This window comes from Beduinella massiliensis (genome assembly GCF_900199405.1).
GTDB classification, from domain to species: domain Bacteria; phylum Bacillota; class Clostridia; order Christensenellales; family Aristaeellaceae; genus Beduinella; species Beduinella massiliensis.
In genome coordinates this window covers 2,427,288-2,538,456 of the sequence record NZ_LT963430.1, presented here as the reverse complement: position 1 = coordinate 2,538,456, position 111,169 = coordinate 2,427,288, and the positions used below count along the sequence as shown (strand labels likewise).

Genomic DNA, 111,169 nt, shown 5'->3' with positions numbered 1-111,169 from the left:
GCATCGGAGAAGAGCATTTGCAACGGCTGATTTACCGCGCGATGCCGCTGCCCGAAGACGTAGAATCGCTTCTTACAGGCCTGATTCGGCTGTGAAAATCGCCTTGAACTGCGTAAATGCACAGGTTTCGGGGGTTTACATACGCGGGATATGTGTTATACTAGGTATTAGTCTTTTGGCGAAGAAAGCGTGAAGCGGTCTCAAGGCGCTTCCCCACGGGCGGGAAACGCCACGGTACGACGGTTCTCGCGCGCTTTGGCGCTCTGCGCGCCGCTGATAGAAAGGAACCGGTGAAACGGATGCGCAACAGACCCAGTTATCATTATACGCCCGCACGCAGTGAGGTGATCAATCGCAAGCCTGCGCCCAGACGTCCACGTGCGAACTGGAACCAGATATTGCTGCTGCTGTTCTTCATCGCTCTGCCGTTTTGCGGATTGCTCGCCCTGTTCTTTACGCCGATGAAGTGGGTATTCATCGTGCTGAGCGTTGGGGCGCTGGCGCTGATGTGGTATCAGCACGGATTCAACGCCCGGGGACGGCTGACGATGTCGCTGCTCTTCAGCGTGCTTACGGTGGTTATGCTCGTCTCGGCGCTCGCCCCGCAGGGGGAAGTTCGTGCGAGCGCGCCGGTCAACACGATTCCTCCGATCAGCAGCTATTCCACGCAGTCGCTGACTGCGACAAACGTGCCGACGATCGCGAACGTCGGCAGCGATGGAACCGTGGGCGGCATCCCTTCGGTGGATACCACCCTGGATCCATCCATGCTGGCGGGCGACCCCGCGGACGCCGGCCAGATGGGCGTAGCCACGGGCGTTAAGAGCCAGGCCGAGCAGGCGCTCGACAAGTTTATGCAAAGCTGGCAGGTGGCCATCATGGCGGACATGGTGCCCATGACGCCGGTGAGCTGGCGCGCGTCTCAGACCACGCCGACGCAGAAGCTCTTCTGGAAGTTCCAGAACAAAAAGCTGCAGTCCTGGGAATTCGTAGGGACACCGACGGGCAGCGACGCGGATTCCTCGCGCACGGTGACAGTCGTATACGACGCGATCGTGAGCGGCAAGACGCAGACGTTCCAAGCGGAGGCCGTGATGCTTCAGGAAAACGGCGAATGGTACGTCGACCCCGATTCGCTGGACGGCGTGAAGATCGATCGCACCACGCCGGAGCCGGAGCTGGATTACTCGCCCCTGCCCGCGACGGCGACCCCCGCGCCGACGGACAAGCCGACGAAGAAGACCGTCCTTTACTACAACTCCAAGGGCGGCAAGCGCTACCACATCGACCCCGAATGCGCCAGCGTCGATCCGCAGTATCTGCCCATGACGAAGTTCAAGTTTGGGGACATCACCAAGTCACCGTATAACAAGCTGGAACCGTGCCAGAAGTGCGATGCGCCGGATAAGTCGGTACTGGATCAGTGACACCATGCGGCCCCCTCGTGGCGGGCCGCATTTTTGATGCGAATAGAGCGGCAAGCCTCATTTTCTGTCGATTTTTCCGCCTGAAAAAGCGCGTAAATGCTTGACAGAAAGGGCAAAGATCGGTTAAAATATTGGTTGCGTCGATAGATTCCCATTAGCCCCGGGACTGTTGACAGCGTCCAGCCAAGCGTCTGACCAGCGCGCGGTTTATGTTCCTGTACATTACCGAGGAGGGAATTCACGTGAAAACGTTTATGGCGAAAGCCGAAACCATCGAACGCAAGTGGTATGTCGTCGATGCGGAGGGCATGGTGCTCGGCCGTCTGGCCAGCCAGGTCGCGAGCATTCTGCGCGGCAAGAACAAGCCCACCTACACCCCCCATGTGGACACCGGCGATCACGTCATCATTCTGAACGCCGATAAGGTCGTGCTGACCGGCAAGAAGCTGGATCAGAAGATTTACTATCATCACTCCGGCTATCCGGGTGGACTGAAGGAAACCGCTTACCGCAAGCTGATGGCTGAAAAGCCCGAGTTCGCTGTGAAGCACGCCATCGTCGGCATGCTGCCCAAGGGCCCGCTCGGCCGCCAAATGGCCAAGAAGCTGCGCGTGTACGCCGGTACCGAGCATGAGCACGAGGCGCAGAAGCCCGAAGTGCTCGTGCTGAAGTGATTCGGAAGGAGGAGTAACAATGTCTCAGGCTCAGTATCAAGCAGTGGGTCGCCGCAAGAAGGCGATTGCCCGTGTTCGCCTCGTTCCGGGCGACGGCAAGGTGGTTGTCAACCGCCGCGATATCGATAATTACTTCGGCCTTGAAACGCTGAAGATGACCGTTCGTCAGCCCCTGGTGCTGACGGAAACCGTCGGCCGCTTTGACGTGCTGGTGAACGTGTACGGCGGCGGCCTTTCCGGCCAGGCCGGTGCGATTCGCCATGGTATCGCCCGTGCGCTGGTGAAGGCCGATCCGGAGCTGCGCCCGGCGATCAAGAAGGCCGGTTTCCTCACGCGCGATCCGCGCATGAAGGAGCGCAAGAAATACGGCCTCAAGGCTGCGCGTCGTGCGCCGCAGTTCTCGAAGCGCTAATTCCCGTCCTTTCAAGCCTCTCCGCACAGGGGAGGCTTTTTCTGAAAGGGACCTGAATCCGCTTGCGCATTCGTGCGCGGCATGGTATGATAGACTTGTTCCAATTCAAGGAGGCGTATTGACATGGGCGTTTTATCGATTATCGCCACCGTTGTGCTCGTTTTGGCGGCCCTGGTTCTGATCGCGACGGTTCTGCTTCAGCCTGGAGAAAGCAATGGTCTGGGCGCGATTGCCGGCGGTGCGGAAACCTTCTTCGGCAAAAGCAAGGCCAAGACCATGGAGGGGAAGCTCGCGCTCGCGACCAAGATTGCGGCGGGCGTGTTCATCGTGATGGCGCTGCTGATTGCAGCGATCGGCTGAAAATTTGTCATGCAGAGCTAAAGCGAAAGGATCGCTTTAGCTCTTTTTTCGTCTATATCCCGGCGCTGTAGGGGCAGGATAAGGACAGCGGAGAAGCTTGAAGACAGGAAAGGAGGCGTCCGACGATGCGCAGAGAGTCCCGTACCAGGCGGCATTTGCCACAGAAGCGGCCGCAGACCAAGAAACAAAAGCAGAAGAAGATTGCGATTCCCCTGCCGCGCATGCGGGATGAGGCACTCGAAGCGCGGGTCGCGGAGGCGATGCAGGGCTTCGCCGTACCGGTACATCCCTCCGACGTCGCGGCGCGGACGGGCATCGCCGAGGGAATCGTGCAGCAGATGCTGCTCGCGCTTGCGCACGAAGGGCAGGTCGCATTTACCCGACAGGGGCTGTTCGCGACCCCGCAGGCGATGGGCTATAAGGTCTGCCGCGTGCAAAAGATTCAGCGCGGCGGCGCTTATCTGATGGCGGACGGCGGAGCGGAATGGCGCGTAGGTGAAGAAGCGCTTGGCGGCGCCATGCACGGAGACACCGTATGGGCGCTGCCGAAGCGCGTGGGGGAGGTCACGGTCATCCGGGTCGTAAACCGTGCGAACGAGACGATCGTGGGCACGGTGAGATGGCAGGGAAGGAAAGCCCATCTGGAACCCAAGGACCGGAGGCTGCCGGAGCAGGTGCCTTTGACGGGCGCTGCGGACGACGTGATAGAGGGGGAACTGGTTGCCGTGCGCGTCGTCCGCTGGCCGGATGAGGGCGGTTTGCAAGCGGAGATTGCGGAGCACCTTGGCCGATCTGGGGACGTGCAAAGCGAGATGAGCGCGATTCTGCACGAATTTGGCCTCAATCCGGGATTCACGGAGGAGGTGCTGCGCGAGGCAGCAGCCGCTGCGGCGCAGGACATAGCCCCGGAAATTTCCAACCGCCTCGACCTTCGCGGCGAACGCGTCTTTACGATCGACGGCGCGGACGCGAAGGACTTCGACGACGCAGTCTCGATCGAGCGGGTTGACGACGGCTGGCTGTTGGGTGTGCACATCGCGGACGTCAGCTTTTACGTGCGGCAAGGTACGGCGCTGGATCGCGAAGCGTATGCGCGCGGCACCAGTGTATATCTGCCGGGCAGGGTGCTGCCGATGCTGCCGGAGGCACTTTCCAACGGAAGCTGTTCCCTGAACCCGGACGTCGACCGGCTGACGATGTCCGCGCTTCTTTACATCGACGCAAACGGCGATGTGACGCGCTATCACCTGCAGCGCAGTGTCATCCGATCCTGCGCACGGCTGGTGTACGAAGACGTCAACCGCCTGCTGGACTCCGGAGAGGCGGTCAGCGAGCGCTATGCCATGCTGGAGGACGACCTTCGCGAGATGGCGCGGCTGTCCGCGGTGATCAGAGGCAGACGAAAGGCGCGTGGCAGCATCGATTTTGAGCTGGAGGAAGCTCAGATCGATGTCGGCGCGGACGGCGAGCCCACGGACATCCGCGCTCGGGAGCGCGGCGTTTCACATAAGATGGTCGAGGACTTCATGCTCTTGGCAAACGAAATCGTCGCCCGCCATGCCAAGGCGCATCAGCTGCCCTTCCTGTACCGCGTGCACGAGGCGCCGGATCCGGAGAAACTGGAATCCTTCGCGCTTTTTCTGGGCGGCTTGGGTCTGCGCCTGCCGGGCGAGCTGGATGCCGTGACGCCCATGATGCTGCAAAAGCTGCTGATTTCCACGGAAGACAGGCCGGAGTACCCGGTCATTGCCCGGCTGCTCCTGCGCAGCATGCAAAAAGCCAAGTACGATCCGCGCCCGCTGGGCCACTTCGGGCTTGCGGCAAAGGATTACTGCCACTTTACGTCGCCCATTCGCCGCTATCCCGACCTGTTCATCCATCGCGTGCTGGCGCTGACGTTCGCGCAGGGCGACGAGGCCGCAGGCGGGATGCGGCAGGCGGCTGAGGGCGCGGCGGTTCAATCGTCCGAGCGCGAGAAAAACGCCATGGAGGCGGAGCGCGAGGCGGACCGCATGATGATGGCGCGCTACATGTCCGGCCATCTTGGCGAAACGTACGACGCGGTCATTACCGGCGTGGTGGAATGGGGCTTCTTCGCAACGCTCCCTAACACGGTGGAGGGGCTCGTGCACGTGCGCACGCTGAACGATTACTTTTCCTTCAGCGAGCGCAGCCAGTCTCTGATCGGGGAACGCTCGGGCGTGCGCTACAGGATCGGCCAGAGCGTACGGGTGCGGGTGGAAAGCGTGGACACCCAGATGTATCAGATCAACTTTGCGCTGGAGGATGAATAAGCAGCGGGCCGCATCGATAGGCGTATTCCTGCGGCAGCGAAAAAACCGTTGAAATTGCAGGTCTTCCCGCAATCTCAACGGTTTTCTATTTGCGCTTATCCGAACTTCTTTTGAATCATCATCGCAAGCTCGTAGACGTCCTGGTCGATTTGCGCCTGATCCGGCCCTTCGATCATCACGCGGACGAGCGGCTCCGTGCCTGAGGGGCGGATCAACACGCGGCCCTTGCCTGCGTATTTCTGCTCGAGCCGGGCGATGGCGGCCTGCACCTCGGCGTCTTCTTTGTATTCCTCCTTGCGGCTGTCCGGTACCTTCGCACCGAGCTGCGATTGGGGCAGCACGTGCATTACTTTCGCGAGCTGAGACAGGGACTGCTTTGTCTCCGTCATCACGGTCAAAAGCTGGATGGCGGTGATGATGCCGTCGCCGGTGGTGTTGTGGTCGAGGAAAATGACGTGGCCGGACTGCTCCCCGCCGAGGTTGTAGCCGTTTGCGAGCATCTCCTCGAGCACGTAGCGGTCGCCGACGCGGGTCTTGACGAGCTCGATCTTGTTCTCCTTCATCGCGATGTCCAGCCCCATGTTGCTCATGATCGTGCCGACCAGCGTGTTCTTGGCGAGGCGTCCCTTCTTCTTGAGGTGCAGCGCGCAGATCGCCATGATTTTGTCGCCGTCCACAATCTGTCCGCGGTCGTCCACGGCAATCAGCCGGTCCGCGTCGCCGTCGAAGGCCAGGCCCACGTCCGCGCCGAGCTCACTGACGAGCTCCTGCAGGCGCTTGGGGTGCGTGGAGCCGCAGTATTCGTTGATGTTCGTACCGTCTGGCTCGTGATAGTAGGCGTTGACCTGCGCCCCGAGCTCGCGCAGCGCGCGGGGGGCGACGGAGGAGGAAGCGCCGTGCGCGCAGTCGAGCACGACGTTGAGGCCGTCGAAGCGCACGTTCGTGGTCCCCTTGAGGAACTCGATGTACTGGCGCTGCGCGTTGACCTGTTTGATGGGGCGGCCGACGGAGACGCCGGTGGGGAGCTCAGGCAGCGGCGCCTGCCCCTGAATGATTTCTTCGATGCGGTCCTCGATGGCATCCGGCAGCTTGCAGCCGCTTCGGTCGAAAAACTTGATGCCGTTGTACTCGACCGTGTTGTGCGAGGCGGAGAGGACGACGCCCGCGTCAGCCTCATAGAAGCGGGTCAGGTAGGCGATGCCGGGTGTGGGCAGCACACCGAGCAGAACCGCACGGCCGCCGACCGAACAGATGCCCGCAACGAGTGCGGATTCGAGCATTTCGCCGGAAATACGGGTATCGCGTCCGACCAGAATCGTGGGACGGCGCACGTTGGATGCGAGCACGGCAGCGCCTGCCTGGCCCAATTTAAAGGCCAGTTCACAGGTCAGCTCCGAGTTGGCCACACCGCGCACGCCGTCTGTTCCGAATAGTCTTGCCATGATGTATCCTCCGGTTTTCTAAAGATTTTGCACGCAAAAGCATGCGGGCATGATCATCATGCCCGCATGCATTATAGCGCATTCCCTCCGGGATTGCAATTCTAGACTCAGGCCCACCACATGTCGGCCCTGTCCTCAAAGACCATGACTTCCTTGAGGAAGGAGATGGCCTTTTGAAGGCCCTCGTTGACACTCATCAGCGCGTCCTCGTGCTCGATGGAGATCGGGCCGTCATAGCCCACCTTCACCAGCATGGAGATGATGTCCTTCCACAGCTGATAGTCGTGGCCGTAGCCGACCGAGCGGAAGACCCAGGAGCGATGCAGCGTGTCGCCGTAGTGCTTGTTGTCCAGCACGCCGTTGACAGCCGTGTTGGCCGCGTCGATCTTCGTGTCCTTTGCGTGGAAGTGGTAGATCGCGCCCGCCTCGCCGAGCTTGCGGATGGCTTCCACCGGGTCGCAGCCCTGCCAGAACAGGTGGCTGGGATCGAAGTTCGCGCCCATGATCGGGCCGACGGCCTCGCGCAGCTTGAGCATCGTCTCCGCGTTGTACACGCAGAAGCCCGGGTGCATTTCCAGCGCGATGCGCTCCACACCGTGCTCCATGGCGAACGCGGAAGCCTTCTTCCAGTACGCCGTCAGCACGTCCCATTGATAGACGAGCGCGTCCGCGAAGTCGGTCGGCCACGGGCAGGTGATCCAGTTGGGCGTCTTATCCTCCGGGCAGCCGCCGGGGCAGCCGGAGAAGGTAACGATCGTCTTTACGCCGAGGCGTTCGGCGAGCAGACAGGCGTTTACAAAGTCCTGATGATCGCGCGCGGCGATTTCGGGATTCGGGTGCACGCCGTTGCCGTGGCAGCTGAGCGCCGCGATCTCAAGACCGTGACGCTCGATGGTATCCGCAAATTCCTTGAGCTTCGCGTCGTCCTTCAGCAGGACGTCCGGGTCGCAGTGCCCCTTTCCGGGCGAACCGCCGCAGCCGATTTCAAGCGCCTGCACGCCGGAATCCGCCAGGTACTTGCACGCCGCGTCGAGGCTCATGCCGTAAAGCGGTACCGTGAGAACACAAAGTTTCATACAAAAAACCTCCTATAGCTTTAGATGCGCAAACGATTGTCCCATCACTGAATCCTATTATAGCGCAGGCAATGATAAAATGCAAAAGAAAAAACGCGCGCTTGTCATGAAGCGCACGTGTACATGAATAGAATATGGATGGAGACACCGTCCGTCAGATCTCGGAGAGGATGCGCGTGATGGACTCGAGCGCGTCGGAGAGCTCCTTGAATTCGGAAACGGAGAGGTTTTCGACTTGCTGCTGCACCTGCCCGGCGATGGTCTTGCGGATGGCGGCGAGCTTTTCAGAGCCGGCGTTCAGAATGACGATGTTCACCACGCGCCGGTCGTTCTGATCGCGCTGACGGTCGACGAGCCCCGCTTCCAGCAACCGATCCACCAGCGGCGTGATGTTCGGCTTGGCGATGCCCAGACGGCGCGAAATCTCGGAGACGGACATCGTCCCCGAATCCTGCAGCATGGCGAGCACCTGCACGTGGGAGAGGGGAATGCCGTGCTCCGCCTGAACGAGGTCCATGTGGAGAAGGCGTTTTTTGAGCAGCGGAAGCGCATGAAACATATTCTGCGCGACTTTATCGATCATCTGCGGGTCAATGACGCGTTTTTTCGGCATGGGTCGAATCTCCTGCTTTCTTCTCATTCAAAATGATACGTTTTATAATGTTTATCTCAGACGTAAACGTGTATGATTGTATACGATTTTCGCGAAAACTGCAAGGCTTTTTGAGGCCGAAGAAGTTGAAATAAAGATTTTTAGGAAAAGTGCGGACAAAACGGGAAGACGGTTTGGATAGAATTCGTTCTTATACAAAATGGGAATCCGGAGGGGCCAAATGACGGTGCAGGGCTTCGTTTCCGGCATTTACAGGCGGTCCAAAATCGGTTACAATAAATAAACACACAAGTTTAAGGAAACGGCAGGTGTATGACATGACCGGTGAAATCATGCGGCGTTTGCTCAGCGGATCGGCCGCATTTTTTATCTATGCGGCGATTCTCGTGATCTTCATCGTCGCTGCAATCAAGTGCTTTGTGCCCATCGCCAAAAACGCGGCAGCCCTGCGAAAGGCTGCGCGCCACCTGATCGACGAGGGCAAGCGCGGCGTCGCCGTCCCCTCGTGGAACGACCTTGACTTTCTGGGCAAGGGGCTTCAGGACGAGTGGGCACGCTTCCTGCAAAACGCCCAGGCGCGCGACGCGCACGGCGGCTCGTGCGATGTGGAGGACTACATCAACGTGGATTCGGCCGTTTACGACGCGGGAAACCCGCAGCTGAGCGAAATGATCCCCGGGGTGATGGTGTCGCTGGGCATTCTGGGCACATTCCTGGGCCTGGTGACGGGCCTGTCCGGGCTTACGCTGACGGACGATACGACCCGCATGCTCTCCGCGATCGAGCAGCTCATCGGCGGCATGAGCACCGCGTTCTTGACCTCGATCTTCGGCGTGATCGCTTCGCTCATCTTTAACTTCCTGAATCGCTATAACCTGGGCAGGGCGCAGCGTGCGCTCTCGCACTTCATCGACGCGTTTCAGCAATACGGTATGCCTAAGCCCGTGGACGACCGCACGCAGATGATCGCCATGCAGCAGGAACAGACCGCCTACCTGCGCGCTGCGGTCGAGGAAGTTTCCGCCCATATGATCACGCAGATGGAGCAGAGCATTCTGCGCGCGCTCCTTCCGGTGCAGCGATCGATGGACAACTTCATCGTCGCCGCCACGCGCGAGCAGGTGGAGGGCATCGATCGCGTTGCGACGCGCTTTGTGGAGCGCATGGACGAGGCCATGGCCGGACGGCTGCACCAGCTTTCGGACAAGCTGGACGAGATGGCGGGCGTTAACCAGGCGACACAGACGGACATGAAGAACGCAGCGGAAGCGATCGCCACCATGACGCAGGATGTCATCAACATGCACGAGCTTTCGCAGACCGTGCTGGAGCAGTTTCAGACCTATGTTTCTGATATGGCGCAGGACAAGCAGAGCGTGCAGCAGAGCGCGGTTCGCTGCGCGCGCATGGTGGAGGACGCAGAGTCCTCGCTCGGCAAGGTGATGGAAACCCTCAGCCAGACGGCGGCGCAGCAGGCGCGCTATCTCGCCAAACTGCAGGAATATCAGGCGGCGGTCCTGCAAAATCAGCAGCAATACACCGCTTGGACGGACAAGTTCCTCGCCAGCGCGCAGACGCAGAGCCTGACGACGGCCAAAGAGCTGGAGCGCGTGAGCGCGTCCATCAAGGACAGCGCGGCGCTGCTCAACAGTGCCTATCTCTCCTTCTGCGAGCAGCTCGAAGAGGGGCTGAGCAAGGGGCTTGCGCTGCTGGATGAAAACGTCACCACCACGACCAAGCAGCTGGGCACGACGCTGGCGGGTATCCGGCAGACGACGGATTCGCTGCCGAATCTGCTTTCGAGCAGCGCGCGCAAGTACGGCGCGCAGGTGGAACAGTTCGTGTCGGCCCTGCAGCAGCTGCAGCGTGCGATGGAGCGCACAGCACAGGCTGCGGAGGACGCCTCCCGGGAGCAGACGAAGAGGGAGGTAAGCTGACATGCGCACACACAGCACCAAGAGGCCGCGGGGAGATACGGGTTCCTTTTGGATCTCGTATTCCGACCTGATGGCGGGCATGCTGTTCGTGTTTGCGCTGATCCTGTTCTTTAGCATTTATCAGCTCGTCGAGCTGCAGGAGACGAAGACGGCGGAGCTGGAAACCAAAGAAGCGCAATTGACACAGCAGCAGAGCATCCTGCTCGACCAGCAGGCGGAGCTGCAGGATAAAGAGGCACAGTTGGCGGCGTCTACCGCGCTGCTGGACGATCAGCAGGCGCAGCTGGACGAGCAGGCCGCGCTGCTCGCGCTTTCCACGTCGCAGCTGGAGGAAAAACAGGCGGCATTTGACGCCCAGAGCGTCGAGCTGGACGACGCCAAAAAGAAGATCGCCCTCGCCCAGGAGAACATGGCCGCACAACAGCTGCGCATGGACGAGCAGGAGGCACTGCTTTCGGCGCAGCAGACGAAGATCGACAACCTGATCGGCGTGCGCTCGCGCATCATTGAAGACCTGCGCGACGAGATGCTCGGCGCGAACCTGAATACCGTCGTGGACCGTCAGACGGGAGCGATCGTCTTTACGGGTTCCGTGCTCTTTGACTCCGGCAAGTCGGAGCTTAAGCCCTCCGGCATGGCGTTGCTGGACAGCTTCCTGCCGGTCTACGTGCGCACGCTGCTCGCGCCGGAAAACAGCGAGTACGTAGCGGAGATCATCATCGAAGGTCATACGGATACGGACGGCGACTATCTGAGCAACCTGAATCTTTCGCAGCAGCGGGCGCTGTCGGTCGTGACCTACTGCCTGTCGGACGCGTTCAGCGGCCTGACGCATGCGGAAAAAGAGCAGCTGCGTTCCATCATGACCGCGAACGGGCGCTCGTGGGTCGATCCGGTCTACTATGAAGACGGAACGATTGACAAGGACGCATCGCGGCGCGTGGAATTCAAGTTCCGCCTGAAGGATGCGGAGATGATTGACGAGATGAGCCGCATATTGGAAGCGGCGGATTAATTCCGGGCCGGTTTGCCGCGCCCAAGAAGGGTGAACGAAAAATATGCGGGTGTTCGCTTGGATCATGGTGGTTATAACGGTACTGACGGTGGGACTAGCCGTGTACGAGTTGGCGACGCTGAAGCTGGGCACAGAGAGCGTGCAGATCGCGGTAACGCTTGCCTCCCAGAATCAATCGCTGTTCGACGAGATGCGCGCAGGCATGGACAACGACTCTCTGACGGGCAGAATCTTTTTGCGGGAAGCGATTGGCAATGCGGAGGACTACGTCTTTGTCACCTACACCGTGCCGGTCAAGAACATGAATTTTTTGAGCGCCGAATGGATTGAGCTGGTCGTCACGGCGCAAGAGGGAGATGTTGCTCAGGTGTCGACAGGAGACGCACAGAAGCTGCCGGGCCTGAGCAGGGCGAATCTGAGCGCGACGGTGCTCTGCCGCCTGAACGAGCAGGAGGCCGCAGCACGAAAGCCCATGCTCGAGATCAACTATTTCCTCTTCGGAAGGCCGTATAGCTTCGAGCTTTGAGGAAAACAACGCGTCCGATGGAAAACGGGCGCGTTTTCTTTTGCACCCCTTGCCGCCGTAGGCATACGATGTTAGCGTGAGGAGCACCTCATAAACAAAAACGAGGAGGCGCAACCAAGTATGAGTTTTTACTCCTATAAGAATGCGAACACTTCCTGCTGCCCCGGTGTCGTTGGAAACGACGTGCTGAATGGCCTGAACGAAAAAATCTGCATCCAGGTGCAGCGCGTGTACGACTCCTGCCTGCAACAGGAGCAGAAGGAAGACGTGGATGTGACGCTCGTCAGCTATGGCATGGTTCCTTCCTGCGGCTGCGGCAACAACGAGAACAACGAGAACACGCAGCCGGTGATGCCCATCGCCTTTGAAAGCTGCCGTTCCACCTCGACCGAGGGAACGATTCGTGACCTGACGATCGACCGGCTGTGCGACCGCCCCTGCTTTGCCCGCGTGCGTTGCAAGATCGACGTGCCGATCGACATCCTGTTTACGGATGCGAACTGCCGCGAGTACATCGGCCGTGGCGTTGTTACGGTCAACAAGGACGTCCTGCTTTCCATCCCCGACGAGTCCATCGTGCCTTATACCCTGGAATCCATGGTCAGCGCGATCTGCGTTTCGGGCACCTACCGCGGCAACAACGTGTTCCGCCTGACGGTGTGCGTTACTGTCATCCTTAAGGTGCTTGCGAAGGTAGAGATTCTGGTTCCTTCGTATGGCTTCTGCCCGATTCCGCCGTGTGAAGAATTCGCTGAAAATGTATGCGACGAATTCTTTAGTCTGCCGCTCTTCCCGCCGGCCCTTTGCGACGAGAGTTCGGTTGCCTCGAACTGCGGCTGCAACAGCTGCGGTACGCTGGGCACTGCGAGCAGCGGAAACACGGGCTGCGGGTGCAACTGCAGCTCCTGCCGCCGGTAACGGCGACAACCAAGTCCTCCGAAGTCGGTGCGAAAGCACCCCCTTCGGGGGCTTTTGCATAGCAGGGAATGCTGGTACGAACCACAAGCGGTAAGCTGAGAAGGGCGTGGTTCGCACCAGATTCTATGACGAGGTTTCGTAAATGTTGCTCTTTGATTGAGGATGGATCCTTCAAAAAAGCAGGGATTTGGAAAAATGAATGGAATTTCACAGTGGATGATTGGTGAAATTTGCAGTCGCGCCTCATGGAAGCGCGAGGGTTGAAACTGCATTGGCTCGCTCGACATGCGAGCTAAATCAAGTCGCGCCTCATGGAAGCGCGAGGGTTGAAACATTGACGCCAAACTGCGAGCAGACGAGGAGGATGGTCGCGCCTCATGGAAGCGCGAGGGTTGAAACATTACACGGTTTTTGTAGCCGGAGTATCCCCATTTCGTCGCGCTTCATGGAAGCGCGAGGATTGAAAGATGCTTGATGACCTGACGTTTGATCTGGCGCAGGGGCGCGCCTTGCGAAGGAGCACGGGTTAAAATTTGTAAAATTGCTTTTGCATGACAAACCTCTCTTCGCATGCTACAATGGAGAAAACGGTGGGAGGCATGCGGATGGACGAGGCGCTAAAGCTTTTTTCCAAAGAAACGGCGGCGTGGTTTGAGCGCGCGGTGGGGAAGCCCACGCAGGTGCAGCGGGAGAGTTGGCCCGCCATCGCCTCCGGCGGACATGCGCTGGTCAGCGCGCCCACTGGTACGGGCAAGACGCTGTCGGCGTTTCTCTGGTTTGTGGATGAACTGGCGCGCGAAGCTGAAGCCGGAGAACTGCCGGATGAGCTGCGCGTCGTCTACATATCCCCCTTGAAGGCACTCGGAAACGACATAAACGAAAACCTGAAACGTCCTATCGAGGGAATCACGGGTGCGACGTGCATCCGAACCGCAGTCCGTACGGGCGACACGCCGCAGAGCGAACGCACGCGCATGCAGCGAAAGCCTCCGCACATCTTGATTACGACGCCGGAATCGCTATACCTCCTGCTGACATCCTCCGGGGGTAGGCGCATGCTTTCGACCGCCCGCGCTGTGATCGTGGACGAGCTGCATGCGATCATCGGGACCAAGCGCGGCGCGCACCTCATGCTGTCGCTTTCACGGATGGACGAGCTGTGCAGGCGGCCGCTTCAGCGCGTGGGCCTATCGGCGACGATTCATCCGCTGCAAACGGCGGCCGACTATCTGGCAGAGGGAACGCGCGTGATTGCGCCCGCCATGCAAAAGGCGGCGGACATGGAGGTCGTATGCCCAGTGCCCGACATGCGCGTGCTGCCGGAAGGCACGATCTGGCCGGAACTCGCGCGCGCGGTGGTGCGGGAATGCGAGGGGATGCGAACGGTGATCGCATTTTTGGAAGGCCGCGCGCAGGCAGAGAAGCTCGCTTACGGCGTGAACGCGCTGATGGGCGAAGGTTTTGCGCGCACGCACCACGGCTGCATATCCAAGGAGCAGCGGTTGGAGGCGGAGCAGCAGCTCCGCAGCGGACAGTTGCGTCTTCTTTGCGCCACGTCTTCCATGGAGCTGGGCATCGACGTGGGCGAAGTAGACAAGGTGGTGCAAATCGGATGTCCCGGCACGGTGTCCGGCGCGCTGCAGCGTTTGGGTCGGGCGGGGCATAACCCGGGACGCGTGAGCGTGATGCGCCTGTTTCCGAGAACGGCGGCGGAGGCGCTTACCTGCGGATTGACCGCGACGGCGGCGATGTGTGGGGCCATCGAACCGGCACGTCCGCCTCAGGGATGCCTGGACGTGCTTGCGCAGCATCTCGTCTCGATGGCGGTTACGCAGACCTACACCGTGGACGAAGCGCTGAGGATGGCACATGGCGCGCACAGCTTTCGCAGCGTGACGCGCGCGCAGGTGGAGGCGCTGCTGTGCATGTTGGCGGGCGATTTTGAACACGAGCTGGATCGTCCCGTGCGCCCCCGCCTGCTTTACGACCGCATTCACGGCGTCGTGTCGGGGGATACCTACACCCGCATGCTCGCGGTTTCATCGGGCGGAACGATTCCGGATCGCGGTTGGTTTCCCGTCGTGCTTGCGGATGGAACCCGATTGGGAGAACTGGACGAGGAATACGTGTTCGAGGCGAGGGTAGGCGATAAGTTCCTGCTCGGCGCGTTTTCCTGGCGGGTCGCGGAAATTCAGAGGGATCGCGTGATCGTGACGCCTGCGACGCCGGAAGGCGCGCAGTCCCCTTTTTGGCGTGGGGATGGACAGGGGCGTGCCTATGAAACGGGCGTAAGGTTTGGCGAAATGCTCCGCACATTGGAGGAGGACAGCCGCCAAGGCCGATTGGGGCAGGCGATGATGCGCCTACGCATGGACGCATCCACAGCCCAGAACGCATCGCGGCACGTGAAACGTCAGCTTGAGGTCACGGGATGCCTGCCGACCGACCGCACGTTGATCGCGGAACACTTCGTGGACGAGGCGGGAGAACACCAGCTCATGATTCATTCCGTCTTCGGCAGGCGGGTGAACTACGCGCTTTCGCTGCTGCTCGCCCATGAGGCACAGCGACAAACGGGCGTGGATGTGCGTGCTTTTGAAGATGACGACGGCGTGCTGCTTTACCTGATGGGCTCAAAAGCGTTGCCTGAGGGGCTCCTTTCTCGCCTTAAAGAGGAGGAAGCGCCCTCGCTGCTGCGCGCGATATTGCCGGGCACGCCGCTTTTTTCGATGGCTTTTCGTTATAACGCGGGCCGCGCGCTGATGATGGGCGTGCGCCGCACGGGGCGTCTGCCGCTCTGGGTGCAGCGCCTGCGGGGGGCGGAGGCGCTCTCCGGCGCTGTGTCGCAAGCCGGACATCCGTTGATCGAAGAGACGCTGCGCGAGTGCCTGGAGGACTTCATCGACCTGCCCGCCTTGCGGCGCGTACTGCAGGGGATTCAAGCAGGCAGCATCGCTGTGCGCGAACTGCATACGAGCGCGCCCTCGCCGATGGCGCTGCCGCTGCGCCGTCAGGTCGAGGCGACGATGATGTACGAGTATTCACCGATTCCGAAGGCCGCGAATCAGGCGGTGCAGCAGGCGCTCACCGCGCAGGAAATGATCGCGCCGGGCGAGGAAGCGCTTCGGCGTGCCGCAATGCGCCGCAGGCAGCCGCAGGACGCGGAGCAGCTGCATGCGTTGCTCATGACGGAGGGCGATCTGGTCGCCGGAGAGGCAGACGCGCCGGTTGGCTGGCTGGAGCAGCTGGCGCAGGAGGAACGTGCGCTATACGTGGAGCCGGGGCTCTGGATCTGCGCGGAGCAGCGTGCGCTGTACGAAGCGGCGTTCTTGCAGGAGGAACGGCAGGCTCGCGAGCGCATTGTACGAAGGTGCCTGCGCTATCGGGGACCGCAGGACGCAAAGAGTCTTTCTGTGCGCTACGTCTGGCCGGAGGACGTATGCGAGGCGCTTTTAAAGGCACTTTTGAGGGACGGGATCGCGGTGGTCCTGGACGGCCTGTACTATCATGCGGACGTATATGAACGGGCTCAGCGCGAAACCGTGCAGGCACGCAGAGTACAGGCCGTGACGTATCCACCGGAGCGTTATGCGGCGCTGCTGGCTGCGGCAATACGCACGCCCGGCAGCAGCGCGGATCAGCTTCGCGAGGGACTTCTCGGGTTGACGGATAGCCCGTACCCCGTCCGGACGTGGGAGAGCGTGCTGCTGCCCGCTCGCACTTCGGGCTACCGCTCCCGGCTGCTGGATACGGCGCTTTCGCAGGGAGAGGTGTTTTGGCAAATTCAACCTGGGGAAAAGCCGCTGCTCAGCTTTCACGCAGCCGGGGACGTAGATTGGTCCGCGGAGCCGGAGCTGCCGGAGGATTTGACGGGAGCAGAACGAACGGCTTATGAGATACTGCGCACGCGCGGCGCGCTGTTCGCACAGGCGGTTGCGCCGCAGCTTGGCGGCGAATCCGCGCTGGATGCTTTGACTTCTCTCGCCCTCAAGGGCTATGTGCATGCGGACAGCTTTGCGCCCCTGCGCGAATGGCAGACGGCGCAGGGCTCCAAGCGCAGGGACGTCAAGCGGCGGGCGATGGCACGCGCGTCGGCGCAGCAGGCTGGGCGTTGGGAGGTCGTGCGGCCGCTTCGGACGCTGACGTTGGAGGAGCGGGTGGAACGGGCGTTTTCCAAGGCACAGATTCTGTGCCGCGAGACGGCGGAGGGCCTCTCCTGGGGAGAAGCGCTTTCGGTGCTGCGCATATGGGAATACACGGGGAAGGTGCGCCGGGGGTACTACATCCGCGGCCTTTCGGGCGCTCAATTCATTCGGGAGGAAGATTATGCGCGGGTACTCGCGCGCCTGGACGCCCCGCAGGAAGAAATCGTCTGGCTGAACGCCGCCGACCCTGCGCAGGCATGGGGGAAGGCGTTGCCGCACGCGCCGGGCGCTTCATTCACCTGCGTGCCCGGCACGGCGGTCGCTTTGCGGGCGGGCCGTGTCGCAGCCATATTGGAGAGGCAGGGCGCTTCGCTGCGAATCGTCCTGCCGGACGACGCGGAAGAGGTGCTGCAGGCGCTCGCGCGCGATTTCGCGCAAAGGCGCGTCTTTTCCGACCAGCAGAACCTCTGCGTACGCGATTATCCCGACGAGGCGCGCGAAACGCTGGTGCGGGCCGGATTTCGGCGGGAAATGCGCGATTACGTGCTTTGGCGGGAAATATAGGACGGGAAAGGGGACTTTGCATTGAAGACGTTATTGGTGGTCATCGACATGCAGAAGGATTTCGTGTCGGGGGCGCTCGGCACGCCGGAGGCGCAGGCGATCGTTTCACGCGTGGCCGATAAGGTGCGTGCGGGCATCGCACAGGGAGCGGACATCGCGTTTACGCTGGACACGCACGGATCGGACTATCTGCAAACGCAGGAGGGAAAGAAGCTGCTCGTCACGCACTGCGTCAAGGGCACCGATGGATGGCGGCTGGTCGAGCCTCTGGACGACTGCCCGGGCGAGCGATACGAAAAGGATACGTTTGGAAGCGTGACTTTGGCGGAGGCCGCGGCGCGCGGCGGCTATGCGCGCGTCGAGCTGGTCGGCGTATGCACGGACATATGCGTGATTTCCAACGCGCTGCTGCTCAAGGCGTACATGCCGCAGGCGCAGATCGCCGTAGACGCCTCCTGCTGCGCGGGGACGTCGCCCGAAAGCCATCGGCGGGCGCTTGAGGCGATGGCGGTCTGCCAGGTGGAATGTGAAAATCTGTGACAGGAGCGTACAGCCGCTCTTTTTCGATTCTCCCGCATGAAGCGGGGGAAAAGGAAGAGAATAAAACTGGAAACGGCTATGGAAGGAAGGGACGATGGCATGAAGATCATCAATATCAGCGGGCGGGAAATTCTCGACTCGCGCGCAAACCCGACGGTCGACGCGGCGGTGACGTTGGAGGACGGAACGACCGCTTCCGCCTCCGTGCCGAGCGGCGCGTCCACGGGCCAGTTTGAGGCGCTGGAGCTTCGCGACGGCGACCCTGCGCGCTACGGAGGCAGGGGCGTTTTGCAGGCGGTGAAGAACATCAACGGCCCCATTCGCGAGGCGCTTCTGGGCATGGACGTCGGGGAAATCGCGGCGATCGACCGGGCGATGCTGAGATTGGACGGTACTCCGGATAAATCGAAGCTGGGCGCGAACGCCACGCTTGCGGTGTCGCTTGCCGCGGCGCACGCGGCGGCAAAGGCGTTGCACGTACCGCTTTACCGTCTTCTCGGCGGAATGGGCGCGGATACCCTGCCCGTGCCGATGATGAACGTGCTCAACGGCGGCGCGCACGCGGCGAACAATGTGGACATTCAGGAATTCATGATTATGCCCGTGGGGGCGCCCAGTTTCTCCGAGGGGCTGCGCTATTGCGCGGAGGTCTTCCACGCGCTGCGCGCGCTCTTGAGCGCGGACGGGCTCAGCACGGGCGTCGGGGACGAAGGCGGATATGCCCCCGACCTGAAGGGCGACGAGGATGCGCTGGATTACCTGATGCGTGCGGTAGAGCGCGCGGGATACCGTCCCGGCGAGGACTTTGTCTTCGCGATAGATGCCGCCACGAGCGAATGGTGGAGCGAGGAGGGCTATCGCCTGCCCAAACGGGGCAAGCGGATGAGTGCGCAGGATCTCGTCGGCGAGTGGATACGGCTTTGCGGGAAGTACCCCATTCGCTCGATCGAGGACGGTCTCGCGGAGGAGGATTGGGCCGGATGGAAGGAACTGACGCAGGCGCTCGGCGCACGCGTGCAGCTCGTAGGCGACGACCTGTTCGTCACGAATGTGAAGCGCCTGTCGCGCGGCATCGAGGGCGGCTGCGCGAACGCCATCCTCGTGAAACCCAACCAGATCGGCACGCTCAGCGAGACGATGGACGCCGTGCGTATGGCGCAGCGGGCGGGCTACGCGACGATCCTCTCACACCGCTCCGGCGAGACGGCGGACACGAGCATCGCCGATCTTGCGGTAGGGCTTAACGCAGGGCAGATTAAGACCGGCGCGCCGAGCCGCGGGGAGCGAGTCGCCAAGTACAACCGATTGCTCGCCATCGAAGAAGAGCTGGGCGAGCGGGCGGTTTGGCCGGGGAAAAATTGTTTTTGACAGCAAAACGGGGCTGCGCTTAGCGGCCCCGTTTTGCATGAAAATATTCAATGTACGATGGGAATCGCCCCTTACAGAGCGCGCTGCATGCAGGAAAAGTCCGTGTCGTAGCAGTGCGTCTCCCCGCAGGTCTCAAAGCCCAGCCGCCGGTACAGCGCCAGCGCGGGCGGGTTTTCGGTGGAAGCGAGCAGGATCATGCCGTCAAAGCCGAGCGACGCAGCCTTTTGAAGGAGGAGGGACAGCATCCGACTGCCCAGCCCCTGACGCTGACAGTCCGGGTCGACGCCGAGACGGGAGAGCTCGCAAGGGCGGCAAAAAGCGGGATTCCAGGGCAGGTGACGAAGCTCCTCTCCGTCGCGCAGAGCGCCCGCAGCCAGCAGGCATCCCGCGTCGTCGCGCAGCAGGTAGAGCGCACCGAGCGCGATGTCCTCCTCCACGATTTCAAGGTAGGGATAATCGTCGCTCCAGACGTATGGCGACTGATCCGCGCAGCGGCGATACAGGCGAAACGCTTCGTCCAAATCCTGGGGCGTTGCAAGGGTTAATGCAAACATCTTTGAGCCTCCGTCAATCGAATAATCGTATTGTAGCACGAAAATCGTCCCAACGCAAAGCCGCCTTGACGGGGGATGTTAAAATCAAAGGAGCAACGATGAAAAGGGGGAGCGATCATGCGAATGGATCATGCAGCGCTGTACGTGCGCGATCTGGAGGCCGCCAAGGCGTTTTACGAGCGCTACTTTGGGGCGTGCGCAGGCGCGAAATATCAGAATCCGCGCACCGGCCTTTCTACGCACTTCCTTTCCTTTGATGGTGAAGGGAGATTGGAGATCATGCAGCGGCCCGGCCTTGCGCCGCGCCCGGAGCGGCAGGCGGCGGAAGGGTACGTACACATCGCCTTCAGCCTCGGCTCTCGGGCGGCCGTCGACGCGCTCACCGAGCGGCTGCGCGCGGACGGCCATGCGGTAATCAGCGGCCCGCGCACGACGGGCGACGGTTACTACGAAAGCTGTGTGCTCGATCCGGAGGGGAATCCGATCGAGCTGGTGGGCTGAAAAACGATCTTCAAAAGCTGCAGACCGGTCCCTGCGCGCGGAGCCGGTCGTTTTTATTGCTTTTCACCGATATACAGGACGTGTTCGGAATAGGCGAGCAGCTCCTCGCGCTCGCAAAGTTGCACGGCCAGTTCGACCCAGCGATCTACGACCTCCGGACGCTGAGCGAGCAGGTTTTCTTCGCAGGGAGAGAGAATGCCCTCCTGCCCCAGCAGGTGTAGTTTTTTAAGGGGAAAGCGTGCCATAAAGGGTAGGATCTCCTTCTGACTGATGAAGTGGGCCTGTGTAAAGGCGGCGCCGGAGAAGGAGCCGTCTTGCAGCACGCGGTCGATGAACTTCTGCTCGGAATCGTCCAGAACCATCGCAGGCAGGTACTTCATGCCGTAAATCATGCCTGCGAACATCAGGATGAACGCGGCATACAGCTTGCCGCCGGAACGCAGGCAGCGTAGCGCGGCGTTTACGGCCCGCACGCGGTCTTCCTCGTCCAACAGGTGATACAGCGGGCCCATCAGCAGCACGTGATCGAAGGTGCCGAGCCCCATGCGATCCACTGTGCGCGCGTCACCGCTGTAAGCGTTGAGCGAAACGCCCAGCTCATGCGCCTTTTCCGCTGCGAACGCGGCATTTTCGGAGGAGAGGTCCACCAACGTCACGTCGCAGCCCAGCTTTGCCAGGTGGAGCGCGTAGCGGCCCGGGCCCCCGCCGACATCCAGCACGCGGTCGCCGGGATGGATGTGCTTCGCCAACATCGCCGTGGTGATGCGAAATTCAAACGAATGCTTTTGCAGCCGTTCCCATTCATCGGATACGTTCTCGTCGTAATAGGATTGTACGGTGCGCACGTCGTCTTCCACGGATATTCACCCCTTCAAAAGATAATAGTGGATATCATAGCATGAGACGGGCGAAATGACAAGCAAAAAAGGGCACTTCGGGTATGAACCGAAGTGTCAGATGCAAGAAATTTTCAACCGCTGATGAGCGTCAGGCGCTTGACGGCATGCTCGTCTGGGTTGACGTACAGCGTCTTCTGATGGGTGTAGATCACGAATCCCGCGGGCGCGCCGCCCGGCTTCTTGACGTAGCGGCGCAGCGTGTAGTCGATCGGCACCTGCGCCGATTGCTGGCCCTTGCTGTAAAAGGCCGCAAGGTTAGCCGCCTCGCGCAGCGTCTGCTCGGATACCTTAGGCGAACAGATGATGACGTGCGAGCCGGGCATGTTCTTGGCGTGCAGCCAGGTTTCATCCCCGCGCGCTTCGCCGGTCAGGCGGTCGTTCTGCACGCTGTTCTTGCCGACGAGAATGTCCGTGCCGTCGCTCGCCTGATAGTGAAAGGGCTGCGAGGGCTGGGCCTTGCGCTGCTTGACGCGGGATTGTACCTTGCGCACGTGGCCGCTCTGTTCGAGCAGAGCGCGTATTTCTAAAAGCTCCTCCGGCTGCGTGCACTTGCGCAGGTCGTCGAGCTGTCCCTCCAGATAGCGCAGTTCAGCCTCGGTCTTCTCCTTCTGTCCGGCGGCCATCTCGCGGGCGGAGCGCGCCTTCTGGTAGAGCTTGAAGTAGCGCTGGGCGTTCTGCACCGGCGTCAGCTTTTTATCCAGGGGAATGATCACGGTCTCATATGCCGGGCTGTAGAAATTTTCGACCGCCGCCTCTTCCATCCCCTTTTCAAGACGATACAGGTTCGCCTGAATCAACTCGCCGTTCACGCGATATTCCTCCATGCGGCGGCTGTTTTCGAGCGCTTCGATCTGAATGGCCAACTTCTTTTCGCAGCGCTCGATGTGTGTCTTCAGCGTCTTGTGCAGGGAGGCTGAGCGCTGCGCCATGCGCTCGCGGCGGTCGCGTCCCAGAAACAGGAGGTCCAGCGCGCGGGAAATCCCCTCCGGCACTTCGCGGAGGGCGGCGCCCGTCAGGTTAAGCTGCGGGTAGGGGAATACGTCTACGGGTTCGCCGTCCTCCCCCAGCAGCAGAACGGGCGGACGCAGATCGTACAGGCTGCTTAGCAGCTCGCGAAGCCGCTCCGCGAGCGCGGGGATGGCGACGGCCTCCAGGTGCGTTTCGGCGGTGCCGGTCAGCCGAAAGGCGATCTCGCGCGCGGCCTGCGGGGACAGTCCCGTGATGCCGCCCTGCAGCGCCTTGGAAAGCTTGCCCCCGGCGCCGCACAGCATGTCCGCGAGCTCTTCAGCCGTGGCGCTGTCGGGGTTCAGTTTGTCCTGCGAAGGTGGATAGGCGTAGGGCAGACCGGGCAGCACCTCGCGCACGCGGCTGATTTCCTCGCTCACGTGGCGAACCGCGTCGATGATGCGTCCGTCCGCTCCGCGTAGGATGATATTGGAATGGCGGCCCATGATTTCAGCGATGAGTGTTCGCGTCTTCAGCTCGCCTAGCTCGTCGAGCGCCTCCACATCGATTTCAAGGATGCGATCGCCGTTTACGCGGCGAACGTCCGTCACGCGGCCGCCCTGCAGGTACTTGCGCAGGAGCATGCACAGCATGGGCGGCTCCATGGGGTTGGGTTTGGCGGAGGCGGTCAGGTGTACGCGGGCGGCGTTGGCGCCGGCGCACAGAAGCAGGCGCAGGTTTTCCCCCTGCGAGCGGATCAGCAGATGAATTTCGTCGCGCTCCGGCTGCGACACGCGGTCGACGCGGCCGCCGATGAGCTTTTCGCGCAGTTCGCGGGCTACAAAGCCCAGCGTAACGCCGTCAAATGGCATAAGGCATGTCCTCCGAATATCATGAATGAATCTATTATACCAAACATGCGCCTGTTGCGCAAAGAAAAGGCTCTGTGCTACAATAAGAAACGAAAAGCGGAAAAGGGCCGGAAGTTTTTTGCCCAGGCCTGTTTCTTTAACTCATAGCGGAGGGACGAACCGAATAAGCTCCACTGGAACAGATCGTCAAGGAGTGATTCGGTCGTGAAAATCAAGAAGCCCAAGCTCAACTTCAAGTTCAGGCGCACGGATGTGGAACGCATCCTGATCACCTGCTCGGCGGCGCTCGTCGTCCTGCTCGCGGTCAGGGGCGGGGGCCCCACGGAAATGTACGAGGAACCCTACGACCAGATTCCCGCGGAGCAGACCGCGGCCACGGCCGAAACGCCGACACAGGCGACCGTCGTATACTATCAGGACGGCGACGGTTATCTCGTGCCGGTGCAGCGCGACGTGGCGAAGCAGGATGGTATCGCCAAGGCGACGCTCTCCCTCATGGTCAAGAGCGCCAAGAACGACATGGAAGCGGCCAGGCTCGGCCTGCTCACCGTGGTGCCGGAGGGAACGACGTTTGACCTGAACATTGAAAACGGCCACGCCAAGGTAGACTTGAGCGCCAACGCGCTGAACGTCGCCACCGCCGAGCAGGAGAGCAACATGGTGAGCGCCATGGTCTGGGCGCTGACGGAGTTCCCGACGGTCAACGACGTGGAATTCATGGTAGACGGCAAGAAGCTCAAGACGCTTCCGCACGGCACGCCGGTCGAGGGCAGGATGAAGCGTGAGGGCCTGAACATGGAAAGCGTCGAGACGGTGGAGACCTTCGCGGGCGCAAACCAGGTGCAGCTCTACTTCCCGTCGGACAGCGGCCGCCTGCTGGTACCCGTGACGCGCACCGTGTATTCGGACGACGACATCACCACCGCTATGCTGGAGCTGCTCAAGGGCCCCAAGCAGGACAGCGGCCTGCAGACGCCCCTGCCGGCAGATGCCGCGCTGCTGGGCGTGACGCTGAAGGACGGCGTCGCGACGGTCAACTTCACGGAGGAATTCATCAAGGTCAGCGAGCAGTCCGACGGCGGCATGCAGTCGCTGCGCGCGCTGATGATGACCTGCCGCCAGTTCCCCGGCGTCAAAAAGGTCGAAATCCAGGTGGACGGCAAGCCCTACAAGCTGCCCAGCGGGCAGGAAGACCAGCCGACATTCGCCAACGTGGCCTCCGAGGTGGTGCAGCAGTTCCCGGAGGTCATGCAGGAAGAATAAATAGATCGCTACAAAGGAGATCGGGATCATGTACGAGAGAATCGATGGACGCGGCGCGGGTGCGCTGCGCGAGGTCAGGATCGTCCCCGGATTCGTCCGCACGGCGGCAGGTTCATGTCTGGTGGAATGCGGCGGCACGCGCGTCATCTGCACCGCCTCGGTGCAGGAGGGCGTGCCGCCTTTCCTCCGGGGAAAGGGACAAGGCTGGCTGACGGCGGAATATGCGATGCTGCCCGCCTCAACGGGTCAGCGCAAGGCGCGCGACGGCGTCAAGAAGGATGGGCGCAGCGTGGAAATTCAGCGTCTGATCGGCCGATCCCTCCGGCAGGCGGTAGACCTTGCGCGCCTGGGCGAGCGGACGGTGACGCTGGACTGCGACGTGCTGGAGGCGGATGGCGGCACGCGGACGGCCTCGATCACGGGCAGCTTCGTCGCCCTTGTACTGGCGGTGGACAAGCTGATCCGGGAAGGAAGGCTTTTGCAGTCGCCCGTCACGTATCAGGTGTCCGCGGTGAGCTGCGGCATCGTCTCGGGCCAACCGCTGCTGGATCTATGCTACGTCGAGGACAGCTGCGCGCAGGTGGACATGAACGTCGTCATGGACGACGCGGGCAGATTTATCGAGGTGCAGGGTACGGGAGAGGGACGCTCATTTTCCCGTGAAGAGCTGGACAAGCTGCTGGCGCTGGCGGAAGAGGGAAACGCGGAGCTGATGCGCGCGCAGCGGGACGCTCTGGGCGGAGCGGCACGTCATATCGGGGCTAAAGAACTCTTGATCGTTGCGACGGGGAACGCGAATAAGCTCCGCGAATTTAAGGAAATTCTGGGCGCGCGCTACGACGTGGTCTCCATGAAGGACGTCGGCGTGGACGCGGACATCGAGGAGACGGGAACGACCTTTGAAGAGAACGCGGCCATCAAGGCCGAGTACGTGATGAAACAGACGGGCTGCGCCGCCATCGCGGACGATTCAGGATTGGCGGTGGACGCCCTTGACGGCGCGCCGGGCGTTTACAGCGCGCGGTACTGCGGGCGTCACGGCGACGACGAGGCGAACAACCGCCTTTTGCTCGAAAATTTGAAGGACGTACCCGCGCCGCGCACCGGGCGCTATATCGCCGCCATCGCGCTCTCCCGTCCGGGAAAGCGGACGCTCATTCGTCGGGGAACGTGCGAAGGCGAGGTGCTCTTCGAGGCACACGGCGCTGGCGGATTCGGCTATGATCCCTTGTTCCGCTGCGAGACGGGGGAGACGTTCGCTGAGATCAGCGCAGAGGAAAAGAACCGCATCAGCCACCGCAGACGGGGCATTGAGGCGGTGCTGAAGGCGCTTGAGGAGGAATGAGCGTGCGCATCGGCGTTATGAGTGACAGCCACGGCGACCGTATGTCGCTCGATCATCTGCTGGACGCTATGGGAAAAATGGACGCGCTCTGTTTTCTGGGCGACATCGCGTCGGATGGCGCGTACTTGCAGGAACGGCTCAGCGCGCGCGGCGCGAACACGGCGTTTTACGCGGTGCGGGGCAACAACGACCTCGCCTCCCCGCTGCCGGACGAGCTGATGCTGACGCTCGCGGGCAAGCGCATCCTCCTGGTACACGGGCACATGCAGCGCGTAAAGAGCGGGCTGCTCAACCTGACCTACGCGGCCAAGGAACGAAAAGCGGACGTCGCGCTGTTTGGGCATACGCACATGCGCTGCTGCCAGTATGAGCTGGGCGTGCTGCTCCTAAATCCCGGCGCGGCAGGGATGGGCTTTTTCGGCGGCGAGCGTCCGACGGCAGCGGTATTGGAAATCGCCGGGGACGGCAGCATGCGCGTCTCTCAGATCCGCGTTTAGGACGCGAAAAACACAAAAAAGTTGGATTTGCCGGTTGACACCGCGGTCGTTTCCTGCTATAATCTTAATCTGTCAGCGGGAAACGCCGCGGCGCGAACTTACGGCATATGCGCCTGTAGCTCAGTTGGATAGAGCAACGGCCTTCTAAGCCGTGGGTCAGGGGTTCGAATCCCTTCAGGCGCGCCAATGTGGTGGGTTTAGCTCAGTTGGTTAGAGCGCCAGATTGTGGCTCTGGAGGTCGTGGGTTCGACTCCCACAACTCACCCCACATTTCTGTCTTGGTTGGGGCAGACATTGGGGTGTCGCCAAGCGGTAAGGCACAGGACTTTGACTCCTGTATGCGTAGGTTCGAATCCTGCCACCCCAGCCATTGTTTGACCCATTAGCTCAGTTGGCAGAGCACTTGACTTTTAATCAAGGTGTCCCGAGTTCGAATCTCGGATGGGTCACCAAACCCATTCGACGCGTCGGCGATACCGTTTTGCGGGCGTGCCGGAACTGATTGTTTCGCTGGATTATGTAAATCCGGCTTTTTTCTTTTTGGAGTGCTGGGCGGCAGGGGAAAAGGGCGGGTCGTACAAGCACGGGCGCGGTCAATGACCGCGCCCGCATTTGCTTTAGGGAAAATTCAATCCGCCAATGTGCCCATGGGATCCCAGGGATCGAGGACGATAGGCTCCTGCTCCGCAAGGGAAGCGAGCGCGCCCAGATATTCCTTTTCGACGGCAGCCTGATAAACGTATTGGTCGAACCAAGAATCCGAGCATACGTAATAACCTTTGGCGCCATTTTTGTCTCCCCAACTGTTTTCGATTTTCCAGCGAACTGGTTTTTCGTCTTCGATTTGGACGCCGGTGATGACCATGGCGTGGTTCATCGCGGAAAACCAGTAATCAAGACTTTCTTCCTTGCTGAGCTTCAGGTCGAGCCCCGTCAGCAGCTCGTGGTCGAACGAGGAGTCGTCCCACAACCCCATCTGGCGCTCGCCGTACTTGCCTACGTCGCTGCCGAACCACACGACCTTTCCGTCTTTGAGCTGTCGGATGATCGCATCCTTGAATTCGTCCATAGGGAGATTCAGGTGACGAACCTCCTTGCCGCCGACCACGTTGCCCAGCAGGCGAACCGTAAACGTCTTATGATAGGGCTTGTCCGCTGTGGGGGCGTTGATGATGCTGACGGTTTTTTTCAGCATATCACCGGCGTACGTTTCGTAAAAGCGCTGGGGGGTGTAGCCGCGCTCGACGTGATAGACCTTGTCCTTGTCCACGTATTCAAAGTCGAACGTCTGGGGCGGTTCACCGTAGCAGCTGCAGAGGAAGCTGTAAATGCGGGCAAGCATTTCTTCTTTTTTGGACTGAATGTCCGCTTCACGCATCCCATCGGCAATCATGCCGCGCAGTTTGACGGCACAGACCTTCAGATTGCGGTTGAGAATGTGGTTCATGCCGTTCGTGTGGCAGGACTGATAGGTTTCGTCGTACACGTCCTTGGGTACGATGCCGTACTTTTCCACGATGTTGACGAACATATCCCATTGCCCGCCGTCGTGCACGCCCGTGTTCAGGATGTGCGCTACCACGCGGTCGTCCGTCGGCAAGCCAGCCGTTTCCAGAATGCTCTCCAGAAAGTAGTTGGACCGTTCAAACTTATCCCAAAATGCGAGGTAGCTCTGCGACAACTCAAAGGACTCCAAGTTTTTTTCGCCGGCGATGCGCTCGCGCAGCACGTTGGCCGCGGCGAAGAGCCAGCAGCGGCCGCTGGCCTGCTGATTGGTGACCTCCATCGTGGGGATTTCCAGGGAGAACTTTTGGCGCATCGCGAACGCGCCCTTCGAGACGAACGCCACGTCGCTTATGTCGGACTTGGCGAGGGCGAGGGTGGCGAGCTGACGCTGCGGGCAGCCGCGGAAGCCCGCTGTCCATTTCTCCAGTAGATCTTCCGTAATGGGCGTGTGATTCATGACGCAGGTTCCTTTCTTGCTTTATCGTTCTTAGCAATGGGATATACCTTGTTTTCCACCCACAGTGTAGTCCCCGGCATGAAAAATGTCAACCGGATTTGACGGGATGAACGGGGTTCAGCGTTCCTTTCGCCGGGAACGGGATGGAAAGCGATAGATTTTATTTCGCAAAATCCTTGACATATGCGTTTTTGCGTGCTATAATACCAACCGTTGCCGGTGCTGGTCTGAGCCGTTGGGCGAGAAAAGTCTAGCTCATTGCCACAGGAATCGTTTGATCGTTCCTTCGCGGGCGTGGCGGAATTGGCAGACGCGCTGGATTTAGGTTCCAGTGCCGCAAGGCGTATGAGTTCAAGTCTCTTCGCCCGCACCATTTCTTGATTTGTGGAGCATGCGGTAGTAGCTCAGTGGTAGAGTGCCACCTTGCCAAGGTGGATGTCGCGAGTTCGAATCTCGTCTACCGCTCCATTTGCGGGTGTAGCTCAATGGTAGAGTTCCAGCCTTCCAAGCTGGCTACGTGGGTTCGATTCCCATCACCCGCTCCAACAGGGTGTGGGAATGCCCGCCCCTTCTTTATGCGCCATTAGCTCAGTTGGTAGAGCACCTGACTCTTAATCAGGGTGTCCCGGGTTCGAGTCCCTGATGGCGCACCAGCTTCCGTGTGGATAATTTCCACACGGATTTTTTCATTTAACCAACCTATGCCTTTGTGCCCAGGTGCGGCATATGGACCATCATGGATGAGGAGATTGAGTTATGCGCAGCACGACCGTGGGGCGTTTTGCGCCCAGCCCGAGCGGGCGGATGCACCTTGGCAACGTGATGAGCGCGCTGCTGGCCTGGCTTGGCGCGAAATCCGGCGGGGGGCGGATGGTGCTGCGCATCGAGGACCTCGATCCGGAGCGAAGCCGGCCCGAATATGCGGCGCAAATCGAGGAGGACCTGCGTTTCCTGGGCCTCGATTGGGACGAGGGAGAGGGCGTAGGCGGCGCGCACGGCCCTTACCTGCAAAGCCGGCGCACGCGAATTTATGAGGCGGCCTTGGACCAGCTTTCGCGGCAGGGACTTCTGTATCCCTGCTATTGCACGCGCGCGGAGCTGCACGCGGTAACACAGGCGCCGCATGCGGGCGAAGGGCGGTTCGTCTACAGCGGACGCTGCCGGGAAATCGGAGAAGTGGAGCGCGCACGGCTTTCCGCCGACCGAAAGCCTGCGATTCGCCTGCGTGTGCCCGAGGAGGAGATTCGATTTGTGGACGGCCTTTGCGGTTCCTGCGCGCAGAATCTGAGGACGGAGTGCGGCGACTTTATCGTGCGCCGCTCAGACGGAGCGTTTGCCTATCAGCTCGCCGTCGTCGTGGACGACATACTGATGGGCGTCACGCAGGTGGTGCGTGGGCGTGATCTGCTTGATTCGACGCCGCGCCAGCTTTACATCTACCGTCTGCTGGGCGCGGAGCCGCCGGTGTTTTATCACGTGCCCCTGCTGCTCGCGCCGGACGGGCGGCGGCTCTCCAAGCGCGAGCGCGATTTGGACATGGGGGCGCTGCGCGCGCGGTACAGCGCGGAGGAAATTCTGGGTAAGCTGGCTTGGCTGACGGGCCTGCGGGACACGCCGGGGCCTACCGATGCGCGCGAGCTTGCGGCAACATTTTCCTGGGAACGGGTAAAGCGGGAAAACCTGTACCTGCCGGAAGCGCTTTTTGAAGCTTGAGGTTGAAGAATGAGGATATTTGTTGGAATCGAACTGACGGAGCGTCAGCGAGCGGCGGCGGAATGCATGGCTCGATGCGCACGAAAGAGCATGCCGGGAAAATACGTGGAGCCACGGAATTACCACGTGACGATCGCCTACATCGGGGAGACGGATGAAGCGGTGCGCGATCGGGCTATGCGGGCGCTGGAGGCGGCCGCGCGGGCGTCCGCCGGGGCTGCCCCGTGGTGCGCGCTTTCGGCAGCGGGCTTCTTCCGGCGGGCAGACAAGGCCATCCTGTACTGCGGCGTGCGGGAGGAGCCGGGGCTGCTGAAAACGGCGCAGTGCGTGCGTGAAGCGCTGCGCGAAGACGGCGTTCCTTTTGATCCCACTCCTTTTGTGCCGCACATCACGCTGGGGCGAAACGTGCGGATTGATGAGTGGACGCTGGCAGGACTGATCCCCGAGGCCTGCGAGACGGAAATCGCAGCGCTGACGCTTTTTGAGAGCGTGCGGGTAGACGGTGTGCTGCGCTATACACCCTTGTACCGCGCGCCGGTAGAAAGGAAGAGAGTATGAGACACGAAAGCGAATGGAAGGCTGCGGCGCGCGCCGCATTTCCGCATACGATTCCTGTGCTGACCGGCTTTGCCTTTCTGGGCATCGCCTACGGCATCCTCATGCGCGCACAAGGTCACGGGCTGCTGCTGACGGCGGCGATGAGCCTGATCGTCTATGCGGGCTCCATGCAATATCTGGCGGTATCGCTGTTTGCGGTGGGCTTTGATCCCATCGGGACGTTCCTGCTGACGCTGATGGTGAATGCCCGTCACCTGTTCTATGGCGTGTCGATGCTGGACAGGCTGCAGGGCACTGGCAAGTGGCGAAACGTCATCGTCTTCATGCTCAGCGACGAGACCTTTTCGCTGCTGTGCAGCGCGGAGCCGCCGGAGGGCGTGGACAGGACGTGCTTCATGGTCTCCATCGCGGTGATGGATTACTTCTACTGGTTTTTTGCCAGCGTGACGGGCAGTCTGCTCGGCGCGGTGCTCACACTGAACACCGCGGGCATCGACTTCGTGCTGACGGCGCTGTTCGTCGTCATCTTCCTGAACCAGTGGCGCGAGAAAGCCGGACGAGGCGCGGCGGTTGCGGGCGTCCTCTGCTCGCTCGCCTGCCTCGTGCTTGTGGGGGCGGAGCGCTTCATGCTGCCCGCGATGGGCGCGATTCTCACGGTGCTGCTGGTCGTGCAGGCTCGGCAGAAGGGGCTACAGGCGAATGGGAAGGAGGCGGAATGATGAACGGAATGGAACAGGCGCTGACTGTGGGCGTGATCGCGGCGGCGACGATTCTGACGCGCTTTCTGCCCGTCTGGCTATTCCCGGAGGGGCGCAGGCGGCCCGCGTGGCTGAGCGGACTCAGCCAATCGCTGCCCTACGCGGTGATCGGATTGCTGGTGGTCTATTGCCTGCGGAGCGTCAATGTAACAGCCTATCCTTTTGGCCTGCCGGAAGGCATCGCCATCGCGGCGATCGTGCTGCTGCACGTCCTCAAGCGGAACACGCTGCTGAGCATCGGCGGCGGGACGCTGCTGTACATGCTGCTGGTTCAGGCGGTCTTCCGCTGACGTGCGAATGGGAGGAGAACAGCATGAACTTTACGATACTGGGTTCAGGCGGCTGCGTGAGCACGCCCAGACCGCTGTGTACCTGCCCTGTCTGCGAACAGGCAAGGCGGCTGGGGCCGCCCTATGCGCGCTGCGGATGCTGCCTTTACATCGAGGACGCTCAGGCAATCGTGGATACGCCGGAGGACGTATGTGCAGCGCTGAATCGCGGCGGCGTGCGGGCTGTGAACCGCATCCTCTACAGCCACGCCGATCCTGATCATACGATGGGCATGCGCGTGCTGGAGCAGCTCCGGCTGGACTGGCTCGCGGAATCGACCGGCAGCAGGATGAAGGAACCCATTGAGGTCGTAGCTCTGCCGCGGGTGGTGGACGACCTGCGCGCACAGGCTACCTGTTATGGCTCGATGCTTGCATATTACGAGCAAAAGGGACTCGCGCGGTTGAACGCCTGCACGCAGGTGCAGATGGACGGTGTGCGGGCGACGCTTGTGCCGGTGGACGAAACGGGGCGAGTGACGGTTTTTGTCTTTGAACAGGCGGGGCGCAGGCTCGTTTACGCCCCGTGCGACGTAAAGCCGTTCCCGAGCTCGCCGCTCTTTGAAGGAGCGGACTGCCTCGTCGTCGGAAACACGGTCATCGGCGACGTGCTGAAGGACGGGTTCGTGCTCGGCGCGGAGAATCCGCTCAGGCAGGAGCTGTTCACGCTGGAGGAAATCGTGTGCCTCAAGGAGCGGCTTCAGATTCCCGACGTCGTCATGACGCATCTGGAAGAGGACTGGGGTAAGTCCTACGACGACTACCGGGCGCTGGAGGCGTCTTATCCGGGCATACGTTTCGCTTACGACGGCATGCGTATTGAGCTGTAAGGAGAGATGACGGATGAAGAAGATCAAAGCGGTGCTCTTCGACATGGACGGCCTGCTGGTGGACAGCGAGAGGCTGGGCATTTACGTGTCGATACAGGCGGGGAGGGAGATGGGCTTTCCGGTGACGGAGGAGCTCGCGCGGGAAATGCTGGGCATTACGAGCGCCCAGAGCCGCGCAAAGTATCAGGCCGCGTTTCCCAGTATGGACATGGACGCCTTTCAAGCGCTGTTCATGCGGCACATGGAGAGCGCTGTCGAGCGCGGCGAGGTAAGGGCCATGCCGGGCGCGCGGGAGCTGCTCGCGTTTTTGCGCGCACGCCGGATGCCCTGCGTCGTTGCATCTTCTACGGATAAGCAGCGCGTGCTGAAGAGGCTTTCGTGCGCAGGACTGGAAGGCCTGTTTGACGGTTATGTGACGGGCGACATGGTATCGCGCTCTAAGCCCGATCCAGAGATTTTTCTGCGCGCTGCTGCGTACGCGGGCGAGGACATCGCGGATTGCCTCGTGCTGGAGGACTCGGTAAACGGAATCAGGGCGGGACGCGCTTCCGGCGCAAGGGTCGTCATGGTGCCGGACGTGATTCCCTACGGCGACGCGCTGGCGCCCTACTGCGACCGGGTAGAAAAGAGCCTGCTGGACGTGAAAAAGCTGCTCGAAGAGACGGACTGCGTCTTGTAAACAAAGAAACGGGATGAAAACATGAATACGCCACGCCGGGCAGCCAAACCCGGCGTGGCGTATTTGTATGAACTTTCATCAGGTGCGCATTTCGCGGTTGAAGGGTTTGCCCAGCATCGCGGGCCCGAGCTGCGCGCTTTTGCGCACGAAGATGAGCACCACGATGACCAGCGCGTAGGGGAGCATGACGAGAAATTCGTAGGGGAAGCTCGCCAGCCCATAGGTCTGCACCGCGATTTGCAGGCTCTGCGCGAGCGAGAAGAGCAGCGCGCCCAGCATGACGCGCACCGGCTGCCAATGGCCGAAGTAGACCAGCGCGACGGCGATGAAGCCACGGCCGGAGATCAGGGTATCGGTGAACATCTTCGCCTGGCAGACGGAGAGGTACGCGCCCGCGAGCCCCGCCATCGCCCCGCCGAAGGCCAGCGCCTCAAAGCGCGTGCGGGAGACGCCGATGCCGATGGAATCCGCCGCGCGCGGGGAGGTGCCGCAGGCGCGGATGCGCAGCCCCCAGGGGGTCTTGTAGAGAATGTAATGCGTGACGGGCACCATCAGAAAGGCGAAGTAGACGAGCGGATTGCAGCGAAAGAACATCTTGCCCAGCACGGGAATGTCGCTGAGAAGGGGAATGGCGGCGTCCTTGATGCCCGAAATGCCGCGCGAGCCGCCGACGAAGTGGCGAAAGAGCGTGCCCGCAAGGCCGGTGCCGAACAGCTGCATGCCGATGCCCGCGATGCCCTGCGGCGCGCCGAATGTGATGACGACGACGCCGAAGAGCAGGCCCAGCAGCGCGCCCGTCGCCGCGGCGGCCGCAAGGCCGAGCAGATTGACGTAGAGCGGCAGCTCCGCAGAGCCGCCTATGGCGAAGGGCACGAGCATGCCGACGAAGGCGCCCATCGCCATGATGCCCTCACAGCCGAGGTTGAAGATACCGGCGCGCTGATTTACGGTTTCACCCAGCGCGGCGAGCAGCAGGGCGGTGGAGAAGGGAATGCCCAGGGTGATGAAGCTGACGACAAAGTCCATCTTACGCACCTGCCTTTCTGCAAAGCATCGATTCGACGCGCCTGCGCGCGCGGTCCATCAGATAGGGGTTTTGCAGGATCATCTTGGTGGCTACGATGACGAGGATCACGATGCCCTGCAGCACGTCCACCATGTTGGAGGGGACGGGAATGCCCATGATCTGAAGGGCGCTCGCGCCGTACTGCAGGAGGCCGAACAGAAATGCGGCGGGGATGATGCCCGCCGGGTGCAGGCCGCCAAAGAGCGCCACCACGATGCCGGAGAAGCCGTAGCCGCCGGTAATGGACATGACGCCGCGATGGTGCACACCCATGACCTCGATCGCCCCGGCAAGCCCTGCGCAGCCGCCGGAAATGAGCATGGCGAGCACGAGGTACTTGGAGACGTTGATGCCGCCGTAGCGGGCCGCCCGCTCGGAGGAGCCCGCAGCACGCATCTTATAGCCGAACGACGTGCGCCACATGAACAGGTAGATCAGCACCGCGAGTCCCAGCGCGATGAAAATACCCGTGTGCATGGAGGTGCGCGGGATCCAGCCGTTCAGCTTGCTCAGCCATGCGGTCTTCGCCAGCTTCATCGTCTGCGGGTCGCCCGCGCCGCCTACGACCGTAGGGTCGAGCAGCGGCACGCGCAGGCAGTAGGCGTAAATCTGCGCGGCGATGTAATTGAGCATGACGGTGGAAAGCAGCTCGCTGACGCCGAACTTCGCCTTGAGCGCGCCGGGCACGAAGCCCCACAGCGCGCCGCCCGCGATGCCGCACAGCAGCGCCAGAGGCACGATGACCGGGCGCGGCAGGTCGGTAAAGAGGATCACGACGATGGTGAGCAGCAGGCCGACCGTCATCTGCCCCTCGCCGCCGATGTTGATGATGCCGCTGCGGTAGGCGACGCAGATGCCCAGCGCGACGATGCACAGCGGCGTCATGCGGTTGATGACCTCGCTGAAGTTGATGAGGTTCGTGAGCGGGTAGACGAAGATGACGTAGAACGTATCCAGCACGTTCGCGCCGAGCACGGTGAGGATGAGGGCGCTGACGGCGAACGTCGCGATCGTCGCCAACGCGATGATCGCGAGCTTGTAGTAGAGCTTAAAATGCTTCATTTTCTTTCACTCCCGCCATCAGAATGCCGAGCTTGCGCTGCGTGGCCTCGTCGCGGCCCAGCATACGCTGCACCTGGCCCTTGAAGATGACCGCGATGCGGTCCGAAAGGTTCATGATCTCCTCGAGCTCTTCCGAAATGAGCAGAATGCCGACGCCGCGCTCGCGCAGCGCGAGCAGTTGGTGATGAATGAACTCCGCCGCGCCCATGTCGAGCCCGCGGATGGGGTAGACGGCGATCAGGAATTTCGGGTCGCGGGAGATTTCGCGCGCGAGGATAACCTTTTGAATATTGCCGCCGGAAAGCGAGCCCGCGGCGACGCCGACGCTGGAGCAGCGGATGTCGAAGCGCTCGCGCAGCTTTTCGGCACTCCGCTCTACCACGCCGAAGCGCATAAAACGGCAGCGGCTGAACGGCGGCTTGGCCGCGTCCTTTAAGATGAGGTTTTCGCGTATGGACATGCCGGGGACGATACCTTCGACGTTCCGCTCCTCCGGCACGTAGCCGACTCCCCGCTCGATGATCTGCTGGGGCGTCTTGCCCGTGATGTTTTCCCCGTCAAAGCGGATTTCGCCGCTTTCGACCGCGCGAAGGCCTGTCAGCGCCTCGGCCAGTTCGCGCTGGCCGTTGCCCGAAACACCCGCAAGCCCCACGATTTCGCCCGCGCGCACGCTGAGCGAAAGGTGATCTAGGGCAAGGTTGCCCCGGTCGCCGCGCACGCAGAGATCCCGGACCTCTAGCATCACCGCTCCGGGGGTGGACGCGGCCTTGTTGACCGGCAGGAAGACCTCGTGGCCGGTCATGAGCGCGGCGATGTCGCCGGAGGAATGGTCCTTCGTGTTGCCCGTGAAGACGACCTTGCCGCCGCGCAGGATGGCGACCTTGCTGGAGAGGCTCTTGACCTCCTGCAGCTTGTGGCTGATGAAGATGATCGACAGCTCCTTGGACATGCGCGAGAGCAGCGCGATGAGCTCGTCCGTCTCCTGGGGGGTGAGGGCGCTCGTCGGCTCGTCCAAGATGAGGAAGCGCGCGCCGAAGCACAGCGTCTTCACCAGCTCCACGCGCTGCTGCTCGCCGACGGAGAGCTGCCACACATAGGCGTCGGGGTCGACGGCCAGCCCATAGCGCTCGGATACCTCGAGGATGCGCGAACGCACCTCGGATGTGCGCACGTTCACGTGCCCGAGCAGGCGATGAATCGCGCTCTCCTCGCCGGTTTGCAGCTGCTTCATGCCGAGCGCCACGTTCTCCGTGACGGTGAGGCTGGGCACGAGCATGTACTGTTGGTGCACCATGCCGATGCCGCAGGCGAACGCGTCGTTGGGAGAGCGGAAGGAGACCTCGCGGTCGTTGATGTAGATTTTGCCTTCGTCAGGGGTATATAGGCCCATGAGGATGTTCATCAGCGTCGTCTTTCCCGCGCCGTTTTCACCGACGAGCGCGAGCACTTCGCCCTTGCCGACGCTGAGCGATACGTCGCTCAGCGCGACGAGGCCGGGAAAACGCTTGGTAATGTGTTCGACGCGCAGGCTGACGATGGGCTGTGCGGATGAGAGCATAGCGCAACCTCCCGTTGAATCGGACGGGGCGAACCGCCCCTGACCCGCGAATAGGGGAAGAGCGAAAGCTCTTCCCCAATCAGATGTTTCTTTCGTTACGGGGCCGGTTTATTGCACGGCCACGTCTGCGAAGTTCGCGACGGCGGCGCTGCCCGCCTGCGCGGTCAGCTCGGCGAGGGCGGCCTCGACGGCCGTCTTTACTTCGTCGGTCGCCATCGGGTTTTCCTCGTTGAACTGATAACGGAAGCCCGCGTTGTTGTAGTTGAGCGGGATGCACTCGCCGCCCAGCACGCCGGACTGCATGCGCTCCACGAGCGTCAGGATGACCGCGGAATAGTCGTACGCGGCGGCGGAGATGGTCTTGAAGCCCTCGGCGCCTTCCATCTGGCCGAATTCCTGCGCGACCCACCAGATGTTCTCGTCCTTATGCTCGGCGACCACGCGCAGAGCACCCAGCGCCTGCTGAGAGGCGCCGGCCAGCACGTCCGCGCCCGCGTCGATGAAGGAAGCGGCGAGCTCGCCCGCGCCGACGGTGTCGTCAAAGCTGTTGGTGAAGGCGATGAGGAGCTGTGCGTCGGGGTTGACGGCCTGCACGCCGAGCTTGAAGCCGCGGATGTAGCGATAGGCATCGCCGCCGTCCACGGGGCCGACGAGGCCTACCTTGTTCGACTGGGTGCTCATGCCTGCAACCAGGCCGTTCAGATAGCCGGTCTCCTCGGACTGGGGCATATAGGTGAAAATATTGTCGCCCTCGATTTCGCCGGAGGTGCCGTAGGCGAAGGCGACGTCCTCATATTCCTCGGCGACGTCGGTCACGGCGTTCTTGAACTGTGCGCCGTGGCAGACGATGAGGTCATAGCCTTGGCCGACGAGCTGGCGCACCGTCGCGGGGCCGTCGGCGGGCAGGATGCTCTCGACGGGCGTGTATTCAAGCGTCGTTCCCTGTTCCTTCAGGGCTTCGGCGGCCGCCTTTACGCCAGAGTCCATGGACTGGCACCAGCCCTGATCGTCGATGGTGTTGGAGTAAACGATCGCCATCTTAACGGTACCCTCCGCGAGCGCGGCGGAGGCGAGCAGGGCCGCGCACAGCACGAGCGCGAGCAGGCAAGCGATTTTTTTCATCATGTGAGTTTCCGCTCCTTCTTTGTTCGTCCGCATCGGCCCAGTTTTGGGAACGCGGACGTCGTTCCTGGATAAAATACGACATTTCTCGCGTTTTGTCAATTGGAATTACGCATATTATGCCGATTGAAAATAAAAACGTTCGGATATTTTGAGGGCATGCGAGTTGCGCAGCCGCGCGAAGCGTTGTATGATGAAAAAAACGAGAGGAGGGCGTCAGAATGGGAGAGCTGTCAAAGCTGCTGAACATTGGGAAGGTTGTGGAGGAGCAGCTCGTGCAGGTCGGCGTCGACACGCCGGAAAAGCTGCGCGAGGTGGGGGCAAAGGTCGCCTGGCTTCGCATCAAGGCGATTGACGATTCAGCGTGTATTCACCGGCTGTACGCGATGGAGGGCGCCGTTCGGGGCGTGAAGAAGGCAGCGCTGCCTCAGGAGGTCAAGGCGGAGCTCAAGGCCTTTTACGAGGCGCATAAGTGAGGTCATAAAGGAGGAAGCATGGACATAGAGGATGGGGAGCTTATCGTTCGGAATGCGCGGGAAGCGGACGCGCCGCAGCTGTGCGCTTGGTGGAACGACGGCACGGTCATGGCGCATGCGGGTTTTCCGCGCGGATTGGGCACGTCGGAAGAAGCGGTGCGCGCGCAGCTAGCGCAGGACGACGATCACCATCGCCGCTGCATCATCGTGTTTCGCGGCGCGCCGGTCGGCGAAATGAATTACCGGCGAACGGACGAAGGGACGGCGGAGATCGGCATCAAGATCTGCGAGGCGAGCGCACAGAACAGAGGATTGGGCACGCGGCTGCTGACGCTGTTCATCGGCGCCCTCTTTAAAACGTACGGATACGAGCGGATCGTGCTGGATACGAACCTGCAAAACGTGAGGGCACAGCACGTCTACGAAAAGCTGGGCTTTCAGCGGGTAGGCGTGCGCGTAAACGCCTTCAAGGATCAGCTCGGCAGGTGGCAATCCGCCGTCGATTACGAGCTGAAACGCAACGATTGGCAGAAAAAATGACGAAAAAATCCGGAGAACGGAACATGAATTTCCGCGCTCCGGTTTTTTCATTTATTGGGTCTTGGGCTTCTTTTTGAGCTTTAGCGAGACGCCCTCCGCGTCTGCGGCTGTCTGTAGCAGCGCGGCGGCCTGCGTGGCTTTGTCCTTGAGCGGCCTGTTTTCGTTCACGCCCTGCGAAAGCTGAGCCATGACCGTCCGCAGGCCGTCAAGGCTCAGCAGATTGGCCGCTGCGCAGTAGAGCGTCTTGCGCCGTCCGTCGTTGTAGTCGCGAAGCAAATTTAGGAGAATGTCCGCCTTTTCCGCGAGTTCGGCGAGATAGGCTTCGAGCCCCATGCGCTCCGCGCGCTCTAAATCCCGCCGTCTGTTGCCGGAAGGAATGAAGAGGTCGTACTCCAGCGCGCCTTCGTAGCGCGCGCAGGGGTAATCGCTGCACTGACGGCAATATTCGACGGCGTCGTGCGCAAGTGCGCAGCGAATGATGGCGCAGGGCTGATTGCCCTCTCCGCCACCGCAGCCGGGGCAGTAGCCGCCGATATGCATGACGCACAGGGCGCAGTTCAGCCCGCAGAGCGAAAACTGCGGGTGGGCACGCCGGTAACCCTTCATCCGTATCACATCCTTAAGGCCGTCTTAAAGCCGTTCCACCAGCACGGAAACCTCACCGCCGCAGCCCATTTCACCGCTGCCGGTGGCGATGCGAACGACGCGGGGCGCGCCGTCTACGCGCGTAAGACCGGCAGCCTCCAACGCGCGGCGTTCGACGATGCCGCCCCCTACGGTGCCGAGCGATTGCCCGGATTTCGTCAGCAGCAGGCGCGCACCGATGCCGCGCGGCGCGGAACCACGGCGCTCTGCGACGGAGAGAAGCACCTCGCCCTCTCCCTGCGACAGTTGGGACAGGAGTGAAAGCGGCTGTGTCTCGTCGAGCCCCTGCTCCACGCGGTGCCAGGCGATGACCTCCGCCGCGATGCTGACGGCGATTTCTTCCGGTGTCCTGGCGCCGATGGCGAGGCCCACGGGAGCGTGAACATCGCGCAGCTCGGCCTCCGAAAAGCCCTCGGCGCGCAGCGTCTCGCGCACGGAGGATGCCTTACGCCGGCTGGCGAGCATGCCGACGTAGCCGTGCGGGCGGCGGAGCGCCTCGCGCAAGGCGCAAAGGTCGGTGTCGTGTCCGGGGGTGAGGATGAAAAAGTCCGATCCGTTCGGAGGCTCGCTGCGGGCGGCCTCGACGTAGCCGGTTAAAAGCAGCTCTTCCGCGCCGGGAAAGCGCTCCGGAGCGAGCAGGTCGCCGCGCGGATCCGCGACGCGCACCCGGAAGCCCACGCGGGAAAGCACCGCGCACAGCGCCGAGGCGACGTGCCCGGCACCCACGAGCATCGCGTCGGGCATCGAGCAGAAGGACTCGACGACGACGCGTCCGTCCGGGGTCTCGACCGTCGCGGGCAGGCGCAGGTCCTTTCCTAACGCTTCCGCGATTTCAAAGCAGGGTGCGTGGCCGATCCACGCGCCGCCGATGCAGGCGGCGTGAAGGCCGTCCGGCAGGCGGGTGAAGAGGAGGACGCGTTCCCCGTTAAGCGCCGCGCGCGCCGCTTGCTGCAGGACGTTCACCGTGCATCCCTCCTGTTTTGAAAGTGTAAAATGGCCTCGAGCACGCCGCCGCCCAGCGCGCGCGCCTTGTCGGAGATGGAATCACAGTGGGCGCGTTGACAGCGGGGATCGACGTCGGCGCACTTGAAACCCCGCGGGACACAGAGACCTGCGGGCAGGATACCGCGCAGCACGCCGCCGATTTCGGTCTGCATCGGAATGCCTCCGACGGTCGCGACGACTTCGCCGGGGCTGACCTCGTCGCCGATGTTCTGCAGGGGGAGAAAGAGCCCGTCCGCGGGGGCGCGCAGCACACGCTTCCTGCTCTGTCCGCCGATTTCGCCGGGCACGCCGGTGTTGGGCAGGGCGCTCCCCGTGTAATAGACGCGCCCAAGGTCATGGCCGCGCATCGTCTCCACGACGGCGTGAGCGTCTACGCCCGCAGTGAATCCGGGCCCCAGGGCGACGACGATGGGGGCCATACCGGTGTGGGTGCCGAGGTTTCGCTTGGCGAGGATCGCGTCCACCAGCACATCGGGCGTGAGCGCAGGGACGCACTGCGCCGTCTCGTCGCACAGTACGGGTACGACGCCCAAAGCGAGCAGCGACAGCGCATCCTGCGGATCACCGGCGCGGCGCGCGACAATGCCCTCCACCGCCGTTTCTCCCAGGCGAATGGCCTCGCTGAAGGCGACCGTACGCCGGATGGCTGTAGGCTGCGCGATGTCGCACAGCACGACGGACATGCCCGCGCGCACGAGGCGCACGGCGACGCCGGTCGCAAGGTCGCCCGCGCCGCGGATGAGAACGAGCATGCAATCCCTCCTCAAGAATGGGTTAAGGGCGCGCCTGCCGATCGGGCACGACGTACAGCGGCGCGTCCCCCTGATGAAAGGCGGTGACGAGCGCACGCACGCCTCGTCGCGCGCATCCCCGCGCTACCTCGAGCGCACGGGAAAGCCGCTCCGGCGTGTCCGCCTGATTGACGAGCGCGGCGTAGCGCATGCCGGGGGCGACGCCCTTTCGTTGACCGCGCGGACTGCAAAGAAGCAGTGCGGCGTGCTCTGGGGTGAGCGCGGCGTCGAGCGGTACGCCCAGTACGTCCGCGACGACCTGCGGTCGGTGACAGCCCGTCTCGATTGGAAGCCCCAGCGCGCGAACGCCCATCACGCCTACGACGAGCGTGGCCTCCGGCGGGAGCACGGGTTCGTGCGCGGCGGGCGCTTTGCAGAAGAGGCGGTGCGCGCCGTCGGCCTCGCACAGCGTCAGATCCGTAAGCGCGCGAAGCTGCCCAAAGTCCGTGCCCGGCGCGGCGGAGAGCTTCCGGCCGTCCGCCTGGCCGAGCACGCAGTAACCGTGGGCCGCTAGTATCGCGCGAAGGCGGTCGGGGTCAAAGACCGGGCAGAACGGCACGTCCGCGCCCGGCACCTCCATGTGCGTGGTGGTGGTGATGACGGCGGTCATGCCGCGTTCGCACGCGGCGCGCCGCAGCGCGTGAAGCAGCGACGTCTTGCCGCCGCCGCCGACCGCGCATACGAGGTCGCCGCCGCGAATGTGAAGGGATGAAAGGAGCATGCGAGCCTCCTAAAATGCTTTTGTGAAAATCATGATAAGGATACCATTTCGCCGTCCGCCTGTCAACGCGGCGCATTGACAGGCCCCGGTTTCTTTTCTATAATGAGAAAAAAGGTCGAATTTTGCGGAGGATACGTGCATGACGATCAGGGAATACGCCCGGCCGGAGACGGCGGAAGCGGCGTGGGCGCTGTGCCAGAAGCGGCAAAACGTCGTGATGGCGGGCAATATGTGGCTCAGAATGCAGAAAAAGGCCGTGGGGACGGTAATCGACCTGTCCGGGCTCGGCCTTGATTACGTAAAAGAAGAAGAGGACGCGTTTGAGCTGGGCGCGATGGCGTCCCTGCGCACGCTCGAAACGGACGCGCGGCTGCAAAATGAATACTTCGGCGCGTTTTCGCACGCGCTTTCGCCCATCGTGGGCGTGCAGTTTCGCAATACCGCGACCGTGGGGGGCAGCGTATTCGCGCGGTTCGGCTTTTCAGATGTATCGACGCTGCTGCTCGCGATGGACGCGCGGGTGCGGCTGCACAAGGGCGGCGAGGTTTCGTTGGCTGCGTTTCAGCAGATGCCCTTTTCGCGGGATCTCCTGCTTTCGGTGACGGTGCCGAAGGGCGCGCTGGGGATAGGGTATCACGCGATGCGGCGAAGCGCTACGGACATTCCGATGCTCGCCGTGGCCGCAGTGCGGACGGAAAAGGGCCTCCGCGTGGCCGTGGGGGCGCGCCCCGGGCGGGCGCTGCTGCTGTGCGCGGACGAGGCGGAGCTGACGGATGCGCGCCGGCGGGCGCTGCTGGAAGACGTGCCCTTTGGTGCGAATCTGCGCGCAGGCGCGGAATACCGGCGTGAGATCGCGGACGTGCTCGTGCGCCGCGCGGTTCAGGATGCGATGGAGGGCAAGCGCTATGCGAATTGAGATGACGCTGAACGGCAGGCGCGTCGGCGCGGACGTGCCGGCGGACGCGACGCTGTTTGAATTCCTGCGCGCGCAGGGGATGAAGAGCGTGAAGTGCGGATGCGAGACGACGAACTGCGGGCTTTGCACCGTGCATCTGAACGGAAAGCCCGTGCTTTCGTGCAGTCAGCTGGCTGCGCGCTGCGCGGGCAGCGAGGTCGTGACGCTGGAGGGGCTGCAGGAGGAGGCAAAGCTGCTCGCCCGGTGCCTGGCGGACGAGGGGGCGGAGCAGTGCGGCTTTTGCAGCCCGGGGCTCGTCATGAACGTGCTGGCCATGGCGCGCGAGCTTGAGCGCCCGACGCCGGACGAGGTGGATCGCTTCCTGGCGGGCAACCTTTGCCGCTGCACGGGCTACATGAGCCAGCGGAGGGCGATCGCGCGGTATCTGGAACTAAAGGAGGCGGCGCGATGAAAAGCGTAGGACAGGGCATTCCCAAGAAGGACGCCGCGGCGCTGCTTTCCGGCAGACCCGTGTATACGGACGACATCGCGCCCGCAGACTGCCTGTGCGTGAAGATTTTGCACAGTCCGCACGCGAACGCCATGATCGAGGAGATCGACGTTTCCGGCGCGCTGAAGACGCCGGGGGTCGTCTGCGCGCTGACCTATCGGGACGCGCCGCAAAGCCGCTTCACCCTTGCGGGGCAGACTTACCCCGAGCCCAGCCCCTACGACCGGCTGATCCTCGACAAGCACCTGCGCTGCGTGGGCGACCCGGTGGCCCTCGTCGCGGCGGAGGACGCGCGCGCGGCGGAGGCGGCGCTCAGGCGGATCCGGGTGAAGTACGCGGTGCTGCCCGCGGTGCTCGACGCAGAACAAGCCCTGGACAACCCGGTGCTCGTGCACCCGGAGGCGGACTGGAAGGCGCTTTGCGACGTCGGTGCGGATAACAGGCGCAACCTCTGCGCGCACGATGTGACGCAGCAGGGCGACGTGGACGCGGAGCTTGAGGCCTGCGACGTGGTGGTGGAGCGCACCTACCGCACGCAGGCGAACCAGCAGTGCATGATGGAGACCTTCCGCGCCTACACTTATCTGGACGCGTATGGGCGGCTGAACGTCGTCAGTTCCACGCAGGTCCCCTTCCATGTGCGCCGCATTCTGGCCAACGCCCTGGAAATGCGAAAGAGCGAGATTCGCGTGCTCAAGCCGCGCATCGGCGGCGGCTTTGGCGCGAAACAGACGGCGGTGTGCGAAATTTATCCCGCGCTGGTGACGATGAAGACGGGGCGGCCTGCGAAGATCGTCTTTACGCGCGAGGAGAGCCTGACCTATTCCTCGCCGCGCCACCCGATGACGATCCGCGTGCGACTGGGCGCGGATGCGGACGGCACGATCCGCGCGATGGACATGCACACGCTGTCCAACACCGGCGCGTACGGCGAGCACGGCCCGACGACGGTGGGCCTTTCCGGGCACAAGTCGCTGCCGCTCTATTCCGGCGCAAGGGCGTTTCGCTTCAGTTACGACGTGGTGTATACGAACACGATGTCCTCCGGCGCGTACCGTGGCTATGGCGCGACGCAAGGGCTCTTCGCGATGGAATCGGCGGTAAACGAGCTCGCGCACAGGCTGCACATGGATCCGGCGGCGCTGCGCGAGCGCAACATGGTGCACGAGGGCGACGTGATGCCCGCCTATTACGGCGAGACAGCGCAGAGCTGCGCGCTGGATCGCTGCCTCGCGCGCGCGAAGGAGATGACCGGCTGGGCGGAGAAGTATCCGCGCCGCGTGCTCGAAAACGGGCATATCCGCGCGGTCGGTCTGGCGCTGGCGATGCAGGGCTCGGGCATATCAGGCGTGGATACGGCCGCGGTCTCCATCCGCGTGGGCGACGACGGCATCTACAATATGGCCGTCGGCGCGACCGACATGGGCACGGGCTGCGATACGATCCTCGCGCAGATGGCTGCGGACTGCCTGTGTTGCGAGGTATCCGACGTCACCGTGACGGGCGTGGACACCGACCAGTCGCCCTATGACACGGGCTCCTATGCGTCCAGCACCACCTATGTGACCGGCATGGCGGTGGTCAAGGCCTGCGAGCAGCTGCGCTCGCAGATCGAGGCCGCGGGCGCGCGGATGCTGGAGGTTCCGCAGGCGGAGGCGGAGTTCGACGGCCGCCGCGTGCTGCACGCGGCGAGCGGGCGGGAAATCTCCCTGCGCGACGTCGCTAACCGTTCTCTCGCCGCGGGCGCGGAGGAGATTTTTGCGAGCAGCTCGCACGGTTCGCCCGTTTCGCCGCCGCCCTTTATGGCGGGCGTCGCGGAGGTCGACGTGGACCCTGAAACGGGCAAGGTTGAGATGGTGGACTACGCGGCGGTGGTGGACTGCGGCACGGTGGTAAATCCGAACCTCGCGCGCGTGCAGACAGAGGGCGGCATCGCGCAGGGCATCGGCATGGCGCTCTTTGAGGATGTACAGATGACGGGTAAGGGGAGGATGGCGAGCAATTCTTTCCTGCAATATAAAATTCCGACGCGCCTGGACGTGGGACGCATCCGCGTGGAGTTCGCGCCAAGCTACGAGCCGACGGGCCCCTTCGGTGCGAAGTCCATCGGTGAAATCGTCATCAACACCCCCGCGCCCGCGATCGCGGACGCCGTCTACAACGCGGTGGGCGTACGGGTGACCGAACTGCCCATTACGCCGGAAAAGGTGCTCGAAGGGATGCGGCGGAAATGAAGCTGGGCGTCGTGCTGCTGGCGGCGGGCAGAAGCCTGCGTTACGGCGGGGACAAGCTGGCGGAATCCATCGAGGGAAAGACGCTGCTGGAGCGTGCGCTCGAAATCATCCGTGACGTGGACGCACAGCGGCGCGTGGCGGTCGTTTCGACGCAGGCGCGGGCCGAAGCGGCGCGTCGCATGGGCGTGCAGCCGGTGATGAACGGCCAGCCGGAGGCGGGCATCTCCCACTCTGTGCGCCTTGGGCTGGAGGCCTGCACGGGGATGGACGCGTACCTCTTCATGGTGGGCGACCAGCCCTGGCTGCGCGGGGAAAGCGTAGAGCGTCTGCTCGCGGCATACGCGCGCGGCGGCTGCACGATCGCCTGCCTCGGAAGCGGAGAGACGATGGGAAACCCCGTGGTCTTCGCGGCGCGCTATCTGCCGGAGCTTATGGCGCTCACGGGCGACGCGGGCGGAAAGCGCGTCGCGCGGGCGCACCGGGACGAGGTACGCGTCGTGCAGACGGACGCGCGGGAACTGTGGGACATGGATCAGCCGTTAGAAGGCAGAAAGCGTGAGGGCGCATGCAGGGATTGATACACGTCTACTACGGAGACGGCAAGGGCAAGACCACGGCGGCCATGGGATTGGCGATGCGCGCACTGGGCGCGGGTATGCGCGTGACGGTGCTGCAATTTCTCAAAAATCGGCCGTCCAGCGAGGTGGCGATGCTCGAAAAACTCGGCGCGAAGGTGCTGCGCGGGCAGGCGAACGACAAGTTTATCTTTCAGATGAACGACGCGGAGCGCGAAGAGACGGCACGCATCCACGCGGAGAACTTTCGGCGGGCGGCGGAGAGCGGCTGCGAGCTGCTCGTGCTGGACGAGGCGCTTTCCGCCGTGAGCGCAGGCGTCTTTTCCCAGGAGGCGCTCGTCGCGTTCCTCAAAGGCAAGCCGCCTGCGATGGAGGTCGTGCTGACGGGGCATGCGGCGCTGGAGCCGGTCATGCAGCAGGCCGATTACATCACGCATATGGTCTGCGAGCGCCATCCATACGCGCGCGGGATCGCGGCGCGCCAGGGGATCGAGTATTGACGGGAGGCGTCGGGCGCGGCGGTACCGAGTGGAACGCTCATGTAAGAAAAAAGGAGGCGGGCGCATGCTGGATCGGACGATACCGTATTACAACCTGCTCATGCGCTGCGACGAGGTGGCAACGGAAAAATGGACGCTGCCGTACGACCATCGCATTCGCTTTTATGAACCAGGGGACGCGCCGAATTGGGCGCGCGTCGAACGGGCGGTCGGGGACTTTCCGGACAAGGTGCAGGCACAGGTGGAAGCGTATTTTCTCGGACGGTACGATCTGGAGGCGCTTTCACGCCGCTGCCTGTTTGCCGTAAACGGCGAGGGGAGCGTGGTCGGCACCTGCACCGCCTGGCGCGATCCGAAGGGCTTGGAGGACGTCGCTTCGCTGCACTGGCTGGCGGTCGAGCCCGGTTCGCAGGGCAGGGGAATCGGCCGCGCGTTGGTAGACGAGACGATGCGCCTTTTCGAGCGCCTGGGCGAGATGCCCGTCTACCTGCACACGCAGCCGTGGAGCCATAGGGCGATCGGGCTGTATCTGGACGTCGGGTTTTACGCCCTGAAGACGGAAAGCTTCGGCGACTATGAAAACCAGTTTGAGGACGCTGCACGCACGCTTCGCGCGCATCTGGACGCGAGAACGTATGAAAAGCTGATGGACACGGCGAGGTAACGCGCCGGAGGGAGGAAGAACATATGGAGACGATCGCGAGCTTTCAAATCGATCACGACATCTTGACGCCGGGCATGTACGTCTCGCGCGTGGACGGCGACGTGGTCACGTACGACCTGCGCTTTAAGCGCCCGAACCAGGGGGATTACGTTTCCAACGGCGCGCTGCACACGTTTGAGCACCTGTTCGCCACCTACGTGCGGAACAGCCGCTTTGGGGATCAGGTCGTCTACTTCGGCCCCATGGGCTGCCGTACGGGATTTTATTTCCTGACGCGCGAAGGGCTTTCAAGGGAAAACGCCATTGCGCTCACGCGCGAAGCGTGCGATTTTATTGCGCGGTTTGAGGGAGAAATACCCGGCGCAAGGCCGCGCGAATGCGGAAACTATCGGGAACATGACCTGGAGGATGCGCGGCGCGAGGCCGCCGCCTATGCGCGCGTGCTGGAAGGGTGGACGCCGGAGAGAATGGCGTACCCGGCGTAACCGGAGACGAAAAAAGGATAGACGAAGAACGGCCGCGTTTTCGCGGTCGTTCTTCGTCCATATGGGGTGAAATTATTTGTCAAAGGACGGGTTGATGGCGAAGAAGTTGTCGGAATCGAGGTGTTCCTGGACGTCCCTTAACAGCTCGCCGAAACGCTGGTAGTGCACGATCTCGCGCTGACGCAGGAAGCGGATGGCGTCGTTCACATCCGGGTCGTCGCTGATGCGCAGGATGTTGTCATACGTGGTCTTCGCCTTCATCTCCGCAGCCATATCCTCGTGCAGGTCGGTGATGGGATCGCCCTTCACCTGAATATAGGCGGCCGTGTAGGGCGCGCCGGAAGCGGCCTGCGGATACACGCCTGTGGTGTGGTCCACCAGATAGGTTTCAAAGCCCTTGGCGAGCACCTCCTCCGGCGAAAGGTCACGGGTGAGCTGGTAGATAATGCTGCCGACAATTTCCAGATGCGCAAGTTCTTCCGTACCGATATCGGTCAGCGTGCCCTTGGCCTTGGCGTAAGGCATGGAATAGCGCTGACTGAGATAGCGCAGCGAGGCGCTTAACTCGCCGTCGGGTCCGCCGTACTGGCTGATGATCGCCTGTGCCAGGCGGGGATTCGTCCGCGCGATGCGGACGGGATACTGGAGCTTTTTTTCATAAATCCACATGGTCACACCCCCCGAATCGGCTGATTTGCTTCAGGTTCCCAGGGCCAGGGGTTGTCGATCCAGGCCCAGCGTGAGGAGGAGCAGTTGCCGTCCGGCAGGCAGGCGTAGTTTTGCATCCCCTGGCTCTGCGCACAGAGCTGCTGATAGAGCGCGAGCGCTCTTGCGTCGCTGGGATGGGTATCTAAATAGAGACGAACCTCCCAGGTGGCGAAGGGAAGCGCGTAATCGTTGCAGGTTTCAGGCATACTGGGCACCTCCCATCACCATTTTGCCGCAAAACGGCTTGTCGAGCTCGGGATACAGCGTGCCCCTCTTCAGGGCCAGCTCGGACGGGTAGATGGTATCCAGGGACTGAATGGGAACGTAGGCCATCGCAAGCGCGGGGCATTGCGGCATGCGGTCGGCGGAGACGGCTCCCGAATTTATATTCGTCAAAAAAATCATCTGCCTTCTTCAAAGAGTCTGCGGCCGCAGGATCAGCGGCCAGTTTTATTTTATGGGATTACCGCAGACCGCGTTCCACCAAAGGCGCATACGGTTTCCGTCAATGCCCCTTGAATGAGACGCGCAGAAGGGAAGGACGGTTCAAAATATACGTGGAGGTGCTCGCGCGCTTCTCGTTTGAGGGCGAGGTTGGCCCTTGTGTATGGCATCGGCCGCATCCTGGACGTACGGCTTACAGCTTTGCTGAAGGCCGGCGGGAGGGAGCCGCTACATTTGCAGGGCGGGGGCGGATGTGGTACACTTATACCACGACGGAGACAGCGGGTTTATCGAGGCAGAACGATGAGGGGGCAGGGCCATGTGCGGACGGTTTAACATGATCTCTGAGGACGACGTGGAGGAGATGCACAGAATCGTCGCGGAAATCAACCGGCGTTACCAGAATACCCCGGAACGCGCCCTGATGCGCTCCGGAGAAATATTTCCCACGAACGTCGTGCCGGTGCTTTCACCCGGACGCGGCGGCGGGACGGGCGCCTTTTTAATGAAATGGGGCTTTAAGTCCTTTAAGGGCAGCGGCGTCATCATCAATGCCCGCAGCGAGACAGCGGAGGAAAAGCCGATGTTCTCAAAGGCGATGCGGGAGCGCCGGTGCGTCGTTCCGGCGCAGAATTACTTTGAGTGGGAAGGACACAGGCAGGGAAAGCAAAAATACGCTATTCGTACGGCGGAAGGGTCGCTTTGTTACATGGCAGGTCTTTACCGATATGAGGAGGACGCGCGTCTGCCCGCTTTTGTCATTCTGACGCGTGCGGCATCGCCCGACGTGCGATTCATCCACGATAGAATGCCGGTGCTGCTGAACGCCGGGGACGTGGGCTCGTGGCTGAACGCTGGGCAAGGCGGAATGTGGATCGAGCAGCACGCCCTTTCGCGGGTAGAATACGAGGCGGTGCAGTAAAGCGTTTTCGCGCGTCACTGCGGTTTAAAATTTCGAAGAAGGAGCCAAAACAGCAGGCATGCTTTGTCGGGAACGGCAAAACACGCCTGCTGCTTGTATAGGTGGAACCGGTCGGGGGCGTTCGTCTCTCTTGCAAAAAGCGGAGGTTTTCCGCTCTCACGACACAGCGGGATGCTGCTTCCATTTGCCGCCGCGAAAGCGCGTGACGAAGAATGCGGCGCGCACGCACCAGTCGAGAATCATTGCGATCCACACGCCCTTGACCCCGAGCCCGAAGGCGCGGCCGAGCAGGTAGCTCATGGCGATGCGGCAGGTCCACATCGATGCGACGGAGACGTACATCGTGAACTTTGCATTGCCCGCCGCGCGCAGCGCGTTAGGCAGCGCAAAGGAGGCGGGCCAAATGAAGATGCAGCACACGCCGTGCAGGAGCATCAGGAACAGCGCGATGTCGGATGCCTCCTGCGAAAGCGAGAACAGGCGAATGATGAGCGGGGAGAGCAGCATCACGGCGACGCTGAGCGCGCCCATGGCGGCATAGGTGACGCGCATGAGCAGGCGGGTGTAGTGCGCGGCCTGTTCGTTGTCGCCCGCGCCCACGCATTGACCGACGACCGTGATCATCGCCAGACCCATCGCGGAGCCGGGAATGACCTGCATGGAGGCAACGGTGTTCGCCATGGCATTTGCTGTGAGAGCGGCGGTGCCGAAGGAGGCGATCAGGCTGGAGACGAGCACCTTGCCGATCTGGAACATGCCGTTTTCCAGTCCGTTGGGCACACCGATGGAGAGGATGGAACGAACCATGTGGCGGTCGAAGGTGAAGCGCGCCGGGCGGTGGATGAAGATGGTGTTGTGGTGATTTTGAATGAGCCAGAGCATCACGACGGCGCCCACCGCCCGCGAGAGCAGCGAAGCGAGGCCGGCACCCATGACGCCCAAGCCGAAACCGTAGATGGTGATCGCATTGCCGGTGATGTTGATGACGTTCATCAGCGCCGAGGTGAAAAGCGAGATGCGCGAATTGCCCATCGAACGATAGAGCGCCGCGCAGGCGTTGTAGACCGCCAGAAAGGGATAGGAGAGCAGCGACAGGAAGAAGTAGGTCTGCGCATTTTCCATGACGCTCCTTTCCACGTGGCCGAACACAAAGTTCAGAATCGGCCGGCGGCAAAGCAGAGAAATCGCGGAGATGAAAAGCGAGGTGAGCAGGGCCACGTATAGCAGCTGCTTGGCGGCATCGCAGGCCTTTTTGCGCTCACGCATGCCCAGATACTGGGAGGCTACGACCGCGCCGCCCGTCGCGAGCGCGGAAAAGATGTTGATCAGCAGGATGTTGATGGTATCGACTGCGGAAATAGCGGCGACGGCGGCGTCGCCTGCCGTCGCGACCATGACGGTATCCGCCATGCCGATGGTGACGGCCAAAAACTGTTCCAGCACGAGCGGGATGATGAGCCGGCGCAGGTCGGCCTTGGAAAAGAGCATGCAGAAAGCCTCCGTTCTAAAGAAAAAGCACGCCTTACGCGATGAACAGGCCGAGAAGAGCGGAAATGCCGATCACCTTGGGGATGCTCATCTGGCGGCGGACGGTCAGGTACAGCCCGAGCAGACCGATGAGCACCGCCGGGATGGAGATTGCGCCGGCGATCAGGTAGCTGTCGGGCGCAAGGGAGAAGATGACCGCGACGATCATGCCCAGGCACACCGCGCGGATGCCGTACAGCCCGCGCTCGAGCAGCGGGCTTTCCTTGAACGCAGCCAGAAAGTAGGCGGCGACCATGGTCAACGTGAGCGAAGGGAACATCGCGCCGATGGAGGCGATGACGGCGCCCGGCACGCCGGCCGTACGAAGCCCCACGAACGTGGCGCAGTTGATGCCGAACGAGCCCGGCGTCATTTCCGCGATGGCGACGATGTCGGTCAGCTCCGACGAGGTCAGCCATCCGTGCGCGAGCATCTCTGCACGCACGAGCGGGATCATCGACTGGCCGCCGAAGCTGGAAAAGCCGACGCGGATGTAAGCGAGCAGAAGCTCAAGATAGATCATTTCGCGGCCCTCCTTCCCTGAATGACGAGCCCGGCGATTCCGCCGAGGACGACGAGCAGCAGGTTGTTGATGCGGCCGCTCAGGCAAAGGACGCACCCGACAACAGCGATGACGAGCGTGATCCTATCCACGATCGCGCCCTTGCGCAGCTTGAGGGCGGCGCTGACGATGATGGGAACGACCGCCGCGCGTACGCCGGTGAGCATCTTCTGCACGTAGACGTTATCGCGTACGCTTGCATAAAAGAGCGCCACGACGCAAAGGGTGATGATGGAAGGAATGGCGATAGCGAAGGCCGCCAGCACGCCGCCCAGGACGCCGCCGACGTGATGCCCAAAGAGCACGGCGATGTTGATGATCATGATGCCCGGCAGGGAGCGCCCGACGGTGATGATGTCCAGCAGCTTTTCGTCCGTGATGTACTGACGCTTCTTGATGAACTCCTGTTCCATCTGCGCGATGACGCTCCACCCGCCGCCGAACGTAAACGCGCCGATTTTGAGCAGCACGAGGAACATCGTCACGAGCTTCTTTGAAGGATGGGGCGCCTCGCGCGGAGGGGTCGCCGGGGTTGTCATTTGCAAGTCCTCCTCGATTTTCAGATGACGGCGCTATTTTGCGCAAGCTGCGCAAAGGAGCCGGGCAGATGGCAGACGTCGTTGAGCGTGATGACCTTAAAGCGTTCCTTTTCGTACAGGACGGTGGTAACGCTGGCGTTGGAAATGTCAAATGTGTGCAGAGCGTTAAGCCCCATATGCAGAAAGGAACAGATCAGCGTTTTAATCAGCGCGCCGTGGGAGACGACGGCCACGGTTTCGCAGTCCCCCTGCAGAACCTCGTTCAGCGCCACGAGCGCCCGGCGCTGCAGGTCGGGGAAGGACTCTCCGCCTGGCGCGGGGCAGGCGGGGTCCTCCTGAAAACGGCGCGCCCACTGCGGATTTTCGGCCTCGGCCTGCGCGAACGTCTTTCCCTGCCAATCGCCCATGCAGATTTCGTGCAGGCCGTCGATGGAGGTAAGCGGCGCGCCCGTATAGCGCGCGAGCGCTTCGGCCGTATTCTTGGCGCGGGAAAGCGGGCTGTGGTAGATGCGGTCGATGGGGACGCCCTGAAAACGTCTGCCGATGCCCTCCGCCTGTGCGAGCCCCTGATCATTCAGCGGGATATCGAGCTCGCCCTGAAACAGGCGGCGGCAGTTCCAATCGGTCTGGCCGTGGCGGATCAGATAAATCAGCATGCAAAAACCTCTCGAAAATGAAAGTTGACGCGTGAAAATGGACAGAAAAAGAAGATCGAACCGTTCCGATCTTCTTTTTGTATTCGCTTTTCAGGCGGAAAAACCTGCTTTTTGTAAAAAACGTTTTACGCCGGATTTTCCAGCCTCATCCAGCTTGTAGACGCCTGCGTCGTACAGGACGCGCGCGCACTTTTTCGTGAGCTCTGCGCGGACCGTCTCTGCGGCCGCTTCGGGCGTTAGGCGGCAGCCCGTCTTTTCGGCGATTTCTTCGATCCATGCCGCGTGGGCCGCCAACTGCTCGTCCTCCCGGATAGACGCGAGAGTGCGGACGCCGCAGAGCGCCTCTTCGAGCGCGGCCAGCTCCTTTTGTAGGCGGCCTGGCAGGATAAACAGGCCCATGACTTCGATCAGGCCGATGTTTTCCTTCTTGATGTGATGCAGGTCGGGATGCGGATGGAAGATGCCGAGCGGCAGTTCTTCGGTCGTGCGATTGTTGCGCAGCACCAGGTCGAGCACGTAGCCCGCGCCCTCGCGCCGGGCGATCGGGGTGATGGTGTTGTGCGGCGTGTCGCCGGTGCGGGAAAGGATGCCAAGGGATTCGTCGCTGTAACCGCGCCAGCAGGAAAGCACGTGTTCGGCCAACGCGCACAGGGAATCGGGCGTGCCGCCGTGCAGTCGCAGGGTCGTCAGCGGCCAGGAAACCAGTTCGACCCGGACATCCGGGTAATCGGGGTGGACGGCCTCGCCGTACGCACCTGCGCGCTCCATCGGGAAGTGATGACGGCCGCCCTGGAAGTGGTCGTGGTTGAGGATGGACCCTCCGACGATGGGCAGATCGGCGTTGGAGCCGATGAAGTAGTGCGGGAAGCGCGTGACGAACTCGAGCAAGCGCTCAAACGTACCGCGGGAGATGGACATGGGGATGTGCCGGTCGTTAAAGACGATGCAGTGTTCGTTATAATAAAGGTAGGGCGAATACTGCATGTGCCAGGGCGCGCCCGCAAGCGTGAGCGGAATCGCGCGCAGCGTCTGGCGCGCGGGAAAGTCGATGCGTCCGGCGTAGCCCGTGTTTTCCGGGCAGAGCATGCACTTGGGGTATTCGACCGACTTTTTCGTGAGCAGGGCGGCGATGTCGCGCGGATCCTTTTCGGGCTTGGAGAGGTTGATCGTGATTTCCAGCTCGCCGTATTCGCTGGGCGCAAAGAAACGGATGTTGCGGGCGATGGCGTCCACGCGGATGTAGTCGTTCGCGCGGCAAAGAGCGTAGAACCAATCGGTCGCCCGCTCGACGCCGTCTTCCCGGGCGATGCGCTCAAACCGCTCGGCAATGACGGAGGGCGGCGCGGTGAACAGGCCCATCAGGCGCGCGGAAAAGAGATCGCGGCGGGTCTGCGTATCCTCGATGATGCCGCGGCGGACGGCCTCGTCTAGGAGCACGGCGAGAAGCGGCGTCGCGGTTTCGGGAATCGCGAGCACCTCGCCGCCTTCCAGAGGCGCATCCATTTGAAGGGCGTCGAGCAGGCCGTTTCGGGCGTAAAAACGGTCCTCCTCATCGATCAGACCATGGGAAACGGCAAAGGCGACCAGCGTTTCCATGGCGGAGGCGACAGAATAAGACATCGGACATTCCTCCTGCTCAAAATCATGATTTCATTATAGCGCATCCCCACCGCCCGCACAAGCGGGAAATGCGGTAAAATTGCGTAAACTGCGAAAAAATCCACGCATAAAAACGCCCAGGGGTATTGACAATCGGGGAAAAATTGCGAATAATAGGGGCATCAAGCCGCGAGCGAACGGCGATGGGAGCGTGAAAACACATGACGATGCTGGAAAAGTGGACAGCTTACGCAAAGTCACAGGAAGGTGCGGAGCGCCTTGCATCCCTCTACGGCAGGGATGAAAATACCTTGGCAGCGCAGCGTGCGCGGTACGCCAAGCTGATCGAGCGCCATGAAGCCCGCTTTGGCAGGGCAGACGGCGACATTTGCTTCTTCTCCGCGCCGGGGCGCACGGAGATCGGCGGCAACCACACGGACCACAACCTGGGCCGGGTGCTGGCGGCGGCGGTAAACCTGGATACCGTGGCGGCGGTGACGAAGAGCGCGGACGGCGTGATCGTAGTGGACAGCGAGGGGTATCGCCCGATCACGGTGGATACGGCGGATCTGTCGGTACGCGAGGACGAGCTGGGAACGACGGCGGCGCTGATCCGCGGTGTCGCGGCGCGGATGACCGAGCTGGGCTACAAGGTCGGCGGCTTTCATGCGGCGGTGACGAGCAACGTGCTGCGCGGTTCCGGGCTTTCCTCGTCGGCTGCGTTCGAGGTGCTGATGGCCGCGATTTTGGACGGGCTCTATAACGGCTGGGTGCTCGACGCCAAGGAGCGGGCACAGATCGCACAGCGTGCGGAAAACCTGCACTTCGGCAAGCCTTGCGGCCTGATGGATCAGATGGCGAGCTCTGTCGGCGGGCTGGTGACGATCGACTTCAAGGACCCGACGCCGGTCGTGGAAGCGCTGCCCTACGACTTCAAGGCGAAGGGGTATTCGCTGGTCGTCGTCAACACCGGCGGCGACCACGGCGACCTGACGGACGACTACGCGGCGATTCCGGCGGAAATGAAGGCGGTTGCGGCGCAGTTTGGCAGAAAGGTGCTGCGCGAGATCGACCCGGCGGAGATGGAAGCGGCGATCCCGAAGCTGCGCGGCAAGGTGTCCGACCGCGCGATCCTGCGGGCGCTTCACTTTTACGACGACAATGCGCGCGTGCCCATGCAGGTGGCGGCGCTTCGCAAGGACGACCTGGGCGCGTTTCTTTCGCTGGTGATCGAGTCGGGCGAGAGCAGCTGGAAGCTGCTGCAAAACGTCTATGCGCGCCCGCTGGAGGAACAGATGGCGCTGGCGCTGGAGCTCAGCCGCCGCGTGCTGAAGGGAAGCGGCGCATGGCGCGTGCACGGCGGCGGCTTCGCAGGAACGATTCAGGCCTTCGTGCCGGACAGCCTGCTGGACGCCTACGTGAAGAAGCTCGAAGCTTCCTTCGGCGCGGGTGCGTGCACCGTGCTCTCCATCCGTCCTGAAGGCGCAGTGATGATGGAAGTTCGCTAAAAAACGGCATGGCCTGCCGCCCACCTCAAACTCGTTTGAGAAACGAGCTTGAGGTGGGCGGCGGTTTTTCTTTTTGGTACAATGGCTTAGGTAGGAAATCAAAGGAGGCGCAGCGCATGACCGAGCCCACAGAGCGTCGTTGATCTCGAAAAAGTGTATAGCTGCGTGAGGGCCAGCCGACTCGCACGTCGCTTGCACGACCTATTTTGACGATGCGAAGGGGCTATAAAATTGCATACGATACGATGGACGCTTTCGGCGGCGGGGCTGCCGGGGGTTTTGCGAAGGTGCGCCTGCTGCGGCGAGATGCGGGTCTTTTTCCCAACGAACATGTTTCGCGTAAACGCAAACGGGCGCAGGCTCGACGTCTTTTTGATCTACAAGTGCGAAGCCTGCCAAAAGACATGGAACATGGAGGTGGTCTCGCGCGTGCGGCCGGAAGAAATCGCCCCGGATACGTACAGGCGTTATCTTCAAAACGACCCGGAGGAGGCGGCATGCTGCGCGAGCGATCCGCTGCTCTGGCAGAAAAACCGCATGCGCCTTTGTGAGACGCGGCTGGAGTACGGTTTGACCGGCGAGGCGATCGACCTGCGCGGGCTGACGGAACCGGCGCGCATCGAAATCGAGGGCGGAAAACCCACGCGTGCGCGGCTGGACAGGCTGCTGTGCGGTAAGCTCGGAATATCCCGGGAAGCCTACAGGCGCATGGCGCGCGCGGGCGCGCTCGTTGTCGAGCGGGACGCGCTCCGGTCCGGCGGCGGCGCGCTGCTTGTCATCCGGCCCGAAATCGGGTATGATGAATCAGAATAGAGAAGAAAGGAACATAGAAAATATGCTTAAAGAGATTCAGCATGCTTAGCAGGGGCTATCGCATGCGGCAATAAACCGGCGCAGACCGCGCCGAAGCAAGTGAATAGCCTCTGCTCGAACCTGAAATCATGTTTTAGGGGGAGCAGCATGCGCTATCAAAACGCGCGGGACGTCCTGCCCGCGGAAGTCATCGAGACGATACAGACGTATATCGACGGGGGATGCCTTTACATCCCGCGCAAGGAACAGAACCGAAAGCAATGGGGAGAAGAGACGCGCAGCCGCCAGGAGCGCATGTGCCGCGATCTGGAGATCAGAAAGCGCTATGAGCGCGGAGAACGGATCGCCCAGCTGGCGCAGGACTATTACCTGTCCGAAAAGAGCATTCAGCGGATCGTGCGCGGCGTAAGAAGCAAGTGATCTTTTGGCAAAAACGTATTGACAGGCGGCAAAGCCGTGCCTATAATAAGTTCAACTGAATAAGCGCATGGCGCGATTGAAGGATCTTCAGGGCGGGGTGTGATTCCCCACCGGCGGTATAGCCCGCGAGCCGTAAGGCAAGACCCGGTGTGATTCCGGGGCCGACAGTACAGTCTGGATGGAAGAAGAGCTTTTCTCCTATGCATCAGCCGAAAAAAACGGCCCCTGATCGCTCAGCCTTCAGGGGCCGTGTGCCGTTTCGGAAAAGAAAATGAGGAGGCAACCCCATGCGCAATCAGAACGTCTTCAAACTTACCCGCACGGCCATCCTATCCGCCATCGCCGCAATTTTGTTCTTCATCGAAATCCCGGTGGGCGTCCCCTTTTACAAGCTGGACTTCAGCACGCTGCCCGCGATCATCGCCGGTTTCGCGATGGGGCCGGCGTACGGTCTGGCGACGGTGCTCATCAAGGACTTGATTCACCTGCTCGTCTCCAGCTCCGGCGGCATCGGTGAGCTGGCGGATTTCATCATGTCCGGCGCGCTGGTGGTAATTTCATCGCTGCTGTACAGCCGGCGCAAGTCGCTTAAAAGCGCGCTGATCGGCCTTGGCATCGGCACGGTGGTGATGGCGGTTCTCGGTGCAATCGTCAATTACTACATCATGCTGCCGTTTTATACGGCCTTCATGCCGATGGAAAAGATCATCGAGGCGGGTACGGCGGTCATTCCGGCGATCCACAGCAAGTTCTCCTTCGTCGCGCTCATCACCGCGCCGTTCAACCTGCTCAAGGGTATCGCCCTCGGCGTGGTCACGTTCCTGCTCTACAAGCACGTGTCGCCCTTCCTGCACGAGAAGCGCGCGTAACATTGGGAGGTATCATGGTTCAATTCATCACCGACAGCGAAGAGGAGACGATGCGCCTGGGCAAAAGCCTGGGCGCTCGTCTGCGTGCGGGCGACGTCGTGCTGCTGGAGGGGGAGATGGGCGCGGGTAAGAGCGTCTTTTCCCGCGGCGTGGCGCGCGGAATGGGTGTCGAGGGACCGGTGCCCAGCCCGACGTTTACCATCGTCAACGTGCACGAGGGGACGCGTGGGCGGCTGTATCACTTCGACCTGTACAGGCTCGAGGGGGCCGACGCGCTCTACGAGATGGGCCTGGACGAGATGATCGGGACGGACGGCGTCGCGCTCGTCGAATGGCCCTCGCAGGCGGCGGAGGCGATGCCGGAACGCTGCCTGCGGGCGACGATCACCTATGACGGGGACGCGCCCGAACGACGGCGCATCGCCCTTTCGCCGGAGGGCGGCTTTGATGCCGGCCCTCTGAAGACGCTTGGAGGTGCGGAAAAATGAACGTTTTATGTATCGATACGTCCGGCCCTTCGGCGGGCGTCGCGGTTTTAAAGGACGGGCGCCTTGCGTTTGAATGCGAGCTCACGCACGGCATGACGCATTCGCAGTGCATCATGCCCATGGTCGAGCAGGGACTCGCGGGCACGGGGCTTCAAACGAACGAAGTCGACCTGTTCGCGGCGGTCGTCGGCCCCGGGTCGTTCACCGGGGTGCGGATCGGCGTATCGACGGTCAAGGCACTGGCGCACGCGGTCAACAAGCCCTGCGTCGGAGTGGATGCATTGGAGGCGCTCGCCGCGGGGATCTGGAGCTTTGACGGGATCGTCTGCCCGATTCTGGACGCACGCGCGCAGCAGGTCTACGGCGCGGTGTTTGAGGCGGGTGTGCCGCCTGTGCGGCTGATGGACGATACGGCGGAGAAGCTTGCGGAGTTCCTGCCCAAGGTAAAAGCGCTGGGAAGGCGGGCGCTCTTCCTCGGGGACGGCGCTCCGGTCTTTGAGGGCGCGATTCGGGAGGCGCTCGGCGATCAGGCGGCCTTCGCTCCCGCGCACCTGCGTGGGCTGCGCGCAGGCAGCGCGGCGGTGCTGGCGGAAATGCGCGCGCAGGAGGCGGACGATTTTCTGCACCTGATGCCGCTCTATCTGCGCGCGCCGCAGGCGGAGCGGGAACGCGCCGCGCGGGAGGCACAGCGCCATGCATGACGTGATCATCAGGCCGCTGACGGAGGCGGACGTCGCCGCCGTACATGAAATCGAGAGCCTCTGTTTCCCGATGCCCTGGTCGGAAGCCTCGATCCGCCATGACATCACGGAAAACATCGCGGCGCGCTGGCTGGCGCTGTGCGAGGACGGCAGGCTCGTGGCCTATGCGGGCATGTGGTTGATCATCGACGAGGCGCACGTCACGAACGTAGCGGTGCACCCGTCCTTCAGACGCAAAGGCTACGGCGAAGCAATCGTGCGCGCGCTGATGCAGCTCGCGCAGGACACCTGCATGGGGCTCATCACGCTGGAGGTGCGCCGCTCCAATGCGGGGGCGCAGGCGCTCTACCACAAGGTCGGTTTTCTGGACGTGGGATATCGCAAGCGGTATTATGAGGACAATAAAGAGGACGCGCTCATCATGTACTGCCAGTTCGCGGGGCAGCCGGGAGACGGGGCGGAGGAATAAAGGCGGAAAACGCAGAGCGTTCCGCTTTTTTTGTGCGAAAAAGAGGCACCCTAAGGGCAGAAAGCGTGGCGAATCCCCCAAAGCATTGGAAAGACTTTTCTTTTGGGGGAAAATCGGGTAAAATAGATAGAAGCTGTCATACAATAAGGGCAGCGTGATTTTTAGGAGGAGTACGCCATGTTCGTTGAACTATGCGGCGTGAAGATATACGTGGAGCAGCGGGGGCAAGGGCCGGACGTGCTGCTGCTGCACGGCTGGGGCTGCTCAACCAAGCTGATGGACGGCGTCGCAGAGGCGCTGGCAGACGGCATGCGGGTCACCTGCTTCGACTTCCCGGGTCACGGGCAGTCCGGGCGGCCGCCGCAGCCCTGGGGGGTGCCGGAATTTGCAAAGCTTACGCAGGAGCTGATCGAAACGTTTAAAATCGCACCGTGCGACATCGTCGCGCACTCGTTCGGCGGACGCGTGACGCTGATGCTCGCGTCCACGCGCCCGCAGCTCGTGGGGCGCGTCGTCTTAACCGGCGGCGCAGGCCTTCGCGCGCCGCAGGACGAGGCGGGAAAGAAGCGGTCGAGCGCCTACAAACGCCTTCGCTCCGTCGTCGATGCGGCGGGCAAGGTGCCGGTGCTTTCGACCGCCGCGGACCGCGCGCGCGAGGCACTGATTCAGCGCTACGGTTCGGCCGACTACAAAGCGCTGGACCCGGAGATGCGAAAGACATTCGTAAAGGTCGTGAATCAGGATTTGCGCGCGTGCCTGCCCGGCATTAAAGCGCCGACCCTGCTCTATTGGGGCGAGCAGGACGACGCTACGCCGCTGTGGATGGGGCAGGCAATGGAGAAGGAAATTCCCGACGCGGGGTTGATTACCGTGCCGGGATGCGGGCATTTTGCGTATCTGGAGCATTTGGGCGAGTTTACGCGCATCGTCCGGCACTTTTTGCTGGAAGATAGAAGGGGGGAGCGATAAATGGGGTTCATCCTTCGCGCCCTGTCCATTTTACTGCTGCTCGTGCTCGCTACCGGCGCTGTCGTCCTCTGCGCGCGGAGGCTGGTGCACTTTTTGCAGCTGGAGAGCTACCAGCTGCCGGGCTATTTTCGCTCGGTCAGGCGCAATGCAGCGCAGGCGCTCGCGCCCGGCGTTATCCTCGCGGCGGTGGGCTTTCTTTGCCTTCCGATGATAAACCTGATCGGACGCTATGCACCCTATCGATGGAGCCTGCCGCTGGCATGGCTGGCTGTGATCCTGGCGGCCGGACTGCTGAACCTCTCGATGCGGCGTGGAAAAGCCAAAAAGCCGCTCGTCTTAACGCCGCGCGTGAAGCGGCTGTACGGCATCCTCGCGGCGGTGACGTTCATCCTCTTCGTCCTTTGCGGGGCGCTTTTGAACCTGGCGGGTATCGCCGCGCTGCCGGCGCTGCTGCCCCTGATCGTGGCGCTGGCGGCGATGATCGCAGAGCCGGTCGAACGGCATATCAACATGGGCTTCTTCCGCGACGCGCAGCAAAGGCTGGATGCAAGGCCGGGCCTGATCCGCATCGGCATCACGGGCAGTTACGGCAAGACGAGCACCAAGTTTTTGCTCGGCACGATCCTGTCGGAGCGCTACAACGTGCTGGTGACGCCTTCGAGCTTTAACACGCCCATGGGCGTAACGCGCGTTATACGTGAAAAGCTGCAGCCCTATCACGAGGTATTCATCGCGGAGATGGGCGCGCGCCACGTGGGGGACATCAAGGAGCTCGTGGAGCTGGTGCATCCTACGGTCGGGCTTCTCACCTCGGTCGGGCCGCAGCATCTGGACACGTTCGGCACGCTTGAAAACATCAAGCATACGAAGTACGAGCTGATCGAGGGATTGCCGGAGGACGGCACCGCGGTCTTTGCGCGCGACGGCGCGATCTGTGAGGAGCTGTTTACGGGATGCGGGCTGAAGGGCAAGCACCTCGCGGGCGAAGGATTGCGGGTGGAGAACCTGACGGTCGGCCCGTTCGGCAGCAGATTTGAACTGGTTCAGGAGTCCGGAAAGCGCGTCTCCTGCGAGACGAAGCTGCTGGGCGAGCACGCCATCGGCAACCTGCTGCTTTGCGCGACGACAGCGCAATGCCTGGGCCTGACGCTGGAGGAGATCGCACGCGGCATCGGCAAGTGCACGCCTGTGGAGCATCGTCTGCAGCTGATCGAGGGGAAGGGCGGCGTCACGGTCATCGACGACGCGTTTAACGCGAACCCGCGCGGAGCGCAGGCAGCGCTGCGCGTGCTGAAGGGCTTTCCGCAGCGGCGCATCATCATCACCCCCGGCATGGTGGAGCTGGGCGGGGAAGAGGACGCGTTCAACGAGGCGTTTGGCCGCGAGATGGCGCAGAGCGCGGATATTGCGATCCTCGTGGGGCGGCGGCATACCGCGCCGATCCGCAAAGGTCTTCTCGATGCGGGCTTTGACGAAAGCTGCCTGCACGTGGTCGCGAATCTGGACGAGAGCACCCGGGTGTTGGGGACGCTCATGCGTCCCGGCGATACGGTGCTCTATGAAAACGACCTGCCCGACAATTACAGTGAGACCTGAGCGGACGGGACATCGGTTGATTGCTGTTTTTTAAAGACGGGCTTTGCCTCGTCTGCCTGGCGCGCAAATAAAGGAGGTTATCCCTTGAACAACCTGACGATGGCGGTCATCTTCGGCAGCCGTTCCTGTGAACACGACGTTTCGATCATCTCCGCGCTGCAGTTTATGGATGCGGCGGACAAGGCGGGCTACCGCGTCGTTCCGCTGTACGTGACGCGCGACGGTCTGTGGTACACGGGCGCGCCGCTGCGCAGGATCGAGGCTTTTCGAACGTTCGATCCCCAAACGGAGGGTATCACACGCGTGCAGTTGGATACGAGCGCGAACGCGGGCGATCTGTGGGCATGGCCTCCCCGGCAGGAGGGCGGGCTGTTCCACCGCAGGGAGATGAAGCCGCTTTGTCACATCGACGTGGCGGTGCCGGTTCTGCACGGCCTTAACGGCGAGGATGGTACGGTGCAGGGCATGTTGGAGCTGGCCAATATTCCCTACACCAGCGCCGGGCTGCTCGGCTCGTCGGTCGGCATGGACAAAATCGCGATGAAGATGCTGTTTCGGGGCGCTGGTTTTCCGGTGCTGGACGGCGATTGGTTCACGCGGGACCTGTGGCACGAGAAGCGCTCGGAAATACTGGATCGGATTGAAAAGCGGCTCGCCTATCCGCTCTTCATAAAACCCGCCAACCTAGGCTCCTCCATCGGCATCTCGCGCGCTGTGGATCGGGCGTCCCTGGAAAAAGCGATCGACGGCGCGGCCGCTTACGACCGGCGCATTCTGGTGGAGGCGGGCCTGGCGGAGCCGGTGGAGGTCAACTGCGCGGTGATGGGGTACGGGGCGCAGGTGCAGGCGTCCGCTTGCGAAATGCCGATCACCGGCGACGACATGCTGGATTTCGCGCAGAAGTATCTCAAAAACGCCTCGAAGACGGGCGGAAGCAAGGGGATGCAGTCCCTCTCCCGCGTCGTGCCCGCGCCGATTCCGGAGGAAATGACCCGGCGCATTCAGGAGCTTTCGCGCGATATTTTCCGTGTGCTGGACTGCAAGGGAACCGTGCGCATCGATTTTATGATCGACTCCAAGACGGACGAACTCTACGTAGGCGAGGTCAACACGATCCCCGGCTCGCTGGCCTTTTACCTGTGGGATGCCTGCGGCATCAAGTACCCCGAACTGGTGGAGAAGCTGACCGAGTACGCGTTTAAGGCGAACGCGGACAAAAATCACAACGTATTCGCATACGATTCCACAATTCTGCAGGGATACGCCAACGGAAGTAAGGGCGCGAAGGCAAAGCGCTGAGATGGAACCCCCGCGCGACAGGAAGGAGGACCGCTGATGAACGAATGGGGAGACGGCCCGTTTGAGGAAAACGACGGTTGGGCGGGCGGCCAGCCGGAGGAACCGCTCTACGAGGAAAACGAAGAGGAGGCTTATGAGCAGCCGGTCTACGAGCAGCCGGTTTACGAGGAGCCCTATGAGCCCTACGGTCAGCCGGAACCGGACAGAAAGCCGCAGCCGACGATCCTCTCGACCAACCTAACGGTCAACCTGATTTGCACGCTCGCCTCCATGCTGGGTGTGTTCGGACTGTTTTTGTACTTTGCGGACAAGCGCAGCCAGGCGGTGCACCGGTATGCAGTGCAGTCGACAGGGCTGCTGGCGGTTTTTGTGTTTGTGTCGCTGCTGCTCTGGGTTTGCGCGCTCGCCTTCTCCTGGATTCCGCTGTTGGGATGGCTGCTGGCGGCGCTCTTTAACGTCGCGCGCCTGGCCGTCGTTTGCGCAAACGCCGTCGTGCGTGTGCAGATGATGCTGCACGCTTACCGCGGCGAGGCATACGTGCTCCCCTTTATCGGAGAAAAACTGCGCGCGTTTGAATAGCTGGAATTTTAATACACACAATAGAAAGCGCTTTCATCAACAAGAAAGCGCTTTTATAATGCATAAATGGTGTGAATATACAAAAGCCTGCGGAAAAAAGACAGAAAGAGGTATTGACAAATGAATGGAGAACGGTTATATTGTTATGGACGGATTGAACAAAAATGCAATCACGTTATGCATATGTTTTGTGACATGGCCCAAAAAGAAAGAATCGGAATGAGAAAAAGCGACAATGCTTCTCTGCGTTCCGATTTCAAGGGTGTCTATTAAAATATAATCGGGTTGACAGGCGGGAACCTCGTCTCTTTTCGAGCCGGCGGCTGGACGAAAATATAAACGCCGGTGCGGGAGCAACAGCAAAACCGTAAGCGCTTTCGTTGGTTCATAACAGGGACGCCGCACTTCAAAAGGACGTCTCTGTGTGAAATATCAAATAAAACGGAGGAGTGCCCAATGAAAAAGTTCCTAGCTCTGCTTCTCGCAGCCGTCATGCTGTCGTCCTTTGCGGTCGTGGCGGGCGCGGAAGAGACCACCCTCACCGTATGGTGCTGGGATCCGGCCTTCAACATCTACGCCATGAACGAAGCTGCAAAAATCTACAAGGAAATCAACCCCGACGTGACGGTCAATGTGGTCGAGGTTTCCTCTGCGGACTGTGAGACCCGTCAGACGGCCGCCTTCACGTCCGGACAGTATGACGACCTGCCCGACATCGTGCTCATGCAGGACAATTCCGGCCAGAAGTTTTTGCAGACCTTCCCGGGCATGTACTACGACCTGACGGACAAGGTGGACTATTCCAACTTTGCGGACTTCAAGGTCAACTACTTTGTATCCGAGGGCAAGAATTATTCCGTGCCGTTTGACAACGGCTGCGCGGCCATGTTCATCCGCACCGACGTGCTGGAAAAGGCCGGGTATACCCTCGCGGACGTGACCGACATCACCTGGAAGCGCTTCATCGAGATCGGCAAGGACGTCAAGGAAAAGACCGGCATGCCGATTCTGACCTGCGAAATGGGCTTTGCGGACTTCCTGATGATGGTTCCGCAGTCGGCCGGCACCTGGTATTTCGACGACGAGGGCAAGGCCAACCTCGCAGGCAACGAAGTCATCAAGGCGACGCTGGAGGCCGTGAAGGAACTGGCGGATGCGGGCATCGTGTATGAGGCGGTCGACTGGGCCGAGTACATCAGCGCGCTGAACACCGGCAAGGCCGCTTCCACCATCCAGGGCTGCTGGATCCTGGGCTCCGTCGTGCTGGCGGATGACCAGAAGGGCGAATGGGGCGTCACGAACATCCCGCGTCTGGAGGTTGAGGGCGCCACGAACTATTCCAACCAGGGCGGTTCTTCCTGGCTGGTGCTAAGCAGTTCCAAGAACGCCGAGGTGGCGGTAGACTTCCTGAACAAGACGTTTGCGGGCTCCTCTGACTTCTATCAGACGATCCTGAAGTCCTCCGGCGCGATCGCGACCTACCTGCCCGCGGCGGAAGGCGCCGCGTATGCCGAGCCGCACGAATTCTTCGGCGGCCAGCCGGTCTTCGCGGACATCATGGCGTACTCCGCCCAGATCCCGAAGGTCAACCTGCAGCTGTACAACTACGAAGCGCGCGACGCCCTGCGCGACGCCCTGCAGGCGTATCGCGACGGCGGCGATCTGGATGCGCTGATCGACGAAGCGCAGGCCACGGTCGAGTTCCTGATGGAAGAGTAATCCTTGCGTGTTCCCAGCAGGGATGCCGGACGGAGTCCGGCATCCCTCTTTTCAAAGAGTTGGAGGCGATCGGCATGACCACAACCAATGCGAAGCCCCGAAAGAAAAGCCGGGGCCTTGAGCACCACATCAACCGTGTAGGATGGCTGTTCATCCTGCCGGCGGTCGCGCTCATCCTCGTGCTCTGCTTCTATCCGATGATTGAGGCATTCATCCTTTCCCTGCAAAAGGGCAAGGGGAATAACCTGAGCTGGAACGGCCTTAACAACTACACGCGCCTTTTTAAGGATAAGGTTTACATTCAGGCGGTCGGCAACACGTTCTTCTATCTGATCATTCAGGTGCCGATCATGCTCGTGATGGCCCTGCTGCTGGCTTCCCTGCTCAACGACAAGACGCTGAAGTTCAAGGGCGTCTTCAGAACGCTGATCTTCCTGCCGTGCGCCACGTCGCTGGTGTCCTGCTCGATCATCTTCAAGCAGATTTTTTCACCTTCGGGCCTCGTGAACACGCTGCTGCTGAGCTGGGGATTCATATCCGAGCCGTTTCCCTTCCTGACCTCCCCGATGAGCGCGAGGATCATCATCATCGTCACGATGCTCTGGCGCTGGACGGGCTACAACATGATCTTCTATCTGGCGGGCCTGCAAAACATCGACTATCAGGTGTACGAGGCGGCGCGCATCGACGGCGCATCCTCGGTGCAGCAGTTTACGAAGATCACCGTTCCGCTGCTCAAGCCCGTCATCCTGATGACGACGGTGCTTTCCACCAACGGTACGCTGCAGCTCTTCGACGAGGTCAAGAACATGACGAAGGGCGGGCCGAACAATGCGACGACCACGATATCGACGTACATTTACAAGCTGACGTTCGAGCAGGTGCCGCAGTTCGGTTACGCGTCGGCGCTCGCGTACACGATATTCATCATGGTCGCGATCCTCGCGTTTATCCAGATGAAGGTAGGTGACAAGGAATGAGCCAAATCAAGGCAAGGCACAGAAAGGTACATCCCGCGCGCGTGGCAAAGTACGCCTTTTTGACGTTGGCCGCGTTCCTGTCGGCCTTCCCGTTCTACTGGATGCTCGTTTCCGCGACGAACTCCAACCAGGCGATCATGGAAATGCGGATGCTGCCGGGCGCAAACCTGATAGAAAACTGGAAGGCGCTGACGGGGAACTACAAGGTGGGCACGGCGTTTTTCAACAGCCTGCGCAACGCGACGGTGACGACGCTGGTGGCGCTGTTCGTGAGCTCCCTCGCGGGCTACGGTTTCGTGGTCTATCGCGATAAGTACAAGAACATGGTCATGAGCCTTCTGATGCTCTCCATGATGGTGCCTGCGGCCGCGACGCTGATCCCGATGTTCCGCATGTTCAGTCAGCTCAAGCTGAACAACACGCTGCTCGGCGTCATGTTGCCCTCGATTTCGACGGCGTTCCTGATCTTCATGTTCCGTCAGGGAACGCAGACGTTCCCTGACGCGATCATTCAGGCGGCGCGCATCGATGGGCTGGGCGAGTTCCGCATCTTTCTTCAGATGTACATGCCCATCATGAAGCCGACCTACGCGGCGGCCGCGACGGTGACGTTCATGAATACGTGGAACGCGTATCTATGGCCTTTGGTCATTTTGCAAAGTCCGGGGCAGATTACGATGCCGATCCTGATCGCCAATACGATGGACGTCTATGTGGTCGATTACGGCATGGTGATGCTGGCTGTGTCGATCTGCACGATCCCGACGCTCTTGCTATTCTTCGCGCTCCAGAAGAGCTTCGTTGAGGGTATCCTGGGTTCGGTCAAGTAAGCCTTTTCTTCCGGACGGCCATTTACGCCGTACGTTCTTGCATGCGTCGCAAGAAGCAATTTTTCTGCGAAAAAATCCGCCTGAGGGCGGATTTTTTGCGGTTAGAGGCCTTTACGCTTCCTTTGAAAAGAATTCGCCCGCAATGCGCGCCGCTTCCGCGGCGTCACGCGCATAATAGTCCGCGCCGACCATTTTGGCATATTCCGGCGTGAGCACCGCGCCGCCGACCATGACGCGGCAATCCGCGCCGGCTTCACGAATCGCCGTGATCGTTCGCTGCATGGATTTGACGGTGGTAGTCATCAGCGCGCTGAGTCCAACGAGGCGCACGCCCTCGCGGCGCACCGTTTCCACGATCTCCTCCGGCGGCACGTCACGCCCCAGGTCGATCACCCGGTAACCGTAGTTTTCCAGCAGCATGCGCACGATATTTTTGCCGATGTCGTGTATGTCGTCCTTGACGGTAGCCAGGAGGATGGGGCCTTTCGCTGCCTCCCGCGGCGTCCTTTCGAGGCCGTGCAGGTAGTCAAAGCCTGCTTTAACCGCCTCGGCGGAGGCCATGAGCTGCGGCAAAAAGATTTCGCCTCGTTCAAAGCGCGCGCCGACCTCGTCCAGCGCGGGGATAAAGCGCTCGTTGATGATCGAAAGCGGCGTCTCCGTAGGCGGCAGCGCGCGCAGCGCGTTCACGATTTGTCCCTTGCGTCCGCCCAGAATGAGCGTGCGCAGGTCGGCGCTTTCGTTCTGCGCGGGAGACGCAGGGGCCTGTGCCGCTGCGCATTCGATGAAGTGCGCGGCGCCCGTATCCTGCCCGCAGAGCACGCGATAGGCAAGAACCGTCTGCATGGAGGCGGAGAGGGGATTGATGATGGGCAGGTCGAGCCCCGCGCCCAGCGCGGCGGCGAGGAACGCTGCGTTGAGCGATTCGCGGGCGGGCAGCCCGAAGGAAACGTTGCTGACGCCCAGCACGGTGTACAGCCCCAGCCGCTCCTTGACCATCCGTAGCGCCTGCACCGTTTCCAGAACCTGCGACTGGTGCGTGGAGGCGGTGAGCGTCAGGCAGTCGATGAGGACGTCGGAGCGGGGAATGCCGAGGGCGAGCGCGCGATTCAGAATGCGCTCCGCGATGGCGAAGCGTCCCTCTGCCGTAGCGGGAATACCCGAATCATCGAGCGTCAGGCCAACGACGGCCGCACCGTAGCGGCGCGCAATGGGCAGAATCGTGCGCAGGCTCTCTTCCTTGCCGTTTACCGAGTTGATGATCGGTTTTCCGTTATAGACACGCACGGCGGCCTCGATGGCGGAGGGGTCGGCGGAATCAATTTGAAGCGGCAGCGGCGAAACGGCCTGAATGGCGCGCACGAGCCGCGAGAGCACCGCCGGTTCGTCGATGTCGGGCAGGCCGGCGTTGACGTCCAGCAGATCCGCGCCCGCATCCTGCTGCGAGAGCGCCTCCTTTACCACGTATTCGTCGTCGCCGGAGCGAAGCGCTTCCTTCAGACGGCGCTTGCCGGTAGGGTTAATGCGTTCGCCGACGACGGCGGGGCCGGAGCTCAAAAACACGGTGCGCTGTCCGCTCGTGACCGCCAGGAAATCCGGAGCCGCGCGGCGCACGGGCCGCGTTGAGGAAAGCGCGGTGCGCAGCGCACGGATGTGCTCGGGCGTCGTACCGCAGCATCCGCCGAAGAGCGTGACGCCCATGCCCGCCATTTCGACGGCGCAGGCGGCGAATGTCTCCGGCGTCACGTCGTACACGGTCTGGCCATCTTCCATGCGCGGAAGCCCGGCGTTTGCCTGCACGAGGAGAGGAACGTGCGTCACGGCGGCCATGCGTCGGACGATGGGGAGCAGTTCCTTTGGGCCCAGCGAGCAGTTGACGCCCAGCGCGCTGACGCCCAGCGCCTCCAGCGTGATCGCGGCGGTTTCTGGGTCGGTTCCCAGGAAGGTGCGTCCGTCCTGCGCGAAGGTCATCGTCGCGAAGACAGGCAGGGAGGAATGCTCACGGGCGGCGAGGATAGCCGCCCGGACCTCCAACAGATCGCTCATCGTTTCGATCAGCACGAGGTCCGCACCCGCCCTTGCGCCCGCCTCGACCTGCTGGGCGTAGAGGGCGTATGCCTCCTCGAACGAGAGGCTGCCGATGGGTTCCAGCAGCGCACCTGTGGGGCCGAGGTCCAGCGCGACGTATCGGGGCGACGCAGCGCGAGCGAGGCGGACGCCTGCCCCTACGACGGCCTCGACCTGATCCCCCAATTTTAGTGCGTTCGCACCAAACGTGTTGGTCGAGACCACGTCGCTTCCGGCTTCTACGTAGGCGCGATGGATGGCGGAAACGACATCGGGCGCGGTCAGATTGAACTGTTCGGGCAGTTCGCCGGGCGCGAGGCCGTTGCATTGGAGCATCGTGCCCATGGCGCCGTCGAAGATGAGAAAGTCGCCGTCAAAGTGAAACATCGGATTCCTCCTTTAAGCCGATTCGACCGCTAGGGCAGGGCCCATTTTTGCGATAGGCGCATTCGGGGCAGAGCGCACAGGTTTTGCAGCCGGACTCCTGGATCACCGGCTCGTCCGGAAACAGCCCTATGAATGCGGTGACGCTCTTTTGCGGCAGGAGCAGATAGCCGGACGTGAGGTGAATGCCGAGCTGCTTTTGCATGTCCAGCAGGCTTTCAAAAATCTGCTGGCAGCAAAGCGGCAGATCGGCATACCCGGGGCTGAAACGGGCGCCGGCCCTGAGCCCCAGGCGGGCGGCTTCCTGGGCGACTTCGCGGCTGCAGGCGTCGGCGGCGGCTTCCACGCAGGCGCTCATCGCTGCGTCTAGCAAAAGGGCGTCGGCAATGCTCCGCTGCTGCGCGGTGCGCAGTGCGCGTTCCGCGCCGAGGCCCAGCGTCACCGCGAGGACTGCGCACTTTTTTGCTCCGGCCAGGTGCCTTGTGATCGCCTTGCCGGGAAGCGGAATGCCCCACGGAAGCAGATGCGGAACGCCGTCCAGAATGCCGAGATCCGCGATCGCATAGCGCCAGGCGGGACGGGCCTCCTGCTTGCAGCGGTCGAGCATCGCCTCGATGCGCTGCCCGGTACGGGCATCCGGCTGCCGAGCGTCGTAACCAAGATAGCGCAGCATCTCCGCGCGGTCGATTTCAGGCGCGTACATAGCCTCTCCCCTTCAGATAAGCGAGCTCGCGCTCTGCGATGTCCGGATGGTTCATGGTGTAAAGGTGGACGCCGTCCACGCCTGCCGAGAGAAGCCCCAGCACCTGCTCCGCAGCCATGTCGATGCCCGCGCTGCGGAGGGAAGCTTCGTCTGCCTCGTAACGGTTGAGCAGGCGGACAACCGCGGCGGGAAGAGAAGCGCCGCACAGGAAGATCATGCGGGAAATCTGGCTCTTGCTCAGGATGGGCATGACGCCCGCGCAGATGGGCGCGCGAAGGCCTGCGGCACGCGCGCTGTCGAGAAAGCGGAAGAAGATATCGTTCTCAAAGAAAAGCTGGCTGATGAAGAAGGAAGCGCCCGCGTCCTCCTTTTCCTTCATGTGCAGAAGATCGCCGGTGAGCGTATCGCAGGCGATATGTCCTTCGGGGTAGCAGGCAGCGCCCACGCAGAGCCCGGCGTCGTGCAGCGTCAGGATGAGCTCGCTCGCGTGCACGTAGGCGAGCGGAGCGCCCGCGTTCGCAGCGTCGCCCCGCAGCGCGAGCACGTTTTGAACGCCGGACGCGCGCAGGCGGGCGATGTTTTGCGCGACCTGATCCCGCGTAAACCCGGCGCAGGTCTGGTGCGCGAGCGCCGTGAGCCCGAAGGAGCGCTGGGCCTCCGCAGCGATGTCAAGGGTTCGCTCGCTGTTGCCGCCGCCTCCGGCGGAACAGGTGACGCTCACAAAATCGGGCGATAGGGGAGAAAGGCGCTGGAGAACCTCCTGCGCGCGGGGGAGGCTCAGATCCCCTTTGGGCGGGAAAATTTCAAAGGAAAGGACCGGACGGCCCGGATGAAAAAGGGAAGCGATCTGCATGGTACACCTCTCGTCAGTTTCGTCGGTATATTATAGCATAAGCGGGAACGGATCGGTGCAAAACCTGGGAGAATGTGCCGCCGCAAAGATTTATGTGTCAACTGTGACGCCGATATGCTATAATGACTTCATCTGGCATTATGACATAATTGGAGTGTACAGCATGCGGGTAGTGATTGTCGGCGACGGCAAGGTTGGCCATACGCTGGCGGAGTCTCTTTCCAGAGAAGGACATGACGTCGTCATCATTGATAAGAGCGGGACAGCGCTCAGCAAGAGCATCGATACGCTCGACGTCCTTTGCATCAAGGGAAACGGAGCGAACATCCCGACGCTGGTCGAGGCGGACGCTCAGCACACGGACATCATCATCGCGGCGACGGCGAGCGACGAAACGAATATGGTCTGCTGCCTCATCGCAAAGCATCTGGGCGCGCAGTACGCCATCGCGCGCATCCGCGACCCTGAGTACAACAACAGTCTTTCGCTCATCAAAAAAGAGCTGTCGATCGACCTCGCGGTCAACCCGGAGCGCACGACTGCGCTGGAGATCAGCCGCCTGCTGCGCTATCCCTTTGCCTCCAAGGTGGAGATTTTTGCGCGCGGACGCGTGGAGATGGTGGAATTTCGCGCGCAGGCTGGCGACCGCGTGGTCGGCGTGCCGCTTTACAAGCTGGGCAGCGGCGCAACCGGGCTGCCGCAGGTGCTCTACTGCGCCATCGAGCGCTTTGGAGAGGCAGTGATCCCAAGCGGCAATACCGTCATCGAGCCGGGAGATCGGGTGCACGTGGCAGCGGATATCCCGACCATCACCGCCTTTTTCCGTCAGCTGGGCAAGCACGAGCTGCGCATCCAGAACGTCATGGTGCTTGGCGGCGGGCGCATCAGCTTCTACCTCGCCAAGCTGATCGCCACCTTGGGCATGCACGTCACCATCATCGAGATCGACAAGCACAAGGCGCACCAGCTGGCCGAGCAGCTTCCGGACGCGGACGTCATTCAGGGCGACGGAACGGATCAGGAACTGCTCGTGTCGGAGGGCATCGGGGATATGGATGCCTTTATCGCGCTCACCGACCGGGACGAGGAGAACCTGCTGACCGGCATCTACGCGCAGAAGATGGGGGTCAAGAAGGTCGTCGTCAAGATCAACCGCTCCAACTATACGGATATCGTTTCCTCCATGGGGATCGACAGCGTCGTTACGCCCAAGCAGATCACCTGCGACACGCTGCTGCGCTATGTGCGCGCGCGCGCCAACAGCCGCGGGACGGTCATCGAGCGAATGTACCGTATTTTGGAAGGGCGGGCGGAAGCGCTGGAATTCATCGCCGCCGAGGGCGATCCCTACATCCGCGTGCCCCTGCGCGATCTGTCCATCAGCCGGGAGACGCTGGTCGCGGTCATCGTGCGCGACGGGCAGATCATCGTGCCGTTCGGCGACGATTACATCCTGGGCGGCGACTTCGTCATCATCATCACCAAGCAGCAGGGCGTCGTCGATCTGAGGGACGTGCTCAAGGCGCGCGGAGGTAAGGCGTGAACATCAGGCTTGTGGGAAATCTGCTCGGCAAGATTCTCATGCTGGAAGCAATCCTCATGGTGCCCTCTTTTTCCGTGTCGATGGTCTACGCGGGGCCGGACAGAATGGCGTTTCTTGCGACCATCGTCCTGCTCGTATGCGTCGGGGGGATGCTGAGCACGCTGGTACGCCCCAAGACGCACGACATGCACGCCCGGGAAGGGTTCCTGGTGGTGAGCGCGGGCTGGATCCTGCTCAGCCTTTTTGGCTGTCTGCCCTTCTTTTTCAGCGGGGCGATCCCGCGCTTTGTAGACGCCTTCTTTGAGGCGGTCAGCGGCTTTACGACGACCGGTGCGTCCATCCTGTCGGAAATCGAATCGCTGCCGCGCGGCGTCCTGTTCTGGCGCAGCTTTACGCACTGGATCGGGGGCATGGGCGTGCTGGTGCTGACGCTGGCGATCACCCCGAAGGTGACAGGGCGCACGTCGCACCTGATGCGGGCGGAATCCCCCGGGCCGGAGGTGAGCCGCCTCGTACCCCGCATGGGTGAAACGGCGAAGATCCTTTACATCATCTACATCATCCTCACCGTATCGAACATCTTCGCGCTGCTTCTCGCGGGCATGAACCCGTACGACGCCTGCATTCACGCCTTTGGAACGGCTGGAACGGGCGGCTTTTCCAACCGTAACCTGTCCGTGGGCGCGTACAACTCCGCGCCTATCGACGCGATAACGACGGTCTTCATGCTTCTGTTCGGCCTGAACTTTGCGTTCTACTTTCATATTTTAACCTCCGGCATGCGCAAAGCGCTGCACAACGAGGAGGTTATCGTCTACCTGAGCGTCGTGGCCGTCGCCGTCACAATCGTGACCTGCAGCATCCTGCCGCTCTACGGAAACAGCGTTTTGCAGTCGCTGCGCTACGCGTCCTTTCAGGTCGCCAGCGTGGTTTCGACTACGGGCTATTCGACCGCCGACTTCAACGCCTGGCCGCAGCTCAGCCGTGCGGTGCTGATGGCGCTGATGTTCATGGGCTCCTGCGCAGGCTCGACGGCAGGCGGCGTCAAGACGATCCGCATACTGCTGCTCGTCAAAAATGTGCGGCGCGAGGTGGAGCATACGTTCATGCCGCGCCGCGTGTCCATCGTAAAGCTGGATGGAAAGGCAATCGAGGAGAGCACGTTGGGGCAGATCGGCCTGTTCTTTTTCGCGTTTATCCTGCTGCTCGTACTCGGCACGGTATTTATTTCGGTGGACGGGTTCAGCATGACGACGAACTTTACGGCAGTGCTTTCCATGCTGTCCAACGTGGGTCCGTGCTTTGGCTCCGAAGTGGGCGTGACGGGCAATTACAGCGTATTCAGCTCGGTGTCCAAGGTGTTCCTCTCCTTCTGCATGCTGGCGGGGCGCCTCGAAATCTTCCCTATGCTGATTTTGCTGCACCCCCGTGCCTGGAGCGCGCAGGCACATCCAGGCCTGCGTCGGCCCAAGAAGGGCGTTCGGCGTGCCTGAAGATTGCCTTTTGAGTTGAAACGCGGTACACTATAGCCACCGGCCGAAAAAGAAAAACACGGTTCGGTTGGTAGTCCGGACGTCATGCAGCGCATGATCAGTAGCCTTCCCTCCTGGGGTCGTCCGCTTTTTAAAAATTGGCCGGGGAACAGGAGGCGTGCAATGTGTACATTGCACTGACGGTCTTTTTTGAAGACCCGTTCTGGGTCGGTCTGGTTGAATGCGGCGAGGGCACGCGTCTTTGTGCCGCGAGGTTCGTCTTCGGCGCGGAGCCGAGCGACGCGGAGGTTTACGCCTGGGTGATTGCCGGCATGCCGGGCGTCCGGCTTTCCCGGACGATCGCCGTAAAGGGCGCGCCGATGCTCGCGGGCAACCCGAAGCGGCGGCAGCGGCAGGCGCGAAAGCTCTGCGCGCAGGAGCCCGGGACGAAGGCGCAGCGCGCCCTGTCGGCACAGCGCGAGTCGGACGCGGCGCAGCGAAAAGAAGCGCAGCGCGAGAGGCGGGAGCTTTTCGCCGCGCGGCGGTTTGCGCTCCGGCAGAGGCAGAAACGGGAAAAACACAAAGGCCATTGACACGAGGGGGGAGGCTTCCGTCGGAAGCCTCCCCCCTCGTGTCAGTCGCTCGCAGGATGGATCAGGCAAAAGTGGCTTTTGCGAAAGCGAAGAATTCCTTCATCTCGCAGGCCGCAAAGCACGCCCGACATAGCGCTGCGATCCACTGCGAGATAATCGGCCAATTCCTGCCGGGTAAAGGGGATATCGAATTCCGCGCTGCCGGAACGAAGCGCCTGCTCCGAAAGGTAGGAGAGCAGCTTTTCACGCGTAGTGCGCCGGGTGATGTGCGTCATCTTTTGGGTCAGCATTACATTTTTCCGGGCGAGTATCGACAGCAAATTTTCCATCAACTGTATGTGGCCGGAACATGCCGGATCACAGGGGGCAAGCAGCTTTTCGGCATCCAGCAGAAGCACCCGGCAGCTCTCGGCGGCCACTGCGCTCACCGGCAGTACAGCAATGCCGGCGCAGGGGAAGGCTTCCCCGAAAACGCCGCCAGGGCCTACGCGCGTCAGAATCGACCGGTCGCCCCAAAAGGATTCCTGCACCACATGCACGCCGCCGGATTCGACGATGCCGACGAGCTTGCAGGCCTCTCCGGCACGGAAGATGTAAGCCCCTTTTTCATAGGTCTTTCGGGCTTTGATCAGGCAGCGAAGCAGGCGGGAAAGCTCAGGCTCCGCGATGCCGCGGAATAAAGGCTGTTTTTCCAAATGAAGTGCTTCCTTTCGTCGTAAAAACAACAGACGTTTTACTGGAAGTATAGTAGAATCAACCGTGAAAAGTCAAGCGATGGACGACAGAAAGAGGGGTTTTGATATGATTCGCAAAATCATTCGCATCGATGCGGAAAAGTGCGACGGCTGTGGCCGGTGCGCAAAGGCGTGCCACGAGGGAGCGATCGGCATGGTGGACGGTAAAGCAAAGCTGCTGCGCGAGGATTACTGCGACGGCTTGGGCGACTGCCTGCCCGCCTGCCCCACGAACGCGATTTCATTTGAAAAGCGGGAAGCGCCGGCATACGACGAGAAGGCGGTGCGGGAAAGCCGGCAGAAGGTCCGGCAGCCCGGCGGCTGTCCGGGAATGCGCGCGAAGACGCTTCGGCATGCGGATCTTTCATGCATGCAGCAGCCATCGGAGCCCCCGAGCGAGCTCATGCAATGGCCGGTACAGATCAAGCTCGCGCCCGCAAGCGCGCCATGGCTGAAAGACGCGGACCTATTGATCGCGGCGGACTGCACGGCGTATGCCTACAGCGGCTTTCACGAGAAATTCATGAAGGGCCGCGTCACGCTGATCGGCTGCCCCAAGCTGGACGAATGCGATTACGCGGACAAACTGGCGGCGATTCTGGAACAGGGCGGCGTGCGCAGCGTCACGGTTGTGCGCATGGAGGTTCCCTGCTGCAGCGGCATCGTGAACGCGCTGAAAGAGGCGCTGCGCATCAGCGGAAAGAGCGTTCCCTGGCAGGCCGTCACGCTTTCGACGGACGGTAAAATTCTGTAAGGTACGCGATCGAGGAGAGACGCGGCGATCAGCAAAAGCAGAATCCACCCCCCGCCTGTCCTGCGTCAGCGGACGGCGAGTGCGTGGATTCTGCTTTGCGTTTTTATGAGGCGCCCTATTGTGCTGTCAGCGGAAAGTCTCCGCCTGCCCACGCATCAGTAGGAGGGTGACGACGGGAACGACCGCGGAACCTAGAAGCGATGCGCCGATGGCGAGCAGCAGGCTCGTGCCCTCGGCGGTTCCCTGAAAGATACCGACGACAAAGGAAAGCGCATAGAAGCCGCAAAGGGTGAACAGCGCCATCCTGCGGCGGGCAAAGAGGAGCACGCCCAGGCTGACGATGGAGCCGATGGCGATGAACGCCGAGAGATAGCGTCCGGACAACGCGTTCAGGACGGTCGTAAGGGTGCAGACGATCAGGGCGAACCAAAGCCAGATTTTAAGGACCTTTGACATAGCGATCATCCTTTCTCGTGAAGGGAGGCGCCGCGCAGCGCGGCGTCGAGGCGGAGTAAATCCACATCGTTCGGATGGATGCGGGCGGCATCATAATTTTCCAGGAGCATCTGAAAGCGCTTGTCCTCAGGATGGGCGGCGAGCAGGGCTTCGTACCGCTCCCGCACGGACGGCGGCATCTTGCCCTGGCACATAAACGAACCGGCCAGCACGGCATCCTTGGGAAGATGCGCCTGTACGCGCGCGAGAATTTGCTCAAAGTAGTCCGGACTTCCCCCGAAGCCGGCCGTACCGAAGAGGAACACACGCTTGCTCGCGAGCAGCGAAAGAAAATGGTCGATGGCGGCGTCGCAGTCGCCCTTGTCCGTCCAAAATCCGACGAAGAAAAGCTCCGCTTCGGGCGGCCTGCCGTCGGGCGGGCCGCTGTAGACGCAGTCGTTCGCGCCGAGCACCGACTGGATACGGTGCGCGAGCAGCGCGGTGTTTCCTGTTTTGCTGGAGTAGACGATGGCGTAACGCATAGTATTCACTCCCTTTCAAAGATGCAATGGGCTCCCTGATGGCGCTGAAGGCCTTCAAGGCACCCTTTGTTGCAGCGAATGCAGCGGCGATAAGGAAGGCCCTCGGCCACTTTGACGGGCCACTCGGGATCGCAGATCAATTGCCTGCTCATCGCGATGAGATCGATTCGTCCGACCGCAAGCTGCGCTTCGATGAAGTCGGGCGACGACAAGCCGCCGACGCCGCAAATCGGCAGCCGGGTGCAGCGGCGCACCGCGTCGCAATACCCGAGAAAGCAGCCCTCACCTTGAAAATAGGGATGATCGGCCGGGGGAATGGGATCGCTCAACGCGCCGTGGTTGGCCAGCGCGACGTGAAAACTGCTGACCCCCGCCTCCGTCAACATCGGCACGAAGACGGGCAGCTCGTCTATCAGCACGCCGGCGTTTCCGTAGTGCGGCGATTCCTGGCGGATGGCGAGCTTGTAGTCGATGGGCATGTCGGGGACGCTGGCGCGCACGGCGCGGACGGCTTCCACGCAAAAGCGGGCCCGATTTTCGGGGGAGCCGCCATAGCCGTCTTCGCGCTGGTTGTAAAGCGAGGAGCTGAAGCTCCCGCACATCCGGTCGCCGTGCACCTGCACCATGTCAAAGCCCGCCCGCTGCGCGAGCGCAGCGGCCTCACCGAAGGAGCGAATGTTGCGTTCGACGTCCTTTGGCGGCATCCGGGTGACGGTATCGCGCACCGTGCCATTCAGCAGAACGCGCATATCCTGCGGCCCTATTTTCCGCGTCAGCATTTGCGGCAGGTATTTCAGCAGCGGCCTGAAGCTGGAATCGGTGAGGTGAAGCTGCGCGCAAACCTTCGCGCCGCCAGCGTGCGCCGCGTCGCACAGACGGCGGTAGCGGTCAAATCCACGCCTGCTGTAGAGCGACAGGGGAGCGGAGCGCGCGCTGACGTCGCCCAGGACGATCAGCCCCGTACCGCCCCGGGCGACGCGCGCGATGAACGCGATCAGCTGCTCTTCCGGCAGCCCCAACGTCGTCGGGGCGAAGACGATGCGGTTTTTCAGGGACAGCCCTCCGATTCTGAATGGCGAAAAGAGCTTATCGTACACAGTGCGTTCCTTCCTTTACCTCTACGAGGGCGGAGAGAAAGCGCAGTGCATCCTTGCGTTCCTCGTCCGGAGTGTCCTTCAGGACGATTTCGTCCCATTCCGCGAAGAGGCGGCGTACCGAATCGAACGCCTCTTCGCCCCTAGCCGTCAGGCTGAGCGAAAAGGCGCGTCCGTCCGTTTCGCTGCGCGTGCGGCTGACGAAACCAGACTGCACAAGTTTGTCCACCGAACGAGCCGTATGGCCGCTGTCCGCGTGCAGGACCGCGCAAAGCTCGCTGGGCGAGCAGCCTGGGTGCTTTCCGATGTAGATGAAGAAAAAGAGCAGGCCGCGCGTAAGGCCGATCTGCGCGAGGCGTTCTTCGCAGAAGCGGTCGAAGTCCTTTTTGAGAACCGTGATGTAATACGAAAATGTCTGCTGCACCGAAACGTCCTCCTTTATTAGCTGACAAAGTCAGTATAACACTTTATCTGACTTTGTCAACTATACGCGCAAAAAAGATGGGAGGCGCGAGCGGCCTCGGCCATTAGCCCGCCTCACAGGAAAAGAGAGCGCCCCGGCGGGGCAGATGATCGGCGGAGTACCGTCACGCAAGAGGGGACGCATGAAGGGATCCTCCCCCCTTCATATGAAATTGTATCGACAGGCTTTGCCGGTCGGGGGCGTGCTAAGCGATCTCCCTTCGCACCGCGCCGCCGAGCAGGCTGAGGTTGAGGAGCAGCGTAAGCGCGTGACCGGCCATGGAAGCGAAGGCGTAGCCATACAGCCGAAGCTGCGGCCGCGCGGTCAGCACAAACGTGAGCAGCAGCGAGAAGGTGGAGCCCGACAGAGAGGCGTAAAGCGCCTTTTTCTGTACGCCGAGCCCCGCAAGCATGGCGTTGACGACCTGATGCAGCCCCATCAAGACGACCATAGGACACATGAAGCGCAGCAGCGGCAAAAGCTCTGCCTGACGGTAGATGCTCGCGGCGATAAAGCCCGCCGCGAGATAGACGGCGGCGGCGCAGAGCAGACAGACGGCGAGTGCGCCCAGCAGCGTTTTGCGCACGAGCGCACCCAACGCGGAGCCGCTTTGCTGACGCTTTGCGACTGCCGGGGAGACGACCATTGCCAGAGCGCTGGTGACGACGGAAGGCATCATGAGCACGGGCATCGCCATTCCCTGCAGCATGCCGAAGCGCGCGACGGCCTCGCTCGCGGCAAGGCCCGAAAGCTGCAGACGGGCGGGAACCAGCATTGCGTTTACGGTGCGCATGGACGAGGAGACGAGGCGCATGCAGGTCATGGGCAGCGCGAGACGAAAGAGCGTCTTTTCGAGCATGGGGGAGCGCGGCGTGCGCCGCGCAGCGCCGAGCGCTTTGCGCGCGTAGATTGCCATCATGATAAGGCCGCAGGATTCGCCGACGAGCGTCGCCACCGCGGGAATGGCCGCGCGGTAGGCGAGGGCAAGCTGCGGCAGAGAGAAGAGCAGTCCGAACGTGACGAGGAAGCGCAGAACCTGCTCCAGCAGCTCGGACATGGCGGGCGGCATGGCGTTTTCCCGGCCGTAAAAGTAGCCGTTCAGCGTGGCGGAGAGGCCAAGAACGGGAATGCAGGGCAAAAACGCCAGCAGGGAGGGAAATGTGCGCACGTCCCCCAGCAGGTTCGCGATAAAGGGCGAAAGGGCGGCCATGAGCGCGAAGACGGGCAGGGAGATCAGCAGTGCGAGGCGCAGGCCGCTTTTAAGTACGCGCGGAGCCTCGCCGCCTTCCTTGGCGACCATGCGCGAGGTCGCGACGGGCAGGCCCGACGTGACGGGGGTTATGCACAGCATATGTGCGGAGGAGGCCAGTTCCATAATGCCGACCGCCTGCGCCCCGAGGACGCGGGAAGTCCAGATGCGCATGACGAAACCCATCGCCCGGACGGCGACGTTGGTAACCGACAGCAGAGCGGTCTGCCGAATGAGAGCGTGCTTCTTAGCCATTTTTCATCACCCGCTTAAGCTATGCGGCAGGTGCAGAAAGCTGAACCACAACGGCTTTGGGATTGACGGGCGGCGAAGCTGTTTGTATAATGAGGCTAACGGCAGGAAAGAAGGCGGTAGGCGTGTTCGATAAATGGGACAAGCGGTTTATGGAAATGGCGCGGCTGATTGCCACGTGGGCGAGCTGTTATCAGGCGGAGCGAAAAATCGGGGCCGTGATCGTCAAGGACAAGCGCATCATGACGACGGGGTATAACGGCGCGCCTGCGGGCATACGCACCTGTGTGGAGAGGGGCGAATGCCTGCGCAGAAAGCTGGGGATTGAGTCAGGCACCCGGCAGGAGCTGTGCTACGCGGTGCATGCCGAGCAAAACGCCATCATTCAGGCGGCGAAGCTGGGGGTGTCGATCGACGGGGCGACGCTGTACTGTACCCATCAGCCCTGCATCCTCTGCGCGAAGATGATCGTTAACGCCGGGATTCGCCGGGTGGTCTATCAGCAGGGGTATCCCGACGCGTTTTCCCTGGAAATCCTGAGCGAGGCGGGCGTGTTGGTGGAACGCTACGAAGAGGTCGAGGAACGATAAAAAGGAGGAAGAAGTATGAACGCTGTTCTTGAAAACATCATGACGCGCAGAAGCTGCCGCGCGTTTGAAAAAAGGCATATCCCCAAGGAAGATCTGGAGAAGATTCTGACGGCAGCTGTTTACGCGCCCACGGCGATGAACCGTCAGACCTGGCGCTTCACCGTACTGACGGACGAAAAGAAAATTGCGGAGTTGGCGGTTGCAGTCGGCAGAGCTATTTCGCGTGCAGACTACGACTTTTACAAGCCGGACGCGCTGGTAATCGTCTCCAACCTGCGGGAAAATGCGAACGCCTGCGCTGACGCGGGCTGCGCGATGCAGAACATGATGCTGCAATCGCATGCGCTTGGCGTAGCCTCCTGCTGGATCAACCAGATGAAGGAGACGAACGGCGATGCGGGCGTCCGCGCGTTGCTGAACGCCTATGGGATACCGGAAGGCCATGACGTGCAGTGCTGTCTTGCGCTGGGGTACGGCAAGCCCGCGCGGGAGATCGAGCACAGCATGAGCGCCGTCCACTACGTCTGACCTCACGAAAAAAGCCCGCCCGTCTGCGTGCAGCAGGCGGGCGGACTTTTTTCGTGCGACGGAAAATTTGTGCGGCCCGCGCGCAGAGGCGCAAGACGGACGCGGCCGTTTGAAGCCCGAGGCGGAACCGGCCGCCTTTATTCGCAGTCGAAAATTGCCTTGGCGTCTATGTAGCGCGCGAAGCGCTCCTTCCACGCCCGGTGAATGGGGGATGCGTCAAAGGCCGGAAGTGCGTCTTGTTGCATGCGCATGACGATCATCAGGTCGTAACGCATCGGAGAGTCGATGACGGCGGTGTGAAGCCGCACCTCATCGATGCCGGGAAGCTGGAGCGCCCCTTCAAACAGGGCGGCGATTTCATCGCGCAGGCGCGCCCTGTCGGGGGCCTGGTCGTTATACCGGACGAGAATGTAATGAAGCATGCCCTTAGTTCCCCCTTGCAGTCTCTTTTAAAGGCTCTTTCTTGGAAATACCGCCACGTATTGCTCCACAACCCCCCAGGGCGTCGTACACGCCGCGCGCCGGGCTTTTCCAGCATGGAATCCGGAAAGCCGACGCGCATCTCCTGAAAGGAACGGGAAAGCACCGCCTGACATTGCTCGCAGTCCGCGTCGCGGCAGGGCCTGATGGAAGATCCGTCTGGGGCGGAACGGGACCTGTGCGCGTCATGAAAGCGGAGGCAAAGCTCCAGGCGAAACCCTATCTTTTCGGTGAAGCAAAGCGCATCCTCTCCGGCGCCTCGGCGTAGGCCAGGCCGACGGGTACGTCTTCGCGTTCCGCGGCGATGAGGCGTTCAGGCTCGTCCAAACAAACGCCACTGACCGGCGTCCTTTTCTCAAAAGGAGCCCTCGGCCGTCCGAAGAAGCGCCTGCCCGTCGGCGGCCTGATAGGCACGGATGCGAAGCTGCGGCATGCTCGATTCCTTCTTTTCCATCAGTCCTCCCGGGGCTGGATGCACGCTCCCTGCAATTTGTTGATCGCCCGTTCGAGCACATCGCGGCTGTTGCCCCAGGGCTTATCCTGATTGCGATAATCAAATTTGAGCGTAAACCACTCCAATTCCTTTTCGATTCGCTCCATGTTCTTTTTCTGCACGTCGCGGACAGCGGCGAGAAAGGTTGCCTTTTCCTTGCCCGAAAGCATTTCGTCTGCCATGTCCAGAACGAGGGCGAGGTCCTGCAGGCAGAGTCCCTGTGACTCGGCGAAGAGCTTCTGGAACTCCCGGTCGTGCACGTGAAGGTGAACGAGCGTGTAGGCGTAGCGGCGCATCGTGTAATCCAGGCGCTCACAGAGGATGCACTTGCCCGTGCGTGCGCGCAGCGCGGCTCCCGCGCCGCCCTCTCCCTTAGCGGGCGTCAGGCGGCGAAGCAGTCCGCCGCCCGAGGCGGACGCGGCTCCCTCCAGAATCGAGTCGAGAGAAGAGATGACCTCCTTCATGTGGGAGTGCGTGATGAGCGCGAGCCCCAGACGATTTTTCTGGGCGAACATCTGCCGGTAATGCTCGGGACAGAAGCCCTTTTCATTGACCTCGACTCGGGTATCGGGCTCCATGACGGAAGCGCCGAGAAAGCTGTCCACGTACATTTCCTCGTTTTGCGCGCGCAGGGCGCATAGCGGGCACTCGCCGCCCGCTTTATAGGCATCCCAGACGGGAATGGTGTCGAGCTGATAGCGCATGATCGTTCTCCTGTTCCTGATTGCTTTTCGTCTATTCTACCATTGCGCGCGGGGCGAATCAAGGAACGACATAAAGAAATTTGTCCATGCATAGGCTGGGGCAGGGATCAACCCGAATGTTAGGAGGAACGGCCATGCGCAGGACGCAGCACCATCTGCAAAAAAAGCGCTATCCTGCCGGGCGCGGCCTTCGGCGCGCGCTCGGACTCGTATGCTTTATGGCAGCGCTCTATTTGCTGACGACCGGAGTCAAAGGCTTTTTCGCCCCAGGAACGCAGGAACAGCAGATCGCACAGCCCGGTGTGACGCTACCTCCGCAGCAGGATGTGAGCGACACGCTCGTGCTGCCCAAACGCACGTTTTACACCATTCAGCTGGGGGCGTACGCGGGGCTGGACGCAGCGCGAAGCCAGGCGGCCGCCTATACCGGGCGCGGCGCGGCGGGCTACATTCTGGAGGACGACAAGTTCCGCGTTCTGGCATCGGCGTACACCACCCAGGAGGACGCGATGACGATTCAGAAGCGGCTGGAGAACCAGGGCATTTCCGCGTACATCTACATCCTGCAGACGGACGAGGTGGAGCTGCGCATCACGGCGACGGCGGATCAGCAGACCGCTATACAGAACATCTTTTCGTTCGTGGAAGGGGCCATGCAGGAAATCGGCGCCTGTTCGCTGGCGCTTGACAAGCAGACCATGACCGCCGACGCGATTATCAGCCGGATGGAGACGCTCTATGCGCAGGGCGATTCCCTGAAGAAAAAGCTGCTGCGGCTGGTACCCGGCGGAAGCGACGGCGTGGTGGACAGCATGCTCTCGCTGCTGGAGACGACGCAAAACGCCATTTCCAGCGTGAAAACGCAAAATTCGCAGGATTCCCTAGCCATGGCGTCTAAAATCAAGTATAATTATTTAGACGTATTATGTAATTACGTTCGCTTTAACCAAAGCATTCTGGCCTCCATGGGCTGAAGAGACGAAGGGACGGTACGGCCATGAAAATACGGGAGATCGCCGACATTCTATCCGCAGAGTTTTTGACGGAGGACGATCCTGACATCGACATCCGCTCTGCCTGCGGTTCCGACATGATGAGCGACGTGCTGGCGTTTGTGAAAGATCGGACGGTGCTGCTGACGGGGCTGACCAACGCGCACGTCATCCGTACCGCCGAAATGCTGGACGTGAGCTGCATTGTCTTTTGCAGGGGAAAGAAGCCGGACGAGGAAATGCTGAAGATGGCGCGCGAGCGGGACATCGTGGTTCTGTCCACTGGGCATACGCTGTACGTAGCCTGCGGGCTGCTCTATACAAATGGAATCGTCGGATGCGAATCCGGCAGGAGGTAGACATGGCGGACGTGAGCATTTTGGAGACATTTGACGTGAACCACGGCGCTTTTGAGACGGCGGGCGAGGCGTCCGCCACGATCAAGCGCACGCTGAAAAAGCTGGGCGTGGACGTAAGCATTCTGCGCCGGGTGGCGGTGGCGACCTACGAGGTCGAGCTCAACCTCATCATTCACAGCGTGGGCGGCCAGCTCATGCTTTCGGTGGACGAAAACTGGGTCTACGTGACCTCGAAGGATATGGGGCCGGGCATACCGGACATCGAAAAGGCGATGACGGAGGGCTATTCCACCGCGCCGGAGGACGTGCGCACCCTCGGGTTCGGCGCGGGCATGGGCCTGCCCAACATGAAGCGCAATGCCGACGACTTCACGATCGAATCCGCCGTCGGCGTGGGCACGACGATCCGCATGGGCTTCAAGCTGAACTGATACCCGGCGGGAACGGAAGGAAGACGAGGGGACAAGCCATGAACAGAGCGTATCATTCAGTCAGGCTGGAAAAGGAACGGTGCAAGGGCTGCACCACCTGCCTGAAACGCTGCCCGACGGAGGCGATTCGCGTCCGCGACGGGCGCGCGCACATCATCGACGAGATGTGTATCGACTGCGGGGAATGCATCCGCGTGTGCCCTTACCACGCGAAGGTCGCGATGACGGACTCCTTCGCCTCGATCAACCGGTTTCACTACAAGATCGCGCTGCCCGCGCCCGCGCTCTACGGGCAGTTCAAGAATTTGAGCAGCATCAACAGGGCGCTCACCAGCCTCAAGCTGATGGGGTTTGACGCGGTGTTCGAGGTTGCGCGCGGCGCGGACGTGGTTTCACGGGCGCTGATTGAAAAGCTGAAGAAGCCCGACACGCCCAAACCGCTCATCTCCGCCGCCTGCCCGGCGATCGTGCGGCTCATTCAAGTGCGCTTCCCCGACTTGCTCGACCACGTGGTGGACGTCCGTCAGCCGATGGAGGTGGCGGCCCTGATGGCCAAGCGCGAGTTTTGCCAGGAGCACGGCGTGCAGGCGGAGGAGGTGGGTTGCTTTTTCATCACCCCCTGTCCCGCGAAGATGACGGCCATCCGTTCGCCCATCGGCCACGAAAAATCCGCGATGGATGGTGCGATCTCCATCATGGAAATTTACGGTCTTCTCTCCTCGCAGATGCGAAAGAGCAGCATGCAGGAGGAGACGCTCTCCGCGGCGACGCCCTACGGCGTGGGCTGGGCCAACAGCGGCGGCGAGGCGGCGGCTATTCACAGCGAGAACAGCATGGCGGTGGACGGCATCGAGAACGTAATCCGCGTGCTGGAGGAGATCGAGAACAACCGCTTAAACGACCTGGACTTTTTCGAGGGACAAGCCTGCACGGGCGGATGCGTGGGCGGACCGCTGACATTTGAAAACGGGTATGTCGCCAAGAATACCATTCGGAAGCTCACCGAGCGCATGGAGCACGCGCGCCCGGAAAAGTCGGTGGACGTCTCCACGCTCAACAAGTACCCAATCTACAACACCCTGCCCATCCTGCCGAGCAGCAGCATGAAGCTGGACGACAACATCGTGGAAGCGATGCGCAAGATGGAAAAGATTGAGCAGATCACCAAGGAACTGCCCGGATATGACTGCGGCTCCTGCGGGTCGCCCACCTGCCGGACGCTCGCGGAGGACATCGCAAACGGCTACGCGGGCGAGATGGACTGCATTTACCGGCTCAAGAGCCGGCTGCAGGTGATGGCCCAGCAGATGGTTGAGCTGTCGGAAAGGACGCGCAAGTGAAGCGCGCCGGTGCAAAGAAAGGAAGAAACATATGACGCTGAAAGAGCTGATGGAAAAGACGGGCATGCGGCTGCTGACACCGGAGGCGTTGCTCCTGCGCGAGGTGACGACGGGCTACAGCTGTGATTTGCTCAGTTGGGTGCTCGCGCACGGTCAGGCCGGCATGGCATGGATTACGGTGCAGACGCACATGAACGTAATCGCCGTCGCCATGCTGATGGACATGGCGTGCGTCATCATCCCGGAGGGGATCGAGCTGGAGAAGGCGACGCTGGAAAAGGCGGTCGAGGAGGAGGTGCCCGTCTTTTCATCAGAAAAGACCGCTTACGAGCTATGCGGCCTGATGTACGCGCTTGGCGTGGGACAGGCAGAGCGGACGTGAAGCTGAAGGTTGACCTGCACATGCATTCGTGCCTGTCGCCCTGCGCGGACGACGACATGACGCCCAACAACCTCGTCAATATGGCGTGGCTGAACGGACTGGACGCTATCGCCGTGAGCGACCACAACACGGCGCGCAACCTGCCCGCGGTGAAGGCGGCGGCCGACGCGCGCGGCCTTTTGCTGCTGCCCGCGCTGGAGGTGACGACGCGCGAGGAAGTGCACGTGCTCTGTTACTTTCAAACCGTGGAGCAAGCGCTTGCTTTTGACAGATGGGTGTACGAACGGCTGCCCGATATTCAAAATGTCCCGCGTTTCTTCGGACGGCAGGTTCAAATGGACGCGGACGACGAGGCCGTCGCGGAAGAAAAGAGACTGCTCATCTCCGCGATCGACGCAGGAATCGACGAGGTCGCCCGTACCGCGCGGGAGATGGGCGGGCTTCCCGTGCCGGCCCACATCAACCGGGGGGCAAACGGCCTTCTCACCAACTTGGGCTTCATTCCGCAGTCGGCGGGCTTCTGCGCGGTGGAGGTATCCCGCAGATCGCCGGTCCCCGCGGTTGATTTGTCCGCTTTTACGGTGCTTTACGCTTCGGACGCGCACCGGCTGGAGGACATTCCGGAGGACGGACATCTGCTGGAGGCGGAATCCAGAGATGCGATTGCTATTTTTCAATCAATCGCGAAGCGGGCAAAGGGTTAAAACTAAACAAGAAACGCAGTGCTGTATGGGGAAAACGGGCATTTTTTGTCGAACAAATCTGTGAAAAAGGGAAAAGTATGGGGTTAACCGTAGATAATCCTCGTTTTTTTAGATGCAATCCTTTAGGCGTTATGATATAATGAACCGGAATTTGTGATCGTTTCATCAAACATGCACGTGAATGCATATAAGGAGGTTTTGGTTCTTATGGCGGACAAGAACGTGGCGGAACAGTACGAAGCGCTGCGCGCGGTGATAGCCGAGCACAAAGGCGAACAGGGTGCTCTGATGCCGGTTTTACAATCTGCGCAGAACATCTTTGGCTACGTGCCGGAAGAGGTTCAGCGTTTCATCGCCGAAGGGCTGGGCGTGACGCTCAGCGAGGTGTACGGCGTGGCGACCTTCTACTCCCAGTTCTCGCTCGAACCCAACGGCGAGCACGTCATCGGCGTGTGCCTGGGCACGGCCTGCTACGTGAAGGGCTCGCAGAAGGTGCTCGACCGCTTGGCCGAGGAGCTCGACGTGGAGGTTGGAAAGACCACCAAGGACGGCAAGTTTACGCTGAATGCGACCCGCTGCCTGGGCGCCTGCGGCCTCGCCCCCGTCATGATGATCGGAGACGAGGTGTACGGCCGCCTCGTGCCGGACGACATCCCGGACATTCTGGCCAAGTACAGGAGCTGATTCGCCATGCGCGACCTGTCGCTACACATTCTGGATCTGGTGCAAAACAGCGTCAAGGCGGGCGCGTCGCTCGTGCAGGTGCGCATCCGCGACAGCGCAGGGGATGACGCGGTCGTGATCGAGATCGCGGACGACGGCTGCGGCATGGACGCGGACCTGCTGGCCCGGGTGACGAGCCCTTTTACCACCACGCGCACCACGCGCAGGGTGGGTCTCGGCATTCCAATGTTTAAGGCGAATGCGGAAGGGAGCGGCGGTTCCTTCTCGATCGATTCCAGGGTGGGCGAGGGTACGCGCGTAAAGGGCGTCTTCGGGCGCAGCAATATCGACCGCCCGCCGATGGGGGATCTGCAGGGAACGATGCTCACGCTCGTGCTGGGCACGCCAGAATATCCGGACTATTTCCTTTTATATGAGACGGACGATACGTCTTTTACGTTTGATACGCGGGAAGTGAGGCGCGCGCTGGACGGGCTGCCGCTCGATCTGCCGGAGGTCGTCTCATGGATGCGCGATTATTTGCGGGAAGGGTTTGAACAAATAAGCGGAGGTGCTACTCTATGAAAACCATCGCGGAGCTTGAGGCCATTCGCCAGCGGGCGAAGGGGCAGGTTGGGGTTCGCAAGGATCGTGAAGGAACGCGCGTCGTGGTCGGCATGGCAACCTGTGGGATCGCCGCAGGCGCGCGGCCCGTCATGCTCGCCTTTGTGGATGAGGTCAGCAAGCGCGGCCTGCAGCACGTCACCGTGTCCCAGACCGGCTGCATCGGCATGTGCCGCCTGGAGCCGATCGTCGAGGTCTTCGTGCCCGACAAGGAAAAGGTGACGTACGTGCACATGACCCCCGAAAAGGTCGCCCGCGTCGTCGCAGAGCACATCGTAAACGGCCGGCCAGTGGACGAGTACACCATCGGCGCGTGCGAAGGGCAGTAATCGATTTGCCTGATTACGGAGGGCGGCGGCGGGCCGCCATAAAGTAGGAGGAGTCAACCATGGATTTGTATCGCGCACATGTGCTGATCTGCGGCGGCACCGGCTGCACGTCTTCCGGCTCGCAGGAGCTGATCAGCCTGTTTGAGCAGCAGCTCAAGGAAAAGAACCTCGACAAGGAAATCAAGGTCGTCCGCACGGGCTGCTTTGGCCTGTGTGCCGCGGGCCCGGTGGTCATCGTCTACCCGGACGGCACGTTTTACAGCCGCGTCAAGCCGGAAAACGTGGAGGAGATCGTAAACGAGCACCTCATCAAGGGACGCCAGGTGCAGCACCTCATCTACGTGGACCACACCGCGGAAGAGGCGCATCACCAGTCGCTGGACGAGATCGGCTTTTACAAGAAGCAGCGTCGCATCGCGCTGCGCAACTGCGGCGTCATCGACCCTGAAAACATCGACGAGTACATCGCGCTGGACGGCTACAAGGCGTTGGAAAAGGTGCTGACCGAGATGAGCCGCGAGGCGGTCATCGACGAGATCAAGCGCTCCGGACTGCGCGGCAGGGGCGGCGGCGGATTCTCCACGGGCATGAAGTGGCAGTTCGCCTACAATTCATCGGGGGAGAAGAAGTACGTGGCCTGCAACGCGGACGAGGGCGACCCGGGCGCGTTCATGGACCGCAGCGTGCTGGAGGGCGACCCGCACACGATCATCGAAGCCATGGCGATCGCGGCCTATGCGATCGGTGCGGACGAGGGTTATGTCTACGTGCGCGCGGAGTACCCCATCGCCGTGCAGCGCCTGCAGATCGCCATCGACCAGGCGCGCGACTACGGCCTGCTGGGCGATGACATCCTCGGTACAGGCTTCAAGTTCGACCTGCACATCCGCCTGGGCGCGGGCGCTTTCGTCTGCGGCGAGGAAACCGCGCTGATGGAATCTATCGAAGGCCGCCGCGGCGAGCCGAGGCCGCGTCCGCCGTTCCCGGCGGTCAAGGGCCTCTTCGGCAAGCCGACCGTCCTCAACAACGTCGAAACCTACGCGAACGTCTGTCAGATCATCCTCAACGGCGCGGACTGGTTCGCCGCCATGGGCACCGAGCGCTCCAAGGGCACCAAGGTCTTCGCGTTGGGCGGCAAGATCGTCAATACGGGCCTCGTCGAGATTCCGATGGGCACGCCGCTTCGCGAGATCATCTACGACATCGGCGGCGGCATCCCGAACGGCAAGGCCTTCAAGGCGGTGCAGACGGGCGGCCCCTCCGGCGGCTGCATCCCGGCCAAGTACCTCGACATCCCGATCGAGTACGACTCGCTGATCGAGATCGGCTCGATGATGGGCTCTGGCGGCATGATCGTCATGGACGAGGACAACTGCATGGTCGACATCGCCCGCTTTTTCCTGGACTTCACGGTCGATGAATCCTGCGGAAAGTGCACGCCGTGCCGCATCGGCACGCGCCGCATGCTGGAGATTCTGCAGCGCATCACGCGCGGCGAGGGTCAGGACGGCGACATCGAAAAGCTGGAGGCGCTAGCCAAGAATATCAAGGCCACCGCGCTGTGCGGCCTGGGTCAGACCGCGCCCAACCCCGTGCTTTCCACCCTGAAATACTTCCGCGACGAATACGAGGCGCACATCTACGAAAAGCGCTGTCCTGCAGGGCACTGCACCGCGCTGCTCAATTACGTCGTCACTGACAAGTGCCGCGGCTGCACGCTTTGCGCAAAGGTCTGCCCGGTGGGCGCGATCAGCGGCGAGGTGAAGAAGCAGCACGTGATCGACAACACGAAGTGCGTCAAGTGCGGAACCTGTATCGAGAAGTGCCGCTTCGGCGCGATCATCAAGAAGTAACGCCGCCAGGCCGAGGCGCAAAAGGAGGAAACGAGCATGGATTTGGTTACCCTTACCATCGATGGGGTAGAGGTGCAGGTGGAGCCCGGCACGACCGTGCTGGAAGCCGCACGCAAAGCCCATATTCATATTCCAACGCTATGTTACCTGAAGGGGATTAACGAGATCGGCGCCTGCCGCCTGTGCTGCGTGGATACGGGCGCGCGTTCTTTGCAGGCCGCCTGCGTGCTGCCGGTTTCAAACGGCATGAAGGTGCGTACCAATACGCCCGCCGTGCGCGAGGCGCGCAAGATGAACCTGGAGCTGATCCTTTCCAACCACGAGCGCAAGTGCCTGACCTGTGTGCGCAGCGGCAACTGCGAGCTGCAAAAGCTGTGCAAGGATTTGGGCGTGGACGACGAGACGCGTTTTGAAGGGCGCAGAACCGACCTGCCCGCAGACGATCTTTCGCCCTCCATCGTGCGCGAGGCAAACAAGTGCGTGCTGTGCCGCCGCTGCGTCGCCGCCTGCGCCAAGGTGCAGAAGGTCGGCGTCATCGGCCCGGTCAACCGCGGCTTTGAGACGGCCATCGCACCCGCATGGGGCAAGCATTTGTCCGAAGTGGCCTGCGTGAACTGCGGCCAGTGTATCGAGGCGTGCCCCGTCGGTGCGCTGCATGAAAAGGACGACACCGAGAAGGTTTGGGATCTGCTGGCTGACCCGGAGGTACATGTGGTCGTGCAGCCCGCACCCGCCGTGCGCGCTGCGCTGGGCGAGGAATTCGGCATGCCGATCGGCACCTGTGTCACCGGCAAGATGGCGGCCGCGTTGCGCCGCCTGGGCTTTGACCGGGTGTTCGACACCGATTTCGGCGCAGACCTCACGATCTTGGAGGAGGGCACGGAGTTGCTCGGCCGCCTGAAGGACGGCGGCGTGCTGCCGATGATCACCTCCTGCTCGCCGGGCTGGATTAAGTTCTGTGAACACAACTATCCGGAGATGATTCCGAACCTTTCTTCCTGCAAGTCGCCGCATGAGATGGTCGGCGCGGTGGTCAAGAGCTATTACGCGGAAAAGAACGACATCGATCCGCGCAAGATAGCGGTCGTCTCCATCATGCCCTGCACAGCCAAGAAGTTCGAGGCAAAGCGTCCCGAGCTCGCGCGCGACGGCATGCAGGACGTGGATGTCGTGCTCACCACGCGTGAGCTGGCGCGAATGATCAAGCAGGCGGGCATCGACTTTGCAAAACTGCCCGACGAGGACTTCGACGACATGCTCGGCGAATCCACGGGCGCGGGCGTCATCTTTGGCGTGACGGGCGGCGTGATGGAAGCGGCGCTTCGCACGGTGTACGAGGTCGTCACCGGCAAGACGCTGGACAAGGTGGAGTTTGAGGACGTGCGCGGCTTTGAGGGCGTCAAGGAGGCGTGTGTGAAGGTCGGCGACATGGACGTGAAGGTCGCCGTCGCACACGGCACCGGCAATGCCGCGCGGCTGATGGACGCGGTGAAGGCGGGCGAAAAGGATTATCACTTCATCGAGATCATGGGGTGCCCGGGCGGCTGTGTTACGGGCGGCGGTCAGCCGATCGTCTGCGCGGACGTGCAGGTTGAGGTAAACGTGAAGGAACTGCGCGCCAGGGCGTTGTACGGCGAGGACGAGGGAAAGGCGCTGCGCAAGTCGCACGAGAATCCCTCCGTCAAGAAGCTGTACGCGGAGTTCCTGCAGGAACCGAACAGTCACAAAGCGCACAAGCTGCTGCATACGACCTATACCGCCCGCGAAAAATACTAATCGCAAAAATCCACCGGTCAGCCGGTGGATTTTTACTTTGCGGAGGATCCAATCAAAAGGGAGAGGACGTTTCGGCCTCTCCCTTTTGCACCTTTATTATACCACATGCGGTCCACAAAAAACAGTCTGTTTGTTTCGGGCGTCGTTCGCTATAATAAGCGAACGACTTGGAAAGGCGGGATGTAGCATGAAGGAAGAGTTGTTCCAACTGGCGATACGAAGCGCAGAACAGGAGGAGATTGGAAGAATGCTTGCCTGCAACAAAAAATTGGAGGCATACGGCCTCACGCTGCGCGAAGAGGACGCCAAGGCGTTGCTGGCGAACCGGACACAATCCTTGCAGAAACACGAGCGGGTAGAATTCGCTGAGAGCATCCTGCCCAAGCTGATTTTTGCGTTTTTTGATTCGGCGTACCTGTCCAAGGAGGAATACATAAGGACGGTCGGGGAACTGCTGGACGTGTTTTATCTCTTTAAAAACGAGTCGGGAGACCGTCTGACGGACGACGAGCTGCTCGCATTTATGCGGGAACAGTTCGACAACGTCTGCTTTGGATCGGTAGAATATCTGGCAGAGACCTGCCTTGACCGCTTTGCGCGCGCCATTCGTGCGGGATATCGCGGATATGAGGCCAGCCAGGGGGCCGGCGAATACGAACAGTTTTCGGAGGAAACGCGCTGGGAGAAGGAGCTTTACGATGCCGCGCTGCGCGAACTGATCTTTTGAGGAGGGGGAGGAAGGATGATTGAAGCGGAGGAAGCGCTGCTGGTTGTCGCCAGGCTCGCCCGAAAGTACGCCGGAAATGACAGCACCTCAATTCCTTACGAAACCGCCGGTCAACTGATGGAAGCGGCGCTTTACTGCATACGGGAAGGCGAGCGGCGCTTAACGGCTTCGGCCCTGCCCACACAAAGTAAGCCGACCGCGCAGGCTCTGTACGACATGGGGCTGGAAGCGATTCGGCAAAAAGCGCTCTTCTGCCGAATGAAGTATGAAAGGCTGCAACGGACATTCCAATCCTACGGTGTGTCGTTCTATGAGGAGGCGGTGACGCGGGAAATACCGTTCTTCCTGACGCACTACGACGTGCTGTTTTCCCCGCACGAGCACGGCATCGCGCTGAGTTATCCGACGCGCAGGCCCATCGGAGACTTGCAGGGTGTGCACGCCGTATCTGTTTATCTCTCGTACCTATCGATGGAGCAGCGATTCCTTTCTACCCTATCGAAACAATTCGTGCGGGGAGCGCTGCACTTTTACAGCGCGGAATATCGCGACCTGCCGTTTAACCTCTGCGGCGTGGTGTTGCGCAGCGTCATCGGGCATGCCGTCGCACAAAAAACGCTGCGCCTGCCGGAGCTGAACGCAGCGGACTACCGGGAAATCGCGGCCTTTTTCAAGGATAGAAACAGGGCGCAGACCGAGGAACTGCTAAAGAGCCTGATCTTGGAGTGCGTGAGAGCGGCCGGGCTTGGAGACGAAATGGCAGAATACCTGCTATCGGGGACAGAAGGCGACGCGCGGGAGCTTGACTGGGCGCTGCGAAGCAAACGGTTGGAGAGCTTCTTCAAGCAATGAGCAAAACGAATCAGCGCCGAATTCCTCGAGGAGGATTCGCGCTGATGGGTGAAGGACGACATCTATGTTCGGGTTTGCTTATTCCGTTTCCGGCACTACGCTGTTTCCAAGCGTGTGGATGCGCCCGATGATGAAAGAGGAAATCGTCACCGTCACCAGCGAACAGAGTATTTTGGTGACGGGGATGTAGGTGAGAGAGAGCATCAGCACGACGAAGTCCGTGAAAAAATAGGCCTTAGCGATCGGCAGCTTCGTGAGCCGCACGATAATGAGCGCCAGTGCGTCGTCTCCGCCAGAGGCGCCGCCCGCGCGCACGACGAGGCCCACGCCGACGCCGACGAACAGACCGCCGAGCAGCGCGGCGAAGAGGGGCTGATCGGAAAGCGGCGGCAAAATAGGACCGAAGTGCTCAAAAAGGTTATAAAACAGGGAAAAGCCGCAGCTTGCGACGACCGCATTTTTCAGAAAAGACCTGCCGAGCAGGCGAAAGCCGACGGCATAGCAGGTCATGTCCATAACAAAGCCGCTGATGCCAGGAGAAATTTTCAGCCAGTGCTGCAAAAAAAGCGTCATGCCGAGCACGCCGCCCTCCGTAATCTGGCTTTGGCTGTGCACGTTAAAGAGGCCAAAGGCCAAAATGCACGCGCCCAGCAGAAGCGAACCGTAGTGGCAAAGCGCCTGCGCACGGCGAGAAGAGGATGTGTTCAAGGGAAAAGCTCCTTTCTGGGTTTATCGCTGGATTTCTTGACAAACCTCAGTATAAAGGATATAGTAGCTATATTGTCAAGGGCCGGGAGGAAGGAAATCGATGCATACGCGTTTTACAGTCGGCGAGGTGGCGAAACTGAGCGGGCTTTCCAAGCAGGCGCTCATCTATTACGACCGGGAAGGAGTTTTTGTGCCGCGCTTTATCGACCCCAAGAACGGCTATCGCTACTATACGGCGGAGCAGCTTGAAGTGCTGGACAGCATCCTGATGCTCAAGGAGATGGGGCTCTCGCTCGACGAGATACGGGGCTTTATGAAGAGCCGGAACGACAGCCGGGCGATTGAGCTGATGGCCGCTCAGCGCCAGCGCATCCACGAGAAAATGCGCCGGCTCGACCGAACTGCGCGGAAGCTGGAGCGCAAAATCGGGACGTTGGAAGCGTTTTATGAAGACACACAGGAGGGTGTCGTCATTCAGGACGTTGCGGGCGACATCCTCGCGGCAGAGCCGGTCGAGGCGCCGGGACATCTGGAGGAGCAGGACCTCGCGCTCAAACGCCTGCTGCGCCGGGCAAAGGAAGAAAATTACCCTCACTACTATCAACTGGGTACGATGGTCGCACTGGAGGACATTCGCTCGGGCGATGTCCTGCGCGCACGGTATGCCTTTTTGCCGCTCGAATCGGAAATACCGGGCTGCCTGCGACGTCCCGCGGGGAGGGCGGCGTTTGCGTACCACGTTGGAACGTACGAACAGACGGGCGTGACGTACCGGAAATTGCTGAAGGAAATTGAGCGCAGGGGGATGGAGCCCTGCGGATATGCCTATGAATACTGCGTGCTGGACAGCCTGACATCGGAGCGAAGCGATGACTACGTGACGAAGATCCTGCTGCCCGTCCGATGAATCACTCGTCCCAGCCGTCGTCGGAGGAATCCGTGCCCGCATGCGCAAGCGCCCTCTTGGCGGTATCCCAATCGTAGCCGCGGCGAACCAGCGCGGCCAGCACCTTCCGGCAGACGTCGCGCTCGTCCTTTCCACGCGTTCTGTCAAGGAGCCGCCTGCACAGCTCGGTCGCCTGGCGCTGCTGTTCCTCCTCGTCGACATGGGAAAGGGCGGCGTCTACGTGTTCGCGCGAGACGCCCTTGCGCGCGAGCTCCTGGGCAATGCGGCGCTTACCGAGCGCGCGCTCCTGCCGGGCCTGCGTCCACTGATCCGCAAATTGTGCGTCGTTTAAAAAGCCTTCGCGCTGCAGACGGGCCATGACGCGGGCGACGGCCTTGTCCGTGTAGCCGCATTGGTGAAGGCGCGTTTCCATCTCGCGCTCCGTCCGTGGCCGGGCGGCCAGATACTCGACCGCTCGGCTGAGCGCGTGCGGATACTCTCGTTCGCTGAGCCAGGCTTCATACGCCTCAATGTCTAAATCCGTATCCGGCTGAAGCGGCCTTTCACGATATAGGCTCGCGGGAACGCGCAACGCGGCTTCTTCCTCGATTTCGACGAGGACAAGGCCGCGCTGCTTTTTGATAGAGGTAATTCGGCTCATGTACAGCACCGCTTTCATGTATAAAATAGTCTTGAGTGCGCAAGCTATGGATGAAACAGGAAGAGGCCGAAAGGCCGGCAGGCATGGCGAAAAAGGCCGTGCGCGCCCGAACGGTTGACATCGGCGGGCGGAGAAGGAAAGGGAGAGATTGTATGCCGCAAGGAAATGCACAGCTTACCCAAAAGGATCTGCATCTGATCGGAGATCAGCTGACGCACGAGGCGCTCGCGAACAAAAAGTTCGAGCATTACGCCTCGCAAATCACCGACCCTGCGCTCAAAACCATGGCGCAGACGATGGCGCAGCACCATAAGCAGCAGTACGACCGGCTGTTTACCTACCTGAACAGCCAGAACTAACGGAATTGAGCGAGGAGGCAGAGAAGATGAGCCAGCAGAATATGCCGTACTTCGGTGGAAACCAGCAGCAAAATCAGCAAAACCAGCAGCAGGCGGGCGCGCAGCAGGCCACCCAGCCGAACCAGCAGGCAGGCCAGCAGAATGCGCTGACGGAAAAGGATATGGTCGAGGACATGCTCGGATGCCACAAGGCGCTCGCTAACAGCTACAGCGTCCTCATCCTGGAAGCGAGCTGCCCGAAGCTGCGCAACATCCTGATGGAGAACTGGCAGCAGACGGTGACGGATCAGTACACGATCTTCGATCAGATGCGCACGCATGGGTGGTACCAGATGCCGACTGCGCAGCAGCAGGAGATCGCGACTTCCAAGCAGCAGTTCGCGCAGATGCAGACGCAGCTGCAGTAAAACGATCTACGAAAAGCGCCGCCCATTGTGGGCCGGCGCTTTTTTGCATGACAGATCGAACCGCACCGGCGGGCTCAATGACCGTGGCGCGCGAGCAGCTCCTGCTTGAGGTTGTAAAGGTTCTGCGAAAGGTCGACCTTGTAGCGCTGTGGGCGATGAAGGCGTTTATATTCGCTCCAGAACGTGTCGAGCTCCTCCTTCGCGTAGGCGGCGATGCGGTGCAGATCAGGGGACTCGTAGACCTGCCGCCCGTTTCTGAACACCGGCACAAGCAGGGGACGAAGCGTATAATCCGTCAGCGTCATGCGCTTCCAGGTGTTCTCCGGGTCGAAGATTGTCAGGGGCTGCTGCTCATCGTATACCTCGCTGTCGAGCGCGATGAGGTCGGCCAACGCGTGACGGTCTTCCTTGGAATAGATGCGCAGCACCTTTTTTTTGCCGGGGTTGGTGATCTTTGCGGGGTTTTCGGAGATCTTGATGCGCGGCACGAGCGTGCCGTCTACCTCTTCAGCGGACAACTTGTATACGCCGCCGAGCGCCGGGTTGTTCTGACTCGTAATCATACGCGTGCCGACGCCCCAGACGTCGATGGCTGCGCCCTGCGCCTTCAAATCCCAGATGACCTCCTCGTCCAAGTCGCCGGAGGCAAAGATGCGTGCTTGGGGGAAACCGGCCTCATCGAGCATTTTGCGCGCCGTCCGGCTCAGATAGGCGAGGTCGCCGCTGTCTAGGCGGATGCCGCTGGGCTCAAAACCGCGCCCGCGCAGCTCTTTGAAAACCGTGATCGCGTTGGGCACGCCGCTCTTGAGCGTGTCGTAGGTATCCACGAGCAGCAGGCAGTCGCGCGGAAAGATTTCCGCATAAGCGCGGAAGGCGTCCAGCTCGGAGGGGAAGCTCATCACCCAGCTGTGCGCGTGCGTGCCGCGAACGGGAATGTCGTACATCTGTCCCGTAAGCACGTTGCTGGTGGCGACGCAGCCGCCGATGATCGAAGCGCGCGCGCCGTAGATGCCCGCGTCCGGCCCCTGCGCGCGGCGAAGACCGAATTCGAGCACGCCGTCTCCCTGAGCAGCCTGCACGACACGGCTGGCCTTGGTGGCGATCAGGGTTTGATGGTTGATGATGTTGAGCAGCGCCGTCTCCACGAGCTGAGCCTCCATCATCGGCGCGCACACGCGCACAATAGGTTCGGTGGGGAAGACGATGGTCCCCTCCGGCATGGCGTCGATGTCGCCCGTGAAACGAAAATCGCGGAGCAGATCGAGAAATCCTTCGTCAAACGTGTTAAGGCTTCTCAGGTATTCAATGTCCTCTGCGGAGAAGTGCAGGTCGCGCACGTATTCAATCGCCTGCTCCAAGCCGGCGACGACGGCATGGGACGTTTCATCGCCCTGCTTGCGGTAGAACAAATCGAAGACGGCGGTATTCTGCGCCATGCCGTACCGCCAGTACCCGTTCATCATGGTCAGCTCGTACAGGTCCGTCATCATGGTAAGATTACGCATTGTACATTCCTCTTTTATCTCATTTTATCGGTGTTCGGCTCGCGCGGGGGCCGGGGACTGCCTGCGAAACGGATAGAGCAGCATGCCGCTGGCAATCATTTGAAGCATGCAGGCGATCTGCCGCCAGGAGACGAAGAGCTGGTTGTTTGCATCCGCCCGACCGAGACCGGAGAGCAGGATGCCGAGCGTGAAAAGGGAGGCGACGGTGAGCGGCACGAGGTTTTTGAGCTTTCGCCGGCGCGCATTTATAAAGCACAGGACGCAAAGCGCAATCTGGCAGACGAGGAGCGCGAGCATGATGATCTGTGCCGCCGTGAAAAGATTCGCGTAGGCGCCGCGCTCGAACTCGCCGATAAAGCAGCCGGCGAGCGCGAGCACCGTCGCGGCGATGGGCAGAAGGTAAAAAGGCTGTGTCTTGTGTTTGAGCCTCAAATAAAAGACAATTACGATGGCGACGCAGGCCAGCGCGCTCAGGATTTGAGAGACGCGGACGAATTCGTTGATGAACGTCAGACTGTCTTCGCGCATGCCTTCGATTACCGTCCGTCCCGCGCAGTAGAGCAGCAGATAAAAACAGAAGACGTCGCCCTTTTTGCGCGTAAAATGCCGAATGCCCATCAGGAGCGCAAAGACGGCGAGATTCCAGCAGAACTCATAGAAAAAGGTCGCCATGTGCCAGTACCATACGCTGCCAACGGGGATTTCTACAGCGAAGGGGAAGAATTGCAGCGCAGGATCCGAAAGACGGAAACCATAGGCCTCCATATTGAAGTAGTTGCCCCAGCGGCCGATAGCCTGTCCGAGCACGAGGGAGGGGGCGACGATGTCCAGAATAGAGGATAAGGCGATCTGCTTGCGCTTGGATACGAGCCAAGCCGCAAGCAGGCCGCCGAGCACGCCGCCATAAATGGCGAGGCCGCCGCTGCGGATGTCGAAGATGCTGAGCAGATCCTCCGAAAAGGAATCCCACTGAAAGAGCACGTAATAGAGACGCGCCCCCACCAATGCGAGCGGAATCGCGAGAATGGCAAAGTCGATCGTCGTGTCCTTGGGAAGCCCCAGGCGTTTTTCCTCGCGCGTCGCGAGCAGGATGCCCAGGACGACGCCGGTGACGATGAAAAGGCTATACCAGGAAATGCCCAAGAAGGCAATCCGGTCGAGCGGTGGACGGCTGAGCATGTCGTTTCCTCCTTATGATCCCGCGCGACGGCGGCGCGGATGCGCGGCATATCTTCCGGATAGTCCGATCCGGTTCTGATCTGATTCTTTCCCATTATAAGGCGGCGGGAGGGGTGTGTCAAGACAGCTAAAATCGCCCAAAACCGCGCCAAATGTGAAGGACTTGTCGAAAAAACGTTGTGTTGCCGACGAGGGGCGTGTATAATAATCTGTGAAGTAAAACATGGAGGGATTGCATCGTGCTTTCTATCGGCAGCGATCACGCCGGCTATCATTTAAAGAAGACCTTGATGGAAGAGCTGGATCGCAGGGGAATCGTGTATAAAGACGAGGGAACGTATACGGGCGAAGCGGCCGACTATCCGGCCGTCGCTGAAAAGGTCGCGAAAGCCGTCGCGTCGGGTGAATGCGAACGCGGAATTCTGATCTGCGGTACGGGCATTGGCATGTCAATCGCGGCGAACAAGGTGCATGGCGTCCGGGCGGCGGTGTGCCACGACGTTTTTTCTGCGCGGATGACGCGCATGCATAACGACGCTAACATCCTTTGCATGGGCGAGCGCGTCATCGGGCCCGGGCTGGCGGTGGACGTGTTGAACGCATGGCTGAACGCGTCGTTTGAGGGCGGACGCCATCAGCGCCGCGTGGATATGATGACCGCGCTGGAGCGCGAAGAGAATGGATCATATTGAAGGAGGACCACATAGATGTCTACGCTTCACGTAATGGATCACCCCCTGATTCAGCACAAGGTTTCGCTCATGCGCGACCGTGAGACCGGCACAAAGGATTTCCGCGAGCTGCTCGAGGAAATCTCCATGCTCATGGCCTACGAGGTGACGCGCGATCTGCCCCTCAAGGAGGTCGAAATTGAAACGCCCGTGTGCCGGGCCAAGACGAAGGTCATCAGCGGTAAGAAGCTTGCGGTCGTTCCGATTCTGCGTGCGGGCCTCGGCATGGTCGACGGCATCATGAGCCTCGTGCCCGCAGCGAAGGTCGGTCACATCGGCCTGTACCGCGACCCGAACACGCTGGAGCCGGTCGAGTATTACTGCAAGCTGCCGGCGGACGTGGAAGAACGCGACCTGATTGTCGTCGATCCCATGCTGGCGACGGGCGGCTCCGCCTCCGCCGCGATTTCGTTCATCAAGAAACGCGGCTGCAAGAGCATCAAGCTTGAATGCCTGATCGCCGCGCCGGAAGGAATTGCGCGCATTCAGCGCGACCATCCGGATGTGGATATCTTCGTAGCCTCCGTAGACGAAAAGCTCAACGATCACGGCTACATCGTACCGGGCCTCGGAGACGCGGGCGACCGGCTCTTCGGAACCAAATAAATCGGGGAATTCTCTTTACCGCCCTTGTGGGCGGTATTTTTTTGGAAGAATCCAGCCAGCAAATCCGTTATATACCACAAAGCGGACAAAACAATGGATCGAAAGCTATGAGCACAGCCGATGACATTTCTTTTGTGCGCATGCTATACTTGCCTTCATTCCGGAATAAGATGAGAATACGGAGCCTTTGACTGCACGCGGTGGAGTGCGCTGCCTGGATAGAAGGAGAAATTCGATGATTCCATTTATGGAAAGGTTTAATCTGATCATCTTGTGCCTGTTCCTTCTTTGCTACTTTTATCAAATCGCATACATTGTGGTGCGTTTTGTCAAGAAACAAAAGGATCATCCGGCCCAAAAACAGCACAAGTTCGCCATTCTCATTTCCGCGCGCAACGAAGAAAAGGTCATCGGCGAACTGCTGCGAAGCATCAGAAATCAGCGTTATCCCAGAGAACTGATCGACGTATACGTCGTGGCGGATAACTGCGACGACAACACCGCGCGTATTGCGCGAAAATACGGCGCGACCGTCTTTGAGCGAGCCAACCGCCGACAGGTCGGCAAGGGATATGCGCTGGACTATGCATTTGGCCAGATCCGCAGAAGCGTGGGCATTCGGCATTACGAGGCGTACATGGTCTTCGACGCGGACAACGTGCTGGACGAAAACTATGTCCATGAAATGAACAAGACGTTCGATCAGGGGTACGGCGTTATTACCAGCTACCGGAATTCTAAAAACTACGGTACGAACTGGATATCGGCCGGGTATGCGCTCTGGTTTCTGCGCGAATCCCAATACCTGAACGGGGCGAGGATGAGCCTGCACACGAGCTGCGCGATCTCCGGCACGGGTTTTCTCGTCTCCAGCCGTGTGATCGAGCGAAACGGGGGCTGGAAGCACCACCTGCTGACGGAGGATATCGAGTTTTCCATCGACAGCGCCATCAGGGGAGAGGTGATTGGCTACTGCGAGCGCGCGATCGTCTATGACGAGCAGCCGCAGGATTTCCGCTCTTCCTGGAAACAGCGAATGCGCTGGGCGAAGGGGTTTTATCAGGTGTTCGCCCGTTACGGTCGGGCGCTCGTCGGCGGCTGCGTAAAGCAGCGCAGTTTTCAGTGCTACGACATGCTGATGACCATCGCCCCGGCGACGCTGCTGACGCTGACCACCATCGCGGCGAACCTGGCCTTCTGCGTCTACGGATTTGCTGCGAAGATGCCGGAGGTCGTCGCGGCGGCCGGGCAGGAAGCTTTCATCACGGTTGCAGGCGTTTACCTGTCGCTGTTTCTCTTTGGCCTTGTGACGACGATCACCGAGTGGAGGCAGATTCACTGCGCCGGGTATAAAAAGATTTTGTATCTGTTCACGTTTCCTGTTTTCATGTTTACCTACGTTCCCATCGCGATTGCCGCATTGTTTAAGCACGTAACATGGGAACCGATTGCGCACACCGTCCAAAAGAACGTACAGGAAATACGGGAATGATTTGCTGGAGAGGCGCGGCCTCTCTTTTTTTGTCCGAAAGACGGTCGCTGCTGGATGTGCAAAGAGGGGATGGACGCCGTCAAACGGCCTCCATTTGGCACAACAACGTCTTTTTGTCCCTGTATATTTTGCGGAGAATGCCGTATCATGGCGATCAAGGAGGACGTTTATTGTGAAAAGATTGTCGAATAAAAAACAAGTGGTTGACTGAGACAAAATTGACAAAAATAGCATTGACAAATCGACACACAGACAGTATAGTGTTACTATAATGCGATTCATAGCGCAGTTTGCGTGTGTATGACGGAAATCTGTATGAAATCTTTATGACGGAGGGGTTGTGGATGAAGCCGCAGCAAGCGGTGGTTCAAGAGACGAAGCACATCGCGCTCGGCACGGCCGTGCTTTGCGCGATCATGCTCCTTATATTTTTAATTCTGGGCAAATTTCATTGGACAGTTTTGACGGGTGCGCTGCTGGGATTCACTGTCGCGGTCGGCAATTTTTTTGCGCTCGGTCTATCGGTACAGAAGGCTGCGGCAAAACCCGACAAGGCAAAGCAGATCATGCAGCTTTCCTACAGCATGCGCATGCTCGTGATGGCGCTTTGCGTGATCCTGGCAATGGCGACGCCTGCATTTCATTGGGTGGCTGCGGTGCTGCCGCTCATCTTCCCGCGCGTGACCATCGGGATCATGCAGATCATGGGCAAGTACAAGCCCGCGAGAAAGGAAGCGGAATAATCGATGAATATGAGCGTAACGGGCGCCCGGATTTACTGGACGATACCGGTTTTAGGCGGCATTCCGATCACGGAGACGGTCGTCAATACGTGGATCATCATCCTGTTGGTCACGGGGCTCTGTATCTTCCTCACCCGCGGCCTTAAGGTGCACGCGACGTCGCGCAGGCAGGTCATCGCGGAGTTTCTGGTGAATACCGCGCGCAAGTTCGTGGACGGAAACATGGGCGGGACCTTCTCCTATTATACGCCTTTTGTCGCGTCGATCTTCGTGCTTTCGGCAGTTTCCAGTCTTTCAAGCCTCGTAGGGGCCTACGCGCCTACGTCGGACCTCTCCACCCTGCTGGGATGGGCGCTGCTCGTGTTCGTCCTGATCACCTACACAAAGGTAAAGACGAACGGCGTGCTGGGCTATTTCAAGGGCTATACGCAGCCGATCTTCGTGCTGACGCCCTTTAACATCATCAGCGAGATCGCAACGCCGATTTCGATGGCGTTCCGTCATTTCGGCAACATCGCCTCCGGCGGCGTCATCATGGCGCTCGTGTACGGCGCGCTTGCGAGTCTTTCGAACATGGTGCTGGGCCTGCTGCCCGGCTTCCTGGGCGACATCCTGGGGATGGTCCCGATCTTCCAGATCGGCATCCCGGCGATTCTCTCTGTTTATTTCGACCTCTTTTCCAGTTTCCTTCAGGCTTTCATCTTCTGCATGCTGACGATGATGTACATCTCGTCGGCAGCGCAGGAGGGTTAAATAAAGCGAAATAAAAAGATTATCTAAACACTTAAGGAGGAACTCACATGTTGGAAAAAGCGATTGTTATGGGATGCTCTGCGATAGGCGCGGGCCTGGCGATGATCGCCGGCATCGGCCCCGGTATCGGCGAAGGCTACGCGGTTGGCAAGGCCTGCGAAGCGATCGGCCGTCAGCCGGAGGCTAAGGGCGACGTAACCTCTACGATGCTGCTGGGCTGCGCCGTCGCCGAGACGACCGGTATTTATGGCTTCATCGTCGCGTTGATCCTGCTGTTCGTCAATCCCTTTATCGGAAAGCTGTGAGCCATTCCCTGATTTGAGGGATTATCTCTAAGCGGGAGGGAACGAAGTGCAACAGGTACAGGATTTTATTTCCATAACGCCCTGGACCCTGATCTTTCAGATTTGCAACCTGCTGATCTTGACCGCGCTCATAAAAAAGTTTCTTTTCAAGCCCGTGATGGCCGTGCTGGATAAGCGTCAAGCGGAGATCGACGGAATGTACAGCGAAGCGGACAAGGCAGAGGCCCGAGCCAAAGCGCTGAAGAGCGAATATGAGCAGCGGCTTGCTACGGCGCGCGAAGAAGCAGACGGTCTGGTGCAAAACGCCATGCGCACCGCGCAGGTGCGCTCCGACGAGATCGTCGGTGAAGCGCGCGAACGCGCTGTGATGCTCAAGAACAAGGCGGATCAGGAAATCGAGCAGGAGCGCAAAAAGGCGTTTATGGACGTCAAAAACGAACTTTCCGGCATCGCGGTGGACATTGCCTCCAAGGTGGTCGAACGCGAGGTCGATGCGAAGGATCACGAGGCCTTCATCGAAGATTTCATCCGGAACGTTGGTGAAGCGTCGTGACGGAGACAGCGAAGGAATACGGCGGCGCGCTGTACGCGCTCTGCCTGGAAGAGGGGATCTCGCAGGACGTGCTGGATGAACTGCGCGTGCTGACGGAGGCGTTTGCTGAAAACCCCCCGTTTGTTCGCCTACTCTCCAATCTGGGCATGGCAAAGGAAGAACGCGTCCGGATTGTAGACGAGAGTTTCCGTGGGAAAATCCACCTCTATCTCTTAAACTTTCTAAAAATCCTGTGTGAACGCGGCTCCATAGGCGAGCTTGCCGGCTGCTATGAGGAGTATCGCGCGCGCTACAACGAGGACAACGGCATCGTGGAAGCCACCGTGACTTCCGCCGTGCCCCTTTCGGCCGGGCTGCGCGCAAAACTTACGGAGCGCCTGAACGCCGTCACCGGAAAGCGCGTCGCGATCAAAGAGCGCGTCAATCCCGCGCTGATCGGCGGCATCCGCCTTGAGATGAACGGCAAGCGCTATGACAACAGCGTTCAGGGCAGGCTGGAGCAGATCAGAAGCGCGCTGCTCACGGCCGTTCAGTGAGCCCCATAGCAAACACAGAAAGCTGGTGATACCGTGCAATTAAAACCTGAAGAGATCTCCAAGATCATCAAAGCGCAGATCAAGCATTACGAAAATAAGATCGAGAGCAGCGAGACCGGCAGCGTCATCCTGGTGGGCGACGGCATTGCGCGCGCCTGCGGCCTGGATAAGTGCATGGCGGGCGAGCTGGTGGAGTTTGAAAACGGCGAATACGGCATGGCGCTCAACCTCGAAGAAAATTCGGTGTCCATCGTGCTGCTCGGCAGCGACGTCGGTATCCGCGAGGGCAGCACCGTGAAGCGCACCGGGCGCGTCGTTTCCGTGCCGGTGGGCGAGGCGCTCATCGGCCGCGTCGTCAACTCGCTGGGCCAGCCCATCGATGGCAAGGGTGCGATCGAGGCGAAGGAATACCGCCCCATCGAAAGTCCCGCGCCTGGCATCATCGAGAGAAAAAGCGTCAGCGTGCCGCTTCAGACGGGCATCAAGGCGATCGACAGCATGATCCCGATCGGCCGCGGCCAGCGCGAGCTCATCATCGGCGACCGCCAGACCGGCAAGACCGTCATCGCGACGGATACGATCATCAACCAGCGCGGCAAGGACGTCATCTGCATCTACGTCGCGATCGGGCAGAAGCGTTCGACCGTGGCGCAGCTGGTGGAGCTGCTCACGAGCGAGGGCGCGATGGATTATACGATTGTCGTCAGCGCCACCGCGTCGGAGCTGTCCCCCCTCCAGTACATCGCGCCCTATGCGGGCTGCGCGATGGGTGAGTACTTCATGGCGCAGGGAAGGGACGTCCTCATCATCTACGACGACCTTTCCAAGCATGCGGTCGCTTACCGTGCCCTGTCCCTGCTGATTCGCCGTCCGCCGGGCCGCGAGGCGTATCCAGGCGATGTCTTCTACCTGCATAGCCGTCTGCTGGAGCGCGCGGCGCGCATCGCGCCGGAATACGGCGGCGGCTCCCTGACAGCGCTGCCGATCATTGAAACGCAGGCCGGCGATGTTTCCGCCTATATCCCGACGAACGTGATTTCGATCACCGACGGCCAGATCTTCCTGGAGAGCGAGCTGTTCCACTCCGGCGTCATGCCGGCCGTGAACCCGGGCATCTCGGTCAGCCGCGTAGGCGGCAACGCGCAGATCAAGGCCATGAAGAAGGTCGCCGGTACCCTCAAGCTGCTCTACAGCCAGTACCGTGAGCTTCAGTCCTTCGCGCAGTTCGGCAGCGACCTGGACGCGGACACCAAGGCGCGCCTGGCGCAGGGCGAGCGCATCGTGGAAGTGCTCAAGCAGGACCGCAATTCGCCCGTCCCGGTCGAAAAGCAGGTATGCATCCTATACGCCGTCACGAAGGACTACCTAAAGGACGTGGACGTCGCAGACGTTCGCGAGTACGAGCGCGGGCTGTATGAGCGCATGGACGCGCAGCACGGCGCCGTGCTGCAGGCAATCCGCGAGACCGGCAATCTGTCGCCCGAGACGGAGGAAGCGCTGAAGGCCGCCCTTGGCGCCTATACAAAAGACTTCCTGACCGGACGATAAGGGGGGCTGAACGATGGCCGGAGCCTCCATGAAGGATATCAAGCTGCGCATTAAGAGCGTGGAAAGCACCATGCAGATCACCAAGGCGATGGAATTGGTGGCCTCTTCCAAGTTGCGGCGTGCGCGCGAGCGGATGGAAAAAAGCCGTCCGTATTTCGAGATCCTGTATGACAACCTGGTGCAGATCGCGAGGCTCAACACCGAGCTTACGTCGCCTTACGTAGCGGAATCAAAGAACCGAAAGACCTGCTACGTGGTCATCGCGGGCGACCGCGGGCTGGCGGGCGGCTACAACGCCAACATCTTCAAAGAGGTGATGGGCGCGATAGACGGAAGCGAGGCTTGCGTGCTGCCGATCGGCAAGAAGGCGGTTGAGTTTTTTGACAGGCGGGGCATAGAGAGCCTGACGCACGCCTACGCGGTGGCGGAAGACGTGAGCGTGGGCGATTGCTTTGCGATGGCGCAGATGCTCACCGAGGGATTCAAGCACGGTGAATACGACCGCATTTGCGTCGCCTTTACGCGGTTTGTGTCCATGCTGACGCAGACGCCGCACATTCTGCCGCTGCTGCCGCTTGCCAAGCAGGAGCCTATGGAAGAAGGGCCGCAAAAGGCGCGCATGCTCATCACATACGAGCCGGACAGCGGAGAAATTTTTGACGCCATCATGCCCAACTACGTGGCGGGTGTGATCTATAGCGCGCTTTGCGAGTCGGTTGCCAGTGAAATGGGCGCCCGGCGCACCGCGATGGACGCGGCGAGCAAGAACGCGGGCGACATGATCGAGGATTTGAGCCTGCGCTATAACCGCGCGCGTCAGGGCGCGATCACGCAGGAGATCACCGAGATCGTCGCGGGCGCAGAACAGTAAAATTGAAGGACAGGGCGTAGCGCTGTCCAGCGAAAAGGAGTACCGCGCATGAGCAAAGGGAATGTAGGGTCCGTCGTGCAGATCATCGGACCGGTGCTGGACGTCAAGTTTGCGGACGGCCAGCTCCCGGACCTGCTCAATGCTCTGGAGATTGAGCATGACGGAAAGCGTCTGGTCGTCGAGGTTGCGCAGCACATCGGCGACGACGTGGCCCGCTGCATCGCCATGTCGAGCACGGACGGCCTCGTTCGCGGCCTCAAGGCCGTAGACACGGGCAGTTCGATCACCGTGCCGGTGGGCGACCAGTGCCTGGGACGCATCTTCAACCTGCTCGGCGAGCCGGTGGACAATCAGCCCGCGCCCGAGGGCGTGGAGCGCTGGCCGATCCACCGTGACCCGCCCGCCTATGACGAGCAGGAAACCACCACGGAAATTCTGGAAACGGGCATCAAGGTCGTCGACCTGATCGCCCCGTACGCCAAGGGCGGCAAGATCGGCCTCTTCGGCGGCGCGGGCGTCGGCAAGACGGTTCTGATTATGGAGCTCATCAACAACGTCGCCAAGCAGCACGGCGGCCTATCCGTCTTTACGGGCGTGGGCGAGCGCACGCGCGAAGGCAACGACCTCTACTACGAGATGAAGGAGAGCGGCGTGCTTTCCAAGACGGCGCTCGTATACGGCCAGATGAACGAGCCGCCGGGAGCGCGCATGCGCGTGGCACTTTCGGGCCTTACGATGGCGGAATACTTCCGCGACCGCGAGAACCAGGACGTGCTGCTGTTCATCGATAACATCTTCCGCTTTACGCAGGCCGGCTCCGAGGTTTCAGCGCTGCTGGGCCGTATGCCCAGCGCCGTCGGATATCAGCCGACGCTGGCGACGGAGATGGGCGCCTTGCAGGAGCGCATTACCTCTACCAAGAAAGGATCGATCACGTCCGTGCAGGCGGTTTATGTGCCTGCGGACGACCTGACCGACCCGGCTCCCGCCACGACGTTCGCGCACCTGGACGCGACGACGGTTTTGTCGCGCGCCATCTCCTCGCTGGGTATTTATCCGGCTGTCGATCCGCTGGAATCCTCCAGCCGAATCCTGACGCCGGACGTGGTCGGCCAGGAGCATTACGAGGTCGCGCGCGACGTGCAGAAGATCCTGCAGCGCTACAAGGAGCTACAGGACATCATCGCCATCATGGGCATGGACGAGCTGTCGGAGGAGGACAAGCTGATCGTCGCGCGAGCGCGTAAGATTCAGCGCTTCCTGTCTCAGCCGTTCAGCGTCGCGGAGCAGTTCACCGGCATGGAGGGCAAGTACGTTCCGCTCAAGGAAACCATCCGCGGCTTTAAGGAAATCATCGAGGGCAAGCACGACGACCTGCCCGAGAGCGCATTCCTGTTTGTCGGCACGATCGAAGAGGCGGTCGAAAAGGCAAGGAAGGGTGAAGGCGCATGAGCAGCTTCCACTTGCAGATCGCGACGCCCGACGGCTTGATCTTTGACGGACAGGCAGAGCGGCTGCTGTGCAGGACGATCGTCGGCGACGTATGCATTCTGGCGCGACATGCCGACTACGTGACCGCGCTGGGCATGGGCGAGGCGCGCGTCACGATAGACGGAAATGTCCGGCGGGCGGCATGCATGGGCGGCATGCTTACCGTCGTCAAGGGCGAGGTGCGCCTTGTGCCCACGACGTTTGAATGGGCGGAGGACATCGACGCGGAGCGCGCCCAGCGCGCCAAGGAGCGCGCCGAGCTGATGCTCAAGGAAAAGCAGACGGACAAGCGCGATTTGATGCTGGCGGAGGCAAGACTCAAGCGCGCGCTCGTGCGCATGCAGGTCAAAGGATGAGCAGGCAGGGGGCCGTGCGGAAACGCACGGCCTCTTCTGCGTCTGAACGAAAAGCGGACCGCTCTTGCGGTAGGCCGATGAAAATGTTATAATTTGAACGTATTGTACGAAAACAGGGAAAACCTGTCGAGCGTGAACGCGTTCATGGATATTCACTTTAGGCGGCGCGATGGACAGTGCGATCCTCGCTCAGCCGCCCTTGCATTCAAACGAGCGGGAGGAAACAGGATGACGCTGTATGAACGGATTGTGCGCGGGGAAGAGAAGATCTCGCTGATCGGCTTGGGCTACGTGGGCATGCCCATCGCGGTCGCGTTTTCAAAAAAGGCCAAGGTCATTGGATTTGATCTCAACGAAAAAAAGATCGAAATGTACAGGCAGGGCGTGGACCCCACGCATGAGGTAGGGGATGCGGCGGTAGCTGCGTCTACGGTCGAGTTCACGAGCGACGAA

Annotated in this window: 120 protein-coding genes, 8 tRNA genes and 1 riboswitch (2 of these 129 only partly in view); of the genes, 90 read left to right on the top strand and 38 right to left on the bottom strand. The window is 61.1% G+C overall.

Annotation, left to right across the window (positions count from 1 at the left end):
- From C1725_RS12395 to rnr, 6 genes are all read left to right on the top strand, one after another.
- Positions 1-95, top strand: the end of a protein-coding gene (locus C1725_RS12395; RefSeq protein ID WP_346026631.1) for a DUF4435 domain-containing protein. Its footprint begins 724 nt before the window's first position; 95 of the gene's 819 nt are visible here — the last part of the coding sequence; its start codon lies off the left edge, out of view; its stop codon occupies positions 93-95.
- Positions 96-344: 249 nt separating this feature from the next.
- Positions 345-1,427: a hypothetical protein gene (locus tag C1725_RS12390; protein ID WP_146009242.1), complete on the top strand. Its 1,083-nt coding sequence runs from the start codon at positions 345-347 to the stop codon at positions 1,425-1,427.
- A gap of 242 nt (positions 1,428-1,669) precedes the next feature.
- The gene (gene rplM / locus C1725_RS12385) at positions 1,670-2,101 is read left to right on the top strand and encodes a 50S ribosomal protein L13 (protein WP_102411901.1); all 432 of its coding nucleotides are present in this window, start codon (positions 1,670-1,672) and stop codon (positions 2,099-2,101) included.
- A gap of 19 nt (positions 2,102-2,120) precedes the next feature.
- Positions 2,121-2,513, top strand: a complete 393-nt coding sequence (rpsI, locus tag C1725_RS12380) for a 30S ribosomal protein S9 (protein WP_102411900.1) — start codon at positions 2,121-2,123, stop codon at positions 2,511-2,513.
- 123 nt (positions 2,514-2,636) lie between these two features.
- Positions 2,637-2,873, top strand: coding sequence for a preprotein translocase subunit SecG (gene secG / locus C1725_RS12375; protein WP_102411899.1), 237 nt, complete (start codon positions 2,637-2,639; stop codon positions 2,871-2,873).
- Between the two features lie 125 nt (positions 2,874-2,998).
- Positions 2,999-5,167 carry a ribonuclease R gene (gene rnr / locus C1725_RS12370; RefSeq protein WP_102411898.1) on the top strand — a complete coding sequence of 723 codons (2,169 nt, stop codon included), beginning with the start codon at positions 2,999-3,001 and terminating at the stop codon, positions 5,165-5,167.
- 95 nt (positions 5,168-5,262) lie between these two features.
- Here rnr and glmM read toward each other — a convergent pair whose 3' ends face one another.
- The 3 genes from glmM to C1725_RS12355 form a co-directional block, all read right to left on the bottom strand.
- On the bottom strand, positions 5,263-6,609 hold the full coding sequence (gene glmM, locus C1725_RS12365; protein ID WP_102411897.1) for a phosphoglucosamine mutase: 1,347 nt from the start codon (positions 6,607-6,609) through the stop codon (positions 5,263-5,265).
- Between the two features lie 107 nt (positions 6,610-6,716).
- The gene (locus tag C1725_RS12360) at positions 6,717-7,685 is read right to left on the bottom strand and encodes a TIM barrel protein (protein ID WP_102411896.1); all 969 of its coding nucleotides are present in this window, start codon (positions 7,683-7,685) and stop codon (positions 6,717-6,719) included.
- Positions 7,686-7,839: 154 nt separating this feature from the next.
- Entirely contained in the window at positions 7,840-8,298 is a 459-nt protein-coding gene (locus C1725_RS12355; RefSeq protein ID WP_346026630.1) for a MarR family winged helix-turn-helix transcriptional regulator, read from the bottom strand.
- Between the two features lie 317 nt (positions 8,299-8,615).
- Between C1725_RS12355 and C1725_RS12350 the strand changes: the two genes are divergently transcribed.
- From C1725_RS12350 to eno, 7 genes are all read left to right on the top strand, one after another.
- A complete protein-coding gene (locus C1725_RS12350; RefSeq protein ID WP_146009241.1) occupies positions 8,616-10,235 on the top strand; it encodes a MotA/TolQ/ExbB proton channel family protein in 1,620 nt (539 codons plus the stop codon).
- 1 nt (position 10,236) lies between these two features.
- The gene (locus C1725_RS12345) at positions 10,237-11,250 is read left to right on the top strand and encodes an OmpA family protein (RefSeq protein ID WP_102411893.1); all 1,014 of its coding nucleotides are present in this window, start codon (positions 10,237-10,239) and stop codon (positions 11,248-11,250) included.
- Positions 11,251-11,293: 43 nt separating this feature from the next.
- Positions 11,294-11,776, top strand: a complete 483-nt coding sequence (locus C1725_RS12340; protein WP_102411892.1) for a hypothetical protein — start codon at positions 11,294-11,296, stop codon at positions 11,774-11,776.
- A 120-nt stretch (positions 11,777-11,896) separates the two neighbouring features.
- Positions 11,897-12,694, top strand: a complete 798-nt coding sequence (locus tag C1725_RS12335) for a hypothetical protein (protein WP_102411891.1) — start codon at positions 11,897-11,899, stop codon at positions 12,692-12,694.
- A 605-nt stretch (positions 12,695-13,299) separates the two neighbouring features.
- Complete coding sequence (locus tag C1725_RS12330) at positions 13,300-17,403, top strand: DEAD/DEAH box helicase (protein WP_346026629.1); 4,104 nt, start codon at positions 13,300-13,302, stop codon at positions 17,401-17,403.
- A gap of 21 nt (positions 17,404-17,424) precedes the next feature.
- A complete protein-coding gene (locus C1725_RS12325; RefSeq protein ID WP_102411889.1) occupies positions 17,425-17,943 on the top strand; it encodes an isochorismatase family protein in 519 nt (172 codons plus the stop codon).
- Between the two features lie 99 nt (positions 17,944-18,042).
- Positions 18,043-19,311 carry a phosphopyruvate hydratase gene (eno, locus tag C1725_RS12320; RefSeq protein WP_102411888.1) on the top strand — a complete coding sequence of 423 codons (1,269 nt, stop codon included), beginning with the start codon at positions 18,043-18,045 and terminating at the stop codon, positions 19,309-19,311.
- Positions 19,312-19,382: 71 nt separating this feature from the next.
- On the opposite strand, the gene C1725_RS12315 is transcribed toward eno, so the two are convergent.
- Positions 19,383-19,865 carry a GNAT family N-acetyltransferase gene (locus tag C1725_RS12315; RefSeq protein WP_102411887.1) on the bottom strand — a complete coding sequence of 161 codons (483 nt, stop codon included), beginning with the start codon at positions 19,863-19,865 and terminating at the stop codon, positions 19,383-19,385.
- A gap of 117 nt (positions 19,866-19,982) precedes the next feature.
- On the opposite strand from C1725_RS12315, the gene C1725_RS12310 reads away from it, so the two are divergent.
- Positions 19,983-20,366: a VOC family protein gene (locus C1725_RS12310; RefSeq protein WP_102411886.1), complete on the top strand. Its 384-nt coding sequence runs from the start codon at positions 19,983-19,985 to the stop codon at positions 20,364-20,366.
- A 53-nt stretch (positions 20,367-20,419) separates the two neighbouring features.
- Here the strand turns inward: C1725_RS12310 and C1725_RS12305 are convergent, their stop codons facing one another.
- Positions 20,420-21,223, bottom strand: coding sequence for a methyltransferase domain-containing protein (locus C1725_RS12305; RefSeq protein WP_102411885.1), 804 nt, complete (start codon positions 21,221-21,223; stop codon positions 20,420-20,422).
- A gap of 113 nt (positions 21,224-21,336) precedes the next feature.
- On the bottom strand, positions 21,337-23,082 hold the full coding sequence (locus C1725_RS12300; protein WP_102411884.1) for an NFACT RNA binding domain-containing protein: 1,746 nt from the start codon (positions 23,080-23,082) through the stop codon (positions 21,337-21,339).
- Positions 23,083-23,286: 204 nt separating this feature from the next.
- Between C1725_RS12300 and C1725_RS12295 the strand changes: the two genes are divergently transcribed.
- The 7 genes from C1725_RS12295 to C1725_RS12265 all read left to right on the top strand — a co-directional run bounded on the left by C1725_RS12295 (position 23,287) and on the right by C1725_RS12265 (position 26,639).
- A complete protein-coding gene (locus C1725_RS12295; RefSeq protein WP_102411883.1) occupies positions 23,287-24,345 on the top strand; it encodes a GerMN domain-containing protein in 1,059 nt (352 codons plus the stop codon).
- Positions 24,346-24,373: 28 nt separating this feature from the next.
- Positions 24,374-25,690, top strand: a complete 1,317-nt coding sequence (rph, locus tag C1725_RS12290) for a ribonuclease PH (RefSeq protein WP_102411882.1) — start codon at positions 24,374-24,376, stop codon at positions 25,688-25,690.
- 2 nt (positions 25,691-25,692) lie between these two features.
- Positions 25,693-26,187: a YfcE family phosphodiesterase gene (locus tag C1725_RS12285; protein WP_346026628.1), complete on the top strand. Its 495-nt coding sequence runs from the start codon at positions 25,693-25,695 to the stop codon at positions 26,185-26,187.
- Positions 26,188-26,296: 109 nt separating this feature from the next.
- Positions 26,297-26,373 (top strand) — tRNA-Arg (locus C1725_RS12280).
- A gap of 5 nt (positions 26,374-26,378) precedes the next feature.
- Positions 26,379-26,455 (top strand) — tRNA-His (locus C1725_RS12275).
- A gap of 27 nt (positions 26,456-26,482) precedes the next feature.
- Positions 26,483-26,557: transfer RNA gene (locus C1725_RS12270), tRNA-Gln, on the top strand.
- Positions 26,558-26,563: 6 nt separating this feature from the next.
- Positions 26,564-26,639, top strand: a tRNA-Lys gene (locus C1725_RS12265).
- Between the two features lie 176 nt (positions 26,640-26,815).
- Here C1725_RS12265 and C1725_RS12260 read toward each other — a convergent pair.
- Positions 26,816-28,150 (bottom strand): C1 family peptidase, encoded by a 1,335-nt coding sequence (locus C1725_RS12260; RefSeq protein ID WP_102411880.1) that lies wholly within the window; start codon positions 28,148-28,150, stop codon positions 26,816-26,818.
- Positions 28,151-28,438: 288 nt separating this feature from the next.
- Here C1725_RS12260 and C1725_RS12255 point away from each other — a divergent pair.
- The 10 genes from C1725_RS12255 (at position 28,439) to C1725_RS12210 (ending at position 33,017) form a co-directional block, all read left to right on the top strand.
- Positions 28,439-28,523: transfer RNA gene (locus tag C1725_RS12255), tRNA-Leu, on the top strand.
- A gap of 20 nt (positions 28,524-28,543) precedes the next feature.
- Positions 28,544-28,618, top strand: a tRNA-Gly gene (locus tag C1725_RS12250).
- Between the two features lie 3 nt (positions 28,619-28,621).
- Positions 28,622-28,695, top strand: a tRNA-Gly gene (locus C1725_RS12245).
- Positions 28,696-28,727: 32 nt separating this feature from the next.
- Positions 28,728-28,803, top strand: a tRNA-Lys gene (locus C1725_RS12240).
- Positions 28,804-28,906: 103 nt separating this feature from the next.
- Positions 28,907-29,863 carry a tRNA glutamyl-Q(34) synthetase GluQRS gene (gene gluQRS / locus C1725_RS12235; RefSeq protein WP_102411879.1) on the top strand — a complete coding sequence of 319 codons (957 nt, stop codon included), beginning with the start codon at positions 28,907-28,909 and terminating at the stop codon, positions 29,861-29,863.
- 9 nt (positions 29,864-29,872) lie between these two features.
- On the top strand, positions 29,873-30,421 hold the full coding sequence (thpR, locus tag C1725_RS12230; protein WP_102411878.1) for an RNA 2',3'-cyclic phosphodiesterase: 549 nt from the start codon (positions 29,873-29,875) through the stop codon (positions 30,419-30,421).
- A complete protein-coding gene (locus tag C1725_RS12225) occupies positions 30,418-31,140 on the top strand; it encodes an AzlC family ABC transporter permease (protein ID WP_102411877.1) in 723 nt (240 codons plus the stop codon). Before thpR ends, C1725_RS12225 begins: the two co-directional genes overlap by 4 nt.
- Positions 31,140-31,469, top strand: a complete 330-nt coding sequence (locus C1725_RS12220; protein WP_346026627.1) for a branched-chain amino acid transporter permease — start codon at positions 31,140-31,142, stop codon at positions 31,467-31,469. The genes C1725_RS12225 and C1725_RS12220 overlap by 1 nt, the downstream gene beginning before the upstream one ends.
- 23 nt (positions 31,470-31,492) lie before the next feature.
- A complete protein-coding gene (locus C1725_RS12215; RefSeq protein WP_102411875.1) occupies positions 31,493-32,338 on the top strand; it encodes an MBL fold metallo-hydrolase in 846 nt (281 codons plus the stop codon).
- 13 nt (positions 32,339-32,351) lie between these two features.
- Positions 32,352-33,017 carry an HAD-IA family hydrolase gene (locus C1725_RS12210; RefSeq protein ID WP_102411874.1) on the top strand — a complete coding sequence of 222 codons (666 nt, stop codon included), beginning with the start codon at positions 32,352-32,354 and terminating at the stop codon, positions 33,015-33,017.
- Positions 33,018-33,095: 78 nt separating this feature from the next.
- On the opposite strand, the gene C1725_RS12205 is transcribed toward C1725_RS12210, so the two are convergent.
- The 4 genes from C1725_RS12205 to C1725_RS12190 form a co-directional block, all read right to left on the bottom strand.
- Positions 33,096-34,043: an ABC transporter permease subunit gene (locus tag C1725_RS12205; RefSeq protein WP_102411873.1), complete on the bottom strand. Its 948-nt coding sequence runs from the start codon at positions 34,041-34,043 to the stop codon at positions 33,096-33,098.
- Position 34,044: 1 nt separating this feature from the next.
- Complete coding sequence (locus C1725_RS12200; RefSeq protein WP_102411872.1) at positions 34,045-35,145, bottom strand: ABC transporter permease subunit; 1,101 nt, start codon at positions 35,143-35,145, stop codon at positions 34,045-34,047.
- Complete coding sequence (locus C1725_RS12195) at positions 35,132-36,703, bottom strand: ATP-binding cassette domain-containing protein (protein ID WP_102411871.1); 1,572 nt, start codon at positions 36,701-36,703, stop codon at positions 35,132-35,134. The genes C1725_RS12200 and C1725_RS12195 overlap by 14 nt, the downstream gene beginning before the upstream one ends.
- Before the next feature lie 108 nt (positions 36,704-36,811).
- The gene (locus C1725_RS12190; RefSeq protein ID WP_346026626.1) at positions 36,812-37,828 is read right to left on the bottom strand and encodes a BMP family lipoprotein; all 1,017 of its coding nucleotides are present in this window, start codon (positions 37,826-37,828) and stop codon (positions 36,812-36,814) included.
- A 218-nt stretch (positions 37,829-38,046) separates the two neighbouring features.
- Here C1725_RS12190 and C1725_RS12185 point away from each other — a divergent pair, with 218 nt between their 5' ends.
- On the top strand, positions 38,047-38,301 hold the full coding sequence (locus C1725_RS12185; protein ID WP_102411870.1) for a TfoX/Sxy family DNA transformation protein: 255 nt from the start codon (positions 38,047-38,049) through the stop codon (positions 38,299-38,301).
- An 18-nt stretch (positions 38,302-38,319) separates the two neighbouring features.
- Complete coding sequence (locus tag C1725_RS12180; protein WP_102411869.1) at positions 38,320-38,841, top strand: GNAT family N-acetyltransferase; 522 nt, start codon at positions 38,320-38,322, stop codon at positions 38,839-38,841.
- 51 nt (positions 38,842-38,892) lie between these two features.
- Here C1725_RS12180 and C1725_RS12175 read toward each other — a convergent pair whose 3' ends face one another.
- The 4 genes from C1725_RS12175 to yqeC are packed head-to-tail and all read right to left on the bottom strand — an operon-like array spanning position 38,893 to position 42,003.
- Positions 38,893-39,447, bottom strand: coding sequence for a DUF3795 domain-containing protein (locus tag C1725_RS12175; protein WP_102411868.1), 555 nt, complete (start codon positions 39,445-39,447; stop codon positions 38,893-38,895).
- A 24-nt stretch (positions 39,448-39,471) separates the two neighbouring features.
- Positions 39,472-40,449 (bottom strand): XdhC family protein, encoded by a 978-nt coding sequence (locus C1725_RS12170; RefSeq protein ID WP_102411867.1) that lies wholly within the window; start codon positions 40,447-40,449, stop codon positions 39,472-39,474.
- Complete coding sequence (yqeB, locus tag C1725_RS12165; RefSeq protein ID WP_102411866.1) at positions 40,446-41,243, bottom strand: selenium-dependent molybdenum cofactor biosynthesis protein YqeB; 798 nt, start codon at positions 41,241-41,243, stop codon at positions 40,446-40,448. The genes C1725_RS12170 and yqeB overlap by 4 nt, the downstream gene beginning before the upstream one ends.
- A 22-nt stretch (positions 41,244-41,265) precedes the next feature.
- Positions 41,266-42,003 (bottom strand): selenium cofactor biosynthesis protein YqeC, encoded by a 738-nt coding sequence (yqeC, locus tag C1725_RS12160; RefSeq protein WP_102411865.1) that lies wholly within the window; start codon positions 42,001-42,003, stop codon positions 41,266-41,268.
- 139 nt (positions 42,004-42,142) lie between these two features.
- Between yqeC and C1725_RS12155 the strand changes: the two genes are divergently transcribed.
- The 7 genes from C1725_RS12155 to C1725_RS12125 all read left to right on the top strand — a co-directional run bounded on the left by C1725_RS12155 (position 42,143) and on the right by C1725_RS12125 (position 47,867).
- Positions 42,143-42,919: an FAD binding domain-containing protein gene (locus tag C1725_RS12155; RefSeq protein WP_102411864.1), complete on the top strand. Its 777-nt coding sequence runs from the start codon at positions 42,143-42,145 to the stop codon at positions 42,917-42,919.
- Entirely contained in the window at positions 42,909-43,370 is a 462-nt protein-coding gene (locus C1725_RS12150) for a 2Fe-2S iron-sulfur cluster-binding protein (RefSeq protein WP_102411863.1), read from the top strand. Before C1725_RS12155 ends, C1725_RS12150 begins: the two co-directional genes overlap by 11 nt.
- Entirely contained in the window at positions 43,367-45,643 is a 2,277-nt protein-coding gene (locus C1725_RS12145) for a molybdopterin cofactor-binding domain-containing protein (RefSeq protein WP_102411862.1), read from the top strand. The genes C1725_RS12150 and C1725_RS12145 overlap by 4 nt, the downstream gene beginning before the upstream one ends.
- A complete protein-coding gene (locus tag C1725_RS12140; protein ID WP_102411861.1) occupies positions 45,640-46,221 on the top strand; it encodes an NTP transferase domain-containing protein in 582 nt (193 codons plus the stop codon). The genes C1725_RS12145 and C1725_RS12140 overlap by 4 nt, the downstream gene beginning before the upstream one ends.
- Positions 46,209-46,718, top strand: a complete 510-nt coding sequence (locus tag C1725_RS12135; protein ID WP_346026625.1) for a cob(I)yrinic acid a,c-diamide adenosyltransferase — start codon at positions 46,209-46,211, stop codon at positions 46,716-46,718. The genes C1725_RS12140 and C1725_RS12135 overlap by 13 nt, the downstream gene beginning before the upstream one ends.
- A 64-nt stretch (positions 46,719-46,782) precedes the next feature.
- Positions 46,783-47,382, top strand: a complete 600-nt coding sequence (locus C1725_RS12130; protein ID WP_346026624.1) for a GNAT family N-acetyltransferase — start codon at positions 46,783-46,785, stop codon at positions 47,380-47,382.
- Positions 47,383-47,405: 23 nt separating this feature from the next.
- Positions 47,406-47,867: an S-ribosylhomocysteine lyase gene (locus tag C1725_RS12125; protein ID WP_102411859.1), complete on the top strand. Its 462-nt coding sequence runs from the start codon at positions 47,406-47,408 to the stop codon at positions 47,865-47,867.
- A gap of 72 nt (positions 47,868-47,939) precedes the next feature.
- Here the strand turns inward: C1725_RS12125 and C1725_RS12120 are convergent, their stop codons facing one another.
- Genes C1725_RS12120 through C1725_RS12110 form a run of 3 tightly spaced genes read right to left on the bottom strand, consistent with a single transcriptional unit; the run spans position 47,940 to position 48,971 of the window.
- A complete protein-coding gene (locus tag C1725_RS12120; RefSeq protein WP_102411858.1) occupies positions 47,940-48,536 on the bottom strand; it encodes a manganese catalase family protein in 597 nt (198 codons plus the stop codon).
- A gap of 2 nt (positions 48,537-48,538) precedes the next feature.
- The gene (locus C1725_RS12115; protein WP_102411857.1) at positions 48,539-48,781 is read right to left on the bottom strand and encodes a spore coat protein CotJB; all 243 of its coding nucleotides are present in this window, start codon (positions 48,779-48,781) and stop codon (positions 48,539-48,541) included.
- Positions 48,774-48,971 carry a spore coat associated protein CotJA gene (locus tag C1725_RS12110; RefSeq protein ID WP_346026623.1) on the bottom strand — a complete coding sequence of 66 codons (198 nt, stop codon included), beginning with the start codon at positions 48,969-48,971 and terminating at the stop codon, positions 48,774-48,776. The genes C1725_RS12115 and C1725_RS12110 overlap by 8 nt, the downstream gene beginning before the upstream one ends.
- Positions 48,972-49,338: 367 nt before the next feature.
- On the opposite strand from C1725_RS12110, the gene C1725_RS12105 reads away from it, so the two are divergent.
- Positions 49,339-49,941, top strand: a complete 603-nt coding sequence (locus C1725_RS12105; RefSeq protein WP_102411856.1) for an SOS response-associated peptidase family protein — start codon at positions 49,339-49,341, stop codon at positions 49,939-49,941.
- A gap of 156 nt (positions 49,942-50,097) precedes the next feature.
- On the opposite strand, the gene C1725_RS12100 is transcribed toward C1725_RS12105, so the two are convergent.
- The 5 genes from C1725_RS12100 to C1725_RS12080 all read right to left on the bottom strand — a co-directional run bounded on the left by C1725_RS12100 (position 50,098) and on the right by C1725_RS12080 (position 54,845).
- Positions 50,098-51,429 carry an MATE family efflux transporter gene (locus C1725_RS12100; protein WP_102411855.1) on the bottom strand — a complete coding sequence of 444 codons (1,332 nt, stop codon included), beginning with the start codon at positions 51,427-51,429 and terminating at the stop codon, positions 50,098-50,100.
- 34 nt (positions 51,430-51,463) lie between these two features.
- Entirely contained in the window at positions 51,464-51,991 is a 528-nt protein-coding gene (locus C1725_RS12095) for a chromate transporter (RefSeq protein WP_102411854.1), read from the bottom strand.
- A complete protein-coding gene (locus C1725_RS12090; RefSeq protein WP_102411853.1) occupies positions 51,988-52,569 on the bottom strand; it encodes a chromate transporter in 582 nt (193 codons plus the stop codon). The genes C1725_RS12095 and C1725_RS12090 overlap by 4 nt, the downstream gene beginning before the upstream one ends.
- Before the next feature lie 20 nt (positions 52,570-52,589).
- On the bottom strand, positions 52,590-53,225 hold the full coding sequence (locus C1725_RS12085) for a histidine phosphatase family protein (protein WP_102411852.1): 636 nt from the start codon (positions 53,223-53,225) through the stop codon (positions 52,590-52,592).
- Positions 53,226-53,315: 90 nt separating this feature from the next.
- Positions 53,316-54,845, bottom strand: coding sequence for a UDP-glucose--hexose-1-phosphate uridylyltransferase (locus C1725_RS12080; RefSeq protein ID WP_102411851.1), 1,530 nt, complete (start codon positions 54,843-54,845; stop codon positions 53,316-53,318).
- Between the two features lie 200 nt (positions 54,846-55,045).
- Between C1725_RS12080 and C1725_RS12075 the strand changes: the two genes are divergently transcribed.
- From C1725_RS12075 to C1725_RS12010, 14 genes are all read left to right on the top strand, one after another.
- Positions 55,046-56,332 carry a galactokinase gene (locus C1725_RS12075; RefSeq protein WP_346026622.1) on the top strand — a complete coding sequence of 429 codons (1,287 nt, stop codon included), beginning with the start codon at positions 55,046-55,048 and terminating at the stop codon, positions 56,330-56,332.
- Between the two features lie 231 nt (positions 56,333-56,563).
- The gene (locus C1725_RS12070) at positions 56,564-57,145 is read left to right on the top strand and encodes a DUF1062 domain-containing protein (RefSeq protein ID WP_146009239.1); all 582 of its coding nucleotides are present in this window, start codon (positions 56,564-56,566) and stop codon (positions 57,143-57,145) included.
- Positions 57,146-57,244: 99 nt separating this feature from the next.
- On the top strand, positions 57,245-57,565 hold the full coding sequence (locus C1725_RS12065; RefSeq protein ID WP_102411849.1) for a CD3324 family protein: 321 nt from the start codon (positions 57,245-57,247) through the stop codon (positions 57,563-57,565).
- Positions 57,566-57,644: 79 nt separating this feature from the next.
- Positions 57,645-57,759, top strand: a riboswitch (FMN riboswitch).
- A gap of 93 nt (positions 57,760-57,852) precedes the next feature.
- A complete protein-coding gene (locus C1725_RS12060; protein WP_102411848.1) occupies positions 57,853-58,434 on the top strand; it encodes an ECF transporter S component in 582 nt (193 codons plus the stop codon).
- A 14-nt stretch (positions 58,435-58,448) separates the two neighbouring features.
- Positions 58,449-58,922: a tRNA (adenosine(37)-N6)-threonylcarbamoyltransferase complex ATPase subunit type 1 TsaE gene (gene tsaE / locus C1725_RS12055; protein WP_102411847.1), complete on the top strand. Its 474-nt coding sequence runs from the start codon at positions 58,449-58,451 to the stop codon at positions 58,920-58,922.
- On the top strand, positions 58,919-59,623 hold the full coding sequence (tsaB, locus tag C1725_RS12050) for a tRNA (adenosine(37)-N6)-threonylcarbamoyltransferase complex dimerization subunit type 1 TsaB (RefSeq protein WP_102411846.1): 705 nt from the start codon (positions 58,919-58,921) through the stop codon (positions 59,621-59,623). Before tsaE ends, tsaB begins: the two co-directional genes overlap by 4 nt.
- Positions 59,616-60,092, top strand: coding sequence for a ribosomal protein S18-alanine N-acetyltransferase (gene rimI, locus C1725_RS12045; protein WP_102411845.1), 477 nt, complete (start codon positions 59,616-59,618; stop codon positions 60,090-60,092). The genes tsaB and rimI overlap by 8 nt, the downstream gene beginning before the upstream one ends.
- Before the next feature lie 177 nt (positions 60,093-60,269).
- A complete protein-coding gene (locus C1725_RS12040; RefSeq protein ID WP_102411844.1) occupies positions 60,270-61,061 on the top strand; it encodes an alpha/beta fold hydrolase in 792 nt (263 codons plus the stop codon).
- On the top strand, positions 61,062-62,657 hold the full coding sequence (locus tag C1725_RS12035) for a Mur ligase family protein (RefSeq protein WP_102411843.1): 1,596 nt from the start codon (positions 61,062-61,064) through the stop codon (positions 62,655-62,657). It begins immediately after the preceding gene.
- An 84-nt stretch (positions 62,658-62,741) separates the two neighbouring features.
- Positions 62,742-63,956 (top strand): D-alanine--D-alanine ligase, encoded by a 1,215-nt coding sequence (locus tag C1725_RS12030; RefSeq protein WP_102411842.1) that lies wholly within the window; start codon positions 62,742-62,744, stop codon positions 63,954-63,956.
- Positions 63,957-63,992: 36 nt separating this feature from the next.
- A complete protein-coding gene (locus C1725_RS12025) occupies positions 63,993-64,535 on the top strand; it encodes a hypothetical protein (RefSeq protein WP_102411841.1) in 543 nt (180 codons plus the stop codon).
- A 456-nt stretch (positions 64,536-64,991) separates the two neighbouring features.
- Entirely contained in the window at positions 64,992-66,254 is a 1,263-nt protein-coding gene (locus C1725_RS12020; protein WP_102411840.1) for an extracellular solute-binding protein, read from the top strand.
- A gap of 74 nt (positions 66,255-66,328) precedes the next feature.
- On the top strand, positions 66,329-67,234 hold the full coding sequence (locus tag C1725_RS12015; protein ID WP_102411839.1) for an ABC transporter permease subunit: 906 nt from the start codon (positions 66,329-66,331) through the stop codon (positions 67,232-67,234).
- Positions 67,231-68,064: an ABC transporter permease subunit gene (locus C1725_RS12010; RefSeq protein WP_102411838.1), complete on the top strand. Its 834-nt coding sequence runs from the start codon at positions 67,231-67,233 to the stop codon at positions 68,062-68,064. The genes C1725_RS12015 and C1725_RS12010 overlap by 4 nt, the downstream gene beginning before the upstream one ends.
- 111 nt (positions 68,065-68,175) lie before the next feature.
- On the opposite strand, the gene C1725_RS12005 is transcribed toward C1725_RS12010, so the two are convergent.
- The 3 genes from C1725_RS12005 to C1725_RS11995 are packed head-to-tail and all read right to left on the bottom strand — an operon-like array spanning position 68,176 to position 72,068.
- Complete coding sequence (locus C1725_RS12005; protein WP_102411837.1) at positions 68,176-70,515, bottom strand: homocysteine S-methyltransferase family protein; 2,340 nt, start codon at positions 70,513-70,515, stop codon at positions 68,176-68,178.
- A complete protein-coding gene (locus C1725_RS12000) occupies positions 70,502-71,215 on the bottom strand; it encodes a vitamin B12 dependent-methionine synthase activation domain-containing protein (RefSeq protein ID WP_102411836.1) in 714 nt (237 codons plus the stop codon). The genes C1725_RS12005 and C1725_RS12000 overlap by 14 nt, the downstream gene beginning before the upstream one ends.
- Entirely contained in the window at positions 71,202-72,068 is an 867-nt protein-coding gene (locus tag C1725_RS11995; RefSeq protein ID WP_102411835.1) for a methylenetetrahydrofolate reductase, read from the bottom strand. Before C1725_RS11995 ends, C1725_RS12000 begins: the two co-directional genes overlap by 14 nt.
- A gap of 163 nt (positions 72,069-72,231) precedes the next feature.
- On the opposite strand from C1725_RS11995, the gene trkA reads away from it, so the two are divergent.
- From trkA to C1725_RS11980, 3 genes are all read left to right on the top strand, one after another.
- Positions 72,232-73,611: a Trk system potassium transporter TrkA gene (gene trkA / locus C1725_RS11990; RefSeq protein WP_346026621.1), complete on the top strand. Its 1,380-nt coding sequence runs from the start codon at positions 72,232-72,234 to the stop codon at positions 73,609-73,611.
- Positions 73,608-75,104, top strand: coding sequence for a potassium transporter TrkG (locus C1725_RS11985; RefSeq protein ID WP_102411833.1), 1,497 nt, complete (start codon positions 73,608-73,610; stop codon positions 75,102-75,104). The genes trkA and C1725_RS11985 overlap by 4 nt, the downstream gene beginning before the upstream one ends.
- A gap of 164 nt (positions 75,105-75,268) precedes the next feature.
- On the top strand, positions 75,269-75,676 hold the full coding sequence (locus C1725_RS11980) for a DUF2992 family protein (RefSeq protein ID WP_102411832.1): 408 nt from the start codon (positions 75,269-75,271) through the stop codon (positions 75,674-75,676).
- Positions 75,677-75,717: 41 nt separating this feature from the next.
- Here C1725_RS11980 and C1725_RS11975 read toward each other — a convergent pair whose 3' ends face one another.
- Positions 75,718-76,371, bottom strand: a complete 654-nt coding sequence (locus C1725_RS11975; protein ID WP_102411831.1) for a cyclic nucleotide-binding domain-containing protein — start codon at positions 76,369-76,371, stop codon at positions 75,718-75,720.
- A 106-nt stretch (positions 76,372-76,477) separates the two neighbouring features.
- Between C1725_RS11975 and C1725_RS11970 the strand changes: the two genes are divergently transcribed.
- Positions 76,478-77,164 (top strand): 4Fe-4S binding protein, encoded by a 687-nt coding sequence (locus C1725_RS11970; protein ID WP_102411830.1) that lies wholly within the window; start codon positions 76,478-76,480, stop codon positions 77,162-77,164.
- Positions 77,165-77,290: 126 nt separating this feature from the next.
- Here the strand turns inward: C1725_RS11970 and C1725_RS11965 are convergent, their stop codons facing one another.
- The 5 genes from C1725_RS11965 to C1725_RS11945 all read right to left on the bottom strand — a co-directional run bounded on the left by C1725_RS11965 (position 77,291) and on the right by C1725_RS11945 (position 81,202).
- Positions 77,291-77,620 carry a hypothetical protein gene (locus tag C1725_RS11965; protein WP_102411829.1) on the bottom strand — a complete coding sequence of 110 codons (330 nt, stop codon included), beginning with the start codon at positions 77,618-77,620 and terminating at the stop codon, positions 77,291-77,293.
- Positions 77,621-77,625: 5 nt separating this feature from the next.
- Complete coding sequence (gene bilS / locus C1725_RS11960) at positions 77,626-78,141, bottom strand: flavodoxin family protein BilS (RefSeq protein WP_102411828.1); 516 nt, start codon at positions 78,139-78,141, stop codon at positions 77,626-77,628.
- Positions 78,142-78,146: 5 nt separating this feature from the next.
- Positions 78,147-79,238 carry a bilirubin reductase gene (gene bilR, locus C1725_RS11955; protein ID WP_102411827.1) on the bottom strand — a complete coding sequence of 364 codons (1,092 nt, stop codon included), beginning with the start codon at positions 79,236-79,238 and terminating at the stop codon, positions 78,147-78,149.
- A complete protein-coding gene (bilQ, locus tag C1725_RS11950) occupies positions 79,228-79,659 on the bottom strand; it encodes a bilirubin utilization transcriptional regulator BilQ (protein ID WP_346026620.1) in 432 nt (143 codons plus the stop codon). Before bilQ ends, bilR begins: the two co-directional genes overlap by 11 nt.
- 244 nt (positions 79,660-79,903) lie before the next feature.
- The gene (locus C1725_RS11945; protein ID WP_102411825.1) at positions 79,904-81,202 is read right to left on the bottom strand and encodes an oligosaccharide flippase family protein; all 1,299 of its coding nucleotides are present in this window, start codon (positions 81,200-81,202) and stop codon (positions 79,904-79,906) included.
- Positions 81,203-81,324: 122 nt separating this feature from the next.
- Here C1725_RS11945 and C1725_RS11940 point away from each other — a divergent pair, with 122 nt between their 5' ends.
- Both C1725_RS11940 and C1725_RS11935 read left to right on the top strand, forming a co-directional pair.
- Positions 81,325-81,789, top strand: a complete 465-nt coding sequence (locus C1725_RS11940) for a deoxycytidylate deaminase (protein WP_346026619.1) — start codon at positions 81,325-81,327, stop codon at positions 81,787-81,789.
- Between the two features lie 15 nt (positions 81,790-81,804).
- Positions 81,805-82,317, top strand: coding sequence for a nitroreductase family protein (locus C1725_RS11935; protein WP_102411823.1), 513 nt, complete (start codon positions 81,805-81,807; stop codon positions 82,315-82,317).
- A gap of 137 nt (positions 82,318-82,454) precedes the next feature.
- Here C1725_RS11935 and C1725_RS11930 read toward each other — a convergent pair whose 3' ends face one another.
- A complete protein-coding gene (locus C1725_RS11930) occupies positions 82,455-82,739 on the bottom strand; it encodes an antibiotic biosynthesis monooxygenase family protein (protein WP_102411822.1) in 285 nt (94 codons plus the stop codon).
- Positions 82,740-83,250: 511 nt separating this feature from the next.
- A complete protein-coding gene (locus tag C1725_RS11925) occupies positions 83,251-83,994 on the bottom strand; it encodes a DUF6062 family protein (RefSeq protein WP_102411821.1) in 744 nt (247 codons plus the stop codon).
- Between the two features lie 134 nt (positions 83,995-84,128).
- Here C1725_RS11925 and C1725_RS11920 point away from each other — a divergent pair, with 134 nt between their 5' ends.
- From C1725_RS11920 to C1725_RS11860, 13 genes are all read left to right on the top strand, one after another.
- Positions 84,129-84,968: an SPOR domain-containing protein gene (locus tag C1725_RS11920; protein ID WP_346026618.1), complete on the top strand. Its 840-nt coding sequence runs from the start codon at positions 84,129-84,131 to the stop codon at positions 84,966-84,968.
- 23 nt (positions 84,969-84,991) lie between these two features.
- Positions 84,992-85,345, top strand: a complete 354-nt coding sequence (locus tag C1725_RS11915; RefSeq protein ID WP_102411819.1) for a DRTGG domain-containing protein — start codon at positions 84,992-84,994, stop codon at positions 85,343-85,345.
- A gap of 2 nt (positions 85,346-85,347) precedes the next feature.
- Positions 85,348-85,776, top strand: coding sequence for an ATP-binding protein (locus C1725_RS11910; RefSeq protein WP_102411818.1), 429 nt, complete (start codon positions 85,348-85,350; stop codon positions 85,774-85,776).
- 38 nt (positions 85,777-85,814) lie between these two features.
- A complete protein-coding gene (locus C1725_RS11905) occupies positions 85,815-87,116 on the top strand; it encodes a [Fe-Fe] hydrogenase large subunit C-terminal domain-containing protein (RefSeq protein ID WP_102411817.1) in 1,302 nt (433 codons plus the stop codon).
- A gap of 31 nt (positions 87,117-87,147) precedes the next feature.
- Positions 87,148-87,498: an AraC family transcriptional regulator gene (locus tag C1725_RS11900; protein WP_102411816.1), complete on the top strand. Its 351-nt coding sequence runs from the start codon at positions 87,148-87,150 to the stop codon at positions 87,496-87,498.
- A complete protein-coding gene (locus C1725_RS11895; RefSeq protein ID WP_102411815.1) occupies positions 87,495-88,202 on the top strand; it encodes a PHP domain-containing protein in 708 nt (235 codons plus the stop codon). The genes C1725_RS11900 and C1725_RS11895 overlap by 4 nt, the downstream gene beginning before the upstream one ends.
- Positions 88,203-88,409: 207 nt before the next feature.
- Entirely contained in the window at positions 88,410-88,886 is a 477-nt protein-coding gene (gene nuoE, locus C1725_RS11890) for an NADH-quinone oxidoreductase subunit NuoE (protein ID WP_102411814.1), read from the top strand.
- Positions 88,887-88,892: 6 nt separating this feature from the next.
- Positions 88,893-89,450: an ATP-binding protein gene (locus C1725_RS11885; RefSeq protein WP_102411813.1), complete on the top strand. Its 558-nt coding sequence runs from the start codon at positions 88,893-88,895 to the stop codon at positions 89,448-89,450.
- Positions 89,447-89,818 (top strand): (2Fe-2S) ferredoxin domain-containing protein, encoded by a 372-nt coding sequence (locus tag C1725_RS11880; protein ID WP_102411812.1) that lies wholly within the window; start codon positions 89,447-89,449, stop codon positions 89,816-89,818. Before C1725_RS11885 ends, C1725_RS11880 begins: the two co-directional genes overlap by 4 nt.
- 59 nt (positions 89,819-89,877) lie before the next feature.
- Entirely contained in the window at positions 89,878-91,671 is a 1,794-nt protein-coding gene (gene nuoF, locus C1725_RS11875; protein WP_102411811.1) for an NADH-quinone oxidoreductase subunit NuoF, read from the top strand.
- A gap of 36 nt (positions 91,672-91,707) precedes the next feature.
- Positions 91,708-93,447, top strand: a complete 1,740-nt coding sequence (locus C1725_RS11870; protein WP_102411810.1) for an NADH-dependent [FeFe] hydrogenase, group A6 — start codon at positions 91,708-91,710, stop codon at positions 93,445-93,447.
- Positions 93,448-93,634: 187 nt separating this feature from the next.
- Entirely contained in the window at positions 93,635-94,174 is a 540-nt protein-coding gene (locus tag C1725_RS11865) for a DUF6323 family protein (protein ID WP_102411809.1), read from the top strand.
- 15 nt (positions 94,175-94,189) lie between these two features.
- On the top strand, positions 94,190-95,026 hold the full coding sequence (locus C1725_RS11860; protein ID WP_102411808.1) for a DUF6179 domain-containing protein: 837 nt from the start codon (positions 94,190-94,192) through the stop codon (positions 95,024-95,026).
- Between the two features lie 78 nt (positions 95,027-95,104).
- Here C1725_RS11860 and C1725_RS11855 read toward each other — a convergent pair whose 3' ends face one another.
- The gene (locus C1725_RS11855) at positions 95,105-95,734 is read right to left on the bottom strand and encodes a YitT family protein (RefSeq protein WP_102411807.1); all 630 of its coding nucleotides are present in this window, start codon (positions 95,732-95,734) and stop codon (positions 95,105-95,107) included.
- A gap of 100 nt (positions 95,735-95,834) precedes the next feature.
- On the opposite strand from C1725_RS11855, the gene C1725_RS11850 reads away from it, so the two are divergent.
- A complete protein-coding gene (locus tag C1725_RS11850; RefSeq protein ID WP_102411806.1) occupies positions 95,835-96,641 on the top strand; it encodes a MerR family transcriptional regulator in 807 nt (268 codons plus the stop codon).
- 1 nt (position 96,642) lies between these two features.
- Here the strand turns inward: C1725_RS11850 and C1725_RS11845 are convergent, their stop codons facing one another.
- Positions 96,643-97,281, bottom strand: coding sequence for a regulatory protein RecX (locus tag C1725_RS11845; RefSeq protein ID WP_346026617.1), 639 nt, complete (start codon positions 97,279-97,281; stop codon positions 96,643-96,645).
- A gap of 152 nt (positions 97,282-97,433) precedes the next feature.
- Here C1725_RS11845 and C1725_RS11840 point away from each other — a divergent pair, with 152 nt between their 5' ends.
- On the top strand, positions 97,434-97,640 hold the full coding sequence (locus C1725_RS11840) for a hypothetical protein (RefSeq protein ID WP_102411804.1): 207 nt from the start codon (positions 97,434-97,436) through the stop codon (positions 97,638-97,640).
- Between the two features lie 26 nt (positions 97,641-97,666).
- The gene (locus tag C1725_RS11835) at positions 97,667-98,047 is read left to right on the top strand and encodes a spore coat protein (protein WP_102411803.1); all 381 of its coding nucleotides are present in this window, start codon (positions 97,667-97,669) and stop codon (positions 98,045-98,047) included.
- Positions 98,048-98,121: 74 nt separating this feature from the next.
- On the opposite strand, the gene C1725_RS11830 is transcribed toward C1725_RS11835, so the two are convergent.
- Positions 98,122-99,552 carry a nicotinate phosphoribosyltransferase gene (locus C1725_RS11830; protein ID WP_102411802.1) on the bottom strand — a complete coding sequence of 477 codons (1,431 nt, stop codon included), beginning with the start codon at positions 99,550-99,552 and terminating at the stop codon, positions 98,122-98,124.
- Positions 99,553-99,576: 24 nt separating this feature from the next.
- A complete protein-coding gene (gene lgt / locus C1725_RS11825; RefSeq protein WP_102411801.1) occupies positions 99,577-100,731 on the bottom strand; it encodes a prolipoprotein diacylglyceryl transferase in 1,155 nt (384 codons plus the stop codon).
- A gap of 236 nt (positions 100,732-100,967) precedes the next feature.
- Between lgt and rpiB the strand changes: the two genes are divergently transcribed.
- The 13 genes from rpiB to C1725_RS11760 all read left to right on the top strand — a co-directional run.
- Positions 100,968-101,423, top strand: coding sequence for a ribose 5-phosphate isomerase B (rpiB, locus tag C1725_RS11820; protein ID WP_102411800.1), 456 nt, complete (start codon positions 100,968-100,970; stop codon positions 101,421-101,423).
- Between the two features lie 15 nt (positions 101,424-101,438).
- Positions 101,439-102,068 carry a uracil phosphoribosyltransferase gene (gene upp / locus C1725_RS11815; RefSeq protein WP_102411799.1) on the top strand — a complete coding sequence of 210 codons (630 nt, stop codon included), beginning with the start codon at positions 101,439-101,441 and terminating at the stop codon, positions 102,066-102,068.
- Between the two features lie 235 nt (positions 102,069-102,303).
- On the top strand, positions 102,304-103,560 hold the full coding sequence (locus tag C1725_RS11810) for a glycosyltransferase (protein WP_102411798.1): 1,257 nt from the start codon (positions 102,304-102,306) through the stop codon (positions 103,558-103,560).
- A 344-nt stretch (positions 103,561-103,904) separates the two neighbouring features.
- On the top strand, positions 103,905-104,303 hold the full coding sequence (locus C1725_RS11805; RefSeq protein WP_346026616.1) for an ATP synthase subunit I: 399 nt from the start codon (positions 103,905-103,907) through the stop codon (positions 104,301-104,303).
- A gap of 3 nt (positions 104,304-104,306) precedes the next feature.
- The gene (locus C1725_RS11800) at positions 104,307-105,056 is read left to right on the top strand and encodes a F0F1 ATP synthase subunit A (RefSeq protein WP_102411796.1); all 750 of its coding nucleotides are present in this window, start codon (positions 104,307-104,309) and stop codon (positions 105,054-105,056) included.
- A 47-nt stretch (positions 105,057-105,103) separates the two neighbouring features.
- The gene (gene atpE / locus C1725_RS11795; protein WP_102411795.1) at positions 105,104-105,361 is read left to right on the top strand and encodes an ATP synthase F0 subunit C; all 258 of its coding nucleotides are present in this window, start codon (positions 105,104-105,106) and stop codon (positions 105,359-105,361) included.
- A 46-nt stretch (positions 105,362-105,407) separates the two neighbouring features.
- Positions 105,408-105,914, top strand: coding sequence for a F0F1 ATP synthase subunit B (gene atpF, locus C1725_RS11790; RefSeq protein ID WP_102411794.1), 507 nt, complete (start codon positions 105,408-105,410; stop codon positions 105,912-105,914).
- Positions 105,911-106,450 (top strand): ATP synthase F1 subunit delta, encoded by a 540-nt coding sequence (gene atpH, locus C1725_RS11785; protein WP_102411793.1) that lies wholly within the window; start codon positions 105,911-105,913, stop codon positions 106,448-106,450. Before atpF ends, atpH begins: the two co-directional genes overlap by 4 nt.
- Positions 106,451-106,483: 33 nt before the next feature.
- Positions 106,484-107,998 carry a F0F1 ATP synthase subunit alpha gene (gene atpA, locus C1725_RS11780; RefSeq protein ID WP_102411792.1) on the top strand — a complete coding sequence of 505 codons (1,515 nt, stop codon included), beginning with the start codon at positions 106,484-106,486 and terminating at the stop codon, positions 107,996-107,998.
- A gap of 13 nt (positions 107,999-108,011) precedes the next feature.
- Positions 108,012-108,869 carry an ATP synthase F1 subunit gamma gene (atpG, locus tag C1725_RS11775; RefSeq protein WP_102411791.1) on the top strand — a complete coding sequence of 286 codons (858 nt, stop codon included), beginning with the start codon at positions 108,012-108,014 and terminating at the stop codon, positions 108,867-108,869.
- Positions 108,870-108,917: 48 nt separating this feature from the next.
- Positions 108,918-110,321 (top strand): F0F1 ATP synthase subunit beta, encoded by a 1,404-nt coding sequence (gene atpD / locus C1725_RS11770; protein ID WP_102411790.1) that lies wholly within the window; start codon positions 108,918-108,920, stop codon positions 110,319-110,321.
- Positions 110,318-110,716, top strand: a complete 399-nt coding sequence (atpC, locus tag C1725_RS11765; protein ID WP_102411789.1) for an ATP synthase F1 subunit epsilon — start codon at positions 110,318-110,320, stop codon at positions 110,714-110,716. Before atpD ends, atpC begins: the two co-directional genes overlap by 4 nt.
- A 228-nt stretch (positions 110,717-110,944) precedes the next feature.
- On the top strand, positions 110,945-111,169 hold the 5' portion of the coding sequence (locus C1725_RS11760) for a nucleotide sugar dehydrogenase (protein ID WP_102411788.1). The gene runs 1,095 nt beyond the window's last position; the window shows 225 of its 1,320 coding nt (coding positions 1-225); its start codon is at positions 110,945-110,947; its stop codon lies beyond the right edge, outside the window.

Bases quoted from the DNA above. Each gene is read 5' to 3' on its own strand.
- C1725_RS11910 (WP_102411818.1), top strand. From the start codon at position 85,348: ATGGCGGACGTGAGCATTTTGGAGACATTTGACGTGAACCACGGCGCT.
- glmM (WP_102411897.1), bottom strand. From the start codon at position 6,609: ATGGCAAGACTATTCGGAACAGACGGCGTGCGCGGTGTGGCCAACTCG.
- C1725_RS12215 (WP_102411875.1), top strand. From the start codon at position 31,493: ATGAACTTTACGATACTGGGTTCAGGCGGCTGCGTGAGCACGCCCAGA.
- C1725_RS11925 (WP_102411821.1), bottom strand. From the start codon at position 83,994: ATGCGCTATCAGCTCGACACCATTCCCGTCTGGGATGCCTATAAAGCG.
- C1725_RS12315 (WP_102411887.1), bottom strand. From the start codon at position 19,865: ATGTTTGCATTAACCCTTGCAACGCCCCAGGATTTGGACGAAGCGTTT.
- C1725_RS11920 (WP_346026618.1), top strand. From the start codon at position 84,129: ATGCGCAGGACGCAGCACCATCTGCAAAAAAAGCGCTATCCTGCCGGG.
- rimI (WP_102411845.1), top strand. From the start codon at position 59,616: ATGCATGACGTGATCATCAGGCCGCTGACGGAGGCGGACGTCGCCGCC.
- C1725_RS11915 (WP_102411819.1), top strand. From the start codon at position 84,992: ATGAAAATACGGGAGATCGCCGACATTCTATCCGCAGAGTTTTTGACG.
- C1725_RS11840 (WP_102411804.1), top strand. From the start codon at position 97,434: ATGCCGCAAGGAAATGCACAGCTTACCCAAAAGGATCTGCATCTGATC.
- C1725_RS12175 (WP_102411868.1), bottom strand. From the start codon at position 39,447: ATGAAGGGTTACCGGCGTGCCCACCCGCAGTTTTCGCTCTGCGGGCTG.
- trkA (WP_346026621.1), top strand. From the start codon at position 72,232: ATGCGGGTAGTGATTGTCGGCGACGGCAAGGTTGGCCATACGCTGGCG.
- C1725_RS12000 (WP_102411836.1), bottom strand. From the start codon at position 71,215: ATGTACGCGCCTGAAATCGACCGCGCGGAGATGCTGCGCTATCTTGGT.
- atpE (WP_102411795.1), top strand. From the start codon at position 105,104: ATGTTGGAAAAAGCGATTGTTATGGGATGCTCTGCGATAGGCGCGGGC.
- C1725_RS11930 (WP_102411822.1), bottom strand. From the start codon at position 82,739: ATGCTTCATTACATTCTCGTCCGGTATAACGACCAGGCCCCCGACAGG.
- C1725_RS12005 (WP_102411837.1), bottom strand. From the start codon at position 70,515: ATGTTTCACTTTGACGGCGACTTTCTCATCTTCGACGGCGCCATGGGC.
- C1725_RS12340 (WP_102411892.1), top strand. From the start codon at position 11,294: ATGCGGGTGTTCGCTTGGATCATGGTGGTTATAACGGTACTGACGGTG.
- C1725_RS11800 (WP_102411796.1), top strand. From the start codon at position 104,307: ATGAATATGAGCGTAACGGGCGCCCGGATTTACTGGACGATACCGGTT.
- C1725_RS11830 (WP_102411802.1), bottom strand. From the start codon at position 99,552: ATGCGTAATCTTACCATGATGACGGACCTGTACGAGCTGACCATGATG.
- nuoE (WP_102411814.1), top strand. From the start codon at position 88,410: ATGGCGGACAAGAACGTGGCGGAACAGTACGAAGCGCTGCGCGCGGTG.
- C1725_RS12015 (WP_102411839.1), top strand. From the start codon at position 66,329: ATGACCACAACCAATGCGAAGCCCCGAAAGAAAAGCCGGGGCCTTGAG.
- C1725_RS12135 (WP_346026625.1), top strand. From the start codon at position 46,209: ATGCAGGGATTGATACACGTCTACTACGGAGACGGCAAGGGCAAGACC.
- C1725_RS12040 (WP_102411844.1), top strand. From the start codon at position 60,270: ATGTTCGTTGAACTATGCGGCGTGAAGATATACGTGGAGCAGCGGGGG.
- C1725_RS12120 (WP_102411858.1), bottom strand. From the start codon at position 48,536: ATGTGGATTTATGAAAAAAAGCTCCAGTATCCCGTCCGCATCGCGCGG.
- C1725_RS12260 (WP_102411880.1), bottom strand. From the start codon at position 28,150: ATGAATCACACGCCCATTACGGAAGATCTACTGGAGAAATGGACAGCG.
- C1725_RS12105 (WP_102411856.1), top strand. From the start codon at position 49,339: ATGTGCGGACGGTTTAACATGATCTCTGAGGACGACGTGGAGGAGATG.
- C1725_RS12310 (WP_102411886.1), top strand. From the start codon at position 19,983: ATGCGAATGGATCATGCAGCGCTGTACGTGCGCGATCTGGAGGCCGCC.
- rnr (WP_102411898.1), top strand. From the start codon at position 2,999: ATGCGCAGAGAGTCCCGTACCAGGCGGCATTTGCCACAGAAGCGGCCG.
- atpG (WP_102411791.1), top strand. From the start codon at position 108,012: ATGGCCGGAGCCTCCATGAAGGATATCAAGCTGCGCATTAAGAGCGTG.
- rpsI (WP_102411900.1), top strand. From the start codon at position 2,121: ATGTCTCAGGCTCAGTATCAAGCAGTGGGTCGCCGCAAGAAGGCGATT.
- C1725_RS12075 (WP_346026622.1), top strand. From the start codon at position 55,046: ATGACGATGCTGGAAAAGTGGACAGCTTACGCAAAGTCACAGGAAGGT.
- C1725_RS11865 (WP_102411809.1), top strand. From the start codon at position 93,635: ATGAAGGAAGAGTTGTTCCAACTGGCGATACGAAGCGCAGAACAGGAG.
- C1725_RS12185 (WP_102411870.1), top strand. From the start codon at position 38,047: ATGGGAGAGCTGTCAAAGCTGCTGAACATTGGGAAGGTTGTGGAGGAG.
- C1725_RS11995 (WP_102411835.1), bottom strand. From the start codon at position 72,068: ATGCAGATCGCTTCCCTTTTTCATCCGGGCCGTCCGGTCCTTTCCTTT.
- thpR (WP_102411878.1), top strand. From the start codon at position 29,873: ATGAGGATATTTGTTGGAATCGAACTGACGGAGCGTCAGCGAGCGGCG.
- C1725_RS12115 (WP_102411857.1), bottom strand. From the start codon at position 48,781: ATGCCTGAAACCTGCAACGATTACGCGCTTCCCTTCGCCACCTGGGAG.
- C1725_RS11900 (WP_102411816.1), top strand. From the start codon at position 87,148: ATGACGCTGAAAGAGCTGATGGAAAAGACGGGCATGCGGCTGCTGACA.
- C1725_RS11935 (WP_102411823.1), top strand. From the start codon at position 81,805: ATGAACGCTGTTCTTGAAAACATCATGACGCGCAGAAGCTGCCGCGCG.
- C1725_RS12190 (WP_346026626.1), bottom strand. From the start codon at position 37,828: ATGATGAAAAAAATCGCTTGCCTGCTCGCGCTCGTGCTGTGCGCGGCC.
- C1725_RS11905 (WP_102411817.1), top strand. From the start codon at position 85,815: ATGAACAGAGCGTATCATTCAGTCAGGCTGGAAAAGGAACGGTGCAAG.
- C1725_RS12220 (WP_346026627.1), top strand. From the start codon at position 31,140: ATGAACGGAATGGAACAGGCGCTGACTGTGGGCGTGATCGCGGCGGCG.
- C1725_RS12130 (WP_346026624.1), top strand. From the start codon at position 46,783: ATGCTGGATCGGACGATACCGTATTACAACCTGCTCATGCGCTGCGAC.
- C1725_RS12100 (WP_102411855.1), bottom strand. From the start codon at position 51,429: ATGCTCTTTTCCAAGGCCGACCTGCGCCGGCTCATCATCCCGCTCGTG.
- C1725_RS12335 (WP_102411891.1), top strand. From the start codon at position 11,897: ATGAGTTTTTACTCCTATAAGAATGCGAACACTTCCTGCTGCCCCGGT.
- C1725_RS12080 (WP_102411851.1), bottom strand. From the start codon at position 54,845: ATGTCTTATTCTGTCGCCTCCGCCATGGAAACGCTGGTCGCCTTTGCC.
- C1725_RS11860 (WP_102411808.1), top strand. From the start codon at position 94,190: ATGATTGAAGCGGAGGAAGCGCTGCTGGTTGTCGCCAGGCTCGCCCGA.
- C1725_RS11845 (WP_346026617.1), bottom strand. From the start codon at position 97,281: ATGAGCCGAATTACCTCTATCAAAAAGCAGCGCGGCCTTGTCCTCGTC.
- C1725_RS11835 (WP_102411803.1), top strand. From the start codon at position 97,667: ATGAGCCAGCAGAATATGCCGTACTTCGGTGGAAACCAGCAGCAAAAT.
- C1725_RS12200 (WP_102411872.1), bottom strand. From the start codon at position 35,145: ATGAAGCATTTTAAGCTCTACTACAAGCTCGCGATCATCGCGTTGGCG.
- nuoF (WP_102411811.1), top strand. From the start codon at position 89,878: ATGGATTTGTATCGCGCACATGTGCTGATCTGCGGCGGCACCGGCTGC.
- atpD (WP_102411790.1), top strand. From the start codon at position 108,918: ATGAGCAAAGGGAATGTAGGGTCCGTCGTGCAGATCATCGGACCGGTG.
- upp (WP_102411799.1), top strand. From the start codon at position 101,439: ATGTCTACGCTTCACGTAATGGATCACCCCCTGATTCAGCACAAGGTT.
- C1725_RS12210 (WP_102411874.1), top strand. From the start codon at position 32,352: ATGAAGAAGATCAAAGCGGTGCTCTTCGACATGGACGGCCTGCTGGTG.
- C1725_RS11850 (WP_102411806.1), top strand. From the start codon at position 95,835: ATGCATACGCGTTTTACAGTCGGCGAGGTGGCGAAACTGAGCGGGCTT.
- C1725_RS11880 (WP_102411812.1), top strand. From the start codon at position 89,447: ATGAAAACCATCGCGGAGCTTGAGGCCATTCGCCAGCGGGCGAAGGGG.
- C1725_RS11885 (WP_102411813.1), top strand. From the start codon at position 88,893: ATGCGCGACCTGTCGCTACACATTCTGGATCTGGTGCAAAACAGCGTC.
- tsaB (WP_102411846.1), top strand. From the start codon at position 58,919: ATGAACGTTTTATGTATCGATACGTCCGGCCCTTCGGCGGGCGTCGCG.
- C1725_RS12225 (WP_102411877.1), top strand. From the start codon at position 30,418: ATGAGACACGAAAGCGAATGGAAGGCTGCGGCGCGCGCCGCATTTCCG.
- C1725_RS12155 (WP_102411864.1), top strand. From the start codon at position 42,143: ATGACGATCAGGGAATACGCCCGGCCGGAGACGGCGGAAGCGGCGTGG.
- C1725_RS12095 (WP_102411854.1), bottom strand. From the start codon at position 51,991: ATGATCTATCTTGAGCTTCTGCTCGCTTACATCCGCGTCGGCTTTTCC.
- C1725_RS11970 (WP_102411830.1), top strand. From the start codon at position 76,478: ATGATTCGCAAAATCATTCGCATCGATGCGGAAAAGTGCGACGGCTGT.
- lgt (WP_102411801.1), bottom strand. From the start codon at position 100,731: ATGCTCAGCCGTCCACCGCTCGACCGGATTGCCTTCTTGGGCATTTCC.
- C1725_RS11810 (WP_102411798.1), top strand. From the start codon at position 102,304: ATGATTCCATTTATGGAAAGGTTTAATCTGATCATCTTGTGCCTGTTC.
- C1725_RS12360 (WP_102411896.1), bottom strand. From the start codon at position 7,685: ATGAAACTTTGTGTTCTCACGGTACCGCTTTACGGCATGAGCCTCGAC.
- C1725_RS12020 (WP_102411840.1), top strand. From the start codon at position 64,992: ATGAAAAAGTTCCTAGCTCTGCTTCTCGCAGCCGTCATGCTGTCGTCC.
- C1725_RS12025 (WP_102411841.1), top strand. From the start codon at position 63,993: ATGAACGAATGGGGAGACGGCCCGTTTGAGGAAAACGACGGTTGGGCG.
- tsaE (WP_102411847.1), top strand. From the start codon at position 58,449: ATGGTTCAATTCATCACCGACAGCGAAGAGGAGACGATGCGCCTGGGC.
- C1725_RS12035 (WP_102411843.1), top strand. From the start codon at position 61,062: ATGGGGTTCATCCTTCGCGCCCTGTCCATTTTACTGCTGCTCGTGCTC.
- C1725_RS11965 (WP_102411829.1), bottom strand. From the start codon at position 77,620: ATGTCAAAGGTCCTTAAAATCTGGCTTTGGTTCGCCCTGATCGTCTGC.
- eno (WP_102411888.1), top strand. From the start codon at position 18,043: ATGAAGATCATCAATATCAGCGGGCGGGAAATTCTCGACTCGCGCGCA.
- yqeB (WP_102411866.1), bottom strand. From the start codon at position 41,243: ATGCTCGTTCTCATCCGCGGCGCGGGCGACCTTGCGACCGGCGTCGCC.
- C1725_RS11805 (WP_346026616.1), top strand. From the start codon at position 103,905: ATGAAGCCGCAGCAAGCGGTGGTTCAAGAGACGAAGCACATCGCGCTC.
- gluQRS (WP_102411879.1), top strand. From the start codon at position 28,907: ATGCGCAGCACGACCGTGGGGCGTTTTGCGCCCAGCCCGAGCGGGCGG.
- C1725_RS12330 (WP_346026629.1), top strand. From the start codon at position 13,300: ATGGACGAGGCGCTAAAGCTTTTTTCCAAAGAAACGGCGGCGTGGTTT.
- atpC (WP_102411789.1), top strand. From the start codon at position 110,318: ATGAGCAGCTTCCACTTGCAGATCGCGACGCCCGACGGCTTGATCTTT.
- C1725_RS12345 (WP_102411893.1), top strand. From the start codon at position 10,237: ATGCGCACACACAGCACCAAGAGGCCGCGGGGAGATACGGGTTCCTTT.
- secG (WP_102411899.1), top strand. From the start codon at position 2,637: ATGGGCGTTTTATCGATTATCGCCACCGTTGTGCTCGTTTTGGCGGCC.
- C1725_RS12145 (WP_102411862.1), top strand. From the start codon at position 43,367: ATGAAAAGCGTAGGACAGGGCATTCCCAAGAAGGACGCCGCGGCGCTG.
- C1725_RS12150 (WP_102411863.1), top strand. From the start codon at position 42,909: ATGCGAATTGAGATGACGCTGAACGGCAGGCGCGTCGGCGCGGACGTG.
- C1725_RS12125 (WP_102411859.1), top strand. From the start codon at position 47,406: ATGGAGACGATCGCGAGCTTTCAAATCGATCACGACATCTTGACGCCG.
- C1725_RS12140 (WP_102411861.1), top strand. From the start codon at position 45,640: ATGAAGCTGGGCGTCGTGCTGCTGGCGGCGGGCAGAAGCCTGCGTTAC.
- C1725_RS12085 (WP_102411852.1), bottom strand. From the start codon at position 53,225: ATGCTGATTTATCTGATCCGCCACGGCCAGACCGATTGGAACTGCCGC.
- rph (WP_102411882.1), top strand. From the start codon at position 24,374: ATGTACGAGAGAATCGATGGACGCGGCGCGGGTGCGCTGCGCGAGGTC.
- C1725_RS12195 (WP_102411871.1), bottom strand. From the start codon at position 36,703: ATGCTCTCATCCGCACAGCCCATCGTCAGCCTGCGCGTCGAACACATT.
- C1725_RS12060 (WP_102411848.1), top strand. From the start codon at position 57,853: ATGCGCAATCAGAACGTCTTCAAACTTACCCGCACGGCCATCCTATCC.
- C1725_RS12205 (WP_102411873.1), bottom strand. From the start codon at position 34,043: ATGGACTTTGTCGTCAGCTTCATCACCCTGGGCATTCCCTTCTCCACC.
- yqeC (WP_102411865.1), bottom strand. From the start codon at position 42,003: ATGCTCCTTTCATCCCTTCACATTCGCGGCGGCGACCTCGTATGCGCG.
- C1725_RS12180 (WP_102411869.1), top strand. From the start codon at position 38,320: ATGGACATAGAGGATGGGGAGCTTATCGTTCGGAATGCGCGGGAAGCG.
- C1725_RS12355 (WP_346026630.1), bottom strand. From the start codon at position 8,298: ATGCCGAAAAAACGCGTCATTGACCCGCAGATGATCGATAAAGTCGCG.
- C1725_RS12090 (WP_102411853.1), bottom strand. From the start codon at position 52,569: ATGACAACCCCGGCGACCCCTCCGCGCGAGGCGCCCCATCCTTCAAAG.
- C1725_RS11945 (WP_102411825.1), bottom strand. From the start codon at position 81,202: ATGGCTAAGAAGCACGCTCTCATTCGGCAGACCGCTCTGCTGTCGGTT.
- C1725_RS12010 (WP_102411838.1), top strand. From the start codon at position 67,231: ATGAGCCAAATCAAGGCAAGGCACAGAAAGGTACATCCCGCGCGCGTG.
- bilS (WP_102411828.1), bottom strand. From the start codon at position 78,141: ATGCGTTACGCCATCGTCTACTCCAGCAAAACAGGAAACACCGCGCTG.
- C1725_RS11870 (WP_102411810.1), top strand. From the start codon at position 91,708: ATGGATTTGGTTACCCTTACCATCGATGGGGTAGAGGTGCAGGTGGAG.
- C1725_RS12350 (WP_146009241.1), top strand. From the start codon at position 8,616: ATGACCGGTGAAATCATGCGGCGTTTGCTCAGCGGATCGGCCGCATTT.
- C1725_RS12300 (WP_102411884.1), bottom strand. From the start codon at position 23,082: ATGCCATTTGACGGCGTTACGCTGGGCTTTGTAGCCCGCGAACTGCGC.